Source organism: Gemmobacter caeruleus, assembly GCF_008271655.1.
GTDB lineage: Bacteria > Pseudomonadota > Alphaproteobacteria > Rhodobacterales > Rhodobacteraceae > Gemmobacter > Gemmobacter caeruleus.
Genome location: NZ_VKKX01000051.1, coordinates 163,533 through 261,801, shown reverse-complemented (window position 1 = coordinate 261,801; position 98,269 = coordinate 163,533). Strand labels below are relative to the sequence as shown.

Annotated in this window: 90 protein-coding genes, 1 tRNA gene, 1 pseudogene and 1 riboswitch (1 of these 93 running past the window's edge); of the genes and pseudogenes, 58 read left to right on the top strand and 34 right to left on the bottom strand. The window is 66.7% G+C overall.

Going from position 1 to position 98,269, the window contains the following annotated elements:
- From tnpC to tnpA, 3 genes are all read right to left on the bottom strand, one after another.
- A partial coding sequence (tnpC, locus tag FOA17_RS16825) for an IS66 family transposase (protein WP_149142666.1) occupies window positions 1-923 on the bottom strand: 923 nt, incomplete at its 3' end.
- Between the two features lie 57 nt (window positions 924-980).
- Window positions 981-1,331 (bottom strand): IS66 family insertion sequence element accessory protein TnpB, encoded by a 351-nt coding sequence (gene tnpB, locus FOA17_RS16820; protein WP_149142665.1) that lies wholly within the window; start codon window positions 1,329-1,331, stop codon window positions 981-983.
- Window positions 1,328-1,723 (bottom strand): IS66-like element accessory protein TnpA, encoded by a 396-nt coding sequence (gene tnpA, locus FOA17_RS16815; RefSeq protein WP_149142664.1) that lies wholly within the window; start codon window positions 1,721-1,723, stop codon window positions 1,328-1,330. Before tnpA ends, tnpB begins: the two co-directional genes overlap by 4 nt.
- 232 nt (window positions 1,724-1,955) lie before the next feature.
- Here tnpA and FOA17_RS16810 point away from each other — a divergent pair, with 232 nt between their 5' ends.
- The 9 genes from FOA17_RS16810 (at window position 1,956) to FOA17_RS16775 (ending at window position 9,601) form a co-directional block, all read left to right on the top strand.
- Window positions 1,956-2,717 (top strand): sigma factor-like helix-turn-helix DNA-binding protein, encoded by a 762-nt coding sequence (locus tag FOA17_RS16810; RefSeq protein WP_149142663.1) that lies wholly within the window; start codon window positions 1,956-1,958, stop codon window positions 2,715-2,717.
- Between the two features lie 30 nt (window positions 2,718-2,747).
- Window positions 2,748-2,918 carry a hypothetical protein gene (locus tag FOA17_RS19795; protein ID WP_162528290.1) on the top strand — a complete coding sequence of 57 codons (171 nt, stop codon included), beginning with the start codon at window positions 2,748-2,750 and terminating at the stop codon, window positions 2,916-2,918.
- A gap of 1 nt (window position 2,919) precedes the next feature.
- Entirely contained in the window at window positions 2,920-3,108 is a 189-nt protein-coding gene (locus FOA17_RS16805; protein WP_149142662.1) for a helix-turn-helix transcriptional regulator, read from the top strand.
- Between the two features lie 2 nt (window positions 3,109-3,110).
- The gene (locus tag FOA17_RS16800; protein ID WP_149142661.1) at window positions 3,111-6,152 is read left to right on the top strand and encodes a bifunctional DNA primase/polymerase; all 3,042 of its coding nucleotides are present in this window, start codon (window positions 3,111-3,113) and stop codon (window positions 6,150-6,152) included.
- Between the two features lie 131 nt (window positions 6,153-6,283).
- The gene (locus FOA17_RS16795; RefSeq protein WP_149142660.1) at window positions 6,284-7,549 is read left to right on the top strand and encodes a site-specific DNA-methyltransferase; all 1,266 of its coding nucleotides are present in this window, start codon (window positions 6,284-6,286) and stop codon (window positions 7,547-7,549) included.
- Window positions 7,549-8,025 carry a hypothetical protein gene (locus FOA17_RS16790; RefSeq protein WP_149142659.1) on the top strand — a complete coding sequence of 159 codons (477 nt, stop codon included), beginning with the start codon at window positions 7,549-7,551 and terminating at the stop codon, window positions 8,023-8,025. Before FOA17_RS16795 ends, FOA17_RS16790 begins: the two co-directional genes overlap by 1 nt.
- A complete protein-coding gene (locus tag FOA17_RS16785; protein ID WP_149142658.1) occupies window positions 8,022-8,240 on the top strand; it encodes a DUF7220 family protein in 219 nt (72 codons plus the stop codon). Before FOA17_RS16790 ends, FOA17_RS16785 begins: the two co-directional genes overlap by 4 nt.
- A complete protein-coding gene (locus FOA17_RS16780) occupies window positions 8,240-8,800 on the top strand; it encodes a phage terminase small subunit P27 family (protein ID WP_203232348.1) in 561 nt (186 codons plus the stop codon). Before FOA17_RS16785 ends, FOA17_RS16780 begins: the two co-directional genes overlap by 1 nt.
- Before the next feature lie 114 nt (window positions 8,801-8,914).
- On the top strand, window positions 8,915-9,601 hold the full coding sequence (locus FOA17_RS16775) for a recombinase family protein (protein WP_149142656.1): 687 nt from the start codon (window positions 8,915-8,917) through the stop codon (window positions 9,599-9,601).
- An 83-nt stretch (window positions 9,602-9,684) separates the two neighbouring features.
- Here the strand turns inward: FOA17_RS16775 and arsJ (FOA17_RS16770) are convergent, their stop codons facing one another.
- Window positions 9,685-10,800: an organoarsenical effux MFS transporter ArsJ gene (arsJ, locus tag FOA17_RS16770; protein ID WP_238991861.1), complete on the bottom strand. Its 1,116-nt coding sequence runs from the start codon at window positions 10,798-10,800 to the stop codon at window positions 9,685-9,687.
- Between the two features lie 121 nt (window positions 10,801-10,921).
- Here arsJ (FOA17_RS16770) and arsH point away from each other — a divergent pair.
- Window positions 10,922-11,452, top strand: a pseudogene (gene arsH / locus FOA17_RS16765) (arsenical resistance protein ArsH); the annotation flags it as partial.
- Between the two features lie 111 nt (window positions 11,453-11,563).
- Here the strand turns inward: arsH and copM are convergent.
- From copM to FOA17_RS16745, 4 genes are all read right to left on the bottom strand, one after another.
- On the bottom strand, window positions 11,564-13,114 hold the full coding sequence (gene copM / locus FOA17_RS16760; RefSeq protein WP_203232347.1) for a CopM family metallochaperone: 1,551 nt from the start codon (window positions 13,112-13,114) through the stop codon (window positions 11,564-11,566).
- Between the two features lie 114 nt (window positions 13,115-13,228).
- Window positions 13,229-13,714: a hypothetical protein gene (locus FOA17_RS16755; protein WP_149142652.1), complete on the bottom strand. Its 486-nt coding sequence runs from the start codon at window positions 13,712-13,714 to the stop codon at window positions 13,229-13,231.
- Window positions 13,715-13,720: 6 nt separating this feature from the next.
- Window positions 13,721-14,191, bottom strand: a complete 471-nt coding sequence (locus FOA17_RS16750) for a DUF411 domain-containing protein (protein ID WP_238991860.1) — start codon at window positions 14,189-14,191, stop codon at window positions 13,721-13,723.
- A 148-nt stretch (window positions 14,192-14,339) separates the two neighbouring features.
- A complete protein-coding gene (locus tag FOA17_RS16745) occupies window positions 14,340-16,604 on the bottom strand; it encodes a heavy metal translocating P-type ATPase (RefSeq protein ID WP_149142675.1) in 2,265 nt (754 codons plus the stop codon).
- Between FOA17_RS16745 and FOA17_RS16740 the strand changes: the two genes are divergently transcribed.
- Window positions 16,563-16,883: a hypothetical protein gene (locus FOA17_RS16740; protein WP_203232349.1), complete on the top strand. Its 321-nt coding sequence runs from the start codon at window positions 16,563-16,565 to the stop codon at window positions 16,881-16,883. The two genes, FOA17_RS16745 and FOA17_RS16740, sit on opposite strands and share 42 nt — an antisense overlap.
- Here the strand turns inward: FOA17_RS16740 and FOA17_RS19790 are convergent.
- The gene (locus tag FOA17_RS19790) at window positions 16,873-17,016 is read right to left on the bottom strand and encodes a hypothetical protein (protein ID WP_162528289.1); all 144 of its coding nucleotides are present in this window, start codon (window positions 17,014-17,016) and stop codon (window positions 16,873-16,875) included. The genes FOA17_RS16740 and FOA17_RS19790 overlap by 11 nt on opposite strands.
- 73 nt (window positions 17,017-17,089) lie before the next feature.
- Window positions 17,090-17,446, bottom strand: coding sequence for a hypothetical protein (locus tag FOA17_RS16735; RefSeq protein WP_238991859.1), 357 nt, complete (start codon window positions 17,444-17,446; stop codon window positions 17,090-17,092).
- A 123-nt stretch (window positions 17,447-17,569) separates the two neighbouring features.
- Here FOA17_RS16735 and FOA17_RS16730 point away from each other — a divergent pair, with 123 nt between their 5' ends.
- Complete coding sequence (locus tag FOA17_RS16730; protein WP_149142649.1) at window positions 17,570-18,031, top strand: c-type cytochrome; 462 nt, start codon at window positions 17,570-17,572, stop codon at window positions 18,029-18,031.
- A 300-nt stretch (window positions 18,032-18,331) separates the two neighbouring features.
- Here the strand turns inward: FOA17_RS16730 and arsJ (FOA17_RS16725) are convergent, their stop codons facing one another.
- The 5 genes from arsJ (FOA17_RS16725) to FOA17_RS16705 form a co-directional block, all read right to left on the bottom strand.
- Window positions 18,332-19,579: an organoarsenical effux MFS transporter ArsJ gene (gene arsJ, locus FOA17_RS16725; protein WP_149142648.1), complete on the bottom strand. Its 1,248-nt coding sequence runs from the start codon at window positions 19,577-19,579 to the stop codon at window positions 18,332-18,334.
- Window positions 19,580-19,661: 82 nt separating this feature from the next.
- Window positions 19,662-20,669, bottom strand: a complete 1,008-nt coding sequence (locus tag FOA17_RS16720) for an ArsJ-associated glyceraldehyde-3-phosphate dehydrogenase (protein WP_149142647.1) — start codon at window positions 20,667-20,669, stop codon at window positions 19,662-19,664.
- A 3-nt stretch (window positions 20,670-20,672) separates the two neighbouring features.
- Entirely contained in the window at window positions 20,673-21,506 is an 834-nt protein-coding gene (locus FOA17_RS16715; RefSeq protein ID WP_149142646.1) for a metalloregulator ArsR/SmtB family transcription factor, read from the bottom strand.
- Between the two features lie 111 nt (window positions 21,507-21,617).
- The gene (prpE, locus tag FOA17_RS16710; protein ID WP_149142645.1) at window positions 21,618-23,510 is read right to left on the bottom strand and encodes a propionate-CoA ligase PrpE; all 1,893 of its coding nucleotides are present in this window, start codon (window positions 23,508-23,510) and stop codon (window positions 21,618-21,620) included.
- Window positions 23,511-24,061: 551 nt separating this feature from the next.
- Window positions 24,062-26,341 (bottom strand): NADP-dependent malic enzyme, encoded by a 2,280-nt coding sequence (locus FOA17_RS16705; RefSeq protein ID WP_149142644.1) that lies wholly within the window; start codon window positions 26,339-26,341, stop codon window positions 24,062-24,064.
- Window positions 26,342-26,552: 211 nt separating this feature from the next.
- On the opposite strand from FOA17_RS16705, the gene FOA17_RS16700 reads away from it, so the two are divergent.
- From FOA17_RS16700 to FOA17_RS16675, 6 genes are all read left to right on the top strand, one after another.
- Complete coding sequence (locus FOA17_RS16700; RefSeq protein ID WP_275260167.1) at window positions 26,553-26,969, top strand: cytidine deaminase; 417 nt, start codon at window positions 26,553-26,555, stop codon at window positions 26,967-26,969.
- A complete protein-coding gene (locus FOA17_RS16695) occupies window positions 26,966-28,291 on the top strand; it encodes a thymidine phosphorylase (RefSeq protein WP_149142642.1) in 1,326 nt (441 codons plus the stop codon). Before FOA17_RS16700 ends, FOA17_RS16695 begins: the two co-directional genes overlap by 4 nt.
- Window positions 28,288-29,499 (top strand): phosphopentomutase, encoded by a 1,212-nt coding sequence (locus FOA17_RS16690; RefSeq protein WP_149142641.1) that lies wholly within the window; start codon window positions 28,288-28,290, stop codon window positions 29,497-29,499. Before FOA17_RS16695 ends, FOA17_RS16690 begins: the two co-directional genes overlap by 4 nt.
- On the top strand, window positions 29,496-30,485 hold the full coding sequence (locus tag FOA17_RS16685) for an adenosine deaminase (RefSeq protein ID WP_149142640.1): 990 nt from the start codon (window positions 29,496-29,498) through the stop codon (window positions 30,483-30,485). The genes FOA17_RS16690 and FOA17_RS16685 overlap by 4 nt, the downstream gene beginning before the upstream one ends.
- Window positions 30,482-31,114: a uracil phosphoribosyltransferase gene (gene upp, locus FOA17_RS16680; protein ID WP_149142639.1), complete on the top strand. Its 633-nt coding sequence runs from the start codon at window positions 30,482-30,484 to the stop codon at window positions 31,112-31,114. The genes FOA17_RS16685 and upp overlap by 4 nt, the downstream gene beginning before the upstream one ends.
- A 66-nt stretch (window positions 31,115-31,180) precedes the next feature.
- Window positions 31,181-32,482 (top strand): SPOR domain-containing protein, encoded by a 1,302-nt coding sequence (locus FOA17_RS16675; protein WP_149142638.1) that lies wholly within the window; start codon window positions 31,181-31,183, stop codon window positions 32,480-32,482.
- Between the two features lie 87 nt (window positions 32,483-32,569).
- Here FOA17_RS16675 and FOA17_RS16670 read toward each other — a convergent pair whose 3' ends face one another.
- Both FOA17_RS16670 and FOA17_RS16665 read right to left on the bottom strand, forming a co-directional pair.
- A complete protein-coding gene (locus FOA17_RS16670; RefSeq protein ID WP_149142637.1) occupies window positions 32,570-33,595 on the bottom strand; it encodes a hypothetical protein in 1,026 nt (341 codons plus the stop codon).
- Window positions 33,596-33,872: 277 nt separating this feature from the next.
- The gene (locus tag FOA17_RS16665; RefSeq protein WP_149142636.1) at window positions 33,873-34,820 is read right to left on the bottom strand and encodes a DMT family transporter; all 948 of its coding nucleotides are present in this window, start codon (window positions 34,818-34,820) and stop codon (window positions 33,873-33,875) included.
- 101 nt (window positions 34,821-34,921) lie between these two features.
- On the opposite strand from FOA17_RS16665, the gene FOA17_RS16660 reads away from it, so the two are divergent.
- Together FOA17_RS16660 and FOA17_RS16655 are read left to right on the top strand one after the other, a co-directional pair.
- Window positions 34,922-36,571: an AMP-binding protein gene (locus tag FOA17_RS16660; RefSeq protein WP_149142635.1), complete on the top strand. Its 1,650-nt coding sequence runs from the start codon at window positions 34,922-34,924 to the stop codon at window positions 36,569-36,571.
- The gene (locus FOA17_RS16655; protein ID WP_149142634.1) at window positions 36,568-37,062 is read left to right on the top strand and encodes a GNAT family N-acetyltransferase; all 495 of its coding nucleotides are present in this window, start codon (window positions 36,568-36,570) and stop codon (window positions 37,060-37,062) included. The genes FOA17_RS16660 and FOA17_RS16655 overlap by 4 nt, the downstream gene beginning before the upstream one ends.
- Window positions 37,063-37,223: 161 nt before the next feature.
- Here FOA17_RS16655 and FOA17_RS16650 read toward each other — a convergent pair whose 3' ends face one another.
- Window positions 37,224-37,802, bottom strand: coding sequence for a thymidine kinase (locus FOA17_RS16650; protein WP_149142633.1), 579 nt, complete (start codon window positions 37,800-37,802; stop codon window positions 37,224-37,226).
- Window positions 37,803-38,266: 464 nt separating this feature from the next.
- Here FOA17_RS16650 and FOA17_RS16645 point away from each other — a divergent pair, with 464 nt between their 5' ends.
- Window positions 38,267-38,722, top strand: coding sequence for a hypothetical protein (locus tag FOA17_RS16645; protein WP_149142632.1), 456 nt, complete (start codon window positions 38,267-38,269; stop codon window positions 38,720-38,722).
- Between the two features lie 18 nt (window positions 38,723-38,740).
- On the opposite strand, the gene FOA17_RS16640 is transcribed toward FOA17_RS16645, so the two are convergent.
- Window positions 38,741-40,090, bottom strand: a complete 1,350-nt coding sequence (locus FOA17_RS16640; protein ID WP_149142631.1) for a DEAD/DEAH box helicase — start codon at window positions 40,088-40,090, stop codon at window positions 38,741-38,743.
- Window positions 40,091-40,532: 442 nt separating this feature from the next.
- Between FOA17_RS16640 and FOA17_RS16635 the strand changes: the two genes are divergently transcribed.
- The 9 genes from FOA17_RS16635 (at window position 40,533) to lpdA (ending at window position 50,548) form a co-directional block, all read left to right on the top strand.
- Complete coding sequence (locus FOA17_RS16635; RefSeq protein ID WP_149142630.1) at window positions 40,533-41,210, top strand: class I SAM-dependent methyltransferase; 678 nt, start codon at window positions 40,533-40,535, stop codon at window positions 41,208-41,210.
- Window positions 41,211-41,423: 213 nt separating this feature from the next.
- Window positions 41,424-42,617, top strand: coding sequence for an ADP-forming succinate--CoA ligase subunit beta (gene sucC, locus FOA17_RS16630; RefSeq protein WP_149142629.1), 1,194 nt, complete (start codon window positions 41,424-41,426; stop codon window positions 42,615-42,617).
- Window positions 42,618-42,621: 4 nt separating this feature from the next.
- Entirely contained in the window at window positions 42,622-43,506 is an 885-nt protein-coding gene (sucD, locus tag FOA17_RS16625; protein WP_149142628.1) for a succinate--CoA ligase subunit alpha, read from the top strand.
- 58 nt (window positions 43,507-43,564) lie between these two features.
- Entirely contained in the window at window positions 43,565-43,921 is a 357-nt protein-coding gene (locus tag FOA17_RS16620; protein ID WP_149142627.1) for a hypothetical protein, read from the top strand.
- Window positions 43,922-43,967: 46 nt separating this feature from the next.
- Complete coding sequence (locus FOA17_RS16615; RefSeq protein ID WP_149142626.1) at window positions 43,968-46,931, top strand: 2-oxoglutarate dehydrogenase E1 component; 2,964 nt, start codon at window positions 43,968-43,970, stop codon at window positions 46,929-46,931.
- Between the two features lie 4 nt (window positions 46,932-46,935).
- On the top strand, window positions 46,936-48,159 hold the full coding sequence (gene odhB, locus FOA17_RS16610; RefSeq protein WP_238991858.1) for a 2-oxoglutarate dehydrogenase complex dihydrolipoyllysine-residue succinyltransferase: 1,224 nt from the start codon (window positions 46,936-46,938) through the stop codon (window positions 48,157-48,159).
- Between the two features lie 88 nt (window positions 48,160-48,247).
- On the top strand, window positions 48,248-48,691 hold the full coding sequence (locus FOA17_RS16605; protein WP_149142625.1) for a hypothetical protein: 444 nt from the start codon (window positions 48,248-48,250) through the stop codon (window positions 48,689-48,691).
- Complete coding sequence (locus tag FOA17_RS16600; RefSeq protein ID WP_149142624.1) at window positions 48,691-49,086, top strand: MAPEG family protein; 396 nt, start codon at window positions 48,691-48,693, stop codon at window positions 49,084-49,086. Before FOA17_RS16605 ends, FOA17_RS16600 begins: the two co-directional genes overlap by 1 nt.
- A gap of 73 nt (window positions 49,087-49,159) precedes the next feature.
- Window positions 49,160-50,548 carry a dihydrolipoyl dehydrogenase gene (lpdA, locus tag FOA17_RS16595; protein ID WP_149142623.1) on the top strand — a complete coding sequence of 463 codons (1,389 nt, stop codon included), beginning with the start codon at window positions 49,160-49,162 and terminating at the stop codon, window positions 50,546-50,548.
- A 140-nt stretch (window positions 50,549-50,688) separates the two neighbouring features.
- On the opposite strand, the gene FOA17_RS16590 is transcribed toward lpdA, so the two are convergent.
- Window positions 50,689-52,686, bottom strand: coding sequence for a protein meaA (locus tag FOA17_RS16590; RefSeq protein ID WP_149142622.1), 1,998 nt, complete (start codon window positions 52,684-52,686; stop codon window positions 50,689-50,691).
- Window positions 52,687-52,846: 160 nt separating this feature from the next.
- Between FOA17_RS16590 and FOA17_RS20340 the strand changes: the two genes are divergently transcribed.
- Complete coding sequence (locus FOA17_RS20340; RefSeq protein ID WP_149142621.1) at window positions 52,847-54,199, top strand: 1-acyl-sn-glycerol-3-phosphate acyltransferase; 1,353 nt, start codon at window positions 52,847-52,849, stop codon at window positions 54,197-54,199.
- Window positions 54,200-54,279: 80 nt separating this feature from the next.
- The gene (gene parA, locus FOA17_RS16580) at window positions 54,280-54,900 is read left to right on the top strand and encodes a ParA family partition ATPase (RefSeq protein ID WP_149142620.1); all 621 of its coding nucleotides are present in this window, start codon (window positions 54,280-54,282) and stop codon (window positions 54,898-54,900) included.
- A gap of 301 nt (window positions 54,901-55,201) precedes the next feature.
- Here parA and FOA17_RS19960 read toward each other — a convergent pair whose 3' ends face one another.
- The 5 genes from FOA17_RS19960 to FOA17_RS16560 form a co-directional block, all read right to left on the bottom strand.
- Window positions 55,202-55,345 (bottom strand): hypothetical protein, encoded by a 144-nt coding sequence (locus tag FOA17_RS19960; RefSeq protein WP_203232345.1) that lies wholly within the window; start codon window positions 55,343-55,345, stop codon window positions 55,202-55,204.
- Between the two features lie 39 nt (window positions 55,346-55,384).
- Window positions 55,385-57,040: an energy-dependent translational throttle protein EttA gene (gene ettA / locus FOA17_RS16575; RefSeq protein ID WP_149142619.1), complete on the bottom strand. Its 1,656-nt coding sequence runs from the start codon at window positions 57,038-57,040 to the stop codon at window positions 55,385-55,387.
- Between the two features lie 77 nt (window positions 57,041-57,117).
- Window positions 57,118-58,440: a reverse transcriptase family protein gene (locus FOA17_RS16570; RefSeq protein WP_149142618.1), complete on the bottom strand. Its 1,323-nt coding sequence runs from the start codon at window positions 58,438-58,440 to the stop codon at window positions 57,118-57,120.
- Window positions 58,441-58,599: 159 nt separating this feature from the next.
- Window positions 58,600-59,016 (bottom strand): GFA family protein, encoded by a 417-nt coding sequence (locus FOA17_RS16565; protein WP_149142617.1) that lies wholly within the window; start codon window positions 59,014-59,016, stop codon window positions 58,600-58,602.
- 71 nt (window positions 59,017-59,087) lie between these two features.
- Window positions 59,088-59,549, bottom strand: coding sequence for a GNAT family N-acetyltransferase (locus FOA17_RS16560; protein WP_162528288.1), 462 nt, complete (start codon window positions 59,547-59,549; stop codon window positions 59,088-59,090).
- 76 nt (window positions 59,550-59,625) lie between these two features.
- Between FOA17_RS16560 and FOA17_RS16555 the strand changes: the two genes are divergently transcribed.
- Window positions 59,626-60,252, top strand: a complete 627-nt coding sequence (locus tag FOA17_RS16555) for a nicotinate-nucleotide adenylyltransferase (protein ID WP_149142615.1) — start codon at window positions 59,626-59,628, stop codon at window positions 60,250-60,252.
- Window positions 60,253-60,646: 394 nt separating this feature from the next.
- On the opposite strand, the gene FOA17_RS16550 is transcribed toward FOA17_RS16555, so the two are convergent.
- Window positions 60,647-62,407 (bottom strand): MORN repeat-containing protein, encoded by a 1,761-nt coding sequence (locus tag FOA17_RS16550; RefSeq protein ID WP_420841721.1) that lies wholly within the window; start codon window positions 62,405-62,407, stop codon window positions 60,647-60,649.
- Between the two features lie 130 nt (window positions 62,408-62,537).
- Between FOA17_RS16550 and FOA17_RS16545 the strand changes: the two genes are divergently transcribed.
- Window positions 62,538-64,196, top strand: a complete 1,659-nt coding sequence (locus FOA17_RS16545; RefSeq protein ID WP_149142614.1) for an NAD+ synthase — start codon at window positions 62,538-62,540, stop codon at window positions 64,194-64,196.
- Window positions 64,197-64,299: 103 nt separating this feature from the next.
- On the opposite strand, the gene FOA17_RS16540 is transcribed toward FOA17_RS16545, so the two are convergent.
- Both FOA17_RS16540 and FOA17_RS16535 read right to left on the bottom strand, forming a co-directional pair.
- Window positions 64,300-64,911, bottom strand: coding sequence for an alpha/beta hydrolase (locus FOA17_RS16540; RefSeq protein ID WP_149142613.1), 612 nt, complete (start codon window positions 64,909-64,911; stop codon window positions 64,300-64,302).
- Window positions 64,908-65,858, bottom strand: a complete 951-nt coding sequence (locus FOA17_RS16535) for a 1-phosphofructokinase family hexose kinase (protein WP_149142612.1) — start codon at window positions 65,856-65,858, stop codon at window positions 64,908-64,910. The genes FOA17_RS16540 and FOA17_RS16535 overlap by 4 nt, the downstream gene beginning before the upstream one ends.
- Window positions 65,859-66,051: 193 nt before the next feature.
- On the opposite strand from FOA17_RS16535, the gene wrbA reads away from it, so the two are divergent.
- The gene (gene wrbA / locus FOA17_RS16530) at window positions 66,052-66,648 is read left to right on the top strand and encodes an NAD(P)H:quinone oxidoreductase type IV (RefSeq protein ID WP_149142611.1); all 597 of its coding nucleotides are present in this window, start codon (window positions 66,052-66,054) and stop codon (window positions 66,646-66,648) included.
- 69 nt (window positions 66,649-66,717) lie between these two features.
- On the opposite strand, the gene FOA17_RS16525 is transcribed toward wrbA, so the two are convergent.
- Window positions 66,718-67,641: an MBL fold metallo-hydrolase gene (locus FOA17_RS16525; protein ID WP_149142610.1), complete on the bottom strand. Its 924-nt coding sequence runs from the start codon at window positions 67,639-67,641 to the stop codon at window positions 66,718-66,720.
- A 69-nt stretch (window positions 67,642-67,710) separates the two neighbouring features.
- Window positions 67,711-68,121 (bottom strand): metallopeptidase family protein, encoded by a 411-nt coding sequence (locus FOA17_RS16520; protein ID WP_149142609.1) that lies wholly within the window; start codon window positions 68,119-68,121, stop codon window positions 67,711-67,713.
- A 125-nt stretch (window positions 68,122-68,246) separates the two neighbouring features.
- Between FOA17_RS16520 and gltX the strand changes: the two genes are divergently transcribed.
- From gltX to FOA17_RS16470, 11 genes are all read left to right on the top strand, one after another.
- Window positions 68,247-69,572: a glutamate--tRNA ligase gene (gltX, locus tag FOA17_RS16515; RefSeq protein ID WP_149142608.1), complete on the top strand. Its 1,326-nt coding sequence runs from the start codon at window positions 68,247-68,249 to the stop codon at window positions 69,570-69,572.
- A 110-nt stretch (window positions 69,573-69,682) separates the two neighbouring features.
- Window positions 69,683-70,414 (top strand): MATE family efflux transporter, encoded by a 732-nt coding sequence (locus FOA17_RS20180; RefSeq protein ID WP_238991857.1) that lies wholly within the window; start codon window positions 69,683-69,685, stop codon window positions 70,412-70,414.
- 41 nt (window positions 70,415-70,455) lie between these two features.
- On the top strand, window positions 70,456-71,010 hold the full coding sequence (locus tag FOA17_RS20175; protein ID WP_238991856.1) for an MATE family efflux transporter: 555 nt from the start codon (window positions 70,456-70,458) through the stop codon (window positions 71,008-71,010).
- A gap of 77 nt (window positions 71,011-71,087) precedes the next feature.
- A riboswitch (glycine riboswitch) is annotated at window positions 71,088-71,193 on the top strand.
- 157 nt (window positions 71,194-71,350) lie between these two features.
- Entirely contained in the window at window positions 71,351-72,472 is a 1,122-nt protein-coding gene (gene gcvT, locus FOA17_RS16505) for a glycine cleavage system aminomethyltransferase GcvT (protein ID WP_149142607.1), read from the top strand.
- Window positions 72,473-72,488: 16 nt separating this feature from the next.
- A complete protein-coding gene (gene gcvH, locus FOA17_RS16500; RefSeq protein ID WP_149142606.1) occupies window positions 72,489-72,848 on the top strand; it encodes a glycine cleavage system protein GcvH in 360 nt (119 codons plus the stop codon).
- Between the two features lie 78 nt (window positions 72,849-72,926).
- Window positions 72,927-75,767, top strand: a complete 2,841-nt coding sequence (gene gcvP / locus FOA17_RS16495; protein WP_149142605.1) for an aminomethyl-transferring glycine dehydrogenase — start codon at window positions 72,927-72,929, stop codon at window positions 75,765-75,767.
- Window positions 75,768-75,892: 125 nt separating this feature from the next.
- On the top strand, window positions 75,893-76,585 hold the full coding sequence (locus FOA17_RS16490; RefSeq protein WP_149142604.1) for an AzlC family ABC transporter permease: 693 nt from the start codon (window positions 75,893-75,895) through the stop codon (window positions 76,583-76,585).
- Window positions 76,582-76,896 carry an AzlD domain-containing protein gene (locus FOA17_RS16485; RefSeq protein ID WP_149142603.1) on the top strand — a complete coding sequence of 105 codons (315 nt, stop codon included), beginning with the start codon at window positions 76,582-76,584 and terminating at the stop codon, window positions 76,894-76,896. The genes FOA17_RS16490 and FOA17_RS16485 overlap by 4 nt, the downstream gene beginning before the upstream one ends.
- A 50-nt stretch (window positions 76,897-76,946) precedes the next feature.
- On the top strand, window positions 76,947-77,402 hold the full coding sequence (gene trxC / locus FOA17_RS16480) for a thioredoxin TrxC (RefSeq protein WP_149142602.1): 456 nt from the start codon (window positions 76,947-76,949) through the stop codon (window positions 77,400-77,402).
- 82 nt (window positions 77,403-77,484) lie between these two features.
- A tRNA-Ala gene (locus FOA17_RS16475) sits at window positions 77,485-77,560 on the top strand.
- Window positions 77,561-77,684: 124 nt separating this feature from the next.
- Window positions 77,685-79,238, top strand: a complete 1,554-nt coding sequence (locus FOA17_RS16470; RefSeq protein ID WP_149142601.1) for a caspase family protein — start codon at window positions 77,685-77,687, stop codon at window positions 79,236-79,238.
- Window positions 79,239-79,309: 71 nt separating this feature from the next.
- Here FOA17_RS16470 and FOA17_RS16465 read toward each other — a convergent pair whose 3' ends face one another.
- The gene (locus FOA17_RS16465) at window positions 79,310-81,112 is read right to left on the bottom strand and encodes a serine protease (protein ID WP_149142600.1); all 1,803 of its coding nucleotides are present in this window, start codon (window positions 81,110-81,112) and stop codon (window positions 79,310-79,312) included.
- A gap of 191 nt (window positions 81,113-81,303) precedes the next feature.
- Here FOA17_RS16465 and FOA17_RS16460 point away from each other — a divergent pair, with 191 nt between their 5' ends.
- From FOA17_RS16460 to FOA17_RS16415, 10 genes are all read left to right on the top strand, one after another.
- Window positions 81,304-82,239 carry a glycine--tRNA ligase subunit alpha gene (locus tag FOA17_RS16460; protein ID WP_149142599.1) on the top strand — a complete coding sequence of 312 codons (936 nt, stop codon included), beginning with the start codon at window positions 81,304-81,306 and terminating at the stop codon, window positions 82,237-82,239.
- Window positions 82,236-82,736, top strand: a complete 501-nt coding sequence (locus FOA17_RS16455; RefSeq protein WP_149142598.1) for a DUF6446 family protein — start codon at window positions 82,236-82,238, stop codon at window positions 82,734-82,736. Before FOA17_RS16460 ends, FOA17_RS16455 begins: the two co-directional genes overlap by 4 nt.
- 57 nt (window positions 82,737-82,793) lie before the next feature.
- Window positions 82,794-84,965: a glycine--tRNA ligase subunit beta gene (gene glyS, locus FOA17_RS16450; RefSeq protein WP_149142597.1), complete on the top strand. Its 2,172-nt coding sequence runs from the start codon at window positions 82,794-82,796 to the stop codon at window positions 84,963-84,965.
- A gap of 143 nt (window positions 84,966-85,108) precedes the next feature.
- On the top strand, window positions 85,109-87,649 hold the full coding sequence (locus tag FOA17_RS16445; protein ID WP_149142596.1) for a putative PEP-binding protein: 2,541 nt from the start codon (window positions 85,109-85,111) through the stop codon (window positions 87,647-87,649).
- A gap of 231 nt (window positions 87,650-87,880) precedes the next feature.
- Window positions 87,881-88,567 (top strand): cell wall hydrolase, encoded by a 687-nt coding sequence (locus FOA17_RS16440; RefSeq protein WP_149142595.1) that lies wholly within the window; start codon window positions 87,881-87,883, stop codon window positions 88,565-88,567.
- Between the two features lie 94 nt (window positions 88,568-88,661).
- A complete protein-coding gene (locus FOA17_RS16435; RefSeq protein WP_149142594.1) occupies window positions 88,662-89,570 on the top strand; it encodes a dihydroneopterin aldolase in 909 nt (302 codons plus the stop codon).
- A gap of 45 nt (window positions 89,571-89,615) precedes the next feature.
- Window positions 89,616-90,629 carry a dihydropteroate synthase gene (gene folP / locus FOA17_RS16430; RefSeq protein ID WP_149142593.1) on the top strand — a complete coding sequence of 338 codons (1,014 nt, stop codon included), beginning with the start codon at window positions 89,616-89,618 and terminating at the stop codon, window positions 90,627-90,629.
- Window positions 90,626-91,969 carry a phosphoglucosamine mutase gene (gene glmM, locus FOA17_RS16425; RefSeq protein ID WP_149142592.1) on the top strand — a complete coding sequence of 448 codons (1,344 nt, stop codon included), beginning with the start codon at window positions 90,626-90,628 and terminating at the stop codon, window positions 91,967-91,969. The genes folP and glmM overlap by 4 nt, the downstream gene beginning before the upstream one ends.
- Window positions 91,970-91,971: 2 nt before the next feature.
- Window positions 91,972-92,676 carry a hypothetical protein gene (locus FOA17_RS16420; RefSeq protein ID WP_149142591.1) on the top strand — a complete coding sequence of 235 codons (705 nt, stop codon included), beginning with the start codon at window positions 91,972-91,974 and terminating at the stop codon, window positions 92,674-92,676.
- Window positions 92,673-93,575, top strand: coding sequence for a glycosyltransferase family 8 protein (locus FOA17_RS16415; protein WP_162528287.1), 903 nt, complete (start codon window positions 92,673-92,675; stop codon window positions 93,573-93,575). Before FOA17_RS16420 ends, FOA17_RS16415 begins: the two co-directional genes overlap by 4 nt.
- Window positions 93,576-93,591: 16 nt before the next feature.
- On the opposite strand, the gene FOA17_RS16410 is transcribed toward FOA17_RS16415, so the two are convergent.
- Together FOA17_RS16410 and ilvC are read right to left on the bottom strand one after the other, a co-directional pair.
- A complete protein-coding gene (locus FOA17_RS16410; protein ID WP_149142589.1) occupies window positions 93,592-94,890 on the bottom strand; it encodes a DUF2254 domain-containing protein in 1,299 nt (432 codons plus the stop codon).
- A 111-nt stretch (window positions 94,891-95,001) separates the two neighbouring features.
- Complete coding sequence (ilvC, locus tag FOA17_RS16405; RefSeq protein WP_149142588.1) at window positions 95,002-96,024, bottom strand: ketol-acid reductoisomerase; 1,023 nt, start codon at window positions 96,022-96,024, stop codon at window positions 95,002-95,004.
- A gap of 128 nt (window positions 96,025-96,152) precedes the next feature.
- Between ilvC and FOA17_RS16400 the strand changes: the two genes are divergently transcribed.
- Entirely contained in the window at window positions 96,153-96,611 is a 459-nt protein-coding gene (locus FOA17_RS16400; protein ID WP_149142587.1) for an Lrp/AsnC family transcriptional regulator, read from the top strand.
- Complete coding sequence (locus FOA17_RS16395) at window positions 96,608-97,081, top strand: Lrp/AsnC family transcriptional regulator (RefSeq protein ID WP_149142586.1); 474 nt, start codon at window positions 96,608-96,610, stop codon at window positions 97,079-97,081. The genes FOA17_RS16400 and FOA17_RS16395 overlap by 4 nt, the downstream gene beginning before the upstream one ends.
- A 139-nt stretch (window positions 97,082-97,220) precedes the next feature.
- On the opposite strand, the gene FOA17_RS16390 is transcribed toward FOA17_RS16395, so the two are convergent.
- On the bottom strand, window positions 97,221-98,269 hold the 3' portion of the coding sequence (locus FOA17_RS16390) for a UbiH/UbiF family hydroxylase (protein WP_238991855.1). 142 nt of this gene lie beyond the right edge of the window; only the last 1,049 of its 1,191 coding nucleotides appear in the window; the start codon falls outside the window, past its right edge; the stop codon is at window positions 97,221-97,223.

Below are 98,269 nucleotides of genomic sequence, written 5' to 3'. Positions count from 1 at the left end.
GCCTGCAGGAGGCCCTGCCAGCCCTTCAGGTGTTCGCTCGGATGTTCGCCGCTCCGGTCACGCGAGAAGCGGAAGATCACCGCGGGCGGCGCAGTCCCGCCAAACGGGCGGTCGTCGCGCAGATAGGTCCAAAGCCGTGCGGTCTTCGTGCCGCCGCGAGCGAGCAAAGGCACGGTGGTGTCGTCACCATGCAGCCGTGTTGCCTCCCGGACATGCGCCTCGATCAGATCATGGAGTGGCTTGAGCAGCTCGGTCACCGCCCCAACCTGATCGGCGAGCGTCGAGAGGCACAGCTCCACACCTTCCCGTGCATAGCGCTCGGCCTGACGGTTCAAAGGCTGATGCTGGCCGTATTTTTCGTAGATGATCATCGCCAGAAGGCTCGGCCCTGCCCAGCCGCGCGGGATCGGGTGGAAAGGCGCAGGTGGCTGGCTGATCTTTTCACAAGCCCGGCAGGTGAACTTCTCGCGCACGGTCTGGATCACCTTCCACTGCCGCGGCACCACCTCCAGCGTCTCGGTGATATCTTCGCCCATCTTCACGATGCGATCCGACCCGCAGCAGGTGCAGGTTGTTGGCGCTTCGATCACCACCCGCTCGCGCGGCAAATGCTCAGGGAATGGCTTGCGCACCGGTTTTTTGCGCTCGAACGCCGCGACTTTCGTGGTCTTTTCGACCCGCGCCGCATCCTCGGCTGCATCGGTCACCAGTTCCTCCAGTTGCAATTCCAACTGGTCGATCAGCCGCGACGTCCGTTCCGATCTGTGGCCATATTGCTCGCGCTTGAGCAGCGCGATCTCGAGCTTGAGGCCTGTAATCATCGCCTCGGAGGTCGAGACCACCGCGCGAACCTGCGCCAGTTCGGCCTTGGTGGCCGCCAGCTCAGCACGCAGTTTTTCGAGTTCAGAGGTGAAATTGGACATGCCAGCTTCTATCATGGGAAGCCGCATAATCCAACAAATACAGGCGTTTCCGATGGATCAACCGATCTTTTTCGGCCTCTGGGTCCAGCGCGGATTGCGCCAGTCGATTCCGTCCAGAAGATAGCCTACCTGGGCTGCGGATATCGCAACAGCCTCGCCCGTGGCGCTCGAGGGCCAGACAAATTTGCCGGCCTCAAGGCGTTTTGCGTATAGGGATGTGCCGATGCCATCGAACCACAAAAGTTTCACCATGTCGGCCTTGCGCCCGCGAAAGCAGAAGATCTCGCCACTATGGGGATCGCGACCGAGACCCTGCTGCACTTTCAGCGCCAGCGAATTCATCCCGCACCGCATGTCTGTCACGCCGCCGGCGATCCAGACCTTCGTGCCCGCCGGAAACGCGATCATGACCGCACCTTCAAGTTATTGAGTAGCCGCGCAGCTGCCTCCATGTCAAAGTCAGACGGGATCGCCACGCGAAATCCCGGACCAAGATCGACGGTCATGACCGACGATTGCTGCACGGGGGCACCATCCGGGGGACCAAAGCCATCTTCCACCGGAACAACCCGCAAAAATTGCGGGCCACAACCCAGCAAGCCGTGCTTGTGCCGATAACGCCAATCATAAAGTTGAGACCGAGAAACATCATGGCGCCGCGCAACGTCGGCCAAGGATGCGCCAGCCTGATAGCTTTCTTCTATGATGCGAACCTTCTCGGCCTCCGCCCAGCGGCGACGACGGCCTGTGTCCGAAACCGATAAAACCTGAATGCGGGGGGTGTCTTCGTGTGCGTCCATGAGGACGTCCGCTAACACGCAAAACACAAAACCAACCAGACGGCCCTCGGCGCAAGCTTACTAACTACGTCGTGACCTTGCCCGCTGAGGCGATCTGCCCGGCCTGCGAAGCCAAGAACCGGACCTGATCTGACACCGGGCGCCCCCGCGGCGCCCGTTTCTCTCTCCCATTCCCGAAACCCTCTGCGAGCCCCCGTGAGGCGCCAGACGCCCGGCCGAAAGGCTGGACGTCATGCGCGCCTCCTGGTCCGCACTCCACACATCCCTCATCCGCAAACTGAACCTCAGATCGTCGCAGGTCGATTTCCAAGCGATGCGGCAGGCCGATCCGGAACTCGCCGCCTTCGGATCCATTCCTGCTCTTCTGGAGCATCAGCACGCGCGTGACGGCGATCCGGCAGCACGCTTCGCTGTCATACGCGCACTTGTGATGGCAGCGCAGTCAGATCAGCGGTACCGATCGGCCGCGCATCTGATGGTGATCGTGGCGCTCTGGCCCGGCCTCGATGCCGTGTTCTGGCGCCTGTCACGAGGGTTCCCGGATCGACGCGATGATCTGCCGGCGGAGATTGTCGCCCGTATCGGCGAGGCCATACTCACCCTGGATCTCGACCGAGTCACGGCGGTCACGGCGACGCTGCTGCTCAACGTGGAGCGCGATATCCGGCGGGACATGGTTGCGACGCGAGTGGTCGGCGAAACCCTGAAGTCTATTGCCGATCCTGTTATTGAGGCGCGTGTCGTAGAGACGGTCGAGTCCGTGGAGGTCCAGCCTCAGGACCTTACCGATCACCTTGCCTGCCTGGCACAGCGGGACGCGACGCTGTTGCGGCGGGTGTTCGTCTTTGGCGAAACCCAGGAGGAGGCCGGGCGTGCGCTTGGCCTTGAGCCGGCCGCTGCTCGCAAGCGATACCAGCGCGCCCTCGCGAAACTCCGGTTGCAGCAGAAAGTTCCGCCCGTCCTGTCCCATTCCGGCTCGCCGGTTGGCCTTTGATCTTCTGAAGGCCCTTCGAGGAGAAGCCGGATGGACGGAGATCAGGACGAGTATGAGAAGTTGCCGGGCTACTACCGGCCCTGGGACCTGGCGCAGGTTATCCTCGCCGGGCGGCGCTATCGCATCGAGGACGTCGGCGTGCTGTCCGACGGGGGTGCGCTCTTTGCCATTTACGTGGCCGCTGCGCCCGGGGTGGTCTGAGATGGCCACCCGCCCAACCTGGCTGACCACCCTGGAACTGGCCGACCGCTGGCGCATGACGACGCGCACGCTGGAGCGCTGGCGGGCGGAACCCTATGGACCCGCCTGGCACCACATCGGCGGCAAGGTCCTCTACCTCCTGGATGACATCCTCGCCTACGAGGATCGGCACCGGCGCAAGGGCGGCTGACCATGGCGCGGGGCCAGGAACATGGGCCCGCGCAACAGCACGAAGACGACACCCAGGCTGCCAGCGGCGGCCCGAACGGCATTGGCTATCCGACCTATTCGGAGGTGTCCCTCAAGCTTCTCGATAACGGCTACGAGCCGGTGCCGCTCCATCCTGGACGGAAGTCACCGCGGCCATCAGGCTGGTCAACGGCGATCATTGACGAAGCGCAGGTTCGCAGATGGAACGCTGAGTTCCCCAGTGCGGGCGTGGGCATTCGGACTGGCGACGTGGTGGGCATCGATATCGACGTCCTGGACCCGGACATTGCCCACCAGATGGGGCAGATCGTCGAGGCGAATACCGGCGCCACCTTGATGCGGGTGGGGCTCTGGCCGAAGCGACTTTACCTGGTCAGGACCGACAGACCCTTCGCCAAGAAATCCATCCGGAAGCTGGAGATCCTCGGCAAGGGCCAGCAGTTTGTCGCGTTCGGCATCCATCCCGACGCCCGGAAACCCTATTACTGGACCGGCGAGACACCGTTGGATGTTCCAGTGTCCGACCTGCCGCTGGTGGACGAAGCGACATGCGCGGATCTGCTCAACGAACTCGCAGCCCTCCTTCCACCGATTGGCGCCCAGCAGCGGAAGAGTAGAACCGGAGGTCCATCCGGCGAGTCCACTGGGCCCACCCGAAATAAGAACGGTCTGGTCCTCGACGGTCGGGACGGCTGGCTCTCTGCTACGGCCTTCCACGTCGTCCATGACGCGATTGATGCTGGGCAGCCTTTGGACGCCGTAGCGCTTGCCGGCCGGGTCTGGCTGCGGTTCTCCGGTTCCACGGATCTTTTCCGACCGAAGAAGGACGGAACCACCCGATACAGTTTCCACGATGCGCTGAGGAAGGTCCGGGACAAGCTGTCCCTCCACGGAGTCGGTCGTCTGCCGTCCCGCGGGGCACCCGAAGCGATCCCGGTTGAGGTCGAGCCGGGGCTCCCGTTGGAAGAGGCGCGCGCGGTGCTGTCCGACACGATTGCCTCGTTCTGCGCTGGGGCGGAAGCCTGGCTCGCCTCGGACCGAGCCGAACGCGCTCCCCGGATCGGCATCCGTGCGACCGTCGGTCTCGGCAAATCGGCCGTTTCGCGCAATCACCTCCTTGCATTGCAGGCGCGTCTCCGGGATGCCGGCCTGCCGCATCGCATCGTGGTCTTCGTGCAATCTCTGGCCTTGGCCGATGAGGCAGCCGTGGGCTGGGCTGTCCAGGGCGTGAAGGTCGCTGTCCATCGCGGATATGAGGCGAAGATGCCGGGCCTGGACCGGCCGATGTGTCGGGACCTCGAAATGGTCCGCATGGCCGTCACCTGCGGGTTGCCGGTATTCCAGAACGCCTGCATGCGGCGCGGCAAGGGGCGGTGTCACAACTTCGAACTCTGCGTGAAGCAGTCGAACCTTCGGGAGATCGAAACGGCGGACATTGTCCTTGCCGCCTACGACAGCCTCTTCACCGGGCTGTCGATCAATGCGGACAGTGTCGCGCTCATGGTGATCGACGAGGGCTGCTGGGAGCGGGCCGCCAAAGAGGTTCGCATCGATTTGGGCGAGATTACTCAGCCGGACGCAACCGGAGAGCCGCGCTTTGCCGACCAACAGGAGGAGGAGCGTGCCTGGGAGGAGCTCTTCGCTGTCAGGAACAAGGTCGCCCGGGCAATAACGGCGGGTGGACCCGGTCCGGTTGCACGCCGGCACCTGGACGCGATCGGGTTGACACCGGAGTGCTGCGCGCGGGCTGCCGATTTGGAAGTCCGCCTTCGCGTCGATCCCGGATTGCGCCCCGGCTTGCCGCAGGCGGCACGCAGGCGGGCCACCGACCTCTCCCGGGAAGCCAATCGATCCCTCCGGCGCGAGGTGTTGTTCCGTGCGCTGGAGAGCCTCCTCCGCACGGTGGAAGATCAGGATGGCCGGATTCAGGTGCTGCCACCCGATCCCGTGACCGGTGGCGTGACCGTCAGGGTGACGGGAGTTCACCAGATCGACCCAAGCCTCTCCGGGCTACCGATCCTGCACCTCGATGCAACGCTGCGACCGGAGCTCGCCGAGACTGTGCTTCCGGTTCTGGAGATGACAAGCGTCGTTGCAACCGCGCCGCACATGACCGTGACTGCCGTCTGCGGCAGCTTCGGCAAGGCGACCCTGGTCGAGGACCCGAAGGCCAGTTTCGAGGAGAATCTGCGCCGACGGAACCGCCTGCAGGAATGCGTCGACCACGTTCGGTGGCAGGCGGCCCGCGTTGCGCCGGGGCGTGTGCTGGTGGTGACCTACAAGCAGATCGAGGCAGCATTCGCCGGAATTCCCGGTGTCGAGACTGGCCACTTCAAGGCGATTGCCGGTCTGGATGTCTACAAGGACGTCGCCCTCCTGATCGTCATCGGCCGGCCGCTGCCGGGAAACGATGATCTTGGGCACCTCACCAGCGCCTACCTTGGGCATGTGCCCACGGGCGCCTACCACCGGGTCCGCCGGGGCCTTCTCATGCGGGATGGATCACGGCGCACCATCGCCGCCCTGGAGCACGAGGACCCCCGTGCCGAGTTGCTTCGCGCGGCAGTCTGCGACGATGAAGTCATCCAGGCAATTGGTCGCGGTCGAGGCGTGAACCGGACGATGTCCGATCCGCTCGAGGTCCAGGTGCTGGCGGACGTTGCGCTGCCGGTCGTTTATAACCGTGTCGTTGGTTGGGACAGCTGCGTGGCGGACGTGGTTCAGCGGATGCTATTGGCAGGTGTGGCGGTCGACAGTCCTGCAGATGCGGCGGTACTGCATTCCGGTCTTTTCGAGACGGTCGCAGGGGCAGATCATGCGTTCAGGCGGGCGGGATTTAACCGCCAAAACCCTATAGGAGATACTTATAGGGAAATGGCGGTTAAATCGGCTCGCTACCGACGTGGTGGTCGCGGGCATTCGTGGCAGCGCGCATGGTGGATCGACGGGACGTGCGCGGGTGTTCGAGCCAGGTTGGAAGCCGCAATCGGTCCGATTGCTGACTGGATCCCATACGGCGACTGACGCGAAATGCCTTCTCGGTAGCTGTCGCCGAATATCGGAGATTGTCAGAAAATGTCATTCTATCAATAGCTTGATCCCAGGAATATACTGCCACCACCCCGCAGGAATGCCGAGGGGGGCAAGGAGGACGAATGTCAGCGGTGCAAGCACTCGCAATCGACTATCGACCGATCGATGGTTTGATCCCTTATGCGCGCAATGCCCGGACGCACTCGGAGGCGCAAGTCGCGCTGATTGCGGGGTCGATCCGGGAATACGGCTTTACCAATCCGGTGCTGGTTGATGGCGCGAACGGTATCATCGCGGGCCATGGTCGGGTGATGGCGGCGCGCAAGTTGGGGCTGGCAGAGGTGCCGGTGATTGAATTGGCGCATCTGAGCGAGGCGCAGAAGCGGGCCTATGTGCTGGCCGACAACCAGCTTGCCCAGCAGGCGGGATGGGATCGCGACCTGCTGGCGCTTGAGCTCGGCGATCTGGCGGAGCTCGGCGTTGATCTGGGCGATCTTGGCTTTGATCCTCGGGAGTTGGACAATTTGCTTGGAGCGGGTGAGGCTGACCCGCGCGAGGACGAGGTCGGTCCTGTCCCCGTGATCGCGGTCTCTGCTCCGGGCGACATCTGGCAGTTGGGCAGCCATCGGGTGATGTGCGGTGACGCCACGAACCCGGCAGATGTCAGCGCCCTGCTCGAGAAGGTGCGCCCCCATCTGATGGTCACGGATCCGCCCTATGGAGTTTCATATGATCCCGACTGGCGCAATCGGGCTGGCATTGCCGAGACCCGGCGTGTCGGCAAGGTTGCCAACGACCATCGCGCAGACTGGCGGGAGGCCTGGGCGCTCTTTTCGGGGGAGGTTGCCTATGTCTGGCATGGGGCGCTTCATGCAACCACGGTGGCGGAGAGCCTGATCGCCAGCGGCTTTGACATCCGCTCGCAGATCATCTGGGCCAAGGAGCGGCTGGTCCTCAGCCGGGGGGACTATCACTGGCAGCATGAGCCCTGCTGGTATGCGGTCCGACAAAAGGGCCGCGGGCATTGGAGTGGCGATCGCAAGCAGACAACGCTTTGGTCCATCGCCAGTCGCGATCAGGATGCCGCAACGGTTCACGGCACACAAAAGCCGGTCGAATGCATGCGCCGACCGATCCTGAACAACTCCAGCCCCGGGCAAGTGGTCTACGAACCCTTTGCAGGCTCTGGCACGACAATCATCGCTGCCGAGACGACGGGCCGGTCCTGCCTGGCGATGGAGTTGGACCCGGCCTACGTTGATGTCATCGTCGCCCGCTGGCAATCCTTCACGGGGGGCGAGGCTTGCCTTGCAGGGCACGGCGGTAGCTTTACGGCGGTCAAGGCAGACCGTGAGGCAATCCGCAGCGCAACGCAGGGGGCCACCTGATGGGACGCCCCGAACGATGCCTCAGCGACGCACAGAAGGCGGAGGTCGAGACCCTCGCGGCGGTTCTGACCGCGCAGCAGGTGGCTGACTACTTTGGCATCGGCCGCACCACCTTCTTTGCCATGATGGAGCGCGATCCCGAGATTGCGGAACGATATAAACGGGGGAAGGCCAAGGTCATCGGGGCAATTGCCCAAGGGCTGATCGCCAAGGCCCGCAGCGGTGATACGGCGTCGATGATTTTCTTTCTGAAGACGCAGGCGGGCTGGCGCGAGGTGGCGCCGCTGGAGGACATCGATGCGCAGGTGCAGCCGGCCCGGTCGGGAGATGGCGTCCAGATGCTGCATGCTTATCTGGATCAGATTGCAGCGCGGGGAAAGGCCGCCCCGAGCCTGATCATCGAGGAGACGCATGATGGTGGCCTCATGCTCACCACGGAGCCTGTGCTGGACGGCGAAAGCGAGGAAGCAAGGTGAAGCAGTCCCGTCGCCTCTCCTTCCTCGAAGCCCTGTCGAATGTCATCCTTGGCTATGGGCTTGCTGTGCTGACCCAGCGGGCAGTGTTTCCGGCTTTCGGGCTGGAGACGACGCTTGCAGAGGAGATGCAACTTGGCGCGGCGTTCACGGCAATGTCGCTTCTGCGCAGTTATCTGCTGCGCCGGCTGTTCGCGGCCCTTGATGGGGAAAACTGATGGCAAAGGGGCCAAAGCCGCAACCGACGGCGCTGCGCCGGCTAGCGGGGAACCCCGGCAAACGGGGCTACAATCATGCCGAGCCCCAGATCATGGGCGGTCCGCCAGACTGTCCGCCGCATCTTTGTGCTAAAGCCCAGGAGGAATGGCATAGGCTTGCCGAAGGCCTCTATACCTCTGGAGTTGTGACCATCGCGGATCGGGCGGCGTTTGCGGCCTACTGCCAATGCTACGCCCGCTGGGTCGAGGCAGAGGAGAAGCTTGCGGCCACGCCGACCTTGCTGAAGACGCCCTCTGGCTACATCCAGCAGTCGCCCTGGCTTTCGGTTGCGAACAAGCAGCTGGAACTGATGGGCAGGTACATGGCCGAACTTGGGCTGACCCCTGCCGCCCGAACTCGCGTTGCGGCCGTTGCGGCGATCCCGGAAGACGCAGCAAAGATCACGAAGATTGAGCTTGTCATGGTCGGGCGCGATGCAGAGGGCAATTGGGTTAAACGACCGATCAACGACATCACGCCCGAGCCGCAGCAGATCGACCATGTGCCGCCCATCGAGTGACACGCTCTTCTATTTAAGTCATTTGGATCAACGCATTACGGCTACACTTCCATTGCTGTTCTACAGTACAAATCTGCGCAACGAACGTTAGGCAGATGTGTACAGGGGGCGGCAATGGCGGCAGAGCAGCGGTTGGTAGCTTACGACCGGGTCTCAACGGCCAGGCAAGGGGCCAGCGGGCTTGGCCTGGAAGCGCAACGCAAAGTGATAGACCAGTTCGCCGCCTCTCGGGGCGCAGAGGTCCTGGCACGGTTCACCGAGATCGAAAGCGGCAGCAAAACCGACCGGCCTGAGTTGGCGAAAGCGCTCCATCTTGCCAAGGTCACCGGTGCCACCCTGGTCATTGCCAAGCTGGACCGACTGTCTCGAAATGCCGCTTTCCTTCTTGCCATGCGAGACAGCGGCGTCAAATTCATTGCTGTTGACATGCCAGAGGCCAATGACCTGACCGTCGGGATAATGGCCCTCGTGGCGCAAGCAGAGCGCGAGGCAATCTCACGGCGCACCAAGGAGGCGCTGGCCGTGGCCAAAGCGCGCGGCACCAAGTTGGGTAATCCGAACGGGGCGGCCGCCTTGCGCAAGGCCGGAAAAGGCGGTGTCGCTCTTCGCAAGGCCGTGACGGCGAATGCTGCCCAGCACGCAACCGACCTTGCGCCCGTCATCGCCGATATCCGGGCAGCGGGACACAGCAGCCTCCGTGCAATCGCGGACGAACTGACCGCGCGGGGCATGCTCACGCGACAAGGTGGCCAATGGCATGTTTCAAACGTCAGGAACTTGTTGAAAAGGGTGGCAAGGTAAGGGCAGACGTACTGGCGAGGAGGCATCAGAAAACTTGCTGACGCAGAGGCAATGCCCCGGCCCATAGTGGGCCGTCGCAGGTGCTACTGCGTTGCAAGGCGGCGCGCGGCCAGGCAGTTTGCCAGCGCCAGAGTCCCTGCGGTTGCCAGGCAAAGCGAGAGACCGCCAACCTGATAGCTGAGACCAGAGAGAAGCGTTCCGATCAGGCGCCCTGCGGCGTTCGCCATGTAGTAAAAGCCGACATCTCGGGTGATCCGTTCGGCTGATCCGAAGGCGAGGATCAGGTAGGAGTGGACCGAGGAGTTCACCGCAAAGACGAAACCGAAGGCGAGTAGCCCAAGGATCAGCGTGACGGTAAGCCATGCCGTGGGTTCTCCTGCGATGGCCGCTGCACCCGCAAGCAGGAAGGGGATTGGCACGAGACGTCCGGACCATTGGACGGCCTTGCGGGTCGTCGCCTCAAGGGATTGTCCCTTTGGTCCAAGCAGTCGCGGGGCGATGGCCTGAACCGCGCCATAGGCGATGATCCAGAGCGCCATGAACCCGCCGACAAGGAAGAAGGCCTCGCGCCGCCCCTCAGCCGTGCCGTCAGACAGGACGGACTGGAAATAGACGGGGATGCCCACGACGAACCAGACATCCCGTGCGCCGAAGAGAAACAGGCGGGCAAGGCTCAGGCGGTTGACGCGGCTGTCCCCGGACCGCCAGCCGCCCCAAGCCTCGTCAGCCTTCAGCCGCCCGGGCAGGCCTGCGGGAAGAAACAGGATCACGGCAATCAGGATGATGGTCAGGACAGCCGCCATCCCCCAGACCGCCGCGTTGAACCCGGCCAGGGCAAGCAGGGCGGCGCCAAGGAAAAACCCTGCGCCCTTGATCGCGTTCTTCGATCCGGTCAGCAGCGCGACCCAGCGGAAAAGGCTGCCGTCTCCGGCCGGAGCCAGCAGCTTCACGGCCGATTTCGAGGACATCTTGGCAAGGCCCTTGGCCACGCCCGACAGGCCCTGCACCGCCATGACAAAGGTGACCGAGGCAGGGATGGACCAAGCCGGGTCAAGCTGCGCCAATGCGGCCAGCGCGCCGATCTGCAGCGCAAGGCCGCCATAAAGCGTCGCGGCAAGCCCCAGGCGGGCGGCCAGCCAGCGGCAAGGTTGCTGCCGATCCCCGCCACCCGGGACCCACCGGCGAACCGAATCAGCCAATCTTGACAATAGTTTGATTAAGTCCCCTACCTAGTCAGGACTCACAACCAATAGATGACGGGCTGCGAGGGCACAGGCCGAGAGGAAGAGGATCGGGTAACGGTCATAGCGGGTGAACGCGGAGACGCGGATACTCAACCCCTCCGGCCTGCCGCTGCCCGATGATGCCCCCGCCGATCACCCCAAGGTGGCGGAACTGCGCGATCTGGTCGGATGGTGCGATGGCATGGTCTGGTGCTCGCCCGAGCGGCACGGGGCGATGACCGGCATCATGAAGGCGCAGATCGACTGGATCCCGCTGTCCATCGGCGCCGTTCGACCGACCCAAGGCAAGACGCTGGTGGTGATGCAGGTCAGCGGCGGCTCACAAAGCTTCAACGCGGTCAACCAGTTGCGCATCCTCGGCCGCTGGATGCGCTGCCTGACGATTCCCAACCAGTCCTCGGTCCCGAAAGCATGGGGCGAGTTCGACGAAAATGGCCGGATGCGGCCGTCGCCCTGCTACGACCGGATCGTCGACGTAATGGAAGAACTGGTGAAGTTCACCCTGCTGACCCGCGACATCCGCGAGCACCTCGTGGACCGTTATTCCGAGCGGAAGGAGACCGGCGAGGCGCTGATCGCCCGCGTGAACCGAACGGCGGGAGCTTGACATTTCTGGCCCGTCGCTCGGGCAGATCCCGGACCGGCTGAGGTCATGGTGATCCTGGATCCGGAGGTTGCGGCGATAAGTGGCGTCGGGCGTGAACCCGACGCCGTTCGTTCAGCGGGCCAATCCGCCATACACGATGCCGTTCGGTCGATCGCCGACCGGAACGGTGCGGATGACGGTCTGGGTGGCAGCGTCGATGATCGAGACGCTGTCGTCGGCGATGTTGGTCACGAACACATAGGCCCCATCGGCCGAGGCCGACACGCCGTGGGCGCCGCCGCCGGTGGTGATGGTCTTCACCACTTGTCCGGTCGCCGTGTCGATCACGGAGACGGTGTCGTTCGGCGCCGCCTCGGTGCCTTGGTTGGCCACATAGACCGAACCTCCGTCCGCGGTCACGAAGACCTGGATCGGGTTCGGCCCCACGTCCACCTTGCCCGTGACCTGCCGGGATGCGGTGTCGATGATCGCAACGCGGTTTTCATCGCGAAGTGAGACGTAGACCTGATCGCCCGCAGGCGTGAACCCGACCTGGACGGGCGCGGCGCCCACCGGAATCCGGGCGACCTCGGCAAGGCTTGCCGTGTCGATGACGGACACCGACCCGTCCTCGACATTGGCGACATAGAGTTCGGCTTCGTTCGGGCTGAGCCGCAGACCATGCGGATAGTCGCCCGTCGCGATGCGCCCGATGACCTCGGCCCGTGCGAGATCCACCACCGCGATCGCGTCGCCGCCGGCCAATGAGACAAAGGCGCGCCCCAGTCGGTCAGCGACGACATGAGCCGGATGGGAGCCCACCGCGACCGTCGCCCCGGGGGTCGAGATATCCTGCGGATCGAGAATGACCAGCACACCGGCGGCGGCGCCGTCCCCGCCGTGCCCATGGCCGTCCGATCCGTGATCGCCCTCGACGGCAGGATCCCCGACCGCCACCAGGAGCTCGCCGTCAGGCGTCAGATCGACGTTGTGGGGCGCGACCGGGATCAACACCGTCCTGACCGCCCCGGTTCCGAGATCGATGGCGCTGATGGAATTGCCGCCTTCATTGGCAGAGTAGACGGTCCCGCCTGCCCGACCGAGGGCCGCAGGTTCCTCCCCGGCGTTTGCCTCCAGCCATGCCTGCATTTCGGCGATCTCGCGCTCCTGCGCCTCGATGATCTGGGCGGCCCACGCTTTCGTTTGCGGATCGTCGCCGTATTGCTGGACGATCTTCGCCATGTCGATTGCACCCTGATGGTGCGGGATCATGCCGCGGACGAAGGCGACATCGGGGTCTTCGGCCATGACCCCGTCCATCATTGGCCCGTGCATTGCATTCATCGCATCGACATAGGCCCTGGTGAAGTCGGGAAGGTTGCTGCTGGCGGGGGCCGCTTCCGCGTCAGGCGCGCCCATCATTCCCTTCATCATGCCGCCCTGCATCATCAGGTGCATCGCACCCATGCATTCGGGGGACATGGCCTGCATCATGGCCTGACACTGCTCCGGCATTCCCTGCATCGTGGGTATTGCCGCGAAAGGAGGCGTGGGCGCGGGAGCTTGCTCGGTTTGCACCTGGGGGTTCCCGGGGTGGTGGGCGTCATGCTCGGCTTGGGCCAGAGCGACGGCGGGCAGCCCTGTCAGGAGACTGACGGAAAGGGCAATTGCAGTTCGTTTCATGGGGTTCATCCTTTTGTACCGGGAGGACCGGCGTCGCTCACCGACGCAGGGTTCCGTGTTTGTCTGATTGCAGCGGCCCGAGGAGGATCAGGACCCTCCCGGACATTGCGCGACCTACGCGCCGGTGATCAGACGTGGAGGTTTCAGGATGCCCGCGGGGATTCGCCCAAGGCGATCCGGCCTCATGTGGCTCGGTTGGGGGCTACTCAAATTGGGGGACAGCGACTGCGTCTCGGGAAGGATGGCGGCGACCAGGCATGCCTGGCAGCAGTCGAGCAGTCCCGGTCCAGTCTCATCGGGATCGCAGTGCTTGACGGGAACCTCGTCGCCGTCGCCCGATGCATGGGCGCAAGGCTGCATCATTTCGGCAACGGCCGCGTCGTGGTGGGCGGAATGCCCTCCCGGGCTCACATGCGCCACCGACTGCAGAAGGAAGGCGCCGAAGGCGAATAGCAGGAGCCCGATCGACAGATGCCGCAGCCAGTCGCGCCGCACCCGGAACACCGCCCGCGCGCGCCCGATGACGATCCGGCCACCCTCGCGGGTGGTGCGTGCCGGGGCACGATCGGACAGCGGGCTGGTCACGGGTTTAGCGATCATGCGCGATCAGATCTCCTGTGCGCCGTGGAAGCGCGAAAACGCCTTGTGGCCGGAGGCATCGAACAGCAGCACCTCATACCGTTCCGGCTCGACGCCGGGGAAATCCATGCCGGGCGAACCGGCGGGCATCCCCGGCACCGCAAGGCCGATGGCTTGCGGTCTTTCGGCCAGCAGGCGGCGCAGGGCGGCTGCCGGGACATGGCCTTCGATCACGTATCCGTCCACCTCGGCGGTATGGCAGGAGGCGAGATCCGCCGGCACGCCGAGCCGCTGCTTCAGGCTGAACACGTCGTCGGATTCGAACACCCGCACCAGGAAGCCGGCGGCCTCGATATGCGCGACCCAGCCATCGCAGCAGCCGCAGCTGGGATCCTTGGTGACCGTCACCAGTGGCAGCGTCTCGGCCCGCAGGGGACCGGGAAGGGAAAACGCCAGGGGAAGCACGCCGGCAGCCGCCAGAATGGCGCGTCGGCTCATGGTGAGATCGTTTAGCATCGTCAAACCTCGATTGTGGATTTCATTCTCTCGCCGTCCCGGTTCGGGCGCGACGCACGAAGGGGTGAGCAGGCGCCTGCGCGGCAGTTTGTCGCCTGCCGCAGCCCCGGGCGGATGGCCTCGCCAGCCGTCACAGCTTCACCCCCCGCAACCGTGCCGCGTTGGCGATCACGCTGACCGACGACAGCGCCATCGCCGCCGCCGCGATGATCGGCGACAGCAGGATGCCGAAGAACGGGTAGAGCACGCCCGCCGCCACCGGCACGCCGAGCGCGTTGTAGATGAAGGCGAAGAACAGGTTCTGGCGGATGTTACCCATGACGGCCTCCGAAAGGCGCCGGGCCCGGACGATGCCGGTCAGATCGCCCTTCAGAAGCGTGACTCCCGCGCTCTCCATCGCCACGTCGGTGCCGGTGCCCATGGCGATGCCGACATCGGCCGCCGCAAGCGCGGGCGCGTCGTTGACGCCGTCGCCGGCCATCGCCACCACCTCTCCCGCTGCCTTGTGCCGCTGGACGACGGCGCTCTTCTGGTCGGGCAGGACTTCCGCCTCGACCTCGTCGATGCCGAGCTGGCGCGCGACCGCCTTGGCCGTGGTCCAGTTGTCGCCGGTCAGCATGACGACGCGGATCCCCTGTGCCTTCAGCGCGGCAAGCGCCTCGGGCGTCGATGCCTTGACCGGATCGGCGATGGCGAAGATCGCGGCGACGCGGCCGTCGACCGCCATGAAGATCGCCGTCGCCCCGTCCGCGCGCAACTGGTCGGCATGTTCCGCCAGCGGCGCGACATCGACGCCCTGCTCGGCAAGGAACTTCGCATTGCCGAGCGGGATGCGTTTGCCCTCGACCACCCCGAGCGCGCCCTTGCCGGTCGGCGAGTCGAAATCGGCAACCGGCGCGAGTTCGAGCCCGCGCTCCTCGGCGGCGCGGACGATGGCCAGCGCCAGCGGATGCTCGCTGGCGCGTTCGACGCTCGCGGCAAGGTGCAGGGCTTCTTCCTCGGTGAAGCCCTCTGCGGGAACGATGGCGGTGACCGCGGGCCGGCCCTCGGTCAGCGTGCCGGTCTTGTCGACGATGATCGTGTCCACTTTCTCCATATGTTCCAGTGCCTCGGCGTTCTTGATCAGCACGCCCGCCTGCGCGCCGCGCCCGACGCCCACCATGATCGACATCGGCGTGGCGAGGCCAAGCGCACAGGGGCAGGCGATGATCAGGACCGAAACCGCCGCGATCAGACCGAAGGACATGCGCGGCTCCGGCCCCCAGATCGACCAGGCGATGAAGGCGAGGATCGCGACGCCGATCACCGCCGGAACGAACCAGCCCGAAACCTGATCGGCAAGGCGCTGGATCGGGGCGCGCGAGCGCTGCGCCTCGGCGACCAGCTGGACGATCTGCGACAACATGGTGTCGCGGCCGACCTTCTTCGCTTCGATCACCAGCGCCCCGGACTGGTTCATGGTGCCGCCGATAGCCTTCGAGCCCGCCTCCTTGGTCACCGGCATCGACTCGCCCGTCACCATCGATTCATCGACGGCGCTGCGGCCCTCGATGACCTCGCCATCCACCGGTACCTTCTCGCCGGGACGCACCCGAAGGCGGTTGCCGACCTGTACGGTATCGAGCTGAACCTCTTCCTCGGTGCCGTCGTCGCGGATCAGCCGGGCAGTCTTTGGCGCAAGGTCAAGCAGGGCACGGATCGCGCCGCTGGTGCTCTCACGCGCCCGAAGTTCCAGCACCTGCCCGAGCAGGACGAGGACGGTGATGACCGCCGCCGCCTCGAAATAGACCGCGACCGAGCCGTCATGCTGCCGGAAGGCATCCGGGAAAATGCCCGGCATCAGCACCGCCACCATGCTGTAGACCCAGGCCGCCCCCGTGCCCATGGCGATCAGGGTGAACATGTTGAGACTGCGGTTGACCAGCGACTGCCAGCCGCGCTGGAAGAAGGGCCAGCCCGCCCAGAGGACGACGGGAGTCGCAAGGATCAGCTGCAGCCAGTTCGAGGTCCGCTGCCCGATATAGTGATTCAGCCCGAGGAAATGTCCGCCCATCTCGAGGATCACCACCGGAATCGCCAGCGCCAGCCCGATCCAGAACCGCCGCGTCATGTCGATCAGTTCTTCGTTCGGCTCGGCGTCCAGGCTGACCAGCACCGGCTCCAGCGCCATGCCGCAGATGGGACAGCTTCCCGGCCCGACCTGCCGGATCTCCGGATGCATCGGGCAGGTGTAGACCGTCCCCTCCGGCACCGGCTCGGCTGCTGCCGCCGTGGCGGGATCGAGGTAGCGTTCCGGCTCGGCCATGAACTTGGCCGAGCAACCCGCCGAGCAGAAGTAATAGGTCCGGCCGGCATGCTCGGCCTTGTGCTGGGCCGTGTGCGGATCGACCATCATGCCACAGACGGGATCCTTCACCCGGTGGGCATCGTCAGCCGCCCCGCTCTCCGTGTGCTGTGGATGATCGCTCCCGTGCCGGTGCGCGGAATGATCGTGCGCGTGGTCGTGATGATGTCCGGAGCGGTGACGCTCGCCTTCAGCATCCTGCCCCGCATTCGGGACAACCGGATGATCTTGTTCGGTTCTGTTGGCCATGGCCCACCTCTTCGTCGAATTGCCCGCTACGCGGCTTGTGATCGTCCTGCACCTTCCAGCGATGGCAAGGTCAAGACATGATGCCGAGCGTGCGGGTCTCGGCGGACAAGCCAAGCGGCGCCGTTGCCTGCGCCACAACGGCGCGCGGAAGCTGGGCGGCGGCAAGCGCCGCCGCGCTTGCGGCGAGAAAGCCGCGTCGCAAAAGGATGTTCATTGTCGTCTCCTCGGGACATCCCGTCCCGTTCATCAAAACCGATGGGACGCCGCAGGCCTCGGCCCGGACGCGATCAGAGGAGACGGGGTTTGGGAGGCCGTTCGTTCAGTCTAGGCGCGCGACTGGCATGGTGTTCCGCCGAAGGCCGGTCGTGGCTGACCCGCGAACATCTGTGGCAAGCGTCACCGCTCGGCGACGGAAGAAAGACTGAAAGACCCGTGCAAACGAACTCACACATTCCAGCATCGGCCGAACCGCAGTGCTGATCGCCGTCGCAGGAAGCCTCACCGCCATGCGGGGCCTGCATCATCTCGGCCACATGCACGGCGTGATCCGGCACGGCGCTCATGCGTGCCGCATGCGCCGAGGTCATCGTCGTGACCACGGCGATCGCGAGTATGGCAAGCATGGTGACGGCACGCGCGAACATGCGTCGAAGATAGGCGTCTCTCACGGGATTGTCCATTGTCGAAGTCAGCGCCACTCGGGCAATAGGTCATTTCGGCGTGAACCCAATAGGGTCTGGCGCAATCGCAATTGGAGATAACAACTGTTGAGAAAAAACCTCAGCAATACTGTCTGGATCGGAGCGCTCGTTGCCGGCGTGGTTTTGGTGATCTTTGCCGCGTGGCACTATGCCGGCAACGCATCCACCGGCACGATCTCGGCGGAAGTCCTCGCGCAAGGTCGTCAGGTCTACGTCGATCACTGTGCCAGCTGCCACGACACGGATCTCGAAGGACAGCCAGACTGGAAGTCACCTCTCCCGTCCGGACGCCTGCCGGCGCCACCGCATGACGCGAGCGGCCACACATGGCACCATCCCGACGATGTCTTGTTCCGCCTTGTCAAGGAAGGGACCGCCGCCATCGTCGGGGGCGGATACCAGAGCGACATGCCCGGGTTCGGAGACGTGCTGAGCGACGCGGAAATCCGGGCCGTGCTCACCTACATCAAGAGCACTTGGCCGGAGCGCGAACGGCGCTACCAGGAGAGCGTGTCACAGGCGAACTGAGGTATCCCGGCTGAGCCGAAACGTGACCGGGCAGACGGATATGCTGGAAACTTTCGCCGACGTCGATAATGAAAACAATGTGTTACACATGGAGAAGGTTGTCTTTCAGGCCCATCCCCTCCGCCATTATATCATATCATGTCATTGGGTGATTTTGCAGGGGCAACACGTAGTGCCCATTTGCTTGCTCAGCGCTTTCCCTTGGGTGGCAAAACCCAGTGGCAGGCTCCGTGCCGGAGTGTTCGACCTGCGGCGGAGATCGTCAAATCCAACCGATCCTTTGCATCCGCGCCAGTGCGGTCAGCTGTGCAGGTGGCGCATGGTCAGCCAGCTGGCCAGCGCCATCAGCCCCGCGGTTGCAAGGCAGGCCGGCAAGCCGCCGAGCTGGAAGCTCAGCCCCGAGAGCAGCGTGCCGATCAGGCGGCCAGCGGCATTGGCCATGTAGTAGAACCCCACATCGCGGCTGATCCGCCCGGCCGATCCGAAGGCCAGGATCAGGTAGGAATGCACTGAGGAATTCACCGCGAAGACCAGCCCAAAGACCAGCAGCCCCACGATCAGAAGCGCGCTCAGCCAGGGGGCGGGGCCGTTGGCGGCCCAGGCGGCCAGCGCAAGGCCGAAGGGCAGCGGCACCAGCCAGCCTGACCAGATCACCGCCTTGCGCAGCGTTGCGGGCAGATCCTGCCCGGTGCGGGCGCCCAGGATGCGGGGCGTCAGCCCCTGCACCGCGCCATAGGCGATGATCCAGAGCGCCATGAACCCGCCGACGAGGAAAAACGCCGCGCGCCGCCCCTCGGCCGTGCCATCCGACAGCACCGCCTGGAAATAGACCGGCACGCCGACCACGAACCACACATCGCGCGCGCCGAACAGGAACATCCGCGCCAGGCTCAGCCGGTTGACCCGCGCATCGCGCGACCGCCAGCCCGCCCAAGTCTCGGCCGATTTCATCCGCCCCGGCAGGCCGTCGGGCAGGAACAGCAGCACCGCGACCAGAATCGCAGCCAGCACCGCCGCCATGGCCCAGACCGCCGCGGTGAAGCCCGCCAGCCCGAGCAGCGCCGCGCCCAGAAAGAAGCCAAGGCCCTTGACCGCGTTCTTGGACCCGGTGAGCGCCGCGACCCAGCGGAACAGGCTGCCATCGGCCGCCGGGGCCAGAAGCTTGACCGCCGATTTCGACGACATCTTGGCCAGATCCTTGGCCACGCCCGACACGCCCTGCACCGCCATCACGAAGGCGACCGAGGCCGGCAGGCTCCAGCCCGGGTCGAGCTGCGCGAGTGCGGCCAGTGCGGCGATCTGAAGGCCCAGCCCCGCATGCAGCGTGGCCGCGAGGCCAAAGCGTGCCGCCAGCCAGCCGGCGGCGAGATTGGTGCCGATGCCCGCCAGTTCATAGAGCAGGAACAACCAGGCCAGTTGCAGCGGGGCAAAGCCGAGCGCGTTGAAATGCAGTAGCACCAGCATACGCAGCGCGCCATCCGACAGCATGAAGGCCCAATAGGCCGCGGTGACGGCGGCATAGGCGCGCAGGGGCGAGGCAGGGGTCATCGTGGGCTCTTTTTTCCGGCGGCGACGGGGGGCTGTCTGCCCCCCGGACCCCCCGAGGATATTTGGGAACAGATGAAAGGGGTCAGAGGCTGCGGGCGATCATGCGGGCGATGTCGGCCAGCCGGCAGGCATAGGCCCATTCATTGTCATACCAGGCATAGACCTTGAGCTGCGTGCCGGCAGTGACCAGGGTCGAGGGGCCGTCGATGATGGCCGAGCGCGGGTCATTGGTGAAATCGCAGGAGACCAGCGGGCGCGGCTCATAGCCGAGGATGCCCTTGAGCGGGCCTTCGGCGGCGGCGGCGAAGAGGGCGTTGACCTCGGCGGCGGTGGTGGGGCGGTCAAGCTCGAACACGCAATCGGTGAGCGAGGCATTGAGCAGCGGCACCCGCACCGCATGGCCGTTCAGCCGGCCTTTCAGCTCGGGGTAGATCAGCGCGATGGCGGTGGCCGATCCGGTGGTGGTGGGGATCAGGTTCGTCAGCGCCGAGCGGGCGCGGCGCATGTCGCGGGCCGGGCGATCGACGATGGTCTGGGTATTGGTCACGTCATGGATCGTGGTGATGGAGCCATGACGGATGCCCAGCGATTCGTGGATCACCTTCACCACGGGGGCGAGGCAATTGGTGGTGCAGGAGGCGGCGGTGACCAGGCGCTGTGTGCCGTCAAAGAGGTGGTGGTTCACGCCATAGACGAGGTTCAGCGCGTCGCCATCCTTGACCGGGGCGCTGACCGCCACGCTGCGGACCCCTGCGGCGTAATAGGGCGCGAGTTTTGACGCGGTCTTGAAGCTGCCGGTGCAGTCGATCACCAGATCGACGCCTAGCGCGGCCAGTGGCAGGGCCTCGATGGTTTTTTCGCGGGTAAGGCGGATGGGCCGGCCGTTCAGCACCAGCGCATCTTCGGTGGCGGCGACGGGGTGGCGCCAGCGGCCATGGACGGAATCGAATTCCATCAGCAGGGCGTGTTGCGCCGGGTCGCCGGCGGTGTCGTTCAGCAGCACGATTTCGCCGTCGATGCCGGTGTCGATCAGGTCGCGCAGGACCAGTTTTCCGATCCGGCCGAGGCCGTTGAGGGCGATGCGGGGCATGGGTCAGCCTTCCGTGGCGGGGGGCGCGCCGATTGCATCGACGCGCGATTGCAGGGCCAGCCGGTCAAGGCTGGCGACGGGGAGCGCGGCAAAGGCCGCGATGCGGCGGCGCAGGGCGCCATAGGTCTGGGCGAAGGCCAGCGCGCGTTCGGCGCGGGTGCCGGGGGCGCGGGCGGGGTCGGGCAGGCCCCAATGGCCGGTGATCGGCTGGCCGGGCCAAGGGGCACAATCCTCGGCCGCGGCGCTGTCGCAGAGGGTAAAGACGAAATCCATGGCCGGGCTGTCCGGGGTCTGGAAGCTGTCAAGCGGCTTGGGATGCAGGGCCGCGATGTCATGGCCGTTGCGGGCCAGCACCTCTTGCGCCATCGGGTTCGCGGCGGCGGCGGGCCGGATACCGGCCGAAAAGGCGGCAAAGCGCCCCTCACCCAGATCGCGCAGCAGCGCCTCGGCCATGAGCGAGCGCGCGGAATTGCCGGAGCAGAGGAATAGCACGCGCCAGGGCCGGTCGGGGGCGGGCGCCGGCGGTCGGGGCAGGGTCGCCAGCAGATCGGGCCGCCCGCGCCCGAGATCGAGCGCAAGATAGCCGATCAACGTTTCGGTCGCGGTCAGGTTGACGGAATAGCGCAGGCTGCGGCCCTGGCGTTCGACCTGGATCAGGCCGGTGGCGGTCAGATCGGCCAGATGATGCGACAGCGTGTTCGGCCGCAGGTCGAGCAGCGCCGCCAGTTCGGTCGGGCGGGCGCCCTGCGGCGCGAGGCGCATCAGGAGCCGGAATACCGCCAGCCGGTCGGGATGGCCAAGGGTGGCAAAGGCACGGGGGGCGAATGACTGTTCCATAATTCAGGAATACAGGAACAATCTGCGCCGTCCAGTGAAGTTTTCATGACAGCGCCATGAAAAAGGGGCGCGGCCTTGCGGACCGCGCCCCCTGATGCCACGGGTGCCGGATCAGGCTTTGGCGAGGCCAAGCCCCTGAAGCGCCGCGCGAATTTCGTCCAGGATCGCGGGGTCGTCGATGGTGGCGGGCATCTTGTAGGCCTCGCCATCGGCGATCTTGACCATGGTCGCGCGCAGGATCTTGCCCGAGCGGGTCTTGGGCAGGCGATCCACCACCAGCGCACGTTTGAAATCGGCGACCGGGCCGATCTTGTCGCGCATCAGCTTCACGCAATCCTTCACCACCTCGTCATGCGACCGGGCGGCGCCTTTCTTGAGGCAGAGGAAGCCCAGCGGCGACTGGCCCTTGAGCGTGTCCGCCACGCCGATCACCGCGCATTCGGCCACATCGGGATGCGAGGCCAGCACCTCCTCCATCGCGCCGGTCGAAAGGCGGTGGCCGGCGACGTTGATCACGTCATCGGTGCGGGCCATGATGTAGAGATAGCCGTCGGCGTCGATATAGCCGGCATCGCCGGTTTCGTAATAGCCGGGGAATTGCGTGAGATAGGATTTGCGGAAGCGGTCTTCAGCGTTCCACAGCGTCGGCAGGGTGCCGGGGGGCAGCGGCAGCTTGACCGCGATGGCGCCCAGCGTGCCGGGGGAAACCGGGTGGCCGCCCTCGTCCAGCACCTGCACGTCATAGCCCGGCATCGGCACCGAGGGCGAGCCGAGCTTGACCGGCAATTCCTCGATCCCCAGCGGGTTGGCGGCGATGGCCCAGCCGGTTTCGGTCTGCCACCAATGGTCGATCACCGGCACCTTCAGATGTTTCTGCGCCCACTGGATCGTATCGGGGTCGGCGCGTTCGCCGGCCAGATACAGGGCTTGCAGATGTTTCAGATTGTATTCGCCGATGAATTCGCCGTCCGGGTCGTCGCGGCGGATGGCGCGCAGGGCGGTCGGGGCGGTGAAGAAGCTTTTGACCTTGTTCTCGCTGATGACGCGCCAGAAGGTGCCGGCATCCGGGGTGCCCACGGGCTTGCCCTCGAAGACGATGGTGGTGCAGCCGGCGATCAGCGGGCCATAGCAGATATAGCTGTGCCCCACGACCCAGCCCACATCCGAGGCGGCCCAGAACACATCGCCCACGCCCACATTATAGATGGCGCGCATCGACCAGTTCAGCGCGACCAGATGGCCGGCGGTCGGGCGCACCACGCCCTTGGGCGCGCCGGTCGTGCCCGAGGTATACAGGATATAGGCCGGGTGATTGCCCTCGACCGGAACGCATTCGGCGGGCTCCACCCCGAACTGAAAGGTGTGCCAGGCCACGTCGCGGCCCTCGACCAGTTTGGCGACCTCTTGCTCGCGCTGGAAGATCACGCAGAAATCGGGCTTGTGCGTGGCCAGATCAATCGCGCCATCCAGAAGCGGCTTGTAATGCACGATGCGGTTCGGCTCGATCCCGCAGCTTGCCGCGATGATCGCCTTGGGTTTGCAATCGTCGATCCGCACCGCCAGTTCGTTGGCGGCAAAGCCCCCGAACACGACCGAATGGATGGCGCCCAGACGGGCGCAGGCCAGCATCGCCTCCAGTGCTTCGGGGATCATCGGCATGTAGATGATGACGCGGTCGCCCTTTGTCACGCCCTTGGCGCGCAGCGCCCCGGCAAGGCTGGCGACGCGGGTCTGCAATTCCTTGTAGGTGATGCCCTTGCGCAGATGGGTGACCGGGCTGTCATGGATGATCGCCAGCTGGTCGCCGCGTCCGGCCAGAACATGCCGGTCCACCGCGTTCCAGCAGGTATTGACCTGCGCATCGGTGAACCATTCATAGATCGGCGCGCGATCGTCGTTCAGCGCGCGGGAGGGCGCCTTGACCCAGTCGATCGCGCCGGCGGCCTTCATCCAGAATCCTTCCGGGTCCGCCTTCCAGCTGTCATAGATCTCTCTGTATGCCATTGTATGCAACCTCCTCCGCTCTGAGGATTTGTTACGCGAGCAGGGGGGCTTCACGCAACGCTGTTACCGGTCACGCCGCGGGCGATGCGCAGGAATTTGCAAAAAATTGCAGTTCCAGGGTCGCAAAGTTTTGCAAACTACACTCTGCTGCCAATTTTTATTGGCGTGGTGCGAAAGTTTGCAAAGTTTTCACAGTTTGCAGTTTCAGCACCGGCGGGGGTGAGTCGTCAGAGTTGGATGTGAATGTGGTCATCATGCCGGGCGGCCCGACAACCCTGAAAGCGCAGCCGGGAGTCAGCAAGGCCCAGCCGTCTGGCCAAAGGCGGTTCCAGCAGCATCTTGCCCAGACGCGGATCCGCCAGTAGCGCGCCGGCGCAGGGCAGGGGCAGGCGGCCAGGGCGCCAAAAGCTGCGCGGCGCCCCAGGCCAGCAGATAGGCCAGCGGAAACTGCCGCCACCGCCAGCGACTGAAAAGGGCCAGCCCCCAGGCCGGCCCTCCCAGTTATGTGCGCAGTGTCAGTGCCAATATGGCAAGGGCATGGCCCGACCACCTCATCCGTAATGCGCGACCGGCGTCCCCGCGATGGCCGAGACATTGAGCAGGCCGCGCGCCGTGATCGAGGGCGTGACGATATGAGCCTTGTTGCCCATGCCCATCAGGATCGGCCCGACCTCCAGCCCGCCGGCCTTCATCCGCAGGATGTTGCGCGCGGCATTGGCGGCATCGGAATAGGCAAAGATCAGCACATTCGCCGCCGCCTGCAACCGCGCATCGGGGAAGATGCGGGCGCGCAGATCGGGGTCCAGCGCGGCGTCGATACTCATCTCGCCCTCATAGGCGAAGCCGCGCGGTTCGGAATCGAGGATCTGCATCGCCGCGCGCATGCGCTGGCCGCTGTCGCTGTCGAGGTTGCCGAAATTGGAATGGCTGCACAGCGCCACCTTGGGCGTCACGCCAAACCGCTTGGCATGGCGCACCGCGCCCAGCACGGTCTGGGCGATCTGCGCCGGGGTCGGCAGGGCGTTGACCTGCGTATCGGCGATGAACAGCGGCCCGTCTTCCATGATCATCAGCGACAGCGCACCATGGGGGGCAAGGCCGTCGCGGCCCAGCACCTCGGTCACATATTTCAGGTGCCACAGATATTGCCCGAAGGTGCCGCAGATCAAACTGTCGGCATCGCCCCGATGCACGGCAATCGCGCCGATCGCGGTGGTATTGGTGCGCAGGATCGCCCGCGCCAGATCGGGCGTGACGCCGCGCCGGGCCATCAATTCGTGATAGCTGCCCCAGTAATCGCGATAGCGCGCGTCGTTTTCGGGGTTCACGATCTCGAAATCCACATCGGGGCGGATCGGCAGGCCGGCGCGTTCGGCGCGGCGGGCGATGACCTCGGGGCGGCCGATCAGGATCGGCTTGTCGGTGGTTTCCTCCAGCATCGCATTGGCGGCGCGCAAGACGCGCTCATCCTCGCCCTCGGCAAAGATGATGCGGCGGGTGTGCTGGCGCGCGGCCTCGAAGACCGGACGCATCAGCAGCGCCGATTTGAAGACCGACCCGTTCAGCTTTTCGCGATAGGCGTTCAGGTCGGGGATGGGCCTTGTGGCGACGCCGGTTTCCATCGCGGCCCTGGCGACCGCGCTGGCGACCACGCCGATCAGTCGCGGGTCAAAGGGTTTCGGGATCAGGTATTCCGCCCCGAAGCTGAGCTTTTCGCCGCGATAGGCGGCCGCGGCCTCGGCGCTGGTGGTGGCGCGGGCAAGCGCCGCGATCCCCTCGATACAGGCCAGTTGCATCGCATCGTTGATCTGCGTCGCGCCCACATCCAGTGCCCCCCGGAAGATGAAGGGGAAACACAGCACGTTATTGACCTGATTGGGAAAATCGCTGCGCCCCGTGGCGATGATCGCGCCGGGGGCCACCGCGCGCACCTCGTCGGGCAGGATTTCGGGCGTGGGGTTGGCAAGCGCGAAGATGATCGGGTTCGCCGCCATGCGGGCGACCATCTCGGCCTTCAGCACGCCGGGGCCCGACAGGCCCAGGAACATGTCGGCGCCGTCGATCACCTCATCCAGGGTGCGCTTGTCGGATTTCTGCGCATAGGCCGCCTTTTGCGGGTTCATGTCGATCTCGCGGCCCTCATGGACCAGGCCGTGAATATCGCAGAGCCAGACATTCTCGCGTTTGACGCCCAGCTTCAGCAGCATGTTCAGGCAGGCGATCCCCGCCGCCCCGCCGCCGGTCGAAACGATCTTGATTTCGTCGAACCGCTTGCCCGCCACATGCAGCGCATTGGTGGCCGCCGCGCCCACCACGATGGCGGTGCCATGCTGGTCATCGTGGAAGACCGGGATGTTCATCCGTTCGCGGCAGAGCTTTTCGACGATGAAGCAATCGGGCGCCTTGATGTCTTCGAGGTTGATCGCGCCAAAGGTCGGCTCCAGCGCGCAGACGATCTCGGCCAGCTTCACCGGGTCGGGTTCGTTTAGTTCAATGTCGAAACAATCTATGTTGGCGAATTTCTTGAACAGGACGGCCTTGCCCTCCATCACCGGCTTGGAGGCCAGCGCGCCGATATTGCCCAACCCCAGAACCGCCGTGCCATTCGTCACCACAGCAACCAGATTTCCCCTTGCGGTATAACGGCTTGCGGTGGCGGGATCGGCCTTGATCTCCAGACAGGCCTCGGCCACGCCGGGGCTGTAGGCACGGGCCAGGTCGCGCCCGTTGGCCAGGGGCTTGGTCGCGCGGATCTCCAGCTTTCCGGGCTTGGGGAATTCGTGATAATCCAGCGCAGGGTGCCGTGTGCCGTCGTGGCGAGACTCTTCCATGAACCATCCTCCCGAAATTTTGTTTGGCCTTAAACCATCGGTTTCGCGTTGCAAGTCCGATATCGCTAACCGTTTTTCCCCGCGGCGGAGTGTTGCGCGTTTTCCCGCCGCCGCCAATGGTGGAAAACCGCAAGCTGTGTTCGTATTTCCCGGAAGGTGACCTGCAAGCCCGGCTTGCCCTTCGCCGGGCGCTGCCGCACAATCGGACCGGATGGTCAAAACCCGGAGGCCGATGATGTCCCTGCTGCAAGCCGCGACCGATGTGCGCGAAAATGCCTATGCGCCCTATTCGCGTTTCAAGGTGGGGGCGGCATTGCGCACGGCGGGCGGGGCGGTGCATGTCGGGTGCAACGTGGAAAACGTAGCCTATCCCGAAGGCACCTGCGCCGAGGCCGGGGCGATTGCCGCCATGTGCGCGGCGGGCGAACGCCAGATCGCCGAGATCTGGGTGATCGCCGACAGCCCGGAACCCGTGCCGCCCTGCGGCGGTTGCCGGCAAAAGATCGCGGAATTCGCGGCGCAGGATGTGGTGGTGACGCTCTGCACCACCGATGGCAAGCGCCGCAGCCTGACCGTGGCCGATTTGCTGCCCGGCGTCTTCACCCAGTCGCATATGGATCGCGCATGACCGACGCGCGCAGCATCATCGCGACGGTGCGCGATGGCGGGGTGCCGGCGGCGGGCGACTTGCGCTGGTTCGCGCAGGGTCTGGCCGATGGCACGGTGACTGACGCGCAGGCCGGGGCCTTTGCCATGGCGGTGCTGCTGCGCGGGCAAGATGGCGGCGGCCTGGGCGCCGCCGGTCGCGTGGCGCTGACCGAGGCGATGCGCGACAGCGGCAAGGTGCTGCATTGGGATTTGCCGGGGCCGGTGATCGACAAGCATTCCACCGGCGGCATCGGCGACTCTGTCTCGCTCCTGCTGGCGCCGGCGCTGGCGGTCTGCGGCGCCTTCGTGCCCATGGTGTCGGGGCGCGGCCTTGGCCATACCGGCGGCACGCTCGACAAGCTCGAATCCATTCCCGGCTTTCGCACCGGGCTGGACGAGACGGCCTTGCGCAAGCAGATCGGCGGGCTGCGCTGCGCCATCGTGGCGGCGACGGCGGATATCGCCCCGGCCGACAAGCGGCTTTATGCGGTGCGCGACGTGACCTCGACGGTGGAAAGCATCGACCTCATCACCGCCTCGATCCTGTCCAAGAAGCTGGCGGCGGGGCTGGAGGCGCTGGTGCTGGATGTAAAGGTCGGCTCCGGCGCCTTCATGCGCGACATGGCCCATGCCGAGGCGCTGGCCGCCGCGCTGGTCTCGACCGCGAACGGGGCGGGCTGCCGCACGGCCGCGCTGATCACCGACATGGATCAACCGCTGGCCTCTTGCGCGGGCAATGCGCTGGAGGTGCTGGAGGTGATGGAGACCCTGACCGGCGGCGCGATCAATGCGCGGCTCTGGGATCTGACCTGCAAGCTGGGCGGCGAGGCGCTGGCGCTGGCGGGCATGGCCACCGATGCCGATGAGGGCGAGGGGATGATCGCTGAGGCGCTGGAAAGCGGTGCCGCGGCCGAACGGTTCGGCCAGATGGTCGCGGCGCAGGGCGGGCCGCTGGATTTCGTCGATTGCTATGCCGACCGGCTGCCCGCCGCGCCGGTGCTGCGCGAGGTGCGCTGCACCGAGGAGGGCACGGTGGCGGCGATCGACGGTTTCGTGCTGGGGCAGGCGGTCGTCGCGCTTGGGGGCGGGCGGCTGCGCGACGGGGATCGCATCAACCCGGCGGTCGGCCTGTCCGATATGGTGGGGCTGGGGGCGGCGATGCATCCCGGCGTGCCGTTCGCGCGCATCCATGCGCAGAACGAGGCACAGGCCGACCGGGCCGAGGCCGCGGTGCGGGCGGCCTATCGGCTGGGCGCGGCGGGCGATGCGCCGCCGATGGTGTGGAAGAGGGTGGGCGCATGAGCCGGGCATTTCTGATCGTGCTGGATTCGGTGGGGATCGGCGGCGCGCCGGACGCGGGCGATTTCCAGTCGGGCGGGGTGCCCGATACCGGCGCCAATACCGTGGCGCATATCGCCCGCGATTGTGCGGCGGGTCTGGCGGGGCAGGGGCGCAGCGGCCCGCTGCATCTGCCGGTGCTGGACGGGCTGGGGCTGGGGGCCGCGCTGCGTCTGGCCTCGGGCGATGCGGCGCCGGGGCTGGCTGCGACACCACAGGGCCTTTGGGGGGCGGCGACCGAGGTGTCGCGCGGCAAGGACACGCCTTCAGGCCATTGGGAACTGGCCGGGGTGCCAGTGCCCTGGGACTGGGCCTATTTCCCCGATACCGTGCCGGCCTTTCCCGCCGATGTGGTGGCCGAGGTCTGCCGGCTGGCCGGCACGGCGGGCATTCTGGGCAATTGCCATGACAGCGGCACCGCCATCATCGACCGGCTGGGGGCCGAACATCTGACGACCGGCTGGCCGATCTGCTATACCTCGGCTGACAGCGTGTTCCAGATCGCCGCGCATGAGGAAAGTTTCGGTCTGGACCGGCTGGTCGCGCTGTGCCGCGATCTGGCGCCCATGCTGCATGCGATGAAGATCGGCCGGGTCATCGCCCGGCCCTTTACCGGCGCGCCGGGGGCCTTTGCCCGCACCGCCAACCGCCGCGATTTCGCCATCGCCCCGCCGGCGCCGACGCTGCTCGATTGGGTGCAGGGCGCGGGGCGTGTGACCCATGCCATCGGCAAGATCGGCGACATCTTTTCGCATCGTGGCATCAGCAAGCTGCACAAGGGCAAGGATGATGCTGCACTTTTCGAACATCTTGACCGCTTGGCAGTCGAGGCTGAGCCTGGAAGTTTGACATTTGCGAACTTTGTGGAGTTTGACAGCCTCTATGGCCACCGCCGCGACGTTTCGGGCTATGCCCGGGCGCTGGAATGGTTCGATGCGCGGGCGGGCGGCTTTCTGGCGCGGTTGGGGCCGGGCGACATGGCGATCTTTACCGCCGATCACGGCAATGATCCGACATGGTTTGGCACCGAACATACGCGCGAACGGGTGCCGGTGCTGGTCGCCGGGCGCGGCAAGGGGCCGATTGGTCTTTGTGCCTTTGCCGATGTCGCGGCCTCGGTCGCCGATCATCTCGATATCCCCGCGCAAGGCCCGGGGCGGAGCTTTCTATGAGTGTGACATCGCAGCCGAAACTGGAGTTGCACCTGCATCTGGAAGGCGCCGCGCCGCCTGCCTTCATCCGCGGTCTGGCCGCCGAAAAGCACGAGGATATCGGCGGGATCTTCGATGCGCGCGGCAATTATGCCTATCGCGATTTCTGGCATTTCCTGAAGGTCTACGAGGCCGCGACCTCGGTGCTGCGAAGCCCCGACGACTATCGCCGTCTGACGCTTGCGGTGCTTGAAGAAAGCGCCGCAAGTGGCGTGATTTACAGCGAAACTTTCATCAGCCCGGATTTCTGCGGCGGCCGCGATCTTGCCGCCTGGCGCGATTACCTCGCCGCCATCGAGGATGCGGCGGCCGAGGCCGAGCGGCGCATGGGCATCACGCTGCGCGCCATCGTGACGCCGATCCGGCACTTCGGCCCGGAAAAGGCGCGTGAGGTGGCGATCTGTGCCGCCGAAACGGCGGGGCGCTTTGTGACGGGCTTTGGCATCGCCGGCGATGAAAAGATACTGGAACCGAAGGATTACCTCTGGGCCTTCGACTGCGCGCGCGAGGCCGGGCTGGGCATCACCGCCCATGCCGGCGAATGGCGCGGCCCCGATCACATCCGCGCCACGCTGGCCGCGCTCAACCCGTCGCGCATCGGGCATGGCGTGCGCGCCATCGAGGATCTGGCGCTGGTCGATGAACTGGCCGAACGTGGCACCGTGCTGGAGGTCTGCCCCGGCTCGAACATCGCGCTCGGGATCTATCCCGACTGGCGGCGCCACCCGATCGGGCAGCTTTACGACCGGGGGGTAAAGGTCACGGTCTCGACCGACGACCCGCCCTTCTTTCACACCACGATGACCCGCGAATGGGATCGGCTGGCCGATGCCTTTGACTGGGATCAGGGCGTGTTCGACACGCTCAACCGCACCGCCCTTGCGGCGGCCTTCTGCGACGCCGACACCAAGACCCGCCTCGAAAAGCAACTGGAGCCCCGCGCATGACCCCCCATCTGACCGTCGTCAATCACCCGCTGGTGCAGCACAAGCTGACCATCATGCGCGACAAGACCACCTCGACCGCGGGCTTCCGGCGGCTGCTCAAGGAAATCAGCCTGCTGCTGGCCTATGAGGTCACGCGCGAACTGGACATGACCACGACGCGCATCGAAACCCCGCTGGAGCCGATGGACGCCCCCACGCTGGACGGCAAGAAACTGGCGCTGATTTCCATCCTGCGGGCCGGCAACGGGCTTCTGGACGGCATTCTGGAGCTTATCCCGGCGGCGCGGGTCGGCTTTGTCGGATTGTATCGCGATCCGGAAACACTCCAGCCCGTGCAATATTACTGCAAGGTGCCCGACCGGCTGGATGAGCGCATCTGCATCGTGGTCGATCCGATGCTGGCCACCGGCAATTCCAGTGTGGCGGCGATTGATCTTCTGAAACAATCGGGGGCCAGGAATATCCGGTTCCTGTGCCTTCTGGCCGCGCCCGAGGGGGTTCAACGCATGAAAGAGGCCCATCCCGACGTGCCGATCGTCACGGCCTCGTTGGACAGCCACCTGAACGACCATGGATATATTGTTCCGGGGCTAGGGGATGCGGGTGATCGCATGTTCGGTACAAAATGAGGGGATAATCTCTTTACTCCGCAACAATCCTGCGTCAGAGTCGGCCCTGCAAAGATGGGGGAAGTCATGCTTCGCACGATTGTCACAGCCGCGCTGCTGGCGGCTGTTTCCGGGGTTACTGTTGCGCAGGCTCAAACAATCTCGCAGATCGGTGGCCCGAAAGAGCTGCCTCCCGCCGGCTTCAAGGGCCAGATGTATGTGGACAGCCGCGGCTGCGTCTTCCTCCGCGCGGGGCTGAACGGCACGACCAACTGGGTGCCGCGCGTCAGCCGTGACCGCAAGGCGCTCTGTGGCTATCCGCCTACCATGGCCGCCATGGCGAAACCCGTCGAGGTGGCCACCCCCGCCGAAATCGCAGCCCCCGCCCGGGTGGCCGAGGCGCCGGCCCCCCGCGCCACCGGCAAGCCGCTGGCCACCGTCGCCACGCTGACCACCCCGCCCGCGATCCGTGCCACCGGCCCGGCGCGGCCGGTCGATCCCTATCTGGCCCGCGCGCTGCCGGCGCCGATGGCCCCCCCGGTCGTCGCGGTGCCCGCAACGCCTCGTGTCGCGGCCCTGCCTGCCAGCGGCGCCACCGGCAACAAGATCGGCTGCTTCACCTCGGCCCCGGTGCCGCAGATCGTGGCGCTGTCGAATGGCGGCACGGCGGTTCTCTGCACCAGGGGTGACGGCACGCTGGCCGGGGCCAAGGCGCCAGTCTATGCCAAGGTCGCCATGGGCGAGGGGCGCCGCGTCGGTGCCGGGCTCTATCCCCCGGCGGGCGAGACGGTCACCCGCGGCGCGATGACGGCCGATCAGGTCGGCGGTGCCGCCCGCGTCGTCGCGGCTGAGCCGCGCATCGTGGTGCGCCGCGCCGCCGTCGATGCGCCGGTGGAGGTCGTGGTGCCCAAGGGCTATAAACGCGCCTGGACGGATGGCCGGCTGAACCCCTATCGCGGTCTCGGCACGGCGCAGGGGCAATATGCGCAGGATCAGGTCTGGACCCGCGAAGTCCCGGCTGAGCTGCAATCGGGCGGGCAGCGCGTGGTCGTCGTCTCGACCCGCAACCCGGCGACGGGGCGGCTGCATGTCTCGTCCAAGTCCGAACCCCGGGCGCAGCTTGGCGCCGTGGCGCCGGTGCCGCAGGTCAAGGCCGCGCCGCGTGGCGGGCTTTATGTGCAGGTCGGCACCTTTGGCGTGCCCGCCAATGCCGAAGGCGCCAAGGCGCGGCTGCGCGCCGCGGGCCTGCCGGTGGGCACCGCGCGGGTGACAAGGGGCGGCAAGGCGCTGCAAATGGTGATGGCGGGCCCGTTCGGCGATGCGGGCAGCGCGCAATCGGCACTGTCGGCGGCCCGCGCGGCGGGCTTTGGCGACGCATATATTCGGTAAGGCGGCAACAGGCAGTCAGACAACAGGGCAGGATAAACCTGACCCCCGCACCCGAAAGGGCCGCGGGGGTCTTTTCTTTGTCGGGCCCTATTCGGCGCAGATTGCCTGCAACCCCAGCCAGTCGGAATCCGGCATCAGCGGCAGCGCCGCGCGCCCCTTCATCGGATCGGCCTCGATCAGCGCCAGCGTGGTTTCGCCCGTAGGATCGACGCTGCGCGCATAGGGCGTGGCGGGGATGCCCTCATCGCCAAAGCGGCGCAGCAGGGTATCGGCGGGCAGATCGGCGGGCGGCGTCAGCAGCAGGGCCTGGCCATAGCCCTCCAGCGCGTCGGGGGGCAGGGCGCCGGTGGTCAGCAGCCGCAGGGTGGCGATGAACCCGGCATGGCGCAGCGCCGGAAGCACCGGATCGCTGGCCGTTGCACGCTCGGCCTCGGCCAGGATATAGCCAGCGGCGATCTCGGGACCGGGGGCCTTCTCGATCAGGTCGCGATGCAGGGTGATGATGCCGCCCGGCAGATGCAGCGCCTGCGCCGCGCCATCCCGCAACACCAGTATCTGCGGCGCGATCGGCCCGAACAGGCGGGTCGAAAGCCGGTCCAGCGCGCCTTGCCCGGTCGGGTCGGTGCAGGGTGCCCCGGCCACGCGCGACAGATCGGCCAAGGCCATGCGCCCGATGCCCAGCCGCGTGGCGGGCGGCAATACCGAGGCGGTATGGCTGACCAGTGCCCCGGGCGCGAGCGTGACCATCGCCAGCGCGATTGCCGCACTCACGATCAGCACGAAACTGCCGCGCAGCCGCCCCGGCCGCGGCCGGGCGGAGGAAAGCGCATCGCGCACCCGCTCCAGCGCCTCGATCATCAGCGCGTCCTCGATCTCCAGCGTTTCCAGCGCGTCCTGCCCGGGGGCAAAGAGCGCGGGCCGCTCGCCGGGGTTCAGCCGCTCCACCGCGGGCAGCGACCAATGCGACAGCGCGCTTTCGCTGCGCGGGTCCGAGATCGTCAGGCTGCTTTCGCCGAAGGACACGACGACTTCGCGCCGCTGCAATTCGGGCGCCTCCCGCCAGAGGCCGGTCGCTTCAAGCTTGGTAAATTGCTTCAGCGCGGTGCTGCGCATGAACTGCCTTTATTGCACTTTCCCGGCAGCTTAGCGGGAAAGACCACAGGTCACAACCGCTGTGGCATCGCCTCCGTGCGGCACCGATAAAGCCGCCCCAGAGCGGGTGCCGTCGCAAAGGGGGCGCTCGCGCCCCCTCGGCCTGCGGCCTCACCCCCCGAGGATATTTGTGAACAGATGAAGGGCAAGACGCGCTTTTCCCCCTTCATCTGTTCACAAATATCCTCGGGGGGAGCGCCGCAGGCGCGTGGGGGGCAGACAGCCCCCCTGCGACGGGTCAGGCGGTGCTGCGCGCGCGCAGGGCGATCATCACCCCCGCCAGCGCGATCAGCGCCATCCCCGCCATGGCGACAGGGGGCAGCGTCTCGTCCCAGAGCAGCCAGCTCCACAGCGCAGAGGCGGGCAGGATCACATATTCGATCACCGAGACCCGGCTGGCATCGGCCAATTGATAGGCGCGGATCATCATGCCCACCCCCAGCAGCGACCCCGCCGCCTGCACGAAGGTCCAGAACAGGAAGGTGCCGCTGGGCCAGACCGGGCCGCGCGCGATAAAGGATTCGGCGTCGCTGCCGCCCGACAGCGGCCAGAGCGTCAGCACCGCCATGCCGATCAGCCCGAACAGCCCGAGTGCCAGGAAGAACCCGCCCAGCAGGGTCTCGGCGCTTTCTTCGGCGCACCATTCGCGGGTCGCGATATTGCCAAGCGCATAAAGCGCGCCGGCCAGCACCGGCAGCAGCGCCGCGAGGCTCATCCCGCTTTCGGCATCGCCGGCGGCCTCGGGGCCCAGCACCAGCAGCACGCCAAGGAAGCCGACTGCGACCGCCAGGATGCGGACCGGGCCGATGGCATGGCCATAGGCAAAGCGCGTCAGCAGCAGCACGAAGATCGGCGCGGTGAACAGCCCCGCCGCCACCAGTGCCACCGGCAGAAAGGCCAGCGCGCCGAAATAGATCAGCATCGCGCAACCATGGATCGCCGACCGCGCCACCACCGCCCGCAGGTTGCGTGGCCGCAGCCGCAGCCCCAGCGGCACCATCAGTCCCAGCAGGATCGCCCAGGCCATCACCGACCGAGTCGCATGAAACTGCCACAGCCCCGCCTCGGCGGCGATCACGCGCACGAAATTGTCAGTGAATCCGATCACCATGGCATAGACCAGCACCAGCCCGGCGGCGGCCAATGTCCGGTCGGGCGCGGTGGTCGGGATGTTAGCGGATGTCATGGCGCAATTTCCTTTCGTCTGCCCTTTTCATTGCCGCAAGACAGCCCCATTCTGCCCGTCGGAAAACGACATGTTCCGTCACGAAGGGGGAGAAGCGCAAAATGGGATGGCTTGCCGATGAATCGGGTCTGGAAAAGACCGCCGCCAATCATGTGCCCCTGACGCCCTTGTCGCATCTGCGCCGCGCCGCCGATATCCATGCCGGGCGCACTGCGCTGGTGTGGAAATCGACCCGCCGCAGCTATGCCGAATATCTTGACCGCACGACGCGCCTTGCCTCGGCGCTGGCGCGGCGCGGGGTGCGGCCCGGCGATGTGGTGGCGACGCTGCTGCCCAATATCCCGCAACAGGCCGAGGCGCATTTCGGCGTGCCGGCCTGCGGGGCGATCATCAACACGATCAACACCCGTCTGGATGCCGATACGGTGGGCTATATCTTCGGCCATGCCGGCGCGAAGATCGTGCTGGTCGATACCGCACTGCTGCCGCTGGCCGAGGCCGCGATCCGCAAGATGGAGGGCACCGCGCCGCAGATCGTCGAGGTCTGCGACCGCGAGGCGGGCTTCACCCCCGGCGGGCATTATCTGGAATATGAGGAACTGCTGGCCGAGGGCGCGCCGGACTTTGCCTGGATCCTGCCCGAGGATGAATGGGAAAGCCTGGCCATCAACTACACTTCCGGCACCACCGGGCGGCCCAAGGGCGTGGTCTATCATCATCGCGGCGCCTATCTCGCGACCATGGCCAATGTCATCGCCTGGCGGATGCAGCTGTTCCCCAAGGTGCTGACCATCGTGCCGCTGTTCCATTGCAATGCCTGGGTGCAGCCCTGGCTGGTGCCGATGATGGGCGGCACGCTGGTCTGTTGCCGCGATGTGACCGCGAAGGCGATCTATGACGCCATCGCCGATGAGGGCGTCACCCATTTCGGCGGCGCGCCCATCGTGCTGAACACGATCATCAACGCCCGGGACGAGGACCGCCGCGCCTTCGACCATGTGGTCGAGGTCTTCACCGCCGGCGCGCCGCCCCCTGCCGCCACGCTGGCCGCGATCGAGCCGCTGGGCTTCAACGTCACGCAGGTCTATGGCCTGACCGAGACCTACGGCCCCGCCACCGAATGCCTCTGGCAGCCGGAATGGGAGGGCAAGACCGGCGAGGACCGCGCCGCCTTCAAGGCGCGCACCGGCGTCGCCATGGCCATGCTCGAGGCCGCCCAGGTGCAGGATACCCATGGCGCCCCGGTGCCGCGCGATTCCGCCCATCTGGGCGAAATCGCGATGCGCGGCAATATGGTGATGAAGGGCTATTACAAGAACCCGCAGGCCACGGCCGAGGCCTTCAAGGGCGGCTGGTTCCATTCGGGCGACATCGCGCTTCAGCATCCCGATGGCTATATCAAGATCACCGACCGCGCGAAGGATATCATCATCTCGGGCGGCGAGAATGTCAGCTCGGTCGAGGTCGAGGGCGCCCTGATGCACCATCCGGCCGTCAGCCTCTGCGCCGTAGTGGCGAAGCCCGACGCGAAATGGGGTGAGGTGCCCTGCGCCTTTGTCGAGCTGAAGGCCGGCGCCGAGGCAACGGAGGAAGAGCTGATCAAGTTCTGCCGCGCGCGCCTCGCGGGCTTTGCCACGCCCAAGGCCGTGGTGTTCTGCGACCTGCCCAAGACCTCGACCGGCAAGATCCAGAAGTTCGAACTGCGCGCCGTGGCCAAGCTGATGGCGGCGGAGCAGGGCGTCACCCCTTGACCCCGCGTCCCGAACGCGCGGATGAGGCCGCGGCGATCAGCCAGCTGATCACCGAGGCCTTCGCCACCGCCCCCCATGCCGATGGCAAAGAGGCGGCGATCGTCACCCGCCTGCGCGAAGGGGGCGGGTTGCTGCTGTCGCTGGTCTGCGCCGATGCGGCGGGGCTGATCGGGCATGTCGCGGCTTCGCCCGTGACCATTGGCGGGGCACCGGGCTGGGCCTGCATCGCCCCGGTTTGCGTGGCGCCGCGCTGCCAGCGCCAAGGGATTGGCGGCGCCCTGATGCGGGCCGCGCTGGACGGGCTGCGGGCGCAGGGGTTGGGCGGTGTGGTCCTGCTGGGCGACCCGGCCTATTACACGCGCTTTGGCCTGTTGGCAGATCCCGCGCGCCATCTGCCGGGGGTGCCAGCGGAATACCTGCTGTCGCGCGCCTTCGCCGAACCCGCCCCGACCGGCCCGATCACGCTGCATCCGGCCTTCGGCGCGGCCTGAGCCGTCGCAGGGGGGCTGTCTGCCCCCCACGGCCCTTCGGGCCTCCCCCCGAGGATATTTGTGAACAGATGAAGGGGCGGAAGCGCGTCTTGCCCTTCATCTGTTCACAAATATCCTCAGGGGGTGAATGGCCGCAGGCCAGAGGGGGCGCGAGCGCCCCCTTATGCCCCGACCGCCGCGCGCCAGTGGCGGCGGCAGAGGCTTTGATAGGTTTCATTGCCGCCGATCTGCACCTGATCGCCATCGCTCAGCGCCTGCCCGTCGGCGCCGCGCCGCACGACCATCGTGGCCTTCTTGCCGCAATGGCAGATGGTGCGCACCTCGCGCATCTCGTCGGCCCAGGCCAGCAGGGCCGCCGAGCCGGGGAACAGGTTGCCCTGAAAATCCACCCGCAGCCCGTAGCACATGACCGGCACGCCCAGATCATCTACCGCGCGCGCCAGTTGCCAGACCTGCGCCTTGGACAGGAACTGCGCCTCATCGACGAAGACGCATGCGACCGGCCCCTTGTCAAAGCGGGCGGCGAGGCGGGCGAACATGTCGTCTTCGGGGCCGAAGGTTTCGGCCGCTTCACCGATGCCGATGCGGCTGGCGATTCGCCCCGGCCCGGCGCGGTCATCCAGCCGGGCGGTCAGCAGCAGGGTCTGCATCCCGCCTTCGCGGTAATTGTGCGAGGCTTGCAGCAGCGCGGTCGATTTGCCCGCGTTCATTGTGGAGTAGTGGAAATAGAGCTTGGCCATGCCGGGGGCGATAGCGCAAAAGGCCCGCCCGGCCAAGAGGCTGGCGGGGCGGGCAGGCTCTGCGTCCAGGCAATGACATGGGCGCGCGGCTTACTGGCACTTGCCTCCGGCCTTTGCCGTTGAGGGAAACTGGCACGTCACTTCCCGAAGGTGGCCCCGCAGATGGCATCGTGCCGCGTTGCCGGGTGGGGCAGGCGGCACGAGGCACGGGCTCGGGCTGCCGGACGGGTCCGGCAGGAACAGGCAGGATCGCCCCGCCGCGCAATGGTTGACGGAACCGCTGTCGACATTGCGCCGCCCATTGGCGGCGGGCCGCTACATGCTCCGACGCTGGGGACGCCGGACACTCGTACAGTTCCGGCTAACCGGAACTTCAATTTGCATGACAAATCCCTGCCATCCGATTAATGGGAAAAGGAAATGGGTTTTCCCCGGGTTCAAGGGCGCGGGGCTGGGACGAGAAGATGACGATTGCCTCCTATCTGAAGAAGCACACCGAAACGCTGGTCAAGGATGTGGGGATCGAGGCGGCCTGCGAGCTGACCGGCAAGTCCAAGGCGACGATCGGGCGCTATTATTCCGACCAGGACGAGCATGGCGACCGTTTCATGCCGATCGACGTGGTGGCGCAGCTGGAGGCGGCCTCGCGCTTTCCGCATGTCACGGCGGCACTGGCCGATCTGCGCGGCATCACGCTGAGCTATGATGGTGAGCGGCGCAATGCGCAATCCTCGGGCATCAATTCCGATGTCGTGGCCCTGGCGCAGCGTTTCGGCATGCTGATGGCGGAATACAATTCCGCCATCGACGATGGCAAGATTTCGGTGAACGAGGCCAAGCGGCTGCTGCGCGAGACGCTGGCGATCCAGCAGGTGCTGCTGGAGATGAAGCTCAATCTGGAGGAGGAGGCGGGGCACTGACCCCGCCCGCGCCCCGGTTCAGCGCCGGGGGCCGGATTTGGCCCGGGCAGGCGCGCCCGCGGGGCGCCGCGGCGCCTGCGTGCCGCCCGCGGGGCGGGCCGGACGGCCGGATTGCGGCTTTTGGCCCTGCGGCTTGGCCCCTTGCGGTTTCTGACCTTGCGGTTTCTGTCCCTGCGGCCGCGACGGACCGCCCCGGCGCTGACCGGGTTTCGGCGCGGCGGACACCGCCTCCGAGGCCCAGGGCGCGCCGCCCAGCACCGGCACCGGCTTTTTCAGCACCGCTTCCACCGCGCGCAATTCGTCCATCTCCGCCGGGGCACAGAAGCTGACGGCGGCGCCATCGGCCCCGGCCCGTGCGGTGCGGCCGATGCGGTGGACATAATTCTCGGGCACGTTGGGCATGTCGTAATTATAGACGTGGCGGACCAGCGGAATGTCGATCCCGCGCGCGGCGACATCGGTCGCGACCAGCACATCGACCCGCCCCTCGCGGAAGTCGGCCAGCGCGCGTTCACGTTGGTTCTGGCTGCGATTGCCATGGATCGCCACGGCGTTGAAGCCCCAGCCGGTCAGGAATTTGGCGATCTTGTCGGCACCGTGCTTGGTGCGCGAAAAGACGATCGCCGCCTCGCCCGGGTGCTTTTGCAGATAGCTTTCCAGCAGGCGGCCCTTGTCACCCTGCGGGATGAAATGCACCCCTTGGGTGATCTTGTCGGCGGGCTTGCCGGGGGGCGAGACCTGCACCCGGATCGGATCGCGCAGATAGGTCGCGGCGATTTCCTCGATATCCTTGGGCATGGTGGCGCTGAACAGCAGCGTCTGGCGCTTGTGCGGCAGGTGGCGGGCAATGGTGCGCAGCGCATGGATGAAGCCCATGTCGAGCATGTGATCGGCCTCGTCCAGCACCAGATAACTGCACCGCTCCAGGCTGACATCGCCGCGTTCCAGCAGGTCGATCAGCCGCCCGGGGGTCGCGATCAGCACATCGGTGCCCTTGGCCAGCCGGTCGGACTGACGGTTGATCGAGGCGCCGCCGACCACCATGGTCAGCTTGACCGGCGTGCCACGGGTGAAGGCGTAAAGATGTTCGTAGATCTGCTGCACCAGTTCGCGCGTCGGCGCGAGGATCAGCGAGCGCACATTGCGCGGCCCGGCAGGATGCGTCACATCGAGGATGCGCGTCAGCAGCGGCAGGCCAAAGGCCGCGGTCTTGCCGGTGCCGGTCTGCGCAAGACCCATCAGATCGCGCCCGCGCACCACATGCGGAATGGCCTCGGCCTGGATCGGGGTGGGCGTGGTGAAACCGGCAGCGGGAAGGGCGGCCAGCAGTTTGGGGGAAAGGCCGAGATCGGCAAAAGAAACAGTCATGTCATCATCCTTCACGGCACAATGGCCGTTCCGGCACCGCTCCGGGTGCCACAGGGGGCGAAGCCGCCTCGCCTTGCGGGGCGCATCCCCGAAGGCCGTCGGTCCGCGGCGCCCCTGCGTGATGGTGGGAACCTGACATCCGCGCCCTTCATCGGCTCACGCGGCCGGGCATCGGATCGGGTGCATGTGGCGACAAAGCGCGCCTGTGTCAAGCCCCGCGCGGCTGGAGCGGGCGGAAAGGGGGCGCTCGCGCCCCCTCTGGCCTGCGGCCATTCACCCCCTGAGGATATTTTGAAACAGATGAAGGGGAAAAGCTCTCTCCCTTCATCTGTTCACAAATATCCTCGGGGGGAGGCCCGAAGGGCCGTGGGGGGCAGACAGCCCCCCGGCGCGGCAGGTCAGGGGCGTTCCGTTCGGGCGGCATTGGCGCTAGAAGGGGGGTATGAGCCGCTTCATCTCGCCCTATCACGCCCCGGATTTCATTCCCGACGCGCTGTCGCGCGGCCAGCATCGCGCCATCATCGGCGGCCGGTGGGAGGAGACGGGCTGGCAGCAGATGCGGCTTCTGGTGGCTGAGGGCTTGCGCCCGCGGCACAGCCTGCTGGATATCGGCTGCGGGCCGTTGCGCACCGGCTGCCGGGCGGTGCCCTATCTGAACCCGGGCCATTACTGGGGCACCGACATTTCCGGCGATCTGATGCGGCAGGGCTATGCGCGCGAATTGACCGAGGCCGACCGCGCCCGCCTGCCGCGCGGACAGTTGATCGAGGATGGCGCCTTTGACCTGCCGGGTATCCCGCGCGAGATCGACTATATCCTGTGTTTCGCGGTGTTCACGCATCTGCCGCTCAATCACCTGCGGCGCGGGTTGTTGCGGGTGGCTGCCCATGTCACGCGGTTCGAGAAGTTCCTGTTCACCGTCTTTCTGGCCCCCGATGCGGCGGCGAGCCTGGGGCCGGTGCGCCAGCCCGACGGGGTGGTTACGCATGACATCCGCCCGCCCTATCATGTGCTGGCCGAGGATGTGCGCGCCTTTGCCGCCCAGGCCGGGCTGCGGCTGGAGATCCGGCCCGACCGCCTGCCGCGCGGTCAGGTTCTGTGCGTGGCGACTCGGGCCTAGCGCCGCCTGCCGGAGCGGCGCTTTCGCGCCCCGCATCATGCGGCGCTGCGGCGTTTGCGGAAACAGGGCCGAAATTGTGATCACACTTTTTCAGGCTGTGATCACAAATGCGATTTTTCTGCCTCAAATGCCCGGCATCGGCCAAATCGCATTTTGAAAGCGCTGTTTTCTATGGCATCACGCCGCCAAATCAGCAGCGATGGGACATGATCCATGAACATCCATGAATATCAGGCCAAGGCGCTTCTGCGCAGCTACGGCGCCCCGGTTTCCGATGGCCGCGTCGTTCTGAAGGCGGATGAGGCCAAGACGGCGGCGGGCGGTCTGGAAGGCCCGCTCTGGGTCGTGAAGGCGCAGATCCATGCCGGCGGCCGGGGCAAGGGCAAGTTCAAGGAGCCCGAAGCGGGCGAGAAGGGCGGCGTGCGTCTGGCCAAGTCGGTCGAAGAGGCCGAGGCGCTGGCCAAGCAGATGCTGGGCCGCACGCTGGTCACGCATCAGACCGGCCCGGTGGGCAAGCAGGTGAACCGCATCTATATCGAGGCGGGTTCGGACATCGCGCGCGAGCTGTATCTGGCGCTGCTGGTGGATCGCCAGACCTCGCGCATTTCCTTTGTCTGCTCGACCGAGGGCGGCATGGACATCGAGGAAGTCGCGGCCTCTACCCCCGAGAAAATCCTGTCCTTCTCGGTCGATCCGGCCTCGGGGCTGAGCGAGTTCCACGGCCGTCGTCTGGCCTTCTCGCTGGGTCTGGAAGGCGGTCAGGTCAAGCAGATGGTCGCTCTGGCCAAGACGCTCTACAAGGCCTTCGTCGAGAAGGACATGGAGATGCTGGAGATCAACCCGCTGATCGTGACGCCCGATGGCAACCTCAAGGTGTTGGACGCCAAGGTGTCCTTCGACGGCAACGCGGTCTATCGTCACCCCGACGTGGCGGCGCTGCGCGACGAGACCGAGGAAGACCCCAAGGAACTGGCGGCCTCGAAGTTCGACCTGAACTACATCGCGCTGGATGGCGAGATCGGCTGCATGGTGAACGGCGCGGGTCTGGCCATGGCCACGATGGACATCATCAAGCTCTATGGTGCGGAACCGGCCAACTTCCTGGATGTGGGCGGTGGCGCCACCAAGGAAAAGGTGACCGAGGCCTTCAAGATCATCACCTCTGACCCGAACGTCAAAGGCATCCTCGTCAATATCTTCGGCGGCATCATGCGCTGCGACGTGATCGCGGAAGGCGTGCTGGCGGCGGTGAAAGAGGTGGGTCTTCAGGTTCCGCTGGTCGTGCGTCTGGAAGGCACGAATGTGGAACTGGGCAAGGAGATCATCAAGAATTCCGGCCTGAACGTGATCGCCGGCGACAACCTCGCCGATGCCGCACAGAAAATCGTCAAAGCGGTGAAGGGGTAATCCAATGGCCGTTCTCGTCAACGAAAATACCAAAGTCATCTGCCAGGGCTTCACCGGCTCGCAGGGCACCTTCCACTCGGAACAGGCGATTGCCTATGGCACCAAGATGGTCGGCGGCGTGACCCCCGGCAAGGGTGGCACCACGCATCTGGACCTGCCGGTGTTCAACTCGGTGCATGAGGCGCGCGAGCGCACCGGCGCCAATGCGACCGCGATCTATGTGCCGCCGCCCTTTGCCGCCGATTCGATCCTTGAGGCGATCGACGCCGAGATGGAGCTGATCGTCTGCATCACCGAAGGCATCCCGGTGCTGGACATGATGCGCGTGAAGCGCGCGCTGGAAGGCAGCAAGTCGCGCCTGATCGGGCCGAACTGCCCGGGCGTCATCACCCCCGGCGCCTGCAAGATCGGCATCATGCCGGGCCATATCCACCAGCGCGGCAGCGTCGGCGTGGTGTCGCGTTCGGGCACGCTGACCTATGAGGCGGTGAAGCAGACCTCGGATCTGGGTCTGGGCCAATCCTCGGCCGTGGGCATCGGCGGCGACCCGATCAAGGGCACCGAACATATCGACGTGCTGGAAATGTTCCTGGCCGACCCGGAAACCACCTCGATCATCATGATCGGTGAGATCGGGGGTTCTGCAGAGGAAGAAGCGGCGCAATTCCTGGCCGACGAGAAGAAGCGCGGCCGCTGGAAACCGACCGCCGGCTTCATCGCGGGCCGCACCGCGCCGAAGGGCCGCCGCATGGGCCATGCCGGGGCGATCGTCGCCGGGGGCAAGGGCGACGCGGAATCGAAGATCGAGGCGATGAAATCCGCCGGGATCATCGTCGCCGACAGCCCCGCCCATCTGGGCGAGGCGGTGATGAAGGCGCTTGGCAAGTAAGGCAGCCGCCCTTCCGGGGAACACCCCCGGAAGGGTTTTCCCCGTGGGAGGCGGATGGATGGGTGCGAAAGTGAAGTTTCCGTTCGTAGTGGTGGCGCTGCTGGCGCTGGCGGGCTGTGTGGAAACGGGTTCGCCAGGTCCGGAGGCAAAACCCGCCGCCGCTGCCGGGAAAATCGAGCCGAATACCGGCATTTCCGAATCCGCCCTCGTGGCGGTGCAGGGCTTTCCCGATGGCGACACCATGCTTTATGGTATCTTCTACCAGCAAGCCCGCGCCGATCAGGCCCAGTTGAAAGCCGCTCCCGCGAAACTCTGTGCGTCTCGTGGCAAGACACTGGTCTTTGCCGAGGACGCGGCGCTTGAACATCCCGGAACCCTGCCGGGCGTTCGCAAGCTGATGGTGCGCTGCAAGTAACGCGGCGCCGAGACCTTTTTTGCACCCTCCAAAGCGAGGCACTGACATGACCGACCAATCCCCCAATGCCATGGCCCACGCGCAATCCTTCATGGATGGCGCCAATGCCGATTACATCGACCAGCTTCAGGCCCGCTATGCCGCCGATCCCGCTTCGGTGGATGGCGCCTGGGCCGCGTTCTTTGCCGCCCTGGGCGACAGCGAACTGGAGGCCAAGCGCGCCGCCGCGGGCCCGTCCTGGGCGCGGGCCGACTGGCCGCCGCAGCCGGCCGATGACCTGACCGCCGCGCTGACCGGCGAATGGCCGCTGGTGCCGAAAGAGGCCAAGGGGGCCGGCCAGAAGATCGCCGCCAAGGCCGCCGAGGCCGGTGTCGCGGTCAGCCAGGAGCAGATCCAGCGCGCCGTGCTGGACAGCATCCGCGCCATCATGATCATCCGCGCCTACCGGATCCGGGGCCATCTGATCGCCGATATCGACCCGCTGGGCATGCGCGACATCACCGCCCACCCGGAGCTGGACCCGAAATCCTACGGCTTCACCGAGGCCGACATGGACCGGCCGATCTTCATCGACAATGTGCTGGGCCTGACCCATGCCTCGATGCGCCAGATCATCGACATCGTTAAGCGCACCTATTGCGGCACTTTCGCGCTGCAATACATGCATATCTCCGACCCGGAACAGGCCAGCTGGCTGAAGGAACGGATCGAGGGCTATGGCAAGGAAATCCAGTTCACCCGCGAAGGCCGCCGCGCCATCCTGAACAAGCTGGTTGAGGCCGAGGGTTTCGAGAAATTCCTCCATGTCAAATACATGGGGACCAAGCGCTTTGGTCTGGACGGCGGCGAGGCGCTGATCCCCGCGATGGAACAGATCATCAAGCGCGGCGGCAATCTGGGCCTCAAGGAAATCGTCATCGGCATGCCGCACCGCGGCCGCCTGTCGGTTCTGGCCAATGTGCTGGGCAAACCCTATCGCGCGATCTTCAACGAATTCCAGGGCGGCAGCTTCAAGCCCGAGGATGTGGACGGGTCGGGCGACGTGAAATATCACCTCGGCGCCTCGTCGGACCGCACCTTTGACGGCAATACCGTCCACCTGTCGCTGACCGCCAACCCCTCGCATCTCGAGGCGGTCAACCCGGTCGTGCTGGGCAAGGTCCGCGCCAAGCAGGATCAGCTGGGCGATACGGAGCGCCGCCAGGTGCTGCCGATCCTGCTGCATGGCGACGCGGCCTTTGCCGGGCAGGGCGTCGTGGCGGAATGTCTGCAACTGTCGGGCATCAAGGGCCACCGCACCGGCGGTTGCATCCATATCGTCGTGAACAACCAGATCGGCTTCACCACCGCGCCGCATTTCTCGCGCACCTCGCCCTATCCGACCGATATCGCCCTGATGGTCGAGGCGCCGATCTTCCACGTCAACGGCGATGACCCCGAGGCCGTGGTCCATGCCGCGCGCGTCGCGATCGAATACCGCCAGAAATTCGGCAAGGACGTGGTTCTGGACATCTTCTGCTATCGCCGCTTCGGTCACAACGAAGGCGACGAGCCGATGTTCACCAACCCGATCATGTATAACCGGATCAAGAAGCACAAGACGACGCTCCAGCTCTATACGGAACGTCTGGTGCAGGATGGCCTGATCCCGGAAGGCGAGATCGAGGACATGAAGGCCGCCTTCCAGGCCCGCCTGAACGAGGAATTCGACGCCGGGCGCGAGTTCAAGCCGAACAAGGCCGACTGGCTGGATGGCCGCTGGAAGAACCTCTCGAAAGAGGGGCGCGAATATACCGCCGGCAATACCTCGATCAAGCCCGAGACCCTGGCCGAGATCGGCGCCGGCCTGACCCGCGTCCCCGAAGGCTTCGACATCCACAAGACCGTCGCGCGCCAGCTTGAGGCCAAGCGCAAGATGTTCGACAGCGGCGAGGGCTTTGACTGGGCCACGGCCGAGGCGATGGCCTTCGGTTCGCTCCAGGTCGAGGGGTTCCCGGTGCGTCTGGCCGGGCAGGACTGCACGCGCGGCACCTTCTCGCAGCGCCATTCCGGCCTGATCGACCAGGCGACCGAAGAACGCTACTATCCGCTGAACCACATCCGCGCCGGGCAGGCCCGCTATGAGGTCATCGATTCGATGCTCTCGGAATATGCGGTTCTGGGCTTTGAATACGGCTATTCGCTGGCCGAACCCAATGCCCTGACCCTGTGGGAAGCCCAGTTCGGCGATTTCGCCAATGGCGCGCAGATCATGTTCGACCAGTTCGTGAATTCGGGCGAATCGAAATGGCTGCGGATGTCGGGCCTTGTGGTGCTGCTGCCGCACGGGTTCGAAGGGCAGGGGCCGGAACATTCCTCGGCCCGGCCGGAACGCTTCCTGCAACTCTCGGCCCAGGACAACTGGATCGTCGCCAATTGCTCGACCCCGGCCAACTACTTCCACATCCTGCGCCGCCAGATCCATCGCGACTTCCGCAAGCCGCTGATCATGATGACGCCGAAATCGCTGCTGCGGCACCCGCTCTGCGTCTCGACCGCGGCGGAGTTCACCACGGGGTCGTATTTCCACCGCGTGCTGTGGGATGATGCGCAACTGGGCGTGTCGAAGACCGTGCTGAAGCCCGATGCCCAGATCAAGCGCGTGGTCATGTGTTCGGGCAAGGTCTATTACGACTTGCTGGCCGAACGCGATGCGCGCGGCATCGACGATGTCTATATCCTGCGGGTGGAGCAACTCTATCCCTTCCCGGCGCAATCGCTGCGCGCCGAGCTGGGCCGCTTCCCGCAGGCCGAGGTCATCTGGTGCCAGGAGGAGCCGAAGAACCAGGGCTACTGGACCTTCGTCGAGCCGAATATCGAATGGGTGCTGGATCAGGTCGGCGGCGCCGCCAAGCGCGCGCGCTATGTCGGCCGCACCGCCTCGGCCTCGCCCGCCACGGGCCTCGCCTCCAAACACAAAGCTGAACAAGAAGCGCTGGTGAACGAAGCGCTGACCGTTGAAGGGAACTGAGCCAATGACCGTTGAAGTCCGCGTCCCCGCCCTGGGCGAAAGCGTCACCGAGGCCACCATTGCCACCTGGTTCAAGAAACCGGGCGATGCCGTCGCGGTGGACGAAATCCTGTGCGAGCTGGAAACCGACAAGGTGAGCCTTGACGTCCCGGCCCCCGCCGCCGGCGTGCTGGGCGAGATCGTCGCGCAAGAAGGCGAGACCGTCGCCGCCAATGCGCTGCTTGCCACCATCAACGAAGGCGCCGTGGCCGCCGCCGCCCCCAAGGCGGCCGAGCCCAAGGCCGAAGCCGCCGCCGCGGTGAATTCGCCCGGCGCCGGCCCCGAAACCCCCGCCGCCCGCAAGGACGTGGAGGATGCGCCCGCGGCCAAGAAGGCCATGGCCGAGGCGGGGATTTCCGCCGCGCAGGTGCAGGGTTCGGGCCGTGACGGCCGCGTGATGAAGGAAGACGTGGCCAAGGCCGTCGCCGCCGCGGCCGCCGCGCCGGCCCCGGTCGCCGTGCCGCGCGCCCCGGTTCCGGCCGATGACGCCGCCCGCGAGGAACGGGTCAAGATGACCAAGCTGCGCCAGACCATCGCGCGCCGCCTGAAAGACAGCCAGAACACCGCCGCGATGCTGACCACCTATAACGAGGTGGACATGTCGGGCATCATGTCGCTGCGCAACGAATACAAGGACGTGTTCGAAAAGAAACACGGCGTGAAGCTCGGCTTCATGTCCTTCTTCGTGAAGGCCTGCTGCCACGCGCTGAAGGAAGTGCCCGAGGTCAATGCCGAGATCGACGGCACCGACATCGTCTACAAGAACTACGTCCATATGGGCGTGGCCGTGGGCACGCCCTCGGGTCTGGTGGTGCCGGTGGTGCGTGACGCCGACCAGATGGGCTTTGCCGCGATCGAGAAGAAGATCGCCGAACTGGGCCTGCGCGCCCGTGACGGCAAGCTGTCGATGGCCGAAATGGCGGGCGGCAGCTTCACCATCTCCAATGGCGGCGTCTATGGCTCGCTGATGTCCTCGCCGATCCTGAACCCGCCGCAATCGGGCATCCTCGGCATGCACAAGATCCAGGATCGCCCTGTGGTGGTGAACGGCCAGATCGTCATCCGCCCGATGATGTATCTCGCGCTGAGCTACGATCACCGCATCGTGGACGGCAAGGGCGCCGTGACCTTCCTCGTGCGCGTGAAAGAAGCGCTGGAAGACCCGCGCCGGTTGCTGATGGATCTGTAAGAATGAAACTCTCGGCCCAGCAAAGCTGGGCCGAGAAATCCCGTCTGGGATCGTGCGCGCTACGCCACTGACTGACCGAGAGATACCTATGGATATCAAAGAGTTCGTCAAGGAATCGTTGTCGGGGATCATCAACGCGACGATTGAATTGCAACAAGAGTTCGAAGCTAAAGGCGTTGTGATCAATCCGCCCGCTTCCGATGCCAGCGGTCAAGTCTTTGAGGCTGACTCGATCAGTTACACGCACCGTCGGGTAGAAAATGTCGAATTTGATGTGGCCGTTACCGCTGCCGGAGAAACTTCGGGCGGTGGAAAGGCCGGTATTCGCATCGCGATACTTGATGCAAGTCTAGACGGAACGCACGCGCGTCGCAGCGAGGCCGTAAGCCGGGTTAAGTTCACGATTCCCATCAGTTTCGCCCCCAGCAGCATTGAGAGTGCGAACCAGGCCAAACGTGACCAGCGGGACGAAGAACTCAAACAAGTATTGGCGGGAGCTACCCGTCGAGTTAACAAGAGTTGGATGGGTTAATGACCCCCGAACTCACCGCCCTCGCGCTCGCCGGCCTCCTGCAAGCCACCCAATACCTGCTCTTCGCCATTCCGGCGAACCGGGATCTGGGCATGGGCTACACCTCCTCGGCGCGCGACCGGCCGCCGTCGCGGCAACTCTCGCGCTTTGCCGGCCGCATGCAGCGCGCGATGAACAACCATTTCGAGGGGCTGATCCTCTTCACCCTCGCCGTCACCGTGGTCACGCTGGGCGGGCAATCCAGCCCCGTCACGCAGGGCGCCGCCTGGGTCTTCCTCGCCGCCCGCCTCCTCTATGTTCCGGCCTATGCCCTTGGCTGGCGCCCCTGGCGCTCGGTCATCTGGGGGATCGGCTTCTTCGCAACCCTCACCATGATTGTGGCCAGCCTGATCTGACCCTTTCATCTGTTCATAAATATCCCGGGGGTCCGGGGGCAGCGCCCCCGGCCGGGTTCCACAGGAGACCGAAATGGCAGATTTTGATGTGATCGTGATCGGCGGCGGCCCGGGCGGCTATGTCTGCGCCATCCGCTGCGCGCAGCTGGGCCTGAAAACCGCATGTGTCGAAGGGCGCGAGACCTTGGGGGGCACCTGCCTCAACGTCGGCTGCATCCCCTCCAAGGCGCTGCTGAACGCGACCCATCACCTGCATGAGGTGCATGAGAATTTTGAAAAGATGGGCCTGATGGGCGCGGCGCCCAAGGTCGATTGGGCCAGGATGCAGGCCTACAAGGCCGATGTGGTGAACGGCAACACCAAGGGCATCGAATTCCTGTTCAAGAAGAACAAGGTCACCTGGCTCAAGGGCTGGGGCTCGATCCCCGCCGCCGGGCAGGTCAAGGTCGGCGACGAGGTGCATAACGCCAAGGCGATCGTGATCGCCACCGGGTCGGAACCGGCCAGCCTGCCGGGCGTGACCGTGGACGAGGAGGTGGTCGTCACCTCCACCGGCGCGCTGGCGCTTGGCAAGATCCCGAAATCCATGGTGGTGATCGGCGCCGGCGTGATCGGGCTGGAAATGGGCTCGGTCTATGCCCGTCTGGGTGCCGAGGTGACGGTGGTCGAATATCTCGACGCGATCACCCCGGGCATCGATGGCGAAGTGGCCAAGTCCTTCCAGAAGCTGCTGGCCAAGCAGGGGCTGAAATTCGTGCTGGGCGCGGCGGTGCAGGGCAGCGAGCGCACGAAGAAGGGCGCCAAGGTGGCCTACAAGCTGCGCAAGGATGACAGCGCGCATGAGATCGAGGCCGATGTGGTGCTGCTGGCCACCGGCCGGCGCCCCTATACCGCCGGTCTGGGGCTGGAGGCCCTGGGCGTGGCGATGGAGCCGCGCGGTCAGGTGCAGATCGACGGTCATTTCCAGACCAGCGTGAAGGGCGTCTATGCCATCGGCGACGCCGTGGTCGGCCCGATGCTGGCCCACAAGGCCGAGGATGAGGGCATGGCGGTGGCTGAGGTCATCGCCGGCAAGCATGGGCATGTGAATTACGACGTGATCCCCGGCGTGATCTACACGACGCCCGAGGTGGCCAGCGTCGGCAAGACCGAGGAGCAGCTCAAGGCCGAGGGCCGCGCCTACAAGGTGGGCAAGTTCCCCTTCATGGGCAATGCGCGCGCCAAGGCGATCTTTCAGGCCGACGGTTTCGTCAAGCTGCTGGCCGACAAGGAAACCGACCGCATCCTCGGCTGCCACATCATCGGGCCGGGCGCGGGCGATCTGATCCATGAGGTTTGCGTTGCGATGGAATTCGGTGCCTCGGCGCAGGATCTGGCGCTGACCTGCCATGCCCACCCGACCTATTCGGAAGCGGTGCGTGAGGCGGCGCTGGCCTGTGGCGACGGCGCGATCCACGCCTGATCGCCTGTCGGGGCTACAGGGCCTCTGAGACGGAAACGCCCCGGCCAAGGCCGGGGCGTTGCTGTTTTTGCCTCGCGGTCCGCGGGGCGGACCGCTCAGGCGTTTTTTGAGTATTTGGGCAAGGGGCAAACCCCTTGCGATCATTCGGCGGCGACCGGGGTCGGGTCCACCAGGGCCACGATATCGAGCATGATGCGGTTCAGTTCGAAATCCTTGGGCGTATAGACCGCCGCCACGCCGAGGGCGCGCAGTTGTGCGGCGTCGTCTTCGGGGATGATGCCGCCCACCACGACCGGGATATGGCCGAGATCGGCCGCGCGCATCCGTTCCAGCGTTTCGGTGATCAGCGGCAAGTGGCTGCCCGACAGGATGGAAAGGCCGACGACATGGGCCTCCTGTTCGGCGGCCGCGCTGACAATCTCGGCCGGGGTCAGGCGGATGCCGTCGTAATGGATGTCCATGCCGCAATCGCGGGCGCGGGCAGCGATCTGTTCGGCGCCGTTGGAATGGCCGTCAAGCCCCGGTTTGCCCACCAGGAACTTGAGCTTGCGGCCCAGTTTCGACGAGACGCCATCGACGGCCTCGCGGATCGGATCCAGCCCTTCGGTGCGGTTGGAGGGGTTGCGCGACACGCCGGTCGGGCCGCGATACTGGCCGAAGGCCGCGCGCACGGTGGCGCCCCATTCGCCGGTGGTGGCGCCGGCCTTGGCGGCGGCGATGGAGGCGGGCATCACATTCTGGCCGCTGGTGCAGGCTTCGCGCAGGGCGGCGAGCGCGGCGGTGACGGCGGCGCTGTCGCGGCGGCTGCGCCAATCGGTCAGGCGGGCGATCTGGTCGCGTTCGGCGGCCTCGTCAACCACCATGATCGCGCCGTCGCCGGCGGTCAGCGGCGAGGGCGCGGCCTCGGTCCAGCGGTTGACGCCGACCACCACGGTATCCTTGCCCTCGATCCGGGCGATGCGTTCGGCATTGGCCTCGACCAGGCGGCCCTTCATGTAGTCGATGGCGGCGACCGCGCCGCCCATGGCGTCGATCTGGGCGAGTTCGGCGCGCGCGCCGTCTTTCAGCGCGGCGACCTTGCGGTCGATGGCGGGGTTGCCGTCGAACAGGTCGTCATATTCCAGCAGGTCGGTTTCATAGGCGAGGATCTGCTGCATGCGCAGCGACCATTGCTGATCCCAGGGGCGCGGCAGGCCGAGCGCCTCGTTCCAGGCGGGCAATTGCACCGCGCGGGCGCGGGCCTTTTTCGACAGGGTGACCGCCAGCATCTCGATCAGGATGCGGTAGACGTTGTTTTCGGGTTGCTGTTCGGTCAGGCCCAGACTGTTGACCTGCACGCCATAGCGGAAGCGGCGGTATTTCGCATCGGTCACGCCGTAGCGCTCCAGCAGGATTTCATCCCACAGATCGACGAAGGCGCGCATCTTGCACAGTTCGGTGACAAAGCGGATGCCGGCATTCACGAAGAACGAGATGCGGCCCACCATATTCGGGAAATCCTCGGGCGCGACCTTGCCTTTCAGATCGTCCAGCACCGCGCAGGCGGTGGCGAGCGCGAAGGCCAGTTCCTGTTCCGGCGTGGCGCCCGCCTCTTGCAGGTGGTAGGAACACACGTTCATCGGGTTCCATTTCGGCAGGTGCTTCTGCGTATAGGCCGCGACATCGGTGATCATGCGCAGGCTGGGTTTGGGCGGGCAGATATAGGTGCCGCGCGACAGGTATTCCTTGATGATGTCGTTCTGCACCGTGCCTTGCAGCTTCGCGATATCGGCGCCCTGTTCCTCGGCCGCGGCGATATAAAGCGCGAGCAGCCAGGGCGCGGTCGCGTTGATCGTCATCGAGGTGTTCATCTGTTCCAGCGGGATCTGGTCGAACAGCGCGCGCATGTCGCCCAGATGACAGACCGGCACGCCGACCTTGCCCACCTCGCCGCGCGACAATTCGTGATCGCTGTCATAGCCGGTCTGGGTGGGCAGATCGAAGGCGACCGAAAGCCCGGTCTGCCCCTTGGCCAGATTGGTGCGGTAAAGCGCGTTCGAGGCCTTGGCGGTGGAATGGCCCGCATAGGTGCGGAACAGCCAGGGTGCATCTTTCTGGGGCGCATCTTTCTGCGGGGCGTCTTTCGGGGCGTCGGTCATGGCATCCTCGCTGGGCCGGAGCGGATTCGGATTTGCAACTTTATTGCTTTGCTGGAGTTATGCCCGCAAGAATGTGGCGCTGTCAATTCGCCGCGTTGCGGCAATGCGCGTGCGGCGTCTGCGGATTGCCCGGCCCTGCGCCATCGCCTAGACTTCGCCCATGACGACGATGATCGAGCTTCCGCTCTGGCTGGTGGTGCTGGCCCTGGTTCTGGCCGCCATAGCCGCGCTGGAACGTGTCTTGATGCCTTCGGCCCGCTGGTTCCTGCGGCGCCGGGCCGAGCGGCTGGTGGGGCGGCTGAACACCCATCTGGCGCGGCCGATCCGGCCGTTTCGCCTGATGGCGCGGGCGGATCGCATCGTGCAACTGTCTTATGACCCGCAGGTGGTGCAGGCCGCCATCGAACATGCGCATGAGACCGGCACACCCGAACCGGTGGTGTTTCAGCAGGTCCGCAAGGCCGCGGCAGAGATCGTGCCGGGCTTTTCGGCGATCGTCTATTTCGCCATCGCCTCGCGGCTGGCGCGCTGGCTGAGCCGGGCGCTTTATACCGTGCGGGTGGGGCGGGTGGATGCGGCGCTGGCGCAGATCGAACGCGAGGCGACGGTGGTCTTTGTGATGAACCACCGCAGCAACATGGATTATGTGCTGGTCACCTGGCTGGTCGCCAACCGCTCGGCGCTCAGCTATGCCGTGGGCGAATGGGCGCAGGTCTGGCCGCTTTCGGCGATGATCCGGGCAATGGGGGCCTTCTTCGTGCGGCGCAAATCGGGCGATCCGCTCTATCGCAAGGTGCTGGCGCGCTATGTGCAGACCATCACCGCCGAGGGGCAGACCCAGGCGATCTTCCCCGAGGGCGGGCTGAGCCTCGATGGCCGGGTCGGGCCGGCGCGGATGGGGTTGCTCAGCTATATCTTGCAGGGCTTTGGCCCCGGATCGCGCGATGTGGTCTTCGTGCCGGTGGGCATTGCCTATGACCGCGTGCTGGAGGATCGCGTGCTGGTCGAGGCCGCGCAAAAGGGCGAACGGCGCTTTCGCGGCAGTGTCTGGAGCGGGCTGGGCTTTGTGCTGCGCATGGTCCGGCGCAAGCTGCGCGGGCGCTATACCGGCTTTGGCACGGCGGCGGTGTCCTTTGGCGCGCCCCTGTCGCTGGCCGACTGGCTGGACCGTCACCCGGCCGAGCCGGAACTGCTGGGCGCCGCGCTGATGTCGCGGGTGGCGGCGGTGGTGCCGGCCTTGCCGGTGCCGCTGGTCGCGACGGCCCTGCGGGCGGGGGCGGCGGATCGGGGCGCTCTGGCCGCCGCGGTCGCCGCGCTGGTCGCCCGGCTGGAGGGGCGGGGCATCCCCGTTGAGCTGCCCGAAGGTGGCGTGCCGGCGGCGGTGGAGGCGGGGCTGACCGCGCTGATCGCGCGCGGCATCGTGGCCGATCTGAACGGGCTGCGCATCGTGCCGGGCAAGCACGACCTCTGTGCCTATCAGGCCGGATCGGTGGAGCAGCATCTCTTGCCCTGACCCTGCGGCAGAACTGCCCCTGTCCCTCGGGGCCGAATCGGGCTATGCTGCATTGCAGCAAGAGGGGGCGGAGGGCAGCCATGGGCCATGTCATCACCGTAGCGCAGCAAAAGGGCGGCGCGGGCAAGACGACGCTGGCCGTGACGCTGGCCGGCGCCTTTGTCAAACAGGGGCTGAGCGTGGCGCTGCTCGACAGCGATCCGCAGGGCACGCTGGGCCGCTGGTTCGTCACGCGGCTGGAACGGCTGGGCGCGCCGGATCTGGAATTTTCCACCGCCTCGGCCTGGGGTGTGACCTATGAGGTGCGCAAGCTGCGCGACCGTTTCGACATGGTCATCATCGACACGCCGCCCAAGGCCGATGCCGACCTGCGCCCGGCGCTGCGGGAGGCCGATCTGGTGCTGGTGCCGGTGACGGCCAGCCATGTGGATCTCTGGGCCACCGACGGCGTGCTGGATCTGGTGGCACGTGAAAGCGGCCGCGCCTTGATCGTGCTGAACCGGATGAGCGCCGGCACCCGCCTGTCGGATGAGGTGGCGCAGGCGGCCGAGGGCGTGGCACGGGTCGCGACCGCGCGTCTGGGCGCGCGGGTGGCCTTTGCCGAAACGCTGGGGCAGGGCGCCTCGGCCATCGACGCGCGCGGGGCGGCGGCGACCGAGGCAAAGGCATTGGCGGCCGAGGTTCTGGCCGCGCTGGCCTGAGGCGCAACGAAGAACGGGGGCCGAAGCCCCCGCCGGTCAGAACACGTCAAAGACGTAAAGCAGAATGATGATCGGGATCGGAATGCCGATCAGCCACGCGAATATGCCCTTCATGGAAGCCTCCTGCATCAGTTAAAGGGGCAACGCGGGCGCAGACGCATGGTTCCCCATCCGGCGCCCGGCCGAGGTCATTCAAAACCCCATCCGGTGAAATCCAGCAGATTTTTGGGGCGATGCAGGGTGGTAATCCTCCCAATTGTTAAGGGGATGCGCCGCCGTGACACCGTCCGGTTTCGGCGGTTCAGATGGGTATCCAGGCCCGAATAACCCAGGACCAGGAGGCATTCAGTGCGCGTGTCAGGTTGAAGAAGTCGTTGTCGATGGCCCGGCCCAGGCCTTTGCCGAAAATGAGCAGTTCACGCAAAGAAAAACCTCCGGGATACATCCCGGAGGTTTTGCAATCATGGGTTGCGCCGTCAACCCCTCAGCGGCTGAACTTCTTGTATTTCACCCGCTTGGGGTTCACCGAATCCGGGCCGAGGCGGCGGATCTTGTCCTGTTCGTAATCTTCGAAATTGCCCTCGAAGAATTCCACATGCGCGTCGCCCTCGAAGGCGAGGATATGGGTGCAGAGGCGGTCCAGGAAGAAACGGTCGTGCGAGATGATGACCGCGCAGCCCGCAAATTCTTCGATGGCGGCTTCCAGCGCCTGAAGGGTTTCGACGTCAAGGTCGTTGGTCGGTTCGTCCAGCAGCAGGACGTTGCCGCCCGATTTCAGCAGCTTGGCCATATGGACGCGGTTGCGTTCACCGCCCGACAGGATGCCGACCTTCTTCTGCTGGTCCGACCCCTTGAAGTTGAAGGACGAGCAGTAGGCGCGGCTGTTCACCTCGGCATCGCCCAGAACGACGATATCGAGACTGTCGGTGATTTCTTCCCAGACGTTCTTGTTCGGGTCGAGGCTGTCGCGCGACTGATCGACATAGGACAGTTGCACGGTTTCGCCCAGCGTGATGGTGCCGCTGTCGGGCTGTTCCTGCCCGGTGATCATCTTCATCAGCGTGGATTTGCCGGCGCCGTTAGGGCCGATCACGCCGATGATGCCGCCGGGCGGCAGCATGAAGGACAGGTTTTCAATCAGTTGCTTGTCGCCCATGGCCTTGGAGACATTTTCGAACTCGATGACCTTGGAGCCAAGGCGCGGGCCGTGCGGAATGATGATCTGGGCGCGGCCGACCAGTTCCTTGACCGACTCGTCGGCCATCTTCTCGTAAGCCTGGATACGGGCTTTCGATTTCGCCTGACGGGCCTTGGCGCCGGCGCGGATCCAGTCCAGTTCCTTTTCAAGAACCTTCTGCTTGGCCTTGTCCTCACGCGCTTCCTGGGCAAGGCGCTTGGCCTTGGCGTCCAGCCACGAGGAATAATTGCCCTCATGCGGGATGCCGCGGCCGCGTTCCAGTTCCAGAATCCAGGTCGTGATGTCATCCAGGAAGTAACGGTCGTGGGTGACGGTCAGGATGGTGCCCTTGTATTCGATCAGGTGCTTTTGCAGCCAGGCGATCGTTTCGGCATCCAGGTGGTTGGTCGGTTCGTCGAGCAGCAGCATGTCGGGCGCCTCAAGCAGCAGCTTGCACAGCGCGACCCGGCGGCGTTCCCCGCCCGAGAGGGTCTCGACATTGGCATCGTCCGGCGGGCAGCGCAGGGCCTCCATCGCGATGTCGATCTGGCTGTCCAGATCCCAGAGGTTTTCAGCGTCGATCTCGTCTTGCAGCCGCGACATCTCGTCGGCGGTTTCATCCGAATAGTTCATGGCAAGTTCGTTGTAGCGGTCGAGCTTGCCCTGCTTTGCCGCGACGCCCAGCTTGACATTCTCGCGCACCGTCAGCGCGGGGTCGAGCTGCGGTTCCTGCGGCAGATAGCCCACGGTCGCGCCCTTGGCAGCCCAGGCCTCGCCGGTGAAATCCTTGTCCCAGCCGGCCATCACGCGCAGCAGCGTCGATTTGCCGGCGCCGTTGACGCCGACGACGCCGATCTTCACCCCGGGCAGGAAGTTGAGGCGGATGTTCTCGAACACCTTCTTGCCGCCGGGATAGGTCTTGGAGACGCCATCCATGTGGTAAACGTATTGATACGAGGCCATTGCCACTTCTCCATGTCTCGGGTTGCCGTCTCTCTAGCGAAAGCGGCGGCAAAGGGCAACGCGCGTGGCGCGGTCGCTCAGCCGGTCAGCGCCACGAGGCGCGCGCGCAGTTTCGCGCCGCGCGCGGGGTTGATCTGTTCGACCCATCCGATGCGGCCCGACAGCGCGGCCAGAAATCCCGCATCCTGGCGGCGCGGGTCATCGGGGCGGGCAAGGTGGTGCAGCACGGCCTTCAGCCGGTCGAACTCGGCCCGGGGCAGGTTGACATGGCGGTTGACCATCACCCCGGTCACGATCTGCGCGCCCTGCGCTGTCATCAGCCGGGTCTTGGCGAGGTTGGGGGCAAAGCCTTCGCCGCGCAGGATGGCCGGCACCGCGTCGCGCAGGATCGGGCCGATGCGGGCCGGGCCGGAAAAGGTCAGATCGTCGGCATAGCGGGTATAGGTGGCGCCCAGAATGCGGGCGAGGCCGGCCAGCCGGCAGTCGAGCCGCCAGGCCAGCAGGTTGGCCAGCGCGGGCGAGGTGGGCGCGCCCTGCGGCAGGTGTCGCGTGCGCCAGATCGGCGCATCGCGGGCGGGCAGGGCGGCCAGGGTGGCGGCGGGGGTGATCGCGGTGCACAGCCCCGCCAGATCGCGCGCCACCGCCGCCGGATAGCCAAGCGCGCGAAACAGCCCATAGACCCGGGCGACCGTCAGCCGGGGAAAGAAATCGGCGATGTCGAACCCCGCCACCAGCGGCTCGCCGGCATGGCGGGCGGCGGCCATGATGCAATTGCGGCCGCGCCGGAAGCCATAGGCGGCGGGGTGGGGCGGCACATGGGCCAGGAGGCTGGAAAGCACCCGCCTTTGCAGGGTCTTGAGAAAGGGGCGCGGCGCCTCGATCAGCCGCCAACCGCCCCGGCGCTTGGGCCGCAACTGGCACAGGTAATGCGGCCCGAACGGATCGGGGCTGCGCGCCGACAGGCCGCGCAGATCGGCAAAGCGGATCAGTTGATCGGGGCTGATCGCCAGGAAATCGGCCACATCGGCCGGGCTGGTCAGAACCGGCAGGGCCAGTCCCGCCAGCCCGGGCGCGGGCAGAAAGGTGGGCGGCGTCAGTTCCGGCGCGGGGCGAAGACCTGTCCGCGCCGCATGGGCGCGCAGCCCGCGCGCGCCGGGCAGATCGCGCAGCACCTTGCACAGCCGCGCGGCATCGGGCGCGACCGATCCGGGAAAGGCCCCGATCAACCCTTGTGCGATGCGACGGGCCTGTGCCCGCAAGGGGCCGGGCAGGCGCGTCAGCAGCAGCCTATGCAGCGCATCTTCCTGCCAGGGCGATTGCGACAGGCTGGCCGCCAGCGGGCCGAAGACCGCCGCAACCGGCGGCAGGGGTGGCGGATCATCGGGATGCAAAGGCGCCAACCTCTCTGGTCCTGCATGGCCCGGCCCGGGTGGCGCCCGGCGACGGCCATGCGTCGAATGTCAGGCGTGATGCGATGCGGGCGGGGAAGCCCCGCCCCTCCGGTTGCCCGGCGCTTGGTCGCCTTTGCCCGGGCAGGCTTGGCGATCCGGGGCGCGAAGTCAACCCTCGGGCGCGGCGGGCGGGGCGCCTTCGGTGCGGCTCTTGCCGGGGCGGTCTTGCGGGTAGTGCCGCGCCAGCGGGAAAGGCGGCAGCCAGCTTTCGCGCCGGCAGGTCCACAGCTCATAGGTCGGGACAAACTGGTCGGGCGCGTCAAAGGCGCCCAGATTGACCTCGATCTCGTCGCCGCTCTGGCCAAAGACCGACGACCCGCAGATGGGGCAGAAATGCCGGCCGCAGAAGGCGCGGGTCTCGCCGGTCACCCGCACCGCCGCCGCCGGAAAGATGGCCGATGCGTGGAACAGCGCGCCGTGATGCTTGCGGCAGTCGAGGCAATGGCACAGGCCGACGCGCCAGGGCTGCCCTGCCGCCACCAGCCGCACCGCGCCGCACAGGCAGCCGCCCTGCCGTTCCTCCATCGCGCCCTCCCGTCACTGATCCGGCCAGCCTGCGCCGGCGCCCCGGCGCTGACAAGCCGGCATCCCCCCGGTCAGAGCGGTTTTTCAAACCAGTGATCGGCATGGGGGTTGCTGTTATAGGCCGCGATCTCGGTCCAGCCGTCGCGCAGATAGAGCGCACGGGCCTCGGGCAGGTGGTGGCTGGTATCCAGCCGCAGCGCGGTTAGCCCCATGGCGCGGGCGCGCGCCTCCACCTCGGCCATCAGGCGGCGGGCCAGCCCGGCGCCCCGTGCCGCAGGGGCGACCCAGAGCCGCTTGACCTCGCCCAGGCCCGGGCCGATCCCTTCGGTCGCGGTGCGCAGGGCGACACAGCCCAGCGGTTCGGCGGCGCCCGCGATCAGGAACAGCCCGCGCGGCGGTTCCAGCGCGCCCGGGTCGGCATCGGCATAGGGGGCGAAGGTCTGGCCAAAGCGTGCGCTCAGCTCCGCGAAATAGGCGGTGAGGCAGGCCATCGCCTCGGGCGCGGTGGCGGGGCAGGGGCGGATCGGGATCATCCTGCCCTTGTCGCGCGGCCAAGCCCCCTTGGCAAGTCGCCCCCCGCATGGTTTGAACGCGGAAACGGGGGGCAAGATGCGGCAGGGATTTCCGATCGCGACAAAGGGCATGAAGATCGGCCTTCTGGGCGGATCCTTCGACCCTGCGCATGAGGGCCATGTCCATATCACGCGCGAGGCGCTTCGGCGTTTCGGTCTGGATCAGGTCTGGTGGCTGGTGACGCCGGGCAATCCGCTGAAGGCCCGCCAGCCCGCCCCCATGGCCGAGCGGCTGGCCCATGCCCGCGCGCTGATGCGCCATCCGCGCGTGCGCGTCACTGATCTTGAGGCGCATCTGGGCACGCGCCATACCGCGCAGACCTTGGCACGGCTGCGCGCGATCTATCCCGGGGTGCGGTTCGTCTGGCTGATGGGGGCCGACAATCTGGTGCAGTTCCACCGCTGGGACCGGTGGGAGGCGATCATGCAATCGGTGCCGCTGGGTATTCTGGCCCGGCCGGGCTGGGGTATCCGGGGCCGGCTGGGCCGCGCGGCGCGGGTCTATGCCAGTGACCGGGTGACGACGGGTGCTGCGGGCGATCTGGGCGATCTGACGCCGCCGGCCTGGTGTCTGGCCGATGTGCCGCTGAACGAGATGTCCTCCTCGGCGCTGCGGGCCAAGGGCGTCTGGGGCGCGCGGGGGGCGACACGCCCGGCGCGCTGAGCGGTTGCGGCGTCCGCTGCATGGGCGGAAGAATGATCTCCGGTTCCCGATATTGCGAGCCCAAGGCGGCTTGGCATGACCGGAGGGCCTGCATGGCAGGTCTGAAGCTTTTTCCTTGACGTGTCCGGGGAACGGATCAAGGCGCCCCTCTCCTCTTGGCGCAGCAGGCGCGTGGGGCGCCTGTCATCTTTGCGCTGTCAGGGCCGCCGCGCAGCTTGGTCGGGGGCGGCAGGTGAATGCAGGGGGCTGAGAGGCGCGCAGGCTGATCGGCGGCGGGATCATCTGCGGCACGGAGAGATCGTCGGGCCTTGGTGCCCGACCGCGGCGGGCGCCGTTTCAGGCGCGGCGGGGGCTATGCGGGCCGCCGGCAATCGCGGGCGGCCCGGCGGGGGTATCAGTTCCGCGCGGGGCGAGGCAGGGGTTTGACCTTGGCCTCTGCCGGTGCGGCGGAGGGGGTGCCCTCCCAGGGCGAGGGCGGCGGCGGGGTCAAACCGGCGGTAGAGGCGTTGCCCGCGGTCGCGCCCGCATCTGCGGCGGGGGCATCCGCGGCGGCCTCCGTGCCGGTCGGGGCGGCGGCATCCGGGGCCGGCGCGCTGTCCGTTGCCGCGTCCGTTTCCGCGTCCGTTGCCGGGGGCGTCTCTGCGGCGGAAGGGGCGGCGGGGTCCGCCGGGGCTGGTTCGGTTGCGGGGTCGGCGGGAAGCGCGGGGGCGTCGGGTGCCGCCGTCTCGGGTGTTGCCGTCGTGGGGGCTGTCGTCTCTGGCGCGGTCTCGGCTTCCGGTAGGGCCACCAGGATGCCGTTCAGCCAGCGCCCCTCGCTCACCTGGCCGGAACGGTAGGTCAGCTTGCCCTGGCCCTCGCGCTTGCCGCGGATGAAATCGCCCTCATAGACATCGCCGCCTGGATAGGTGGCCTGGCCCTTGCCGGTCATCTCGCCCGCCTGCCACTGGCCCTTGTAGCGGAAGCCGTCGGGCAGGACGACCTCGCCCTCGCCCTGGCGCTGGCCATCGACGAAGGCGCCGGTATAGACCGACCCGTCGGGATAGGTGGCGACGGCCTGGCCCGTGCGCTTGCCCGCCTGCCAGTCGCCCTCATAGCGATAGCCGTCGGGGCGGACCAGCGCGCCGCGCCCCTGGGCCTGTTCGTTCTGGAACTGCCCCTCATAGACCGATCCGTCGCGATAGGTGGCGCGGCCCTTGCCCTCGATCGCGCCGGCCTTCCACTCGCCCTCATAGCTCGACCCGTCGCGATAGTTGATCTTGCCGCGTCCGTCGGGCTGATCGGCCTTGAAGGCGCCCTCATAGCGCGACCCGTCAGCATAGACGAGCTTGCCCGTCCCCTCCATCTTGCCGGCAAGCCATTGCCCGTCATAGGCATAGCCGTCGGCGGTGCGGAAGGTGCCGGCGCCCTCGCGCTGGTCGGCCTTGAACTGGCCCTCATAGACCGATCCGTCGCGATAGGTCATCTTGCCGCGACCCTGACGCTGACCCTCGACAAAGGCGCCCTCATAGATGTCGCCATTGGGCTGCACCAGCATGCCCAGACCGTTGATCTGGCCCTTGGCCCAGTCGCCGTTATAGACCAGACCGTCGGGCATGGTCAGCTTGCCCTTGCCCGAGCGCATGCCGGCCGCCATGCCGCCCTCATACAGCGTGCCGTCGGGATAGCGCAGCACGCCGCTGCCCTGTTTCACACCCTCGACCCAGTCGCCCTCATAGACGACCCCCTCGGGCGAGGTGAGCTTGCCCTTGCCATGGTGGCGGGCATTCTGGAACGCGCCCTCATAGATGGTGCCATCGGCATAGCGCGCGACGCCGGCGCCGCGGATCTGGCCATCGAGCCAGTCGCCCTCATAGGTCGATCCGTCGGCATAGGTGATCTTGCCCTTGCCCATCGGCTTGCCGCCCAGGAAATCGCCCTCATAGACCGATCCGTTGGGATAGCGCGCGACGCCCTTGCCGCGGATCTCGCCCTCGAACCAGTCGCCGCTATATTCATAGCCATTGGGCAGCTTGTAGGTGCCGGTGCCATGCTGGCGCCCGCCGAGAAAGGTGCCTTCATAGACCGAGCCGTCGTCATACTGTTTCACCAGCACATCGCTCAGTTCCTGCGCGGCCGCCATGTCAGCCATGCCCGCCATCAGGCCCAGCACTGTCATACCGATCGCCAACCGCATCCCGGACTCCTTCTGTCTTGCCGTCTTTTCCTTGGCGGTCAGTCTGCTAGAAAGCAAGACAAATCCTCGGGACGGGCGCCCCGTCCCCGATGCGAACGCGCGGAGATTCGCCATGGCAGAGACCTTTCGACTGACGCTGGCGCAGTTGAACCCGGTGGTGGGCGATATCGCCGGCAATGCCGCGAAAGCCCGTGCCGCATGGGAGACGGCAAGGGCCGCCGGCGCCGATATGCTGGCGCTGACCGAGATGTTCATCACCGGCTACCAGACCCAGGATCTGATCCTGAAACCCGTCTTCGTGGAGGAGGCCGAGGCCGCCTTGCACCAGCTTGCGCGCGATTGCGCCGACGGGCCGGCGATCGGCATCGGCGGGCCGGCCCGGGTAGACGGACGGCTGCATAATGCCTGGTGGGTGCTGGAGCGCGGCGCCGTGGTGGCGCGGGTGCTGAAACATCACCTGCCCAACACCGATGTCTTTGACGAGAAACGGGTTTTCACGCCGGCCGATGTTTCCGGCCCCTATCGGATCGGGCCGATCCGCATCGGCACCCCGATCTGCGAGGATGCCTGGCACCCCGATGTGGCCGAGACGCTGGCCGAAACCGGGGCAGAGATCCTGCTGGTGCCCAATGGATCGCCCTATCACCGGGGCAAGCCCGATCTGCGGCTGAACCTCATGGTGGCGCGGGTGGTGGAGACAGGCTTGCCGCTGGTATATCTGAACATGGTGGGCGGGCAGGACGATCAGGTGTTCGACGGATCCTCCATGGTGCTGAACCCCGGCGGCGAACTGGCGGTGCAGATGCCGCAATTCGACGATTGCCTGGCGCATGTGGATTTCGTGAAGACCGCGCAGGGCTGGCGCGCGCAGCCGGGCGACAAGGCCGAGATCCCGCGCGTCTGGGAGGCGGATTACCGCGCCTGCGTCATGGCGCTGGGCGATTACATGGCGAAATGCGGGTTCCGCAAGGCGCTGCTGGGCCTGTCGGGCGGGGTGGATTCGGCGCTTGTGGCCAGTATCGCCGTCGATGCGCTGGGGCCGGAAAACGTGCGCTGTGTCATGCTGCCTTCGGCCTATACCTCGGCGCATTCGCTGGAGGATGCGGCGGATTGCGCGCGGCGGCTGGGGGTGCGGCTTGATACCGTGCCGATTTCGGGCGCGCAGGGGGCGGTGGGGGCGGCGCTGGCCGATCTGTTCGCCGGCACCGAGCCGGGCATCACCGAGGAAAACATCCAGAGCCGGCTGCGCGGGGTCATGCTCATGGCGCTGTCGAACAAGTTCGGCGAGATGCTGCTGACCACCGGCAACAAGTCGGAAATGGCGGTGGGGTATTGCACGATCTATGGCGACATGAATGGCGGCTACAACCCGCTGAAGGACATGTACAAGACCCGGGTCTTCGAGACCTGCCGCTGGCGCAACAGCCATCACCGGGACTGGATGAAAGGCCCCGAGGGCGAGGTCATCCCCGAGCGGATCATCACCAAGCCGCCAAGCGCGGAGTTGCGCCCGAACCAGACCGATCAGGACAGCCTGCCGCCCTATGACGTGCTGGACGCCATTCTGGAGGGGCTGGTGGACAAGGAATTGTCGGTCGCCGATCTGGTGGCGCAGGGCTTTGACCGCGCGGTGGTGAAGCGGGTGGAGCATCTGCTGTATATCAGCGAATACAAGCGCTTCCAGTCGGCGCCGGGGGTGCGGTTGACGCCGCGGGCCTTCTGGCTGGATCGGCGCTATCCGATCGCGATGCGGTTCCGCGACCCGTCGTGACCGGCGCGGGTCGTGCTGCGGGGGCAAAGGGGGGCTGTCTGCCCCCCTCTGGGCCTTGCGGCCCATTCACCCCCCGAGGATATTTCTGAACAGATGAGGGGCGTCAGGCCGTCACGGCGAGGGCGCGGCGCAGGAAGGCGGCGGTCGTTTCGGCCACGCGGGCGTCGAACCAATGCGGCAGACCGGCCCAGAGATGCAGGTCCACCGCGCAGCCCTGACGGCGCCAATGGGCAGCGGCGCGTTGCGCGTCTTCGGGCGGGATCACCGGATCGTCCAGCCCGTGCGACAGCATCACCGGCACGCCCTGCGGGTCAACGGGGCCGGACTTGACCAGCCGCCCCGACAGCGCCGCAAGGGCGGCGGGGCGCCAGCGGCCGGTCATCACCGCATCCACCGCCATGATCGCGCCTTGCGAGAAGCCGATCAGGGCGACGCGGTCGGGCTGGTCGGCAAAGCCTGCGGCGGCGATTTCGTCGTGCAACACGCGGTCAAAGGCCGCGCGGGCGGCGCGCAGCCGGGCGGGACGGTTGCGCGGGGTGATGTCGCGGGTGCTGAACCATTGGCGCCCCGCCGGATCCCAGTCATAGGGGTGTGGGGCGTCAGGGCAGCGGAAGGTCGCGCCGGGCAGGCCGGGCGCGACCAGATCGGCCAGCGCCTGCAAATGCGCGCCGCGCCCGCCCACGCCATGCAGCACGAGGATCAGCGCCCCGGTCATGCCAGAGGCTCCACCACGATGCCGGGCAGAAAGGCCGCGACATCCTGCGGGCGGCAAAGCTCGGTGGCCGGGGTGATGCAGGCGGCGGCGGCCGCCGCGACGGCCTGCCGCAGCGCCTCGGCCCGGTCGGCGCCGCGGGCGAGTGCCAGCACCAGCGCGCCGACAAAGCTGTCGCCCGCGCCGACCGCGCTGACCACCCGGACCGGCGGGGCGGGGGCGAACAGGCGCTGGTGTTGCGCGGCCAGCACCGAGCCTTCGGCCCCCCGCGCCAGGATCACGCAGCGCGCGACGCCCCTTGCCACCAGATCTGCCGCGAAGGCCGCGCTTTCCTGCCGCGTGGCAAAGCTGCGGCCGGCCAGTGTCTCGGCCTCGGCATCGTCCATGCGCAGGATCTCCAGCCCCGGGACGGGGTGGCGCATCACGCTTTCCAGGGCGGGGCCGGAGGTGTCGAGGATCAGCCGCGCCCCGGCGGGCAGGGCGGCCTGCACCTCGGCGGCAAGGCTGTCGGGCAGGCCCGGCGGCTGGCTGCCCGACAGCACGACCAGCGTGCCGGGGGCGGCGATTTCGCGCAGGCGCGCAAGCAGCCGGTCGATATCGGACCGCGTCCAGGCGGCGCCGGGCATGACGAAACGGTATTGCTGGCCGCTGGCACGATCGGTGACCGCAAGGCTCTGACGGGTTTCACCGGGGGCGGGGACGGCGCTGAAGGCCACACCCTCGGCCCGCAGCGCCTGGGCGAGCCGGTCGCCGGTGGCGCCGCCAAGCGCCACGAGGGCCGTTGCCGCGCCGCCCAACTGATGCACGGCGCGCGCCACGTTGATGCCGCCGCCGCCGGGTTCGACCCGGGGCGCATCGCAGCGCAGTTTCGGGCCGGGGCGCACCTCTGCCGCCGAAGTGGCGAGATCGAGCGCGGGGTTGAGGGTGAGCGTGAGGATCGGGGTCGCCATCGGGTCTGTCTCCTGCGCGGCAGGTTGCCCGATCCGGGACGGGGCCGCAATGGTGGCGCTCACGCTGCGGATGCACGGTCGGCGGCGATCTGTGCGGAGGCGCACAAGTCGGTTGCGCGGCCGGGGAATGGAACCGGGACAGCGGGGTGATACGTTGATGCGGCAAGGGATCGCTGACAGGAAGGAGTCGATCATGACGGCCGTGAAACTCGCCATCGTTTTTTATTCGACCTATTCGACCAATCTGCACATGGCCCGGATCGCGGCCGAGGCGGCGGAGGCCGCGGGCGCCGAGGTGCGGCTGTTGCGCGTGGCCGAGACCGCGCCCGAGGCGGTGGTCAATGGCCAGGATGCCTGGAAGGCCACGCTTGACAGCATGAAGGATATTCCGGTGGCGACGGCGGCCGATATGGAATGGGCCAATGCCTATCTGTTTTCCAGCCCGACCCGCTTTGGTCAGGCTGCCTCGCAGATGCGGGCCTTCATCGACACGCTGGGCGGGGTCTGGTTCCAGGGCAAGCTGGCGAACAAGGCGATTTCGGCCATGACCTCGGCGCAGAACGCGCATGGCGGGCAGGAGGCGACGATCCTGGGGCTTTACACCACCTTCCTGCATTGGGGCAGCGTGATCGCGGCGCCGGGCTATACCGATCAGGCGATCTTTGCCGCCGGCGGCAATCCCTATGGCTACAGCCATACCCAGGGCAAGGATTTCGACGAGACGGCGCGCGCCGCCATTGGTCATCAGGCCCGCCGTCTGGTGGAGATCGCGGGCAAGCTCGCGGCCTGAGCCGGGCCGAATTTTCGGCGAAAATTCGGGCGCGGGATGGGAAAGGGGGCCTTGGCGGCCCCCTTTTGGTTACAACAGGAACTGATAGCTTGCCGGCACCATGCGGAAACCCTCGCCCTGCGGTTCCAGATAGCCGAGCGCGGGGAAAGGCATGTGATAGCCGATGAAGGGCAGCCGATCGGCCGCGATCATGCCCAGCACGGCCTTGCGCGTTGCGGCGGCGGCGGGTTTGTCCATGTCGAAGCGCACCTCCCAATCGGGGCGTTGCAGCGAAAAGACATAGTGATTCACCGTGTCGGCGGTCAGGATCAGCGATTTGCCGGCGCTTTCGATGCGATAGGCCATATGGCCGGGGCTATGGCCAAAGGCCGCCATCGCGCTGATGCCGCCGGTCACCGTGCCGCCATCGGTAAGCATGGTGGTCTTTTCGGCCAGCGGCTTGACCTTGGTGTCAAAGCCCTCGTTGCCGGCCTTGGCCCAGTGGTCGAATTCGGCCGCGCCGGTAACATAGCGGGCCTTGGGGAAGGTGACCCCCGCCTCGCCTGCCAGGCCACCGATATGGTCGCCATGCATATGGGTCAGGACGACCGTGTCGATCTGGTCGGGCGCATAGCCCGCGGCGGCCAGGGCGGCGGTGATGCCTTCGGGGGCAAGGCCGGTATCGAACAGGACCAGCTCCCCCCCGGTATTGACCACGGTCGGGGTAAAGAAGTTCTGCGACATGTCGGCCGGCAGGAAATTGGCGCGGGCCAGGGCCGCGAAATCCTCGGGGCTGGCGTTGAGGCCAAAGGTTTCCTGCGGTTTCTCCATCGGGCGGCTGCCGGCCAGAAGGGTGGTGATCTCGAATTCGCCCAGCTTGAAGCGGTGAAAGCCCGGCTGTGCGGCCCCCAGCATGCCGGCAGCGGCCCGGGCGGGGCCGGGGCTGCTGACGAGGGCGGGAAGGCAGGCGGCGCCGATCAGGGCGGTGCGGCGGGTCAGTCTCGGTTGGGTCATGATGGCGCTCCCTTGGCTGAAAGGCCCAAGGGTAACGCGGAACGGCCCGGGGGTGGTTTCACGCTTGCGTCATTCCCACCAGGGGTCGATGGCGGCGATCTGCTCATCGCTCCAGCCGAAGTGATGCGCCAGTTCATGCACGAGGACATGGGTGACCATCTCGCCCAGCGAGACATCGCCGCGATCGAGCCATTCGTCCAGGATGGGGCGGCGGAACAGCCAGATCATATCGGGGCCAAGCGGCTGATCCATCACCGATTTTTCGGTCAGGGGAATTCCCTCGTAAAGGCCGGTCAGTTCGAAAGGATCGGCGATGCCCATGGCGTCAAGGATGTCGCGGGGGGCGAAATCCTCGATCCGCAGCTGGACATGGGTCGCGGCGGCGCGCCAGGGTTCTGGCAGGGCCACCACCGCATCATGGGCGAGGCGTTCAAGCAGGGCGAGATCGGGGGCGAGGGTCGTGGCGCTGGCATGGGTCATGCGCGCAAGATAGCGGCGGCGCGGCGATTTTTCGACGAAAAATCGGGGCGGCGGGGGCGGGCGGCGGCGGAACTGGACAAAACCGCCGCCCCGTGCAAAACCTGCCGCGTCCAGGAGACCACGCCATGACCGTCATTACCCGCTTCGCCCCGTCGCCCACCGGCTATATCCATGTCGGCAATCTGCGCACCGCGCTGATGAATTACCTGATCGCCCGCAAGAATGGCGGCCAGTTCATCCTGCGGCTTGACGATACCGACCAGGAGCGGTCGAAGCAGGAATATGCCGATGGCATCATGCGCGACCTGGAATGGCTGGGTCTGCATTGGGACCGGGTGGAAAAGCAGTCGCTGCGACTGGACCGTTACCGCGCCGAGGCAGAGGTGCTGAAGGCGCGCGGCCGGTTCTACGAATGTTTCGAAAGCCCGACCGAGCTGGATCTGAAGCGCAAGAAGCTTTTGAACATGGGCCGCCCGCCGGTCTATGACCGCGCCTCTTACCGGCTGTCGGAGGAGGAAAAGGCCAAGGCCCGCGCCGAGGGGCGCGAGGGCTATTGGCGTTTCCTGCTGGATCAGGCGCGGATCGAATGGGCCGATGGCATTCTGGGGCCGATCTCGATCGACGCGGCCTCGGTGTCGGATCCGGTGCTGATCCGGGCGGACGGGCAGGTGCTTTATACCTTTGCCTCGTCGGTGGATGATATCGACATGGGGGTGACGCATATCGTGCGCGGCGCCGACCATGTGACCAATACCGCGACGCAGATCCAGATCATGCAGGCCATGGGCGGCACGCCGCCGGCCTTTGCCCATCATTCGCTGCTGACCGGCGCGCAGGGCGAGGAACTGTCGAAGCGTCTGGGCACGCTGTCGCTGCGCGATCTGCGTGCGCGCGGGGTGGAGCCGATGGCGCTTCTGTCGCTGATGGCGCGGCTGGGTTCGTCGAAGCCGGTGGTGCTGGCGGGGTCGCTGGATGAGCTGGCCGAGGGGTTTGATGTAGAGAGCTTTGGCTCGGCGCCCACCAAGTTCGATGCCGAAGACCTGTTCCCGCTGACGCGCCAGCATGTGCAGGCGCTGCCGCTGGATGCGGTGGCGGAGCGGATCGCGGCGCTTGGCGTGCCGGGTGACAAGGCCGAGGCGTTCTGGCGCGTGGCCAAGGACAATATCACCGTGCTGGACGATCTGGCCGGCTGGTGGACGCTGTTCCGCGATGGCGCGGAGCCGCTGGTCGAGGCCGAGGACCGCGATTTTGTGGCGCAGGCCATGGCGCTGCTGCCGGCGCAGCCCTGGACCGCCGAGACCTGGGGCCAGTGGACCGCCGCGGTGAAGGAGGCGACGGGGCGCAAGGGCAAGGGGCTGTTCATGCCGCTGCGCAAGGCGCTGACCGGCCAGGCTCATGGGCCGGAAATGGCAGAGGTCATGCCGCTGTTGCAGAGGGTGCGCGGGCTTTGAGCGCGGCACCTGTGGCGCGCCCGGGGGCTTTGCCCCCGGACCCCCAGGATATTTGAGAACAGATGAAGAAGGGGCCGCGGCGCCCCTTTTTGCGTTGTGGAGTTCGGGCAATGGTTCAGGCGCGGTTTGTCGAGGGCAATCTGTTTCGTCATGTGGCGGTGATGTCGCTGACGGCCTCGGTCGGGTTGATGGCGATCTTTGTCGTGGACCTGATCAACATGATCTATATCGGCTGGTTGAAGGACGATGTGCTGACGGCCGCCGTGGGCTATGGCGGGGCGGTGCTGTTCTTTACCACCGCCTTTGGCATCGGGCTGGCGGTCGGGGTGTCGGCGCTGGTGGCGCGGGCCGTGGGCGCGCGCGATCCGGCGCTGGCGCGGGAGCGGGCGACCGAGGGGCTGTTGCTGAGCGCGGGTTTCGGGGCGGTCTTTGCCGCCGCGGTCTGGGTAGTCTTGCCGCAGATCGTGGCCCTGTTGGGGGCGAGCGGGCGCACGGCAGAGGAGACGCTTTGGTTTCTGCGGCTGGTGACGCCGGGCCAGCCCCTGCTGATGATCGGGATGGTGGGGGCGGCGATCCTGCGGGCGCATGGCGAGGCGCGGGCCTCGATGATGGTCACGGTCTGGGGCGCGGTCGTGCTGGCGGTGCTGGACCCGGTGTTGATCCTTTGGGCCGATCTGGGGCTGACGGGGGCGGCGCTGGCGGGCTGGGGGTCGCGGCTGGCGATGGCGGGCATGGCGCTTTGGCCGATCTGGCGGCGGCATGGCGGGTTCAGCCCGGTCAGCGGCCGCAGCCTGCGCGACGCGGCGGTGCCGCTTTTCGCGATTTCGGGCCCGCGATCCTGACGCAACTGGCGACGCCGGTCGGGCAGGCCGCTGTCACGCGGATGGTGTCGGGTTTTGGCGAGGCGGCGGTGGCGGGGATGGCGATTGCCGGGCGGCTGACGCCGGTGGCCTTTGGCATGATCTTTGCGCTGTCGGGGGCGATCGGGCCGATCATCGGGCAGAATCTGGGGGCGCGGCGGATGGACCGCGTGAGGCGGGCCTTTCGCGATTCGATCCTGTTTTGCGGGCTGGTGATCGCGGGGATGTCGCTTTTGCTGTTCCTGTTGCGGGCGCCGATTGCGGATCTGTTTCATGCGCAGGGCCAGACGCGCGATCTGATCTATCTGTTCTGCGGGCCGCTTAGCCTAATGTTCTTTTTCAACGGCCTGATCTTTGTGGCCAATGCCACCTGCAACAATCTGGGTGCGGCCTTTCAGTCAACGCTGGTGAATTGGGGGCGGCACACGCTGGGCACGCTGCCCTTTGCCTGGTGGGGGGCGCAGATCTGGGGGGCCGAAGGCGTGCTGATCGGGCAGGCGGCGGGGGGCATCCTGTTCGGTCTGCTGGCGATTTTCCTGGCGATGCGGGTGATCGACAGGCGGATGGCGACATCCTGAATGTCGTATTCTTGCGATCATGCGTCGGATTTGCTTTTTTCTCTGGACAGGCGGGGCCTGGGCGGGCTAACCCCGTCTGGTCAGGATCGGGAGAATCCGGCGGGGGGCCTTGCGCCTTCGGAGCCGGTGCCGAAGGAGCAACCGCCCCGGTAAACTCTCAGGCGACAGGACCGTTCTGACACAGAACTCTGGAGAGAGGCGCGTTTGCGCCCGCCGAAGGGATAACGATCTCAGGCGCCCGCACCCGCATTGGCGGCCGGGCAGGGACAGAGGGGGCACCGCAGCGCAGGGGTTGGCCTGCGCATCCGGTGCCGGTTTTCCGGCGGAACAGGGGGCGCGGATGAGCGACCTGAAACGATTGCCCTTGCATGACCTCCATGTGGGTCTGGGGGGCAAGATGGTGCCCTTTGCGGGCTATGAAATGCCCGTGCAATATGGCCTGGGCGTGATGAAGGAACACCTTCACACGCGCGCCGCGGCGGGGCTGTTCGATGTCAGCCATATGGGGCAGGTGATCTTGCGCCCCAAGGCGGGCTATGAGGCGACCGCGCTGGATTTCGAGCGGCTGATGCCGGTCGATGTGCTGGGCGTGGCGCCGGGTCGGCAGCGCTATGGGCTGTTCACCAATGATGCAGGCGGCATTCTGGATGACCTGATGTTCGCCAATCGTGGCGACCATCTGTTCGTCGTGGTAAACGCGGCCTGCAAGGAGGCCGATCTGGCGCATATGCAGGCGCATCTGTCCGGCACGACCGAGGTGATCGCGGTGACCGACCGCTGTCTGCTGGCGCTGCAAGGCCCGGCGGCCGAGGCCGCGCTGGCGCGGCTGGTGCCGGCGGTGGCGGCGATGCGCTTCATGGATGTCGCGCAACTGGCCAGCCCCTTTGGCGAATTGTGGATCAGCCGCTCGGGCTATACCGGCGAGGACGGCTATGAAATCTCGGTGCCCGATGCGGGGGCCGAGGCGCTGGCCCAGGCGTTGCTTGACATGCCCGAGGTGGAGGCGATCGGCCTTGGCGCGCGTGACAGCCTGCGGCTGGAGGCGGGGCTTTGCCTCTATGGTCATGACATCGACACCACGACCAGCCCGGTCGAGGCCGCGCTGACCTGGGCGATCCAGAAGGCCCGGCGCAGCGGCGGCGCGCGCGAGGGCGGTTTTCCGGGTGCCGCGCGCATCCTGCGCGAACTGGCCGAGGGGCCGGAGCGGCTGCGCGTCGGTCTGCGCCCCGAAGGACGGGCGCCGATGCGCGAGGGCGTGGCGCTCCATGCCCCCGACGGCACGCCGCTGGGGCAGATCACCTCGGGCGGGTTCGGGCCATCGGTCGAGGCGCCGGTCGCCATGGGCTATGTGCCGCGCGCCTTTGCCGGGATCGGCACCGCGCTTGCAGGTGATCTGCGCGGCAAGCGGCTGCCGGTCGCGGTGGCGGCCATGCCCTTCCAACCCACAACCTACAAACGCTGACAACGGGACCAGAGCGATGAAATACACCAAGGAACATGAATGGCTGCGAGTCGAGGGCGATCTGGTGGTGGTGGGCATCACCGCCCATGCCGCCGAGGCCCTGGGCGATGTGGTCTTTGTCGAACTGCCCGAGCCGGAAACCCAGGTTGGCGCGGGCGATGAGGTCTGTGTGATCGAAAGCGTCAAGGCCGCCTCGGACATTCTGGCGCCGGTCGATGGCGAGATTGTCGCGGTGAACGAGGCGCTGTCCGACAATCCGGGGCTGGTGAACGAGGATCCGCTGGGCGCGGCCTGGTTCTTCAAGATGAAGCTGGACGACCTTTCGGTGCTGGACGACTTCATGGACGAGGACGAATACAACGAGCTGATCGGCTGATCCGCCGATTTTTCGACGAAAAATCGGGGTCCGGATCTTCGGCGAAGATCCGGGGGCCCTTGCACAGGATGTTGTGACATGACCTTCACGCCGACCGACTACAACCCTTACGATTTCGCCAATCGCCGTCATATCGGCCCGTCCCCCGCCGAGATGGCCGAGATGCTGGCCGCTGTCGGCGTGCCCTCGCTCGAGGCGCTGATCGACGAGACCATTCCGCCCTCGATCCGGCAGGAACAGCCGCTGGACTGGGCGCCGCTGTCGGAGCATGAGCTTCTGGCGAAGATGCGCGAGGTGGCGGGCAAGAACCGCGTGATGACCAGCCTGATCGGGCAGGGCTATTACGGCACGGTGACGCCGCCGGCGATCCAGCGCAACATCCTGGAAAATCCGGCCTGGTATACCGCCTATACCCCCTATCAGCCCGAAATCGCGCAGGGCCGGCTGGAGGCCTTGCTGAACTATCAGACCATGGTCTGCGATCTGACCGGGCTGGATGTCGCCAATGCCAGCCTGCTGGACGAGGGCACGGCGGCGGCCGAGGCGATGACCATGGCCGAACGTGTGGCCAAATCGAAGGCACGCGCCTTCTTTGTCGATGAACATTGCCACCCGCAGACTATCGCTGTGATCCAGACCCGCGCGCAGCCGCTGGGGATCGAGGTCATCGTGGGCGACCCCGAGGCGATGGACGCGACCGCGGTCTTTGGCGCGATCTTCCAGTATCCCGGCACCTGGGGCCATGTCCGCGACCTGACGCCATGGATCGAGCGGCTGCATGCGGCCAAGGCCGTGGCGGTGGTTGCGACCGATCTGCTGGCGCTGATGATGCTGAAGGCCCCGGGCGAAATGGGGGCGGATATCGCCGTGGGTTCGGCGCAGCGTTTCGGCGTGCCGATGGGCTATGGTGGGCCGCATGCCGCCTTCATGTCCTGCCGCGACGAATACAAGCGCAACATGCCGGGGCGCATCGTGGGCGTGTCGATCGACGCGCGCGGCAACAAGGCCTATCGCCTCTCGCTGCAAACCCGCGAACAGCATATCCGCCGCGAAAAGGCCACCTCCAATGTCTGCACGGCGCAGGCGCTGCTGGCGGTGATGGCCAGCATGTATGCGGTGTTCCATGGCCCGGCCGGGCTGCGCGCGATTGCCGAGCGGGTGCATTCCTACACCATCCGTCTGGCCAAGGCGCTGCGCGCCGCCGGGGCCACGCTGCCGTCCAAGGCGTTTTTCGACACGATCACGGTCGAGGTCGGCGTGGGGCAGGCGGGTATCCTGGCCGCCGCCCGGGCCGAGGGGCTGAATTTCCGCAAGGTCGGCCATGACCATGTCGGCATCAGCCTGGACGAGACCACCAACGAGGATGTGCTGCGGCGCGTGCTGCGCGCCTTTGGCATTCTGGATGCGCCGCTGCCCGAGGGCGATCTGGGCTTTCCGGTGGAAATGCTGCGGACCTCGGCGGTGCTGACCCATCCGGTCTTCCACATGAACCGCGCGGAATCCGAGATGATGCGCTACATGCGCCGCCTGTCGGACCGTGACCTTGCGCTGGACCGCGCGATGATCCCGCTGGGGTCGTGCACGATGAAGCTGAACGCCGCGGCCGAGATGATGCCGATCACCTGGCCGGAATTCGGCAGCCTGCACCCCTTCGTGCCGGCCGATCAGGCCGCCGGCTATGCCGAGGCGATTGCCGATCTGTCGGCCAAGCTGTGCCAGATCACCGGCTATGACGCGATGAGCATGCAGCCCAATTCGGGCGCGCAGGGCGAATATGCCGGGCTGCTGACCATTCAGGCCTGGCATCGCGCCCGGGGCGAGGGTGCGCGCGACATCTGTCTGATCCCGGTTTCGGCGCATGGCACCAATCCGGCCTCGGCCCAGATGGCGGGGATGAAGGTCGTGCCGGTCAAATCCTCGCCCAATGGCGATGTGGATGTGGAGGATTTCCGCGCCCGCGCCGCCGAGGCGGGCGACCGGCTGGCGGCCTGCATGATCACCTATCCCTCTACCCATGGTGTGTTCGAGGAAACGGTCCGCGAAATCTGCGCGATCACCCATGAACATGGCGGGCAGGTCTATATCGACGGGGCGAATATGAACGCCATGGTCGGGCTGGTGAAACCCGGCGAGATCGGCGGCGATGTGAGCCACCTGAACCTGCACAAGACCTTTGCCATTCCGCATGGCGGCGGCGGGCCGGGCATGGGGCCGATCGGGGTGAAGGCACATCTGGCGCCCTATCTGCCGGGCCACCCCGAGACCGGCGGGCTGGAAGGGCCGGTGAGTGCTGCGCCCTATGGCTCGGCCTCGATCCTGCTGATTTCCTGGGCCTATTGCCTGATGATGGGCGGGGCGGGGCTGACGCAGGCGACGCGGGTCGCGATCCTGAACGCGAATTACATCGCGGCCCGGCTGCGTGGTGCCTATCAGGTGCTGTTCATGGGCAATCGCGGCCGGGTGGCGCATGAGTGTATCCTGGATACCCGGCCCTTTGCCGAGGCGGGCGTGACGGTGGATGACATCGCCAAGCGCCTGATCGACAATGGTTTCCACGCGCCGACGATGAGCTGGCCGGTGGCCGGCACCCTGATGGTGGAGCCGACGGAAAGCGAGACCAAGGCCGAGATCGACCGCTTCATCACCGCGCTTCTGGCCATCCGCGCCGAGATCAGGGCGGTGGAGGCGGGCGAGATCAGCGCCGAGGACAGCCCCCTGCGCCACGCCCCCCATACGGTGAACGATCTGGTCGCCGACTGGACGCGGAAATATTCGCGCGAACAGGGCTGTTTCCCGCCTGGTGCCTTCCGGGTGGACAAATACTGGCCCCCCGTGGGGCGGGTGGACAATGTCCATGGCGACCGCAATCTGATCTGCACCTGTCCGCCGGTGGAGGCCTACGCCCAGGCGGCGGAGTGATCTGCGGTTGACGATGCGCCCCCGCCCGGCTCTGGTCCGGGCGGGGGCGTTTTTTTTTGAGTATTTGGGCAAGAAGCAAAGACCATTCGGTCGGGTCCGGGCGGCGAGGGCAGGGGGTAGGCGGCATGGGTGAGGCACGGGCGCAATTTGCGCAAGGCATGGTCGCGGGCTTGCCCGTGGTGCTGGGCTATTTTCCCATCGCCTTTTCCTTTGGTGTCGCGGCCAGCCGGGCGGGCTTTAGCGCCGCCGAGACGACGGCGTTTTCGCTGATCGTCTATTCGGGTGCGGCGCAGTTCCTGGCGGTGGCGCTGGTGGCGGCGGGGACGCCGCTTCTGGTGGCGGGGTTCACGCTGGTGGCCATGGGGGTGCGGCATCTGGCCTATGGGCCGGCGCTGATGAAACATGCGGGGCAGGGCCGCACGCGGCGGGCCTGGATCTGGGCCTTTGGCCTGACGGATGAGGTGTTTGGCGTGGCGCTTGGTGATCTGGCGCGGGGGCGGCGGTTTTCCGAGGCCTTCATGGCCGGGCTGGGGCTGGCGGCCTATCTGGCCTGGGTCAGCGGCAGTTGGGCGGGGGCGCTGGCCGGGGGCGGGGCGCTGGCGGCCTATCCGGCGGTGGAGGCGGGCCTGGGCTTCATGCTGCCGGCGCTGTTCCTGGCGCTGTTGCTGTCGATCCTCAGCCGGCGGCAGATGCCGGTGATCCTGATCGCGGCCGGGGTCACGCTGGGCGTGACGCTGGCGGTCAGCGCGACGGCGGGCATTCTGGCGGGGATGCTGGCCGGTGCCCTGACCGGCGCCTTGCGGAGGGCCACGGCATGAGGCCCGAGATCGTGATGCTGGCGCTGGCGGTCGGGGCCTGCACCTGGGCATTCCGGGCGCTGCCCTTCCGGTTCGATCTGACGGGGCTGACGCCCGAAGGCTGGCTCTCGCGGCTGTTGGCGGCCACGGGGCCGGCGGCGATTGCGGCGCTTTGTGCGGTGTCGGTCCTGCCGCTGGTGAAGGGGGCGGCACCGCCCGCGCCGCTTGGGGCCGGGCTGGGTGCGGTGATCGGGCTGTGGGTCTGGCGGCGGTCGGTGGTGCTTGCCACGCTGGGCGGGGCGCTGGCCTATGGGGCGGTTTTCGCGCTCTGACCCTTGCGAAGCGTGGGGCGGATGCCAATATATTCCGAAACGGGAATGTGATGGGGGCTGCGATGGAGGGCGTGAAGCTGACCTGTGCGACTTGTGGGCAGACCAACCGGGTGCCGCGCGACCGTCTGGCCGCCGGGCCGAAATGCGGCACTTGCGGTGACCCGCTGGCCGATGGCCGGGTGCATGAGCTGGATGCGCGCAGCCATGACAAGGCGGTGCGCAGCGATGATCTGCCGATTCTGGTCGATTACTGGGCGCCCTGGTGCGGGCCTTGCCGGGCCATGGCGCCGGAATTTGCCAAGGCGGCCAAGGCGGTGGCGCCGGCGGTGCGACTGGCCAAGCTCAATACCCAGGACCACCCCGAAATCGTCGGGCGGGCGCGTATCCAGGGCATTCCGGCGTTGATTCTCTATCGTCAGGGGCGCGAGGTGGCGCGGCTGGCCGGCGCGCGCCCGGCGGCGCAGATCGTGGATTTCCTGCGTCAGCACCTGTCGCTGGCGGCTTGAAAAATCGTGCAAAAAACCCGCTGCGCGCGCCGGAGGGGCGCTTGACATTCCCGGGCCGATTGGCGAGAAGGGCCGTGGTCGAGGGGCAGTAGCTCAGTTGGGAGAGCGCGTCGTTCGCAATGACGAGGTCAGGGGTTCGATCCCCCTCTGCTCCACCAGACCATCCCCCCATCATGCTGAAATGACAGGCATTTCGTGCCGCGATGCGTTGTGGCCGTTTTGGCTTTGCGGGAATCGGCTTCGGGCGTATCCTTTCCCCAAAGTCATTTTCAGGATCCTCTCATGCGCTGGCTGTTTTTTCTGCTTGCGCTGTGCGTCGCCATTCCGGCCCAGGCTGCGCAGCGCTTTGCCCTTGTGATCGGCATTGACGATTACACGGCCCTGACCGACCTGCAAAAGGCGCGCAATGATGCGCGGGCGGTGGCCGGGTCGCTGGAGCAACTGGGCTATTCAGTCTCGCTGCTGATCGACGCCGACCGGCGCGGCATCACGCGCGGCGTGTCGGATCTGGCGGGGCGGCTGGGGCCGGGCGATGAGGTGCTGTTCTATTTCGCGGGCCATGGCATCCAGATCGACGGGCGCAATTTCCTGATCCCCTCGGATGCGCCGGCCGCCGGGCCGGAGGATGAGGCCTTTCTGACCGCCGAAAGCATCGCGGTGGATCAGGTGCTGGATACGTTCCAGACGCGCGGCGCGGCGACGACGGTGCTGATCCTGGATGCCTGCCGCGACAATCCCTTCCCCAAGCGCGGCACGCGCTCGGTGGGCAGCGGGCGCGGCCTTGCCCCGGCGGAGCCGACCGAGGGGTCGTTCATCCTGTTTTCTGCGGGATCTGGCCAGACCGCGCTTGACCGGCTGAGCGATAGTGACGCCGATCCCAATTCCGTGTTCACCCGCAACCTGTTGCCCTTTCTGAACGACCCGGACGAGCCGCTTCAGGATATCGTGCGCGATCTGCGCCGCGAGGTGGAGGCGCAGGCGGCCAGTATCGGCCATCGTCAGCGCCCGGCCTATTATGATGAACTGACCGGGGATTATGTGCTGACGGCGGCGCGGCCCGTGGTGGCGCCGGCCCCGGTGGTGGCCGTGCCCGCGCCGCAACCCGAGACGCCCTGCGCCATTGCCGAACGCGATTGGGTGGGGGTGGAGGCCTCGAACAGCCCGGAATTGCTGCGTGCCTTTGCGGCGGCGCATTTCGGCTGTGAAACCCTGCGCAATGCCGCCTTGCAGCGGCTGGAAAGCCTGTCGCACCCGACCACGCCCGAGCGTGTGGCCCTGCCGGCGCCCGAGCAGCCCGCGCCGGAGCCGCCGCCTGCCATTGCCGCGGCGCCCGTGGCGGCCGCTCCCGCGCCGCAAGCCCCCGCACCCGACCCGGAGGCCGTGGCCAAGGCCGAAGCAGAGGCGCGCGCGAAAGCCGAGGCAGAGGCGCGGGTTGCGCTGGCTTCGGCCGTGCAGACCGAATTGAAGCGGCTGAAATGCTATACCGGGGCGATTGACGGCGATTGGGGCAAGGGGTCGCGCGCGGCGCTGGCGCGCTTTGTCAGCACCAACAAACAGTCCGATCCGGGGGCGGAGCCGACCGAGGCGGTGCTGGCCATGCTCAAGGCACCCGACCTCAAGGCCTGTCCGGCGGTGGTGGCCAAGCCGCGTGTCGCCAAGCCCGCGCCGACGCAGCGTTCGGCCACGGTCAAGCCCGCCGCGACTGGCACCACCGCCAAGGCGGCGCCCAAGGCCGAGGCCAAGCCCGCCGCCAAGGCCGGCACCACCACCGGCACGAAAAAGCCCTGCGGCAAGCTGTATGTGCTGCCCTTTCCGAAGCCGATCGACATGTGCTGATCGCGCGGGGCTGGAATGAAAAAGGGCCGCATCCCGATGGGTGCGGCCCTTTTCGTTGGGAAACCCGTGGCTTACCAGCAGGAGACCAGAACCGTCATCCCCTCGGCCAGCCGGTTCAGATCCTCGGGGGCCAGCGCGCCGCTGCGGGTCGAGGCGCGGGGGGTGACGCCCGCTTCGGTCAGGCGCGGGGCCAGCGTCGCGGCCTGAAGCGCGTAGGAAACGCTGTCGGGCAGCTTGCGCGCGCCGCTGTCATCGCGGGGCAAGAGCATGCCGATCACCGCGCCCGCGCCATCCAGCACCGGCCCGCCGGCATCGCCGGGCAGCACGTCGAGCGACAGCCGCGCCACCCCGGCCTCGCCATTCAGGCCCTTCATCTCTTCCAGCCCGCCGAAGGTCAGGGTGGGCGCGGGCAGCTTGTCTTCGTAGCTGTAGCCCGAGACCGCGATTTCCTGCCCGATCCGCGCGGGGCCGGTCAGAAGGTCGGCCACGACCGGCGGCGACAGCGGTTTGGCGGGTTTCAGCAGGGCCAGACCGTTCACCGTATCGGCGGCGATGACCGAGGCCTCGGTCCGCAGGTCCAGCGTGATGCGGTTGCAGCCCTCGACCGCCTCGGCGACGGTGGCCACGGTGCCATTGGCATCGACGTAAAAGCCGCTGCGCGACAGGGCAGGGCGGCGCACCTCCAGCCCTGACAGAAGGCCGCGCCGGCCTTCCTCGGACATCGGGACCAGCCCGGGGTCCAATGCCCTGTCACCGACCGAGCGGAAGCTCGATTGCATCGCCGCCAGCACCCGCGCCATGCGGTCGTCATCGGCGGGGTTCCAGACAAGGATATAGCCCTTGACCAGCCCCTTGGACAGTTCGGCATAGGCGTGGCTGGCGACCTTTTCCGATCTGCCGTCGATGGTAAAGCTGCGCTCGGCCCGGCTGCGTTCGCCCGAAAGCGGCACGATTTCAAGCGTTTGCAGAACGTCATACAGGCCGTAAAGCGTGGACTGGTCGCCCGGTTCGGAAATCAGGATGACCTTGACGCCGGAATCGCCCTTGGCGGCGTAATGCACGAAGGGCGGTTCGTAATGGTCAAAGGCCACCAGCGCGGTCGGCAGGGTGATCTCGATCCCGGCCTCCGCCTCGGTCACGGTTTGCAGGCCCAGCTCGGCCTGCGCCTGTTCATAGGCCGCGACCAGGCTGTCGCGCTGCATCGTCGTCAGCGTGCCGGTCGGTTCCAGCCCGTTGGCGGCCTGCCAGGCGGCCATGCTCTTGCGGGTGCCGGGGCCAAAGGCGCCGTCGATCCGCGCCGCGTAATGGCCAAACCATTGCAGCGCGGTCTGCACCTGTTCGCGCTCAGCCGCGCTCAGCCGTGCCTCGGCGGCGCGGGCCTCGGCGGGGGATTCATCGGCCAGAACCGGGGCCGGTTCGGGTGCGGCGGGTTCCGGCGCTGTTGCGGGGGCCGGGGCGGGTTCGGGCACAGGGTCTGGCGTTGCCACGGGCGCAGCGGCCGCCGGACGGGGGGCATTGCCATCGGGCCAGTAGGCGGCCTGATAATTGCGGTCAAAGGCGATGAAGCTGTCGCCCGGCACCAGCCCGTCGGCCTTGAGCTGACGCAACCGCGCCTCGGCCGCGCCTCGGTCGGTAAAGGGGCCAAGCGCGATCGCATACCAGCCATCCGTCGCGAAGCCCGACACATCGGGGAACAGCGCCGCATAGGCGCGGGCCCGTTCGCGTGCCACCTCCAGCGAGGGTTGCGCCTCGATTTGCAGCCAGATCAGCTCGCGGGTCTGCGTGCCGGAGGTCTGGGCCAGCGCGGCGGGCACGAAGCCGGGCAGCAGGGCCGGGCTGCCCAAGAGGGCCAGCAGACAAATCACTTGCTTCATAAGATCACGGTCCCGTCACAAACTCTTGCGGGCCTGACCGTTACACGCAGCGCCACGGGCTTGCAAATGCTCTTGCGGGGGCGAATTCTGACAGATGCGCGAGCTAGCCCGCATTGACGCCTTCGCGCGGCTTGCCTATTCAGGCGCGAAGCTTTGCCCCCATCGCGGGCACATGCCGAGACGAGGACGCCATGACCGCCGTGACCACCCCCCGCAGCTTTCAGGAAATCATCCTGCGCCTGATGAATTATTGGGGCGAAAGGGGCTGCGCCGTGCTGCAACCCTATGACATGGAAGTGGGGGCAGGCACCTTTCACCCGGCGACCACGCTGCGCAGCCTGGGCAACAAGCCCTGGGCGGCGGCCTATGTCCAGCCCTCGCGCCGCCCGACCGACGGCCGCTATGGCGAGAACCCGAACCGCCTTCAGCATTATTACCAGTATCAGGTGCTGATCAAACCCAGCCCGCCCGATCTGCAAGACCTCTATCTCGGCAGCCTTCAGGCCATCGGCATCGACACCAGCCTGCACGACATCCGCTTTGTCGAGGATGACTGGGAAAGCCCGACGCTGGGCGCCTGGGGCCTGGGCTGGGAGGTCTGGTGTGACGGGATGGAGGTCAGCCAGTTCACCTATTTCCAGCAGGTCGGCGGGCATGACTGCCGCCCCGTTTCGGGCGAGCTGACCTATGGGCTGGAGCGTCTGGCGATGTATGTGCTGGGCATTGATCATGTCATGGACATGCCGTTCAATGACCCCGCCAGCCCGATCCCGCTGAAATACGGCGATATCTTCCGTCAGACCGAAGAAGAATACAGCCGCCACAATTTCGACGGCGCCGATACCGAAAAGCTGTTTCGCAACTTTGCCGAGGCCGAGGCCGAATGCGAACGCCTGCTGGCCTTCGATCCGCAGGATCCGAGCAGCGGCAAGCGGATCATCATGGCGCATCCCGCCTATGATCAATGCATCAAGGCCAGCCATCTGTTCAACCTGCTGGATGCGCGCGGCGTGATCTCGGTCACGGAACGCCAGGCCTATATCGGCCGGGTGCGCGCGCTGGCCAAGAAATGCGCCGATGCCTTCGTGCAGACCGAAGCCGGCGCCTCGGTGGAGGCCGTTTCGTGAATGGCAAGATCGTCGGGGGCAGCATCGTGATCGCCGCGCTTCTGGCCGGGGCCGGCCTCTGGTATACGCAGATCTACGCCTATTACGAACCCGTCCGCTTTGAGCCGGGCGCCGAGATCGCGCTGACCCCCATTCTGGGCGACGCGCCCGAAACCATCCTGGCCGAGAATGTGACCGGGATCGACGCCTCCTCCTCGCCGCTGCGGTTTCGCGCCTGTTTCCACACGCCGCTCAGCCAGGCCATGCTGACCGAAACCTACCGCGTCTATGACCATGCCGAGCCGCTGGTCGCGCCGCCCTGGTTCGGCTGTTTCGATGCCGAAAAGATCGGCACCGCGCTGGAGCGGGGCGAGGCCATCGCCTTCCTCTCGGTCGCCGATATCGTGCCGGGGGTGGATCGCGTGGTCGCCGTCTTTCCCGATGGCAATGCCTATGCCTGGCACCAGCTCAATGCCACCCTGCGCGACGATGACCCGACGCGGGGCATGCTGAAATAACCGCCGTCCCGGATGCGCAAGGCGCCCGGTTGATCCGCAAAGCAGAAAGAAATTCCGATGTCCGACCTGCTGATCGAACTGTTCTCCGAGGAAATCCCGGCGCGGATGCAGGCCGCCGCACGCGAGAGCCTGAAGAAGCTGGTGACCGACGGTCTGGTCGAGGCGGGGCTGACCTATGAAGGGGCCGGCGCCTTTTCCACCCCGCGCCGGCTGGTGCTGACGGTGCAGGGCCTGACGCCCGAAAGCCGCCCCGTGCGCGAGGAACGCAAGGGCCCGCGCACCGACGCGCCGCAGGCCGCGCTGGAGGGCTTTTTGCGCTCCACCGGCCTCACGCTCGACCAGCTGGAAAAACGCGCCGACAAGAAGGCCGAGGTCTTTTTCGCCGTCATCGAAAAGCCCGGTCGCAAGGCGGCCGAGATCGTGGCCGAGGTGCTGGAACGCAGCATCCGCAACTTCCCCTGGGCCAAGTCGATGCGGTGGGGCAGCGGCAACCTTCGCTGGGTGCGGCCGCTCCATTCCATCCTGTGCCTTCTGGGCGATGAGGGCGGGGCCGAGGTCGTGCCGATGTCGATCGACGGTATCGAAGCCGGCAACACCACCGCCGGTCACCGCTTCATGGCGCCCGCGCGGTTCGCGGTGACCTCGTTTGACGATTACGCCGCGAAACTGCGCCGCGCCTTCGTCATGCTCGACAGCGCCGAGCGCGAGGCCCATATCTGGAATGATGCGCAAAATCAGGCCTTTGCCCGCGGGCTGGAGGTCGTGCCGGATGCCGGCCTGTTGGCCGAGGTTGCGGGGCTGGTCGAATGGCCCGTGGTGCTGATGGGGGCCATCGGCGCCGAATTCCTGCACCTGCCGCCCGAGGTGCTGCAAACCTCGATGCGCGAACATCAGAAATTCTTTTCGGTCAGAAACCCGAAATCGGGCCGGATCGAAGGCTTCGTGACCGTCGCCAACCGCGAAACCGCCGATCAGGGCGCGACGATCCTGAAGGGCAACCTGAAGGTGCTGTCCGCCCGCCTCAGCGACGCGCGCTTCTTCTGGGAAAACGACCTGCGCGTCGCCAAGGCCGGCATGACCGACTGGGCCGAGGGGCTGAAGGCGGTGACCTTCCACAACAAGCTCGGGAGCCAGGCCGACCGGATCGCCCGCATCGCGGCACTGGCGCGCGAGATCGCGCCGCTGGTGGGGGCCGACCCCGATCAGGCCGAACGCGCGGCGAAACTGGCCAAGCTCGACCTGCGCTCTGCCATGGTGGGCGAATTCCCCGAATTGCAAGGCACGATGGGCCGCTATTACGCGCTGGAGGCGGGCGAAACCGACGCCATCGCCAACGCCGCCCGCGACCATTACTCACCCCTCGGCCCCTCCGACGCCGTGCCGACCGAGCCGGTCAGCGTCGCCGTGGCGCTGGCCGACAAGATCGACACGCTGACCGGGTTCTGGGCCATCGAAGAAAAACCCACGGGCAGCAAAGACCCCTTCGCTTTGCGCCGCGCCGCGTTGGGGGTGATCCGGCTTGTGCTGGGGAATGGGGTGCGGTGCAATATTGGCCAAATCATTCAAAGTGGGTTGGTCTCGAATGAAATTGCACGGCGCTTTGTTGAAGCTTTGGAAAGACCAAATGTTTTGGCTAGGCCGGTCAGCGTGGAGGCATTTGGGGCGGAACTTCAACTTGACTTGACAGCTTTGGGTGAAAAGCGACAAGACCTCCTCGCCTTCTTCCACGACCGCCTCAAGGTCTTCCTCCGCGATCAGGGCATCCGCCACGATGTCATCGATGCCTGCCTCGCCATGCCCGGCAATGACGACCTCACCTTGCTGGTGAAGCGCGCCGAGGCGCTGCAAGCTTTCCTTGGCTCTGACGACGGCACCAACCTGCTGCAAGGGTTCAAGCGCGCGAACAACATCCTGACCCAGGCCGAACAGAAGGACGGGGTGGAATATTCCTTCGGCGCCGATCCCAAATTCGCCGAAACCGACGAGGAGCGCGCCCTGTTCGCCGCCCTGGATGCGGGCGACGCGGCGATCAAACCCGCCATGGCGCGCGAAGATTTCGCTGCCGCCATGGCCGCCATGGCGCAACTGCGCGCGCCGATCGACGCCTTCTTCACCGCCGTTCAGATCAACACCGACAACGCCATCGTCCGGCGCAACCGGCTGAACCTGCTCCACCGCATCCGCGCGCTGGTGGCGCAGGTCGCCGACCTCACCAGGGTCGAGGGCTGACCCCCCCCTCATCTGTTCAAAAATATCCTCAGGGGGTGAATGGGCCGCAGGCCCAGAGGGGGGCAGACAGCCCCCCTTGCTGCATCGCAGCTTGCGCCACGCAGCGTTCCGTCTATCCTGCGCGCAACGCAAAGGATGCCGCAGTGCCGAAAAACGATTTCCTCACCGATTTCACCGTCATCACGCCCACCTCGCAGATCACCACGCCGCAGCATGGCTGGCGGGCGAAATGCCTGCAACGTCTGGTCCGGCTCGACCTGCCGGTGCCCGAGACGGTGGCGCTGCCGGCGGGCACGGTGCGGGCCATCGCGGCGGGGCAGATGGTGGATTGCCGGGCGATCCTGTCGCATTTCGGCGAGGCGCCGCTGATCTCGGTCCGGCCCTCGCCGGAAAACCCCGATTGGGGCGGGCCGGCGACCATTCTGAATATCGGCTTCAACGCGGCGCGCCATGTGCGGCTGGCCCAGACCCATGGCCAGGTCGCGGCCGATGCGCTGTATCTGCGTTTCGTGCAGGGCTATGCGGTGCATGTGGCCCGTCTGGACCCCGACATGTTCGAGGGGCTGGAGCCGGGGCATGACAGCCTGCGCGAGGCGCTGCGATCCTATCAGCTTGAAATGGATGAACCTTTCCCCGAAGACCCGGCGCGCCAACTGGCCGAGGTGCTGCGCTCCATGTCGCGCGCCTGGGAGGGGACGACGGCGCGGCTGTTGCGTCAGGCCAAGGGCGCCCCGGCCGAGGCCGCGCTTGGCCTCGTGGTGCAGCAGATGGCGCAGGGCATCGGGCAGGGGATCTCCGGCTCGGGCGTCATGCAATTCGTCGATCCGGTCAGTGGCGACCCGCTGGTCAAGGGCCGCTATCTGGGCCAGAGCCAGGGCCGCGACGCGCTGACCACCGGCGCGGCGCTGTTTCTGACGCGCGACAAGCGCGGCCCCTCGCTGGAGGAACTGGCGCCCGAGGTCTTTGCCGAGCTGATCCGCCATGGCGCCGTCTGCCGCGAACGCCTGCGCGAGGAGATGCAGATCGAATTCACCATCGAGGACGGCAAGCTGTCGGTGCTGGATGCGGTCAAGGTGCAGCGTTCGACGCGGGCCGGGCTGAAGATTGCCGTGGCGCTGGCGCGCGACGGGGTGATCACCCCGCAAGAGGCCGTGCTGCGGGTGGAGCCGCGCGCCCTGTCGGAGCTTCTGCATCCGCAGGTCGATCCGCGCGGGCCGCGTGACGTGTTCGCGCGCGGCATGGCGGCCAGCCCGGGGGCGGCGGTCGGGCGGATCGTGTTCTCCTCGCAGGCGGCGCAGGCCAGCGCGGCGCGGGGCGAGCCCTGCATCCTCGTGCGGCGCGAAACCGCGCCCGAGGATATTCGCGGCATGCATTCGGCGGTCGGCGTGCTGACCGAACGCGGCGGCATGACCAGCCATGCGGCGGTGATCGGGCGCGGCCTTGGCCTGCCCTGCATCGTGGGGGCGTCGGATATCCGGCTGGATGCCAAGGACAAGAAGCTGGTCGCGCGCGATGGCCGGGTGTTCCGCGAGGGCGACGTGATCACTATCGACGGCACCAGCGGCGAGGCGCTGGTCGGCGCGGCCGAGATGCTGCCCGCCGCGCAGGACGATGCCTTTCGCCAGTTGCTGCACTGGGCGGATGAAAGCCGCGACATCGGCATTCGCGCCAATGCCGATACGCCCGCCGATGCCCAGACCGCCCGCGATTTCCGCGCCGAGGGGATCGGCCTGTGCCGGACCGAGCATATGTTCTTTGACGAAGACCGCCTCGTCGTCATGCGCGAGATGATCTTTGCCGACAGCGCGCAGGACCGGGCGGCGGCGCTGGCGCGGCTCTTGCCGATGCAGCGCGCAGATTTCATGCAGTTGTTCGACATCATGCAGGGCCTGCCGGTCTGCATCCGGCTGTTCGACCCGCCGCTGCACGAATTCCTGCCGCATTCGCGCGAGGGGTTGCGCGAACTGGCCGAGGCGCTGGACCGCCCGCTGTCGGAGGTGACGCGCCGGGCCGAGGCGCTGGCCGAGTTCAACCCGATGCTGGGCATGCGTGGGGTGCGTCTGGGCGTGGTTCTGCCCGAGATCTATGACATGCAGGCCCGCGCGATCTTCGAGGCCACGGTCGAGGCCGCCCGCGCCGGTGCCCCGGTGGTGCCCGAGATCATGATCCCGCTGGTGTCGGCCCGCCGCGAGGTGGAGCTGGTCAAGACCCGCGTCGATCAGGTGGCGGCGGCGGTGCGCACCAAGACGGGCGTGAATTTCGACTATCGGCTGGGCGTCATGGTGGAAACCCCGCGCGCGGCGCTGCGTGCGGGCGAGATCGCGCAGCACGCGGCCTTTCTGTCCTTTGGCACCAATGACCTGACCCAGATGACCTATGGGTTGAGCCGCGACGATGCCGGCCGCTTCATGAACACCTATGTCCAGGAGGGGGTTTTCCCCGAGGATCCGTTCCATATTCTCGATGTGGACGGCGTCGGCGAATTGCTGCATATCGGCGCCGATCGCGGGCGGATGACGCGGGCCAACCTGACCCTGTCGATCTGCGGCGAACATGGCGGGAACCCCGAATCAATCGCCTTTTGCCGCAAGGCGGGCTTTGATTATGTGAGCTGTTCGCCCTATCGGGTGCCCCAGGCACGGCTGGCCGCCGCACATCTGGCCCTGACCGACCCCAAGCCCTGAAAAGCGAAAAAAATCAGCAGGAAGCCCAAGGTTTCCTGCATTTTCCGCTTGCAAGTCCAAAAAGCCATTTTGGCGAGATTCCGCCGAATTTGGGGCGATTCCGTGTTGCATAATTGCCACTAGGGTAGACAGCCCCGGCTGTTCTGGTCTATGCGCCCCGCTTGTTGTCGGCAGGCAGGGCGAATTGCCCGTTTGCCAGGCAGCGATGGAACAGAACCGGGAACAGAGTTCATGTGCTTGCGACTAGGCTGGACGGCGGCGTTTTGCGCCACGCTCGTCCTGAATGGAGCGGCCTTCGCCGATGTTACGGTGAGCCAGTCGAATGACCCGAAGGCCGGCCTCGATGGCCGGATGTCGTCTCTCCTTGGGGTTGAGCGCACCGCGCTCGATCAGGTCGCGCCGGGCAAGCTGGCAGCGATTGCCGCCGCGGTCGGGGCGCCCAAGCCCGCCAGCAAGGCGGAGATGCCGCAGATGACCAGCCCCGCGCTGGTGCGTTATGACACAGGCTTTGTCGATGCGCTGCCCGCGGCGACCGGCGACGATCAATGGCAATGCCTCGCGACCGCGATCTATCACGAGGCGCGCGGCGAGACGATCCGCGGCCAGTTCGCCGTGGCCGAGGTCATCCTGAACCGGGCCGACAGCCCCGCCTATCCGCGCAGCATCTGCGGCGTGGTGCATCAGGGCGGCAAGGGCGGCTGCCAGTTTTCCTTCACCTGCGACGGCAAGTCGGATAGGGTCGGCGAAAAGGCCGCCTGGAACCGTGCGGCCAAGATCGCGCGGCTGATGATCGACGGGGCGCCGCGCGCACTGACCGCCGGGGCCACGCATTTCCATACGGTTGGCGTGCGTCCGGGTTGGGCGCGGCGGTTTGACCGCACCGCCTCGATCGGGGCGCATCTGTTCTACCGGCAGTGATGTCGTTCTTGCGCGCTTGCCTGCCGCGCAAGGGCAGGGCATGACGGCACGGCGCGGCTAGGCTCGCGCCGATCCCTGCGGCCCGGAGGCCCCCATGACCAGCGACATCCGCCTTGCCTTCGCCCATCCCGAAGAGCGCAGCCTGGCTTCGGCCAGCGCCGACCCGCGTGACCGGATCTGCCTGCGCGACCATGTGGTCGAGGCTGATATCGGTGCCTTCCAGCAGGAACGCGGCCGCACGCAGCGCCTGCGCTTCAATGTGGTGGTCGAGGTGCGCCCGGTGCCGGTGCCGCTGGACGATGACGTGGACCGGATCCTGTCTTATGACCGGATCACCGAGGCGATTGCCGCCGAACTGGCCGAGGAACGGCTGAACCTGCTGGAAACGCTGGCCGCCCGCATTGCCGAACGCATTCTGGCCGAGCCGCAGGCGATGCGCGCCTTCGTGCGGATCGAAAAGCTGGATCGTGGCCCCGGCGCCCTGGGGGTGGAGATCGTGCGCTCGCGCGCCGAGGCGCCGTTGCGCGCGGTGGATGCCGAGGGCACCTTGCAGGCGCTGCATCCGCTGGTGGTCTGGCTGGACAATGACATGATCGCCGCACCCGATCTGGCGGCGCGGCTGGATCATTGGCAGGCGCGGGGGCTGCCGGTGATCCTGACCGTGGGCCTGCCCGACGGGCCGCGCCCGCAGACCGGGCACAAGCCGACGCAGCGCCGCATCGACCTGCTGGCCATTGAACAGAACGCCTGGGTGCTGGCCGCGCGCGATGACCGCTGTGTCGTCGTCTCGACCCGGACCGAGATCGACTGGGCGATGAAGAATGGCAAGATGATCGTCTGGGCGCCGTCGAAGCTGGTGCTGGATGCGGTGGATGGCCCGCATTCGCGCGAACCGGTGGCGCTGGCGCTGTGGCTGGCCGAACTGACCGCGGCCGAGGCCTTTGTCGTTCACGGCGATGTAACAGTGCCGGCGGGAAGCCGCGTGAGCATCGAACGCGCCTGACGCCCGGGCCTTGCCTGCGCGCGCATCAGGGCCTAATCCGGGGCCATGATCTATTATCGCCCCATTCCCGGCCATGATGCCGCCCGCCCCGACGCTGCCCTGACGCTGGCGGGGGGCTGGTTGTGGTTCGACCGGGTCGAGGTGCTGGAACGTGGCCGGGCGCCGCGCCTGATCGCCGCCGCCGATCTGCCCGAGGACGCCCGCGCCCGCCTGACCGCCCCGCGCGCCGCGCTGGCCGGTCTGGCGATGGACCGTCCGCGCCTGATGGGCATCCTGAATGTCACGCCCGACAGTTTCTCGGATGGTGGCCTGTTCCTCGCGCCCGAGGCCGCGCTGCGGCAGGGCCGCGAGATGGCGGGGACGGGGGCCGAGATCATCGACGTGGGCGGCGAAAGCACACGCCCCGGCGCCGCCGAGGTGCCGGTGGCCGAAGAGATCAGCCGCACGGCCCCGGTGATCGCCGCCTTGCGCGCCGGCGGGATCGAGACGGCGATTTCCATCGACACCCGCAAGGCCGCCGTGGCCGAGGCGGCGCTGGCGGCGGGGGCGACGCTGGTCAATGACGTATCGGCCTTTGGCTTTGACCCTGCGCTCAAGGCCGTGACGGCGGCCAGCGGCGCGCCGGTCTGCCTGATGCATGCCCAGGGCACGCCGCAAACCATGCAGGCCGATCCGCGCTATGACGATGTGTTGCTGGATGTCTATGATTTTCTGGACGCGCGCGTGACCGAGGCCGAGGCGGCGGGCATCCCGCGCGACCGGATCATGGTTGATCCCGGCATCGGCTTTGGCAAGACGCTGGACCATAACCTGACGCTGATCCGGGGGCTGGGCCTGTTTCACGGTCTGGGCTGCCCGATCCTGCTGGGGGTCAGCCGCAAGAAATTCATCGGCACCATCGGCGCCGAACAGGATGCCGCCCGCCGGGCGCCCGGCTCCATCGCCGTGGCTTTGGCCGGGGTGGCGCAGGGCGCGCAGGTCTTGCGCGTGCATGATGTCTGGGAAACGCGGCAGGCGCTGGCCTTGTGGCGTTCGGTAACGACGGGAGACCGGCCATGAGCCGCAAATTGTTTGGCACCGATGGCGTGCGGGGCCGCGCCAACAGCTATCCGATGACCGCCGAGATGGCGCTGCGGCTGGGTGCCGCCGCCGGGCGCTATTTCCGCCGAGACGGCAGCGCCGCGCATCGGGTGGTGATCGGCAAGGATACCCGGCTGTCGGGCTACATGCTGGAAAACGCGCTGACGGCGGGGCTGACCTCGACCGGCATGAATGTGCTGCTGCTGGGGCCGGTGCCGACGCCGGCAGTGGGTTTCCTCACGCGCAGCATGCGGGCCGATCTGGGGGTGATGATCTCTGCCAGCCACAACCCGCATCATGACAACGGCATCAAGTTCTTTGGCCCCGACGGGTTCAAGCTGTCGGACGAGGCCGAGGCCGAGATCGAAAGCATCGTCGCGGGCGAGATCCTGCCGGCGCAGCCGCAGAATATCGGCCGCGCCAAGCGGATCGACGACGGGCGCGGGCGCTATCAGGAATTCGTCAAGACCACCTTCCCGGCGGGGCTGCGGCTTGACGGGTTGAAGGTGGTGATCGACTGCGCCAATGGCGCGGCCTACAAGGCGGCGCCCGAGGTGCTGTGGGAACTGGGCGCCGATGTGATCCCGATCGGGGTCAGCCCGAATGGCACCAATATCAACGACCGCTGCGGATCGACCCATACCCAGACCGCCGCCGAGGCGGTGGTGGCGCATGGCGCGCATGTCGGAATCTGTCTGGATGGCGATGCCGACCGGGTGATGATCCTTGACCAGAACGGGCAGGTCGCCGATGGCGATCAGATCATGGCGCTGCTCGCGGCCCGCTGGGCAGAGGATGGGCGGCTGCGCGGCGATACGCTGGTCGCCACCGTCATGTCCAATCTGGGGCTGGAGAAATTCCTGACCGCGCGCGGGCTGCGGCTGGAGCGCACCGCCGTCGGCGACCGCTATGTGGTCGAGGCGATGCGGCGCGGCGGCTATAATCTGGGCGGCGAGCAATCGGGCCATATCGTGATGACCGATCACGCCACCACGGGCGACGGGCTGATGGCGGGGCTGCAATTCCTGGCGGAACTGGCGCGGACAGAGCGGCCGGCCTCGGATCTGGTGAAAAGCTTTGAAACCGTGCCGCAGCTTCTGAAGAACGTCCGCTATGGTGCTGACAAGCAACCGCTTTCCGCGCAAAGCGTTCAGTCCCGCATCGCCGAGGCCGAGGCGCGGCTGAATGGCAAGGGGCGGGTGCTGATCCGCAAATCCGGCACGGAACCGCTTATCCGCGTCATGGCCGAATGCGAGGATGAGGCGCTGCTGCGGCAAGAGGTGGATGGCATGGTCGCCGCCATCGAGGCGGTGGTCTGACGGTGTCGCTCCTGTCCTATCTGCGGCCGCGTCAGGTCTTGCTGCATATCCCCAAGACCGGCGGCACCTGGCTGGGCGATGTGATCGCCGCCAATCGCCGCTGGTATGAGGCGCCGCTGGTGCGGCAATTGTCGCATGGCAACAGCCTGGCGCGGGTGGACGCGCGCTTTGGCAGCGCGGTTCGCGTGGGCTTTGTCTTTCGCGATCCGGTGGCGCGGCTGCATTCGGCCTTTGACAGTCGCCGCAACTTTTCGCGCCCCACGCGCAATACCCCCTGGACCGAGGCAGAAACCGCCTGTTTCACGCGCTTTGACAGTTTCGATGCCTTTGCGCGGGCCTTCGGCCAGGATAGCGGCGATGCCGATCGCATCGCGGCCGAGGCCGCGCTGGCCGAGGTCGGGCATTTCCGGCGCGGGCTGGGCTTCTTTTTCGGCACGCCCGAGCGGCTGGAGGCTGCGCGCGGCCGGGTGCTGTTCTGCGCCGAGACGCAGAATGTGCGCCGCCTGCTGCCCGCCTTTGCCCGGGCCTATGGCATCAGGCCGCCGACCGAGCCCGACAGCGCGCGCAGCCATTCCAGCGCGGCCTTTCGCACCGAATGTTCCGAGGCAGGCCGGGCGATCCTGCGCGAACGTCTGGCGGCAGAATATGCGCTGCACGCGCTGTGCCGCCGGATCGAGGCCGATCTGCACGGGGGCGATCTGGCATGACGGCGGTCGATGTCACCTATGTCTTCGATGGCGGCTATCTGCGGCCTTCGCTGATTTCGGCCTATTCGGTGCTGAAGCACCGCCCCGCCGATATGACCCTGCGCTTTCTGGTGACCGAGCCGATTGCGGCGCTTGATCCCGCCGCCGACCGTTTGCGCGCCGCTTTTCCCGGCGCGACGATCGAGGTGCGGCCGATCGAGTTTGACCGCAGCATCGCGGTGGCGGGGCATGTTTCGGCCACGGCGCTGGCGCGGCTGAACCTGCCGGCGCTGCTGGATCAGCCGACGCTCTATCTCGATGGCGATACGATGGTGCGCCGCGATGTCGGGCCGCTTTTTGCGCCGCGTGCGGGGCAGGCGCCGCTGGCGGCGGTGCGCGATCCCGGCATCCTCAAGGCGCTGCATCAGCGGGCCGGGCGGGGCTGGCTGCCGTCGCGCAAATCCGCGCGGCATCTGCGCGATCTGGATCAGCTTGCCGATCTGGTGGCGCCGGAAAGCTATGTGAACAGCGGGGTCGTGCTGTTCGACCTGCCGCGCATTCGTGCCCTGGGGCTGGATCGGCCGATGGGCGACCTGGCGGCGGCGGTCGATCTGCGCAAGCGGCTTGGCCTGCGCTTCAATGACCAGAACTGGCTGAACGTGGTGTTCAAGGGCCAGATCGAGCTGCTGGCGCCGGAGTGGAATACGCTTTGGGGCAACCGGCTGACCGGGCGCAGCCCGTTTCCCGCGGCCGAACGCGCGGCCTTTGCCGCATCGCGGCAGAACCCGGCCATTGTGCATTTCACCGGCCGTCTCCGCCCGTGGGAGATCCGCCATGCCTGGCTTTACCCCAAGCGCCGGCCCTGGCTTGCCGCCTACAAGGCGCTTCAGGCCGAGGCCGAGGCGGTCTTGTATCCGTGACCTGCGCGGCACCCGTTCAGGCGCGGCGCGGCCGGGCCTGAGCCACCGTGCCCGCAGGCAGATCGTGCAGCGCGCGGTTCAGCTCGCGCAGCACGGCGCGGTCTTCCTCCAGCGTCAGCGCCACTTCGGCCAGGGCCAGCGCGCGATCCGACTGGCGCAGCGCTGCGTCCCGGAACAGGCCGGGCGACAGCGCGGCCAGCCCCGCCAGCATCTTGTGCAGGCGGATCTGCACCTCCACCATCGCCGCGCCATCGCGACCGATCGAGGCAAAGGCATCGGTCATCAGATCGCTCAGCCGCAGCGGTGCGACGAAAAGGCGCGACCATTGCGCCGTCGCATCCTCGCGTTCGCGCCAATCGGTCAGGATGCGCATCTGGCGGCCCAGGATGTCAATCGCGGTGCCGGGATCATTGACCGCGGGTGACAGGGCGCGCGCGGCGATCTCGGTCAGGGTCAGCACGCCAAAGCGCGGATCCTGATCGAAGCTGCGGGTCGGCGCGATGACAAAGCGGCGCAGGATCTCGGGGGCCAGATCCTCGGGCAGGTCGCCAGGGCCCAGCAGATGCGCCACCGCCATGCCGGGATGGACAAAGGCCCCGGGCAGGACGGTGACCGCCAGATCGGTCTTGTGCGATTCCATCAGGGCATGAAGCGATTCCATGTCGATCATCTGCACATAGCCCGTGTCGCGCGGACGGATTGCCGGCCGCTGCGCCAGATCCTGCGCCAGACTGTCACTCAGCGGGTGACCGCCCAGATAGGGATGCGCCATGCGTTGCGCGAGCGCCTCGCGCGTGGCGGTTTCCACCCGGGCAATGGTATCGGTCAGGCGGCCGTAATCGGCCAGATGCCCGATCCAGCGCACCAGCTGGAACACCACCGCCGCCAGCACGGCCAGCGTGACCAGGAACAGGATGAACCGCCCGCGATCCTCGTAAATGCCGGTTTGCAGCCCGATCAGCCCCGAAAGCGAAAACAGGAAGGCGCCGACAAAGGTCGCCAGCACCCGCTGGGTCACCCGGTCATCCTTGAGCAGCGTGATGGCGCGCGGCGTGGCGCCGCTGGCCGTGGCGCCAAAGGCAGAGGTCATGATCGACAGCGAGAAAGTCGTGACCGCCAGCATGGAGGAGGCGAGGATTTCCAGGATCGTCGCCACCGCATCGGCCCCGATCTTGGCCGGCAGATCGGGCGGCACCAGCGGCTTCAGCGCCCAGGTCGCGATCGAGGTGGCGACGCCAAGCGCCGCATAGGCCGCGATCGGCACCCAGATGCGGCGCCGGAACTGCGACAGGTTCCATTTCCACAATGCGATCATCCGCCGCCCTCCCACGCCCGGGCAGGATAAGGCGGGATCGGCGGGGTTCAAGCCGTGAAAAATGCAAAGGGCCGGCTCGAGGCCGGCCCTTCCCGTCGCAAGGCGCGCGGATCAGTTGCGCGAACGGTCCACCATCTTGCCCTTGGAGATCCAGGGCATCATGGCGCGCAGCTTGGCACCGACCTGTTCGATCTGGTGTTCGTCGTTCAGGCGGCGGGTCGCCTTGAAGAAGGGCTGGCCGACGGCGTTTTCCTGCATGAAATCACGCACGAACTTGCCGCGTTGGATGTCTTCCAGCACTTCCTTCATGGCCTTCTTGGTCTGCTCGTAGGGCAGAATCCGCGGGCCGGTGACATATTCGCCGTATTCGGCGGTGTTCGAGATCGAATAGTTCATGTTGGCGATGCCGCCTTCGTAGATCAGGTCCACGATCAGCTTCACCTCGTGCAGGCATTCGAAATAGGCCATTTCCGGCGCATAGCCGGCTTCGACCAGGGTTTCAAAGCCGCAGCGGATCAGTTCGACCAGACCGCCGCACAGCACGGCCTGTTCGCCGAACAGGTCGGTCTCGCATTCCTCGCGGAAATTGGTCTCGATGATGCCCGAGCGGCCGCCACCGATGGCCGAGCAATAGCTCAGCGCGATGTCGAGCGCCTTGCCGGTCGCATCCTGATGCACGGCCACCAGGCAGGGCACGCCGCCGCCCTTGGTGTATTCGCCGCGCACGGTGTGGCCCGGGCCTTTCGGCGCCATCATGATGACGTCCACGCCTTCCGGCGCCTCGATCAGGCCGAAATGCACGTTCAGGCCATGGGCAAAGGCGATGGCCGAGCCAGGCTTGAGGTTGTCGCGGACGTATTTCTTGTAGGTCTCGGCCTGAAGCTCGTCGGGCATGGTGAACATGATCACGTCGCACCATTTGGCGGCTTCGGCGATTTCCATCACCTTCAGGCCTTCGCCTTCCGCCTTCTTGGCCGAGGCCGAGCCGGGACGCAGCGCGACCACGACATTCTTGGCGCCCGAATCGCGCAGGTTCAGCGCATGGGCATGGCCTTGCGAGCCGTAGCCCAGAATGGCGACCTTCTTGTCCTTGATCAGGTTCACATCGCAGTCGCGATCATAGTAAACGCGCATTTCGCGTCTCCTTTCGGTTAAACTGGGGGCAGAATACGGATCAGTGTCCGGCGTTCCGTGCATTGTTTGACGGTTTTCGATTTTTCTGCGAAAAATCATGCGCGAAATGCGAGTATGGTGAAATTGTCATGCAGATCGACGATACGGATCGCCGCCTGTTGCGGCATCTGCTGGCTGAACCCGACCTGGCGACGCCCGATCTGGCGGCGCGGGCCGGGGTCACCCAGGCGACCTGCTGGCGCCGGCTGGAGCGGCTGTCCGAACAGGGGGTGATCGCGGCGCGGCAGGCGGTGATCGACTGGCGCGCGCTCGGCTATGAGGTGGAGGTGAGCCTGCGCTTCACGCTCGACAAGACCAATCCGCGCGCCTTTGACGAATTTCTGGCCGCGGCGCGCGAGGTGCCCGAGGTGATCGGGATCGAGACCTTTCTGGGTCGCGTCGATGTGCGTCTGAACGTGATCGCGCGGGATATGGGCCATTACCAGCAGATTTACCGCGAACGCATCCTGACCCTGCCGCATATCGCCGATATCGAGGCGCTGATGCTGATTGCCACCATCAAGGAGAGCGCGGGGTTGCCGCTGTGATCGACCTGGACGATCTCGACCGTGCCTTTCTGCGCGATCTGGCGCAGGAGGGCACGCTGTCGGCAGGCGAGTTGGGCCGCCGCCACGGGCTGAGCCAGCCGGCCGCCTGGCGCCGGGTAAAGCGGCTGACCGAGGCGGGCATCCTGGCGGGGCAGCGGGTGCTGGTGGATCGTGCGGCGCTTGGTTTCGGGGTGACGGTGTTTCTGGGGGTGAAGCTTGCGACCAAGGGGCGGGTGAGCCTGGAGGATTTCGAGCGCGCGGTGACCGCGATCCCCGAGGTGCAGGTGGTGCAGCATGTGCTGGGCCTGTTCGACTATCGCCTGCGCGTCGTGGCGCGCGACATCGCGGATTTCGAGCGCGTCTTGCGGCGGCGGATCATGACGCTGCCCGGTGTGGGGCAGGTGGAGGCCAATGTGCTGTTGACCGAGGAGGCCCGGCCGGGCCCCCTGGGGGGGGCGTCGCAAGACTGAGTATTTGGACAAGGAGCAAGACAGCCGCGTCAGGCGGGGCGGCAAAACGGCGTGCCGTTTGGCCATTCCCGCGTCCGGCTTGCCCTTTGCTTCTTGCCCAAATACTCACGGCGCGACCGTGCCGCGTCGTGCGGTCGGGTCAGCGGACGCCGATCCCCGCCCGCATCAGGCCGCGCCGCAGCGTGGCGAGGGAATAGAGCGTGTCCAGCGTGGCTGCCCGCAGGTCGCGCAGTGGCTGGGCGCCGATCTGCGAGGCCCGGTTCAGCAGGTCGATCCCGCGCACGCGGGTCTGCACGTCGAGATGGCGCTTGCGGTGATAGGCATCCAGCATGGCCGGCGTGCCGAGGGTGCTTTCGGTGGCGAGGTCGAGCAGGGCGGTGAGGTCGGCGAGGCTCATGTTCAGGCCCTGGGCGCCGATGGGCGGCATGACATGGGCGGCCTCGGCCATCAGGGCGGTGCGTTCGCCGGCCATGCGCGCGGCGATCTGGGCGATGATCGGCCAGGCGGTGAGGCGGCTGATCCGGGTCAGCGGCCCCAGCAGGTCGCAGGAGCGGGCCTGCATCTCGGCGGTGAAGTCGGGGTCGGACAGCGACAGGCGGCGGTCGATTTCGGCCGCGTGGTCCATCCAGACCACGGCGGAGCAGGGCATCCCGTCGCGATCGGGCAGTGGCACAAAGGTGAAAGGCCCTCCGGAGCGGTGGATCTCGGTCGAGACATTCTCATGCGGAATCGGGTGGCTGACCGCGAAGGCGAGGGCTTTTTGCCCGTAGCGCAGGGTTTTCACCGGAATGCCGAGCGCGTTGCGCACCAGGCTGTCGCGGCCATCGGCGCCGATCAGCAGTCGCGCCGACAGGCGGCGGCCGTCTGACAGGGTCACCAGCGCCTCGGAGGCGCGGGTCAGCACGGCGGCGGTGGCGATGCCGGGCAGGAAGGTCACATTGGGCAATTCGGCGATGCGGGCCAGCATCTCGCGGCGCAGCAGCCAGTTGGGCAGGTTCCAGCCAAAGGGTTTGTCGCTCAGGTCGGCAGCGTCGAAATCCTTGATGACGCGGGGGGTGGGTTCTGGCCCGCCGGCATCGACGATGCGCATGATCCGGAGCGGTGCGGCATGGGGTTCAAGCCGCGCCCAGAGGCCCGCGCGGTCCAGCACCGGGATCGAGGGGTGCAGGAAGGCGGTGGTGCGCAGGT

Excerpts from the sequence above, each read along its gene's own strand:
- FOA17_RS19795 (WP_162528290.1), top strand. The coding sequence starts at position 2,748 with ATGGACGGAGATCAGGACGAGTATGAGAAGTTGCCGGGCTACTACCGG.
- FOA17_RS16560 (WP_162528288.1), bottom strand. The coding sequence starts at position 59,549 with ATGATCCCGATCCGCCCCTGCCCCGCCACCGCGCCCGAGGCGATGGCC.
- FOA17_RS16490 (WP_149142604.1), top strand. The coding sequence starts at position 75,893 with ATGGGTGAGGCACGGGCGCAATTTGCGCAAGGCATGGTCGCGGGCTTG.
- FOA17_RS16735 (WP_238991859.1), bottom strand. The coding sequence starts at position 17,446 with ATGTTCGCGCGTGCCGTCACCATGCTTGCCATACTCGCGATCGCCGTG.
- FOA17_RS16775 (WP_149142656.1), top strand. The coding sequence starts at position 8,915 with ATGGCGGCAGAGCAGCGGTTGGTAGCTTACGACCGGGTCTCAACGGCC.
- ettA (WP_149142619.1), bottom strand. The coding sequence starts at position 57,040 with ATGGCCTCGTATCAATACGTTTACCACATGGATGGCGTCTCCAAGACC.
- FOA17_RS16660 (WP_149142635.1), top strand. The coding sequence starts at position 34,922 with ATGGGATGGCTTGCCGATGAATCGGGTCTGGAAAAGACCGCCGCCAAT.
- FOA17_RS16675 (WP_149142638.1), top strand. The coding sequence starts at position 31,181 with ATGCTTCGCACGATTGTCACAGCCGCGCTGCTGGCGGCTGTTTCCGGG.
- sucC (WP_149142629.1), top strand. The coding sequence starts at position 41,424 with ATGAACATCCATGAATATCAGGCCAAGGCGCTTCTGCGCAGCTACGGC.
- FOA17_RS16780 (WP_203232348.1), top strand. The coding sequence starts at position 8,240 with ATGGCAAAGGGGCCAAAGCCGCAACCGACGGCGCTGCGCCGGCTAGCG.
- FOA17_RS16745 (WP_149142675.1), bottom strand. The coding sequence starts at position 16,604 with ATGATGGTCGATCCGCACACGGCCCAGCACAAGGCCGAGCATGCCGGC.
- FOA17_RS19960 (WP_203232345.1), bottom strand. The coding sequence starts at position 55,345 with ATGTATCCCGGAGGTTTTTCTTTGCGTGAACTGCTCATTTTCGGCAAA.
- odhB (WP_238991858.1), top strand. The coding sequence starts at position 46,936 with ATGACCGTTGAAGTCCGCGTCCCCGCCCTGGGCGAAAGCGTCACCGAG.
- FOA17_RS16410 (WP_149142589.1), bottom strand. The coding sequence starts at position 94,890 with ATGATCGCATTGTGGAAATGGAACCTGTCGCAGTTCCGGCGCCGCATC.
- ilvC (WP_149142588.1), bottom strand. The coding sequence starts at position 96,024 with ATGCGCGTTTACTATGATCGCGACTGCGATGTGAACCTGATCAAGGAC.
- FOA17_RS20340 (WP_149142621.1), top strand. The coding sequence starts at position 52,847 with ATGACGACGATGATCGAGCTTCCGCTCTGGCTGGTGGTGCTGGCCCTG.
- FOA17_RS16545 (WP_149142614.1), top strand. The coding sequence starts at position 62,538 with ATGGCAGAGACCTTTCGACTGACGCTGGCGCAGTTGAACCCGGTGGTG.
- trxC (WP_149142602.1), top strand. The coding sequence starts at position 76,947 with ATGGGGGCTGCGATGGAGGGCGTGAAGCTGACCTGTGCGACTTGTGGG.
- FOA17_RS16635 (WP_149142630.1), top strand. The coding sequence starts at position 40,533 with ATGAGCCGCTTCATCTCGCCCTATCACGCCCCGGATTTCATTCCCGAC.
- FOA17_RS16565 (WP_149142617.1), bottom strand. The coding sequence starts at position 59,016 with ATGGAGGAACGGCAGGGCGGCTGCCTGTGCGGCGCGGTGCGGCTGGTG.
- FOA17_RS16715 (WP_149142646.1), bottom strand. The coding sequence starts at position 21,506 with ATGGAACAGTCATTCGCCCCCCGTGCCTTTGCCACCCTTGGCCATCCC.
- FOA17_RS16555 (WP_149142615.1), top strand. The coding sequence starts at position 59,626 with ATGCGGCAGGGATTTCCGATCGCGACAAAGGGCATGAAGATCGGCCTT.
- FOA17_RS16485 (WP_149142603.1), top strand. The coding sequence starts at position 76,582 with ATGAGGCCCGAGATCGTGATGCTGGCGCTGGCGGTCGGGGCCTGCACC.
- FOA17_RS16470 (WP_149142601.1), top strand. The coding sequence starts at position 77,685 with ATGCGCTGGCTGTTTTTTCTGCTTGCGCTGTGCGTCGCCATTCCGGCC.
- prpE (WP_149142645.1), bottom strand. The coding sequence starts at position 23,510 with ATGGCATACAGAGAGATCTATGACAGCTGGAAGGCGGACCCGGAAGGA.
- FOA17_RS16670 (WP_149142637.1), bottom strand. The coding sequence starts at position 33,595 with ATGCGCAGCACCGCGCTGAAGCAATTTACCAAGCTTGAAGCGACCGGC.
- FOA17_RS16520 (WP_149142609.1), bottom strand. The coding sequence starts at position 68,121 with ATGACCCATGCCAGCGCCACGACCCTCGCCCCCGATCTCGCCCTGCTT.
- FOA17_RS16705 (WP_149142644.1), bottom strand. The coding sequence starts at position 26,341 with ATGGAAGAGTCTCGCCACGACGGCACACGGCACCCTGCGCTGGATTAT.
- FOA17_RS16685 (WP_149142640.1), top strand. The coding sequence starts at position 29,496 with ATGAGTGTGACATCGCAGCCGAAACTGGAGTTGCACCTGCATCTGGAA.
- FOA17_RS16415 (WP_162528287.1), top strand. The coding sequence starts at position 92,673 with ATGACGGCGGTCGATGTCACCTATGTCTTCGATGGCGGCTATCTGCGG.
- FOA17_RS16615 (WP_149142626.1), top strand. The coding sequence starts at position 43,968 with ATGACCGACCAATCCCCCAATGCCATGGCCCACGCGCAATCCTTCATG.
- FOA17_RS16620 (WP_149142627.1), top strand. The coding sequence starts at position 43,565 with ATGGGTGCGAAAGTGAAGTTTCCGTTCGTAGTGGTGGCGCTGCTGGCG.
- FOA17_RS16460 (WP_149142599.1), top strand. The coding sequence starts at position 81,304 with ATGACCGCCGTGACCACCCCCCGCAGCTTTCAGGAAATCATCCTGCGC.
- lpdA (WP_149142623.1), top strand. The coding sequence starts at position 49,160 with ATGGCAGATTTTGATGTGATCGTGATCGGCGGCGGCCCGGGCGGCTAT.
- FOA17_RS16645 (WP_149142632.1), top strand. The coding sequence starts at position 38,267 with ATGACGATTGCCTCCTATCTGAAGAAGCACACCGAAACGCTGGTCAAG.
- FOA17_RS16540 (WP_149142613.1), bottom strand. The coding sequence starts at position 64,911 with ATGACCGGGGCGCTGATCCTCGTGCTGCATGGCGTGGGCGGGCGCGGC.
- FOA17_RS16435 (WP_149142594.1), top strand. The coding sequence starts at position 88,662 with ATGACCAGCGACATCCGCCTTGCCTTCGCCCATCCCGAAGAGCGCAGC.
- parA (WP_149142620.1), top strand. The coding sequence starts at position 54,280 with ATGGGCCATGTCATCACCGTAGCGCAGCAAAAGGGCGGCGCGGGCAAG.
- FOA17_RS16605 (WP_149142625.1), top strand. The coding sequence starts at position 48,248 with ATGGATATCAAAGAGTTCGTCAAGGAATCGTTGTCGGGGATCATCAAC.
- tnpA (WP_149142664.1), bottom strand. The coding sequence starts at position 1,723 with ATGGACGCACACGAAGACACCCCCCGCATTCAGGTTTTATCGGTTTCG.
- tnpB (WP_149142665.1), bottom strand. The coding sequence starts at position 1,331 with ATGATCGCGTTTCCGGCGGGCACGAAGGTCTGGATCGCCGGCGGCGTG.
- FOA17_RS16805 (WP_149142662.1), top strand. The coding sequence starts at position 2,920 with ATGGCCACCCGCCCAACCTGGCTGACCACCCTGGAACTGGCCGACCGC.
- FOA17_RS16755 (WP_149142652.1), bottom strand. The coding sequence starts at position 13,714 with ATGATCGCTAAACCCGTGACCAGCCCGCTGTCCGATCGTGCCCCGGCA.
- wrbA (WP_149142611.1), top strand. The coding sequence starts at position 66,052 with ATGACGGCCGTGAAACTCGCCATCGTTTTTTATTCGACCTATTCGACC.
- gcvH (WP_149142606.1), top strand. The coding sequence starts at position 72,489 with ATGAAATACACCAAGGAACATGAATGGCTGCGAGTCGAGGGCGATCTG.
- sucD (WP_149142628.1), top strand. The coding sequence starts at position 42,622 with ATGGCCGTTCTCGTCAACGAAAATACCAAAGTCATCTGCCAGGGCTTC.
- FOA17_RS19790 (WP_162528289.1), bottom strand. The coding sequence starts at position 17,016 with ATGAACATCCTTTTGCGACGCGGCTTTCTCGCCGCAAGCGCGGCGGCG.
- upp (WP_149142639.1), top strand. The coding sequence starts at position 30,482 with ATGACCCCCCATCTGACCGTCGTCAATCACCCGCTGGTGCAGCACAAG.
- FOA17_RS16465 (WP_149142600.1), bottom strand. The coding sequence starts at position 81,112 with ATGAAGCAAGTGATTTGTCTGCTGGCCCTCTTGGGCAGCCCGGCCCTG.
- glmM (WP_149142592.1), top strand. The coding sequence starts at position 90,626 with ATGAGCCGCAAATTGTTTGGCACCGATGGCGTGCGGGGCCGCGCCAAC.
- FOA17_RS16550 (WP_420841721.1), bottom strand. The coding sequence starts at position 62,407 with ATGACAGTGCTGGGCCTGATGGCGGGCATGGCTGACATGGCGGCCGCG.
- FOA17_RS16740 (WP_203232349.1), top strand. The coding sequence starts at position 16,563 with ATGCTCGGCCTTGTGCTGGGCCGTGTGCGGATCGACCATCATGCCACA.
- FOA17_RS16690 (WP_149142641.1), top strand. The coding sequence starts at position 28,288 with ATGAGCCGGGCATTTCTGATCGTGCTGGATTCGGTGGGGATCGGCGGC.
- FOA17_RS20180 (WP_238991857.1), top strand. The coding sequence starts at position 69,683 with ATGGTTCAGGCGCGGTTTGTCGAGGGCAATCTGTTTCGTCATGTGGCG.
- glyS (WP_149142597.1), top strand. The coding sequence starts at position 82,794 with ATGTCCGACCTGCTGATCGAACTGTTCTCCGAGGAAATCCCGGCGCGG.
- FOA17_RS16600 (WP_149142624.1), top strand. The coding sequence starts at position 48,691 with ATGACCCCCGAACTCACCGCCCTCGCGCTCGCCGGCCTCCTGCAAGCC.
- FOA17_RS16665 (WP_149142636.1), bottom strand. The coding sequence starts at position 34,820 with ATGACATCCGCTAACATCCCGACCACCGCGCCCGACCGGACATTGGCC.
- FOA17_RS20175 (WP_238991856.1), top strand. The coding sequence starts at position 70,456 with ATGGTGTCGGGTTTTGGCGAGGCGGCGGTGGCGGGGATGGCGATTGCC.
- arsJ (WP_149142648.1), bottom strand. The coding sequence starts at position 19,579 with ATGACCCCTGCCTCGCCCCTGCGCGCCTATGCCGCCGTCACCGCGGCC.
- FOA17_RS16800 (WP_149142661.1), top strand. The coding sequence starts at position 3,111 with ATGGCGCGGGGCCAGGAACATGGGCCCGCGCAACAGCACGAAGACGAC.
- FOA17_RS16810 (WP_149142663.1), top strand. The coding sequence starts at position 1,956 with ATGCGCGCCTCCTGGTCCGCACTCCACACATCCCTCATCCGCAAACTG.
- FOA17_RS16400 (WP_149142587.1), top strand. The coding sequence starts at position 96,153 with ATGCAGATCGACGATACGGATCGCCGCCTGTTGCGGCATCTGCTGGCT.
- gcvP (WP_149142605.1), top strand. The coding sequence starts at position 72,927 with ATGACCTTCACGCCGACCGACTACAACCCTTACGATTTCGCCAATCGC.
- folP (WP_149142593.1), top strand. The coding sequence starts at position 89,616 with ATGATCTATTATCGCCCCATTCCCGGCCATGATGCCGCCCGCCCCGAC.
- FOA17_RS16590 (WP_149142622.1), bottom strand. The coding sequence starts at position 52,686 with ATGACCGACGCCCCGAAAGACGCCCCGCAGAAAGATGCGCCCCAGAAA.
- gcvT (WP_149142607.1), top strand. The coding sequence starts at position 71,351 with ATGAGCGACCTGAAACGATTGCCCTTGCATGACCTCCATGTGGGTCTG.
- FOA17_RS16750 (WP_238991860.1), bottom strand. The coding sequence starts at position 14,191 with ATGAGCCGACGCGCCATTCTGGCGGCTGCCGGCGTGCTTCCCCTGGCG.
- FOA17_RS16650 (WP_149142633.1), bottom strand. The coding sequence starts at position 37,802 with ATGGCCAAGCTCTATTTCCACTACTCCACAATGAACGCGGGCAAATCG.
- FOA17_RS16700 (WP_275260167.1), top strand. The coding sequence starts at position 26,553 with ATGGTCAAAACCCGGAGGCCGATGATGTCCCTGCTGCAAGCCGCGACC.
- FOA17_RS16795 (WP_149142660.1), top strand. The coding sequence starts at position 6,284 with ATGTCAGCGGTGCAAGCACTCGCAATCGACTATCGACCGATCGATGGT.
- copM (WP_203232347.1), bottom strand. The coding sequence starts at position 13,114 with ATGAAACGAACTGCAATTGCCCTTTCCGTCAGTCTCCTGACAGGGCTG.
- gltX (WP_149142608.1), top strand. The coding sequence starts at position 68,247 with ATGACCGTCATTACCCGCTTCGCCCCGTCGCCCACCGGCTATATCCAT.
- FOA17_RS16695 (WP_149142642.1), top strand. The coding sequence starts at position 26,966 with ATGACCGACGCGCGCAGCATCATCGCGACGGTGCGCGATGGCGGGGTG.
- FOA17_RS16525 (WP_149142610.1), bottom strand. The coding sequence starts at position 67,641 with ATGACCCAACCGAGACTGACCCGCCGCACCGCCCTGATCGGCGCCGCC.
- FOA17_RS16535 (WP_149142612.1), bottom strand. The coding sequence starts at position 65,858 with ATGGCGACCCCGATCCTCACGCTCACCCTCAACCCCGCGCTCGATCTC.
- FOA17_RS16440 (WP_149142595.1), top strand. The coding sequence starts at position 87,881 with ATGTGCTTGCGACTAGGCTGGACGGCGGCGTTTTGCGCCACGCTCGTC.
- FOA17_RS16790 (WP_149142659.1), top strand. The coding sequence starts at position 7,549 with ATGGGACGCCCCGAACGATGCCTCAGCGACGCACAGAAGGCGGAGGTC.
- FOA17_RS16640 (WP_149142631.1), bottom strand. The coding sequence starts at position 40,090 with ATGACTGTTTCTTTTGCCGATCTCGGCCTTTCCCCCAAACTGCTGGCC.
- FOA17_RS16720 (WP_149142647.1), bottom strand. The coding sequence starts at position 20,669 with ATGCCCCGCATCGCCCTCAACGGCCTCGGCCGGATCGGAAAACTGGTC.